General features: G+C 72.7%; 97 protein-coding genes and 2 pseudogenes (1 of these 99 only partly in view). 43 read left to right on the top strand and 56 right to left on the bottom strand.

Features of this window, described 5'->3' with window-relative positions; genetic code table 11:
- The 5 genes from IO36_RS08155 to IO36_RS08135 all read right to left on the bottom strand — a co-directional run.
- A protein-coding gene (locus IO36_RS08155; RefSeq protein ID WP_037617670.1) for an NHLP bacteriocin export ABC transporter permease/ATPase subunit crosses the window boundary here: on the bottom strand, window positions 1–1,693 show its 5' portion. The gene continues 1,136 nt to the left of window position 1, outside the view; only the first 1,693 of its 2,829 coding nucleotides appear in the window; the start codon lies at window positions 1,691–1,693; the stop codon falls past the left edge of the window.
- A 1-nt stretch (window position 1,694) separates the two neighbouring features.
- A complete protein-coding gene (locus IO36_RS08150; RefSeq protein WP_037617668.1) occupies window positions 1,695–3,920 on the bottom strand; it encodes an NHLP family bacteriocin export ABC transporter peptidase/permease/ATPase subunit in 2,226 nt (741 codons plus the stop codon).
- Complete coding sequence (locus IO36_RS08145) at window positions 3,917–4,726, bottom strand: HlyD family efflux transporter periplasmic adaptor subunit (RefSeq protein ID WP_037617666.1); 810 nt, start codon at window positions 4,724–4,726, stop codon at window positions 3,917–3,919. The genes IO36_RS08150 and IO36_RS08145 overlap by 4 nt, the downstream gene beginning before the upstream one ends.
- Before the next feature lie 93 nt (window positions 4,727–4,819).
- Window positions 4,820–5,035, bottom strand: coding sequence for a hypothetical protein (locus IO36_RS08140; RefSeq protein ID WP_037617663.1), 216 nt, complete (start codon window positions 5,033–5,035; stop codon window positions 4,820–4,822).
- A 584-nt stretch (window positions 5,036–5,619) separates the two neighbouring features.
- Window positions 5,620–6,033: a PaaI family thioesterase gene (locus tag IO36_RS08135; RefSeq protein ID WP_037617661.1), complete on the bottom strand. Its 414-nt coding sequence runs from the start codon at window positions 6,031–6,033 to the stop codon at window positions 5,620–5,622.
- A 233-nt stretch (window positions 6,034–6,266) separates the two neighbouring features.
- Between IO36_RS08135 and IO36_RS08130 the strand changes: the two genes are divergently transcribed.
- The gene (locus IO36_RS08130) at window positions 6,267–7,649 is read left to right on the top strand and encodes a S1 family peptidase (RefSeq protein WP_037617659.1); all 1,383 of its coding nucleotides are present in this window, start codon (window positions 6,267–6,269) and stop codon (window positions 7,647–7,649) included.
- Between the two features lie 106 nt (window positions 7,650–7,755).
- Here the strand turns inward: IO36_RS08130 and IO36_RS08125 are convergent, their stop codons facing one another.
- Window positions 7,756–9,879, bottom strand: a complete 2,124-nt coding sequence (locus IO36_RS08125; RefSeq protein ID WP_051900252.1) for a SpoIIE family protein phosphatase — start codon at window positions 9,877–9,879, stop codon at window positions 7,756–7,758.
- A 335-nt stretch (window positions 9,880–10,214) separates the two neighbouring features.
- On the opposite strand from IO36_RS08125, the gene IO36_RS08120 reads away from it, so the two are divergent.
- Both IO36_RS08120 and IO36_RS08115 read left to right on the top strand, forming a co-directional pair.
- A complete protein-coding gene (locus IO36_RS08120; protein WP_037617655.1) occupies window positions 10,215–12,647 on the top strand; it encodes a SpoIIE family protein phosphatase in 2,433 nt (810 codons plus the stop codon).
- A gap of 89 nt (window positions 12,648–12,736) precedes the next feature.
- Entirely contained in the window at window positions 12,737–13,261 is a 525-nt protein-coding gene (locus IO36_RS08115; RefSeq protein WP_037617654.1) for a metallophosphoesterase family protein, read from the top strand.
- Window positions 13,262–13,622: 361 nt separating this feature from the next.
- On the opposite strand, the gene IO36_RS44265 is transcribed toward IO36_RS08115, so the two are convergent.
- The 3 genes from IO36_RS44265 to IO36_RS08100 form a co-directional block, all read right to left on the bottom strand.
- Window positions 13,623–15,044, bottom strand: coding sequence for an XdhC family protein (locus IO36_RS44265; RefSeq protein ID WP_078943065.1), 1,422 nt, complete (start codon window positions 15,042–15,044; stop codon window positions 13,623–13,625).
- Between the two features lie 225 nt (window positions 15,045–15,269).
- Window positions 15,270–16,694 (bottom strand): MFS transporter, encoded by a 1,425-nt coding sequence (locus IO36_RS08105; RefSeq protein WP_037617652.1) that lies wholly within the window; start codon window positions 16,692–16,694, stop codon window positions 15,270–15,272.
- Window positions 16,691–17,905: a M20 metallopeptidase family protein gene (locus tag IO36_RS08100; protein WP_037618469.1), complete on the bottom strand. Its 1,215-nt coding sequence runs from the start codon at window positions 17,903–17,905 to the stop codon at window positions 16,691–16,693. Before IO36_RS08100 ends, IO36_RS08105 begins: the two co-directional genes overlap by 4 nt.
- Window positions 17,906–18,113: 208 nt before the next feature.
- On the opposite strand from IO36_RS08100, the gene IO36_RS08095 reads away from it, so the two are divergent.
- The 3 genes from IO36_RS08095 (at window position 18,114) to IO36_RS08085 (ending at window position 23,385) form a co-directional block, all read left to right on the top strand.
- The gene (locus IO36_RS08095; RefSeq protein ID WP_051900158.1) at window positions 18,114–19,199 is read left to right on the top strand and encodes an Lrp/AsnC family transcriptional regulator; all 1,086 of its coding nucleotides are present in this window, start codon (window positions 18,114–18,116) and stop codon (window positions 19,197–19,199) included.
- Window positions 19,200–19,422: 223 nt separating this feature from the next.
- The gene (locus IO36_RS08090; protein ID WP_209441161.1) at window positions 19,423–21,408 is read left to right on the top strand and encodes an elongation factor G; all 1,986 of its coding nucleotides are present in this window, start codon (window positions 19,423–19,425) and stop codon (window positions 21,406–21,408) included.
- Window positions 21,409–21,516: 108 nt separating this feature from the next.
- Window positions 21,517–23,385, top strand: coding sequence for a glycoside hydrolase family 5 protein (locus tag IO36_RS08085; protein ID WP_037617650.1), 1,869 nt, complete (start codon window positions 21,517–21,519; stop codon window positions 23,383–23,385).
- Between the two features lie 11 nt (window positions 23,386–23,396).
- Here IO36_RS08085 and IO36_RS08080 read toward each other — a convergent pair whose 3' ends face one another.
- On the bottom strand, window positions 23,397–24,656 hold the full coding sequence (locus IO36_RS08080; RefSeq protein WP_037617648.1) for a YncE family protein: 1,260 nt from the start codon (window positions 24,654–24,656) through the stop codon (window positions 23,397–23,399).
- Between the two features lie 238 nt (window positions 24,657–24,894).
- On the opposite strand from IO36_RS08080, the gene IO36_RS08075 reads away from it, so the two are divergent.
- Both IO36_RS08075 and IO36_RS08070 read left to right on the top strand, forming a co-directional pair.
- The gene (locus IO36_RS08075; RefSeq protein ID WP_037617647.1) at window positions 24,895–25,566 is read left to right on the top strand and encodes a TetR/AcrR family transcriptional regulator; all 672 of its coding nucleotides are present in this window, start codon (window positions 24,895–24,897) and stop codon (window positions 25,564–25,566) included.
- A gap of 738 nt (window positions 25,567–26,304) precedes the next feature.
- Window positions 26,305–27,297, top strand: coding sequence for a polyprenyl synthetase family protein (locus tag IO36_RS08070; protein ID WP_051900157.1), 993 nt, complete (start codon window positions 26,305–26,307; stop codon window positions 27,295–27,297).
- A 327-nt stretch (window positions 27,298–27,624) separates the two neighbouring features.
- Here IO36_RS08070 and IO36_RS08065 read toward each other — a convergent pair whose 3' ends face one another.
- The gene (locus IO36_RS08065; protein WP_037617644.1) at window positions 27,625–27,990 is read right to left on the bottom strand and encodes a nuclear transport factor 2 family protein; all 366 of its coding nucleotides are present in this window, start codon (window positions 27,988–27,990) and stop codon (window positions 27,625–27,627) included.
- A 172-nt stretch (window positions 27,991–28,162) separates the two neighbouring features.
- On the opposite strand from IO36_RS08065, the gene IO36_RS08060 reads away from it, so the two are divergent.
- A complete protein-coding gene (locus tag IO36_RS08060) occupies window positions 28,163–28,459 on the top strand; it encodes a hypothetical protein (protein WP_037617643.1) in 297 nt (98 codons plus the stop codon).
- 137 nt (window positions 28,460–28,596) lie between these two features.
- On the opposite strand, the gene IO36_RS08055 is transcribed toward IO36_RS08060, so the two are convergent.
- The 3 genes from IO36_RS08055 to IO36_RS08040 all read right to left on the bottom strand — a co-directional run bounded on the left by IO36_RS08055 (window position 28,597) and on the right by IO36_RS08040 (window position 32,540).
- Window positions 28,597–29,493 (bottom strand): helix-turn-helix transcriptional regulator, encoded by an 897-nt coding sequence (locus IO36_RS08055; RefSeq protein ID WP_037617641.1) that lies wholly within the window; start codon window positions 29,491–29,493, stop codon window positions 28,597–28,599.
- Window positions 29,494–30,124: 631 nt separating this feature from the next.
- Window positions 30,125–31,852: an ABC transporter ATP-binding protein gene (locus IO36_RS08045; RefSeq protein WP_037618464.1), complete on the bottom strand. Its 1,728-nt coding sequence runs from the start codon at window positions 31,850–31,852 to the stop codon at window positions 30,125–30,127.
- A 115-nt stretch (window positions 31,853–31,967) separates the two neighbouring features.
- Window positions 31,968–32,540 (bottom strand): rhodanese-like domain-containing protein, encoded by a 573-nt coding sequence (locus IO36_RS08040; RefSeq protein WP_037617638.1) that lies wholly within the window; start codon window positions 32,538–32,540, stop codon window positions 31,968–31,970.
- Window positions 32,541–32,621: 81 nt separating this feature from the next.
- On the opposite strand from IO36_RS08040, the gene IO36_RS08035 reads away from it, so the two are divergent.
- A complete protein-coding gene (locus IO36_RS08035) occupies window positions 32,622–32,909 on the top strand; it encodes a metal-sensitive transcriptional regulator (RefSeq protein WP_037618462.1) in 288 nt (95 codons plus the stop codon).
- Between the two features lie 3 nt (window positions 32,910–32,912).
- Here the strand turns inward: IO36_RS08035 and IO36_RS08030 are convergent, their stop codons facing one another.
- Window positions 32,913–33,659 carry a sulfite exporter TauE/SafE family protein gene (locus IO36_RS08030; RefSeq protein WP_037617636.1) on the bottom strand — a complete coding sequence of 249 codons (747 nt, stop codon included), beginning with the start codon at window positions 33,657–33,659 and terminating at the stop codon, window positions 32,913–32,915.
- A gap of 230 nt (window positions 33,660–33,889) precedes the next feature.
- Window positions 33,890–35,242, bottom strand: a pseudogene (locus IO36_RS08025) (rhodanese-like domain-containing protein); the annotation flags it as partial.
- Between the two features lie 261 nt (window positions 35,243–35,503).
- Here IO36_RS08025 and IO36_RS08020 point away from each other — a divergent pair.
- The 5 genes from IO36_RS08020 (at window position 35,504) to IO36_RS08000 (ending at window position 39,672) form a co-directional block, all read left to right on the top strand.
- A complete protein-coding gene (locus IO36_RS08020; RefSeq protein WP_037617634.1) occupies window positions 35,504–36,589 on the top strand; it encodes an S-(hydroxymethyl)mycothiol dehydrogenase in 1,086 nt (361 codons plus the stop codon).
- Window positions 36,589–37,218 (top strand): MBL fold metallo-hydrolase, encoded by a 630-nt coding sequence (locus tag IO36_RS08015; protein ID WP_037617632.1) that lies wholly within the window; start codon window positions 36,589–36,591, stop codon window positions 37,216–37,218. The genes IO36_RS08020 and IO36_RS08015 overlap by 1 nt, the downstream gene beginning before the upstream one ends.
- A 174-nt stretch (window positions 37,219–37,392) precedes the next feature.
- The gene (locus IO36_RS08010; protein ID WP_037617630.1) at window positions 37,393–38,319 is read left to right on the top strand and encodes an SDR family oxidoreductase; all 927 of its coding nucleotides are present in this window, start codon (window positions 37,393–37,395) and stop codon (window positions 38,317–38,319) included.
- Between the two features lie 135 nt (window positions 38,320–38,454).
- Complete coding sequence (locus IO36_RS08005) at window positions 38,455–39,258, top strand: SDR family NAD(P)-dependent oxidoreductase (RefSeq protein ID WP_037617628.1); 804 nt, start codon at window positions 38,455–38,457, stop codon at window positions 39,256–39,258.
- 60 nt (window positions 39,259–39,318) lie between these two features.
- Window positions 39,319–39,672 (top strand): VOC family protein, encoded by a 354-nt coding sequence (locus IO36_RS08000; protein WP_037617626.1) that lies wholly within the window; start codon window positions 39,319–39,321, stop codon window positions 39,670–39,672.
- Window positions 39,673–39,810: 138 nt separating this feature from the next.
- Here IO36_RS08000 and IO36_RS07995 read toward each other — a convergent pair whose 3' ends face one another.
- Window positions 39,811–41,211, bottom strand: coding sequence for a pyridoxal phosphate-dependent decarboxylase family protein (locus IO36_RS07995; RefSeq protein ID WP_037617624.1), 1,401 nt, complete (start codon window positions 41,209–41,211; stop codon window positions 39,811–39,813).
- Between the two features lie 179 nt (window positions 41,212–41,390).
- Here IO36_RS07995 and IO36_RS07990 point away from each other — a divergent pair, with 179 nt between their 5' ends.
- Both IO36_RS07990 and IO36_RS07985 read left to right on the top strand, forming a co-directional pair.
- Window positions 41,391–42,086 carry a L,D-transpeptidase family protein gene (locus IO36_RS07990; protein WP_037617622.1) on the top strand — a complete coding sequence of 232 codons (696 nt, stop codon included), beginning with the start codon at window positions 41,391–41,393 and terminating at the stop codon, window positions 42,084–42,086.
- Between the two features lie 75 nt (window positions 42,087–42,161).
- Complete coding sequence (locus IO36_RS07985; protein ID WP_037618458.1) at window positions 42,162–42,353, top strand: hypothetical protein; 192 nt, start codon at window positions 42,162–42,164, stop codon at window positions 42,351–42,353.
- A gap of 157 nt (window positions 42,354–42,510) precedes the next feature.
- Here the strand turns inward: IO36_RS07985 and IO36_RS07980 are convergent, their stop codons facing one another.
- Complete coding sequence (locus IO36_RS07980) at window positions 42,511–43,896, bottom strand: S1 family peptidase (RefSeq protein WP_037617620.1); 1,386 nt, start codon at window positions 43,894–43,896, stop codon at window positions 42,511–42,513.
- A 205-nt stretch (window positions 43,897–44,101) separates the two neighbouring features.
- Window positions 44,102–45,454, bottom strand: a complete 1,353-nt coding sequence (locus IO36_RS07975; RefSeq protein WP_037617618.1) for an NAD(P)/FAD-dependent oxidoreductase — start codon at window positions 45,452–45,454, stop codon at window positions 44,102–44,104.
- Between the two features lie 296 nt (window positions 45,455–45,750).
- Here IO36_RS07975 and IO36_RS07970 point away from each other — a divergent pair, with 296 nt between their 5' ends.
- The 4 genes from IO36_RS07970 to IO36_RS07955 all read left to right on the top strand — a co-directional run bounded on the left by IO36_RS07970 (window position 45,751) and on the right by IO36_RS07955 (window position 49,024).
- Complete coding sequence (locus IO36_RS07970) at window positions 45,751–46,386, top strand: HAD family acid phosphatase (RefSeq protein ID WP_037617616.1); 636 nt, start codon at window positions 45,751–45,753, stop codon at window positions 46,384–46,386.
- Window positions 46,387–46,441: 55 nt separating this feature from the next.
- Window positions 46,442–46,828 (top strand): PPOX class F420-dependent oxidoreductase, encoded by a 387-nt coding sequence (locus IO36_RS07965; protein WP_037617615.1) that lies wholly within the window; start codon window positions 46,442–46,444, stop codon window positions 46,826–46,828.
- 371 nt (window positions 46,829–47,199) lie between these two features.
- Complete coding sequence (locus tag IO36_RS07960) at window positions 47,200–48,177, top strand: pectate lyase family protein (protein ID WP_037617613.1); 978 nt, start codon at window positions 47,200–47,202, stop codon at window positions 48,175–48,177.
- A 40-nt stretch (window positions 48,178–48,217) separates the two neighbouring features.
- Window positions 48,218–49,024 (top strand): pectate lyase, encoded by an 807-nt coding sequence (locus IO36_RS07955; RefSeq protein WP_037617611.1) that lies wholly within the window; start codon window positions 48,218–48,220, stop codon window positions 49,022–49,024.
- Window positions 49,025–49,152: 128 nt separating this feature from the next.
- Here the strand turns inward: IO36_RS07955 and IO36_RS07950 are convergent, their stop codons facing one another.
- From IO36_RS07950 to IO36_RS07935, 4 genes are all read right to left on the bottom strand, one after another.
- Window positions 49,153–49,527, bottom strand: coding sequence for a Zn-ribbon domain-containing OB-fold protein (locus IO36_RS07950; protein ID WP_245173189.1), 375 nt, complete (start codon window positions 49,525–49,527; stop codon window positions 49,153–49,155).
- A 207-nt stretch (window positions 49,528–49,734) separates the two neighbouring features.
- A complete protein-coding gene (locus IO36_RS07945; protein ID WP_037618454.1) occupies window positions 49,735–50,403 on the bottom strand; it encodes a TetR family transcriptional regulator in 669 nt (222 codons plus the stop codon).
- A 589-nt stretch (window positions 50,404–50,992) separates the two neighbouring features.
- The gene (locus IO36_RS07940) at window positions 50,993–51,352 is read right to left on the bottom strand and encodes a luciferase domain-containing protein (RefSeq protein ID WP_037617608.1); all 360 of its coding nucleotides are present in this window, start codon (window positions 51,350–51,352) and stop codon (window positions 50,993–50,995) included.
- Between the two features lie 206 nt (window positions 51,353–51,558).
- Window positions 51,559–52,239: a DUF6445 family protein gene (locus tag IO36_RS07935; RefSeq protein ID WP_037617606.1), complete on the bottom strand. Its 681-nt coding sequence runs from the start codon at window positions 52,237–52,239 to the stop codon at window positions 51,559–51,561.
- Between the two features lie 302 nt (window positions 52,240–52,541).
- Here IO36_RS07935 and IO36_RS07930 point away from each other — a divergent pair, with 302 nt between their 5' ends.
- Entirely contained in the window at window positions 52,542–53,300 is a 759-nt protein-coding gene (locus tag IO36_RS07930) for a peptidoglycan-binding domain-containing protein (RefSeq protein ID WP_037617604.1), read from the top strand.
- Window positions 53,301–53,436: 136 nt separating this feature from the next.
- On the opposite strand, the gene IO36_RS07925 is transcribed toward IO36_RS07930, so the two are convergent.
- A complete protein-coding gene (locus IO36_RS07925) occupies window positions 53,437–54,117 on the bottom strand; it encodes a nucleoside/nucleotide kinase family protein (protein WP_037617603.1) in 681 nt (226 codons plus the stop codon).
- Window positions 54,118–54,316: 199 nt separating this feature from the next.
- On the opposite strand from IO36_RS07925, the gene IO36_RS07920 reads away from it, so the two are divergent.
- The gene (locus tag IO36_RS07920) at window positions 54,317–55,054 is read left to right on the top strand and encodes a beta-phosphoglucomutase family hydrolase (protein WP_037617600.1); all 738 of its coding nucleotides are present in this window, start codon (window positions 54,317–54,319) and stop codon (window positions 55,052–55,054) included.
- Entirely contained in the window at window positions 55,051–57,396 is a 2,346-nt protein-coding gene (locus IO36_RS07915) for a glycoside hydrolase family 65 protein (RefSeq protein ID WP_037617598.1), read from the top strand. Before IO36_RS07920 ends, IO36_RS07915 begins: the two co-directional genes overlap by 4 nt.
- Before the next feature lie 25 nt (window positions 57,397–57,421).
- Here the strand turns inward: IO36_RS07915 and IO36_RS07910 are convergent, their stop codons facing one another.
- From IO36_RS07910 to IO36_RS07885, 6 genes are all read right to left on the bottom strand, one after another.
- Window positions 57,422–58,678 (bottom strand): serine hydrolase domain-containing protein, encoded by a 1,257-nt coding sequence (locus IO36_RS07910; protein ID WP_037617596.1) that lies wholly within the window; start codon window positions 58,676–58,678, stop codon window positions 57,422–57,424.
- A 392-nt stretch (window positions 58,679–59,070) separates the two neighbouring features.
- Window positions 59,071–60,477: a CAP domain-containing protein gene (locus IO36_RS07905; RefSeq protein ID WP_037617595.1), complete on the bottom strand. Its 1,407-nt coding sequence runs from the start codon at window positions 60,475–60,477 to the stop codon at window positions 59,071–59,073.
- A gap of 100 nt (window positions 60,478–60,577) precedes the next feature.
- Window positions 60,578–60,922, bottom strand: coding sequence for a DUF1232 domain-containing protein (locus IO36_RS07900; protein ID WP_037617594.1), 345 nt, complete (start codon window positions 60,920–60,922; stop codon window positions 60,578–60,580).
- Between the two features lie 99 nt (window positions 60,923–61,021).
- Window positions 61,022–61,918 carry an MBL fold metallo-hydrolase gene (locus tag IO36_RS07895; protein ID WP_078943063.1) on the bottom strand — a complete coding sequence of 299 codons (897 nt, stop codon included), beginning with the start codon at window positions 61,916–61,918 and terminating at the stop codon, window positions 61,022–61,024.
- A gap of 50 nt (window positions 61,919–61,968) precedes the next feature.
- Window positions 61,969–62,352: a hypothetical protein gene (locus tag IO36_RS07890; protein ID WP_037617592.1), complete on the bottom strand. Its 384-nt coding sequence runs from the start codon at window positions 62,350–62,352 to the stop codon at window positions 61,969–61,971.
- A gap of 371 nt (window positions 62,353–62,723) precedes the next feature.
- A complete protein-coding gene (locus IO36_RS07885; protein WP_037617591.1) occupies window positions 62,724–63,647 on the bottom strand; it encodes a MurR/RpiR family transcriptional regulator in 924 nt (307 codons plus the stop codon).
- 191 nt (window positions 63,648–63,838) lie between these two features.
- On the opposite strand from IO36_RS07885, the gene IO36_RS07880 reads away from it, so the two are divergent.
- Together IO36_RS07880 and IO36_RS07875 are read left to right on the top strand one after the other, a co-directional pair.
- Window positions 63,839–64,237: a hypothetical protein gene (locus IO36_RS07880; RefSeq protein WP_037618450.1), complete on the top strand. Its 399-nt coding sequence runs from the start codon at window positions 63,839–63,841 to the stop codon at window positions 64,235–64,237.
- A complete protein-coding gene (locus IO36_RS07875; protein WP_051900155.1) occupies window positions 64,234–65,070 on the top strand; it encodes a DUF1206 domain-containing protein in 837 nt (278 codons plus the stop codon). Before IO36_RS07880 ends, IO36_RS07875 begins: the two co-directional genes overlap by 4 nt.
- Before the next feature lie 106 nt (window positions 65,071–65,176).
- Here IO36_RS07875 and IO36_RS07870 read toward each other — a convergent pair whose 3' ends face one another.
- Window positions 65,177–66,469 carry an RICIN domain-containing protein gene (locus IO36_RS07870; protein WP_037617589.1) on the bottom strand — a complete coding sequence of 431 codons (1,293 nt, stop codon included), beginning with the start codon at window positions 66,467–66,469 and terminating at the stop codon, window positions 65,177–65,179.
- A 32-nt stretch (window positions 66,470–66,501) separates the two neighbouring features.
- A complete protein-coding gene (locus IO36_RS07865) occupies window positions 66,502–68,784 on the bottom strand; it encodes an RICIN domain-containing protein (protein ID WP_078943062.1) in 2,283 nt (760 codons plus the stop codon).
- A gap of 871 nt (window positions 68,785–69,655) precedes the next feature.
- Here IO36_RS07865 and IO36_RS07860 point away from each other — a divergent pair.
- The 3 genes from IO36_RS07860 to IO36_RS07850 all read left to right on the top strand — a co-directional run bounded on the left by IO36_RS07860 (window position 69,656) and on the right by IO36_RS07850 (window position 72,985).
- Window positions 69,656–70,483, top strand: coding sequence for an SDR family oxidoreductase (locus IO36_RS07860; RefSeq protein ID WP_107065656.1), 828 nt, complete (start codon window positions 69,656–69,658; stop codon window positions 70,481–70,483).
- Between the two features lie 117 nt (window positions 70,484–70,600).
- On the top strand, window positions 70,601–72,379 hold the full coding sequence (locus IO36_RS07855) for a cation:proton antiporter (protein WP_037617587.1): 1,779 nt from the start codon (window positions 70,601–70,603) through the stop codon (window positions 72,377–72,379).
- Window positions 72,380–72,550: 171 nt separating this feature from the next.
- Window positions 72,551–72,985 (top strand): DUF7144 family membrane protein, encoded by a 435-nt coding sequence (locus IO36_RS07850; protein WP_158997270.1) that lies wholly within the window; start codon window positions 72,551–72,553, stop codon window positions 72,983–72,985.
- Window positions 72,986–73,068: 83 nt separating this feature from the next.
- Here the strand turns inward: IO36_RS07850 and IO36_RS07845 are convergent, their stop codons facing one another.
- Entirely contained in the window at window positions 73,069–74,892 is a 1,824-nt protein-coding gene (locus IO36_RS07845) for a glycoside hydrolase family 15 protein (RefSeq protein WP_037617585.1), read from the bottom strand.
- 229 nt (window positions 74,893–75,121) lie between these two features.
- On the opposite strand from IO36_RS07845, the gene IO36_RS07840 reads away from it, so the two are divergent.
- The gene (locus IO36_RS07840; protein WP_037617583.1) at window positions 75,122–76,105 is read left to right on the top strand and encodes an aldo/keto reductase; all 984 of its coding nucleotides are present in this window, start codon (window positions 75,122–75,124) and stop codon (window positions 76,103–76,105) included.
- Window positions 76,106–76,182: 77 nt separating this feature from the next.
- Here IO36_RS07840 and IO36_RS07835 read toward each other — a convergent pair whose 3' ends face one another.
- Together IO36_RS07835 and IO36_RS07830 are read right to left on the bottom strand one after the other, a co-directional pair.
- Complete coding sequence (locus tag IO36_RS07835; RefSeq protein WP_051900248.1) at window positions 76,183–76,758, bottom strand: DUF2238 domain-containing protein; 576 nt, start codon at window positions 76,756–76,758, stop codon at window positions 76,183–76,185.
- A 287-nt stretch (window positions 76,759–77,045) separates the two neighbouring features.
- Window positions 77,046–78,074 (bottom strand): hypothetical protein, encoded by a 1,029-nt coding sequence (locus tag IO36_RS07830; protein WP_037617581.1) that lies wholly within the window; start codon window positions 78,072–78,074, stop codon window positions 77,046–77,048.
- Window positions 78,075–78,326: 252 nt separating this feature from the next.
- Between IO36_RS07830 and tgmA the strand changes: the two genes are divergently transcribed.
- Window positions 78,327–78,518, top strand: a complete 192-nt coding sequence (gene tgmA / locus IO36_RS07825) for a putative ATP-grasp-modified RiPP (RefSeq protein ID WP_037617579.1) — start codon at window positions 78,327–78,329, stop codon at window positions 78,516–78,518.
- 14 nt (window positions 78,519–78,532) lie between these two features.
- Complete coding sequence (gene tgmB / locus IO36_RS07820; protein ID WP_037617577.1) at window positions 78,533–79,486, top strand: ATP-grasp ribosomal peptide maturase; 954 nt, start codon at window positions 78,533–78,535, stop codon at window positions 79,484–79,486.
- Between the two features lie 23 nt (window positions 79,487–79,509).
- On the opposite strand, the gene IO36_RS07815 is transcribed toward tgmB, so the two are convergent.
- Window positions 79,510–81,159: a protein kinase domain-containing protein gene (locus tag IO36_RS07815; RefSeq protein WP_051900246.1), complete on the bottom strand. Its 1,650-nt coding sequence runs from the start codon at window positions 81,157–81,159 to the stop codon at window positions 79,510–79,512.
- Between the two features lie 533 nt (window positions 81,160–81,692).
- On the opposite strand from IO36_RS07815, the gene IO36_RS07810 reads away from it, so the two are divergent.
- Both IO36_RS07810 and IO36_RS07805 read left to right on the top strand, forming a co-directional pair.
- On the top strand, window positions 81,693–83,186 hold the full coding sequence (locus IO36_RS07810; RefSeq protein ID WP_051900153.1) for a serine hydrolase domain-containing protein: 1,494 nt from the start codon (window positions 81,693–81,695) through the stop codon (window positions 83,184–83,186).
- A 112-nt stretch (window positions 83,187–83,298) separates the two neighbouring features.
- Window positions 83,299–83,766 carry a hypothetical protein gene (locus tag IO36_RS07805; protein WP_037617574.1) on the top strand — a complete coding sequence of 156 codons (468 nt, stop codon included), beginning with the start codon at window positions 83,299–83,301 and terminating at the stop codon, window positions 83,764–83,766.
- A gap of 122 nt (window positions 83,767–83,888) precedes the next feature.
- Here the strand turns inward: IO36_RS07805 and IO36_RS07800 are convergent, their stop codons facing one another.
- Window positions 83,889–84,104: a hypothetical protein gene (locus IO36_RS07800; RefSeq protein ID WP_037617573.1), complete on the bottom strand. Its 216-nt coding sequence runs from the start codon at window positions 84,102–84,104 to the stop codon at window positions 83,889–83,891.
- A gap of 125 nt (window positions 84,105–84,229) precedes the next feature.
- Between IO36_RS07800 and IO36_RS07795 the strand changes: the two genes are divergently transcribed.
- Window positions 84,230–84,721 (top strand): VOC family protein, encoded by a 492-nt coding sequence (locus IO36_RS07795; RefSeq protein WP_037617568.1) that lies wholly within the window; start codon window positions 84,230–84,232, stop codon window positions 84,719–84,721.
- Window positions 84,722–84,746: 25 nt separating this feature from the next.
- Here IO36_RS07795 and IO36_RS07790 read toward each other — a convergent pair whose 3' ends face one another.
- The 9 genes from IO36_RS07790 to IO36_RS07750 form a co-directional block, all read right to left on the bottom strand.
- Window positions 84,747–85,097, bottom strand: coding sequence for a UBP-type zinc finger domain-containing protein (locus tag IO36_RS07790; protein WP_037617565.1), 351 nt, complete (start codon window positions 85,095–85,097; stop codon window positions 84,747–84,749).
- Entirely contained in the window at window positions 85,094–86,536 is a 1,443-nt protein-coding gene (locus IO36_RS07785) for an ATP-binding protein (RefSeq protein WP_037617563.1), read from the bottom strand. Before IO36_RS07785 ends, IO36_RS07790 begins: the two co-directional genes overlap by 4 nt.
- On the bottom strand, window positions 86,533–88,209 hold the full coding sequence (locus tag IO36_RS07780) for an NAD(P)/FAD-dependent oxidoreductase (protein ID WP_037617560.1): 1,677 nt from the start codon (window positions 88,207–88,209) through the stop codon (window positions 86,533–86,535). Before IO36_RS07780 ends, IO36_RS07785 begins: the two co-directional genes overlap by 4 nt.
- A gap of 95 nt (window positions 88,210–88,304) precedes the next feature.
- A complete protein-coding gene (locus IO36_RS07775; protein ID WP_051900152.1) occupies window positions 88,305–89,606 on the bottom strand; it encodes a DUF4032 domain-containing protein in 1,302 nt (433 codons plus the stop codon).
- Window positions 89,607–89,640: 34 nt separating this feature from the next.
- Complete coding sequence (locus tag IO36_RS07770; RefSeq protein ID WP_037617557.1) at window positions 89,641–90,480, bottom strand: amidohydrolase family protein; 840 nt, start codon at window positions 90,478–90,480, stop codon at window positions 89,641–89,643.
- Between the two features lie 139 nt (window positions 90,481–90,619).
- Window positions 90,620–91,465 carry an N-formylglutamate amidohydrolase gene (locus IO36_RS07765; RefSeq protein WP_051900151.1) on the bottom strand — a complete coding sequence of 282 codons (846 nt, stop codon included), beginning with the start codon at window positions 91,463–91,465 and terminating at the stop codon, window positions 90,620–90,622.
- Between the two features lie 116 nt (window positions 91,466–91,581).
- Window positions 91,582–92,034 carry a cyclic nucleotide-binding domain-containing protein gene (locus IO36_RS07760; protein WP_037617554.1) on the bottom strand — a complete coding sequence of 151 codons (453 nt, stop codon included), beginning with the start codon at window positions 92,032–92,034 and terminating at the stop codon, window positions 91,582–91,584.
- Window positions 92,035–92,195: 161 nt separating this feature from the next.
- Window positions 92,196–92,999, bottom strand: a complete 804-nt coding sequence (locus IO36_RS07755) for a VOC family protein (protein ID WP_037617552.1) — start codon at window positions 92,997–92,999, stop codon at window positions 92,196–92,198.
- A gap of 199 nt (window positions 93,000–93,198) precedes the next feature.
- Window positions 93,199–93,417 (bottom strand): DUF4177 domain-containing protein, encoded by a 219-nt coding sequence (locus tag IO36_RS07750; RefSeq protein WP_037617551.1) that lies wholly within the window; start codon window positions 93,415–93,417, stop codon window positions 93,199–93,201.
- A gap of 280 nt (window positions 93,418–93,697) precedes the next feature.
- Here IO36_RS07750 and IO36_RS07745 point away from each other — a divergent pair, with 280 nt between their 5' ends.
- From IO36_RS07745 to IO36_RS07730, 4 genes are all read left to right on the top strand, one after another.
- A complete protein-coding gene (locus IO36_RS07745) occupies window positions 93,698–94,339 on the top strand; it encodes a DUF6629 family protein (protein ID WP_037617550.1) in 642 nt (213 codons plus the stop codon).
- A 134-nt stretch (window positions 94,340–94,473) separates the two neighbouring features.
- Window positions 94,474–95,229 carry a L,D-transpeptidase family protein gene (locus IO36_RS07740; RefSeq protein WP_037617549.1) on the top strand — a complete coding sequence of 252 codons (756 nt, stop codon included), beginning with the start codon at window positions 94,474–94,476 and terminating at the stop codon, window positions 95,227–95,229.
- Between the two features lie 235 nt (window positions 95,230–95,464).
- A complete protein-coding gene (locus tag IO36_RS07735; protein WP_037617546.1) occupies window positions 95,465–96,163 on the top strand; it encodes a response regulator transcription factor in 699 nt (232 codons plus the stop codon).
- Window positions 96,160–98,010: a sensor histidine kinase gene (locus IO36_RS07730; RefSeq protein ID WP_037617544.1), complete on the top strand. Its 1,851-nt coding sequence runs from the start codon at window positions 96,160–96,162 to the stop codon at window positions 98,008–98,010. Before IO36_RS07735 ends, IO36_RS07730 begins: the two co-directional genes overlap by 4 nt.
- 117 nt (window positions 98,011–98,127) lie before the next feature.
- Here the strand turns inward: IO36_RS07730 and IO36_RS07725 are convergent, their stop codons facing one another.
- The gene (locus IO36_RS07725) at window positions 98,128–100,029 is read right to left on the bottom strand and encodes an AMP-dependent synthetase/ligase (RefSeq protein ID WP_037617542.1); all 1,902 of its coding nucleotides are present in this window, start codon (window positions 100,027–100,029) and stop codon (window positions 98,128–98,130) included.
- A 329-nt stretch (window positions 100,030–100,358) separates the two neighbouring features.
- Between IO36_RS07725 and sthA the strand changes: the two genes are divergently transcribed.
- From sthA to IO36_RS07705, 4 genes are all read left to right on the top strand, one after another.
- Window positions 100,359–101,762 carry a Si-specific NAD(P)(+) transhydrogenase gene (gene sthA, locus IO36_RS07720; RefSeq protein WP_037617540.1) on the top strand — a complete coding sequence of 468 codons (1,404 nt, stop codon included), beginning with the start codon at window positions 100,359–100,361 and terminating at the stop codon, window positions 101,760–101,762.
- Window positions 101,763–102,078: 316 nt separating this feature from the next.
- Window positions 102,079–103,020 carry an NADP-dependent oxidoreductase gene (locus IO36_RS07715; protein ID WP_245173167.1) on the top strand — a complete coding sequence of 314 codons (942 nt, stop codon included), beginning with the start codon at window positions 102,079–102,081 and terminating at the stop codon, window positions 103,018–103,020.
- Between the two features lie 173 nt (window positions 103,021–103,193).
- Entirely contained in the window at window positions 103,194–104,051 is an 858-nt protein-coding gene (locus IO36_RS07710) for an AAA family ATPase (protein ID WP_037618430.1), read from the top strand.
- A gap of 98 nt (window positions 104,052–104,149) precedes the next feature.
- Window positions 104,150–105,445 (top strand): VWA domain-containing protein, encoded by a 1,296-nt coding sequence (locus tag IO36_RS07705; protein ID WP_078943098.1) that lies wholly within the window; start codon window positions 104,150–104,152, stop codon window positions 105,443–105,445.
- 30 nt (window positions 105,446–105,475) lie between these two features.
- On the opposite strand, the gene IO36_RS07700 is transcribed toward IO36_RS07705, so the two are convergent.
- From IO36_RS07700 to IO36_RS48885, 9 genes and pseudogenes are all read right to left on the bottom strand, one after another.
- Entirely contained in the window at window positions 105,476–106,447 is a 972-nt protein-coding gene (locus IO36_RS07700) for an alpha/beta hydrolase (protein ID WP_037617538.1), read from the bottom strand.
- Window positions 106,448–106,623: 176 nt separating this feature from the next.
- Window positions 106,624–108,486 (bottom strand): M1 family aminopeptidase, encoded by a 1,863-nt coding sequence (locus IO36_RS07695; RefSeq protein WP_037617535.1) that lies wholly within the window; start codon window positions 108,484–108,486, stop codon window positions 106,624–106,626.
- Between the two features lie 241 nt (window positions 108,487–108,727).
- Window positions 108,728–109,390 (bottom strand): spherulation-specific family 4 protein, encoded by a 663-nt coding sequence (locus tag IO36_RS07690; protein ID WP_037617532.1) that lies wholly within the window; start codon window positions 109,388–109,390, stop codon window positions 108,728–108,730.
- Window positions 109,387–110,310 (bottom strand): NAD-dependent epimerase/dehydratase family protein, encoded by a 924-nt coding sequence (locus tag IO36_RS07685; RefSeq protein WP_037617529.1) that lies wholly within the window; start codon window positions 110,308–110,310, stop codon window positions 109,387–109,389. The genes IO36_RS07690 and IO36_RS07685 overlap by 4 nt, the downstream gene beginning before the upstream one ends.
- Window positions 110,311–110,317: 7 nt before the next feature.
- The gene (locus IO36_RS07680) at window positions 110,318–111,031 is read right to left on the bottom strand and encodes a sugar phosphate nucleotidyltransferase (RefSeq protein WP_037617528.1); all 714 of its coding nucleotides are present in this window, start codon (window positions 111,029–111,031) and stop codon (window positions 110,318–110,320) included.
- 33 nt (window positions 111,032–111,064) lie between these two features.
- The gene (locus IO36_RS07675; protein ID WP_037617526.1) at window positions 111,065–112,066 is read right to left on the bottom strand and encodes an SDR family NAD(P)-dependent oxidoreductase; all 1,002 of its coding nucleotides are present in this window, start codon (window positions 112,064–112,066) and stop codon (window positions 111,065–111,067) included.
- Window positions 112,067–112,180: 114 nt separating this feature from the next.
- Window positions 112,181–113,447: pseudogene (locus IO36_RS07670) on the bottom strand (hypothetical protein).
- Window positions 113,444–114,973 carry a GT4 family glycosyltransferase PelF gene (gene pelF / locus IO36_RS07665; protein ID WP_037617524.1) on the bottom strand — a complete coding sequence of 510 codons (1,530 nt, stop codon included), beginning with the start codon at window positions 114,971–114,973 and terminating at the stop codon, window positions 113,444–113,446. Before pelF ends, IO36_RS07670 begins: the two are co-directional and overlap by 4 nt.
- Before the next feature lie 85 nt (window positions 114,974–115,058).
- Complete coding sequence (locus IO36_RS48885; RefSeq protein WP_280923716.1) at window positions 115,059–115,181, bottom strand: hypothetical protein; 123 nt, start codon at window positions 115,179–115,181, stop codon at window positions 115,059–115,061.
- Between the last annotated feature and the right edge of the window lie 162 nt (window positions 115,182–115,343).

The raw sequence follows: 115,343 nt of genomic DNA, 5'->3' as shown, positions 1-115,343 counted from the left end.
GCACCACCAGACGGCGCTGCCCGCGCACCTGCCACAGGCCGAGCCCCAGGAACAGGGCGGCCACGACCACGAGCATGCCGATCGCGGCCAGCGCCATCGGCACGCTGTACCAGAGCAGCAGACCCAGGTTCATCGCGCCGACCGTGCCCGCCTGCGCGAGCGTGGGGCCGATCCCCGCCAGCAGCCGGCGGATCGCGCTCACCCCCATCGCCGCGCTCGCGAGCTCACCGGTCGAGCGGGTGGTGAAGAACGCGGTGGGCAGCCTCAGCAGCCGGTCCCACACCGCCGGCTGGAGCGTGGCCTCGATCCGGCCCTCCAGTCGCAGCAGGGTGAGGTTCTGCAGCAGCATGAACGCCGCCGACACCACGCTCGTGACCATCAGCGCGAGACAGACCTGCGCGATCGGCCCGTGCTCGGCCCGCGGCACGTAGTCGCCGAGCACCCGGCCGGTCGCGACGGGCACCAGCGCCCCGATCGCCACCGTCACCAGCGAGGCGACCGCGAGGTTCCGCAGATCCCCGCCCGTGCCGGTGAGGCAGAACCGCAGCAGCCCCAGCGGTCCGAGCCGGCGCTCGGGCAGCGGCCGGTAGAGCATCACGCCCCGCGGCTCGAACTCCGTCGCGTTGGCCTTCTCGACCGGTGTCTCCCGTCCGGACGACGGGGCCACGGCCACATAGCCGCCGCGCCGCCACAGCAGGGCGACCGGCGCCCCGGACACCGCGCGGGTGCCGACCAGCGGGCCGATGTCGTCACGCCACCAGCGCCCGTCGAGACGGACGGCGCGGGTGCGCAGCCGGGCGGCGAGCGCGATCCGCTCGACCGGGTCGATCCGTTCGCTCTCCGTGCCGGCGGCCGGCCGTTCGGCCAGGGTGATCCCGGCCGCCCGGGCGACCAGCTCGCAGGCCGCGTACGTGGCGTCGGTCTCGGCCGCGGTCGGGCGCTTCGCCGGCTTCCTGCCGATCGAGGCGATCAGGGTGCGGTCGGCCTGGTCGCGGACGGCCTCGCCGGCTCTGATGCCCGCCGCCGCGCGGTCCTCGTGACCGGCCTCCAGCTCCTCGATCCAGCGGTCCAGCGTGGACAGCAGCCGGTACTGCCGGTCGACCATGCCCTGCCAGACACCGGAGTCCATCAGCAGATCGGCCGCGGCCTCGGCCCCGTAGAGCCCGCCGTACTGCACGCTCCCCGGCGGGACGCTCATCCAGAACACGTCGTCGTCGGTGAGCGCCGCGGAGTACTCGCCGGCCGTCGGCGCCTGGAGGAGAACGGAGAGACCGCGCCCGACGCCGAGCGCGAGCGCGTGCTCCAGCGGGCTCGAGGCCGGCGGCACCAACTGCGGGTTGCCGTAGGCGTCGTACGACCAGGTCGGGGCCTCGGGCGGCCGGTGCAGCTCGCGCAGGGCGATCCGGCGCAGCTCGCAGCCGCGCAACGGCCGCCCCACCAGCGTGTGCTGAGGCCCCGTCACCGGACCGAGCAGCAGGGAACCCGGCTCCAGCCGGCCCAGGTGGTGCCAGTGACCCCGCTGGGCGGCGTCGACCGCGAACAGGTCCATGGCACCCGCCACCACCAGCCACAGGACCTGCGGGCCCTCCAGATCGAGACGGCTCAGACCCTCCAGCCCGACCGGCGTTCCCATGCCGCCCAGCGCGCCGAGCACCACGTCCTGCCCGTGGACGCCTTCGTCGACCGTGGTCATCTCAACGCTCCCTGACCAGACCGGCGTACGGGCCGCCGGCCGCCACCAGTGCCTCGTGCCGCCCGCGTTCCACGACCGAGCCGTGTTCGAGCACGACGATCTCGTCGCTGTCCCGTACGGTGCTGAGCCGGTGGGCGATCACCACGCAGGCGCAGCCGCGCCGGCGCAGGTTGTCCATGACGGTCTGCTCCGTCTCCGCGTCCAGGGCGCTGGTCACCTCGTCGAGCACCAGCACGCTGGGCCTGCGCACCAACGCCCGCGCGATCTCCAGGCGTTGTCGCTGGCCTCCGGAGAAGTTCCGGCCGTCCTGCTCGACCCGGCTGTGGATCCCGCCGGGGCGGCGCGCGACGACGTCGTACAGCGCCGCGTCCCGCAGGGCGGCGGTCACCGCGTCGTCGGGGATCGAGGGATCCCACAGGGCCACGTTGTCGCGGACCGTGCCCTCGAAGAGGAACACATCCTGGTCCACGAACGACACGGACGCGGCCAGCGCCCCGCGCGGGATGTCCTCCAGCCGCCGGCCGTCGATGCGGATCGTGCCCTCCCAGGGTGTGTACAGGCCCGAGACCAGCCGGGACACCGTCGACTTGCCGCTGCCCGAGCCCCCGACCAGGGCGACCTGGCGGCCCGGGCCGACCGTCAGCGAGAACCCCTTGAGGAGCGGTTCGTCCAGCGGGCTGTAGCCGAAGGTGATGTTCTCCAGCTCCACCTCGCCGCGCAGCCGCCGGGTGGAGCCGTCGGCGCCCGGACGGGCGTAGAGCGGGTCGGCCCGGAAGTTCTCCACGTCCTTGAGCCGGGCCACGTCGGCCGCGAAGTCCTGGACCCGGCCGGCCACGCCGTTGAGCCGCGTGACCGGCGCCGTGAACCGCGTGACCAGGGCCTGGAAGGCGACCAGCAGTCCCACCGAGACCTGTCCCTCGACCGCCCGCAGGCCGCCGATCCACAGGATCAGCGCGCTGTTGAGCATGGCGAGCGTCGGCGCGACGATCCCGAGCCAGGCGCTCGGCACCCCGAGGCGCTGCTGCTCGTCCAGCGTGGTCGCGTGCTGACCCGCCCACTTGCGGAAGTAGCCGTCCTCCCCGCCGGTGGCCTTCATCGTCTCGATCAACTGCAGCCCGGTGTATGCGGTGTTGGTGAGCCGGGCGGTGTCGGCGCGCAGCTTGGCGGTGCGGGTCGCGCGTAGCCGGACCACCACCCGCATGGCCACCACGTTCAGCAGCGCGACCCCGACGCCGACGGCGGTGAGCTGGGGGTCGTAGGTGTAGAGCAGCACGGCGTAGAGGACGACGACGACCGCGTCCACCCCCGCGGCGGCCAGGTCGCGCGCCAGCGTCTCGGCCACCGCGTCGTTCGACTGGAGCCGCTGCACCAGGTCGGCCGGGCTGCGCTGGGAGAAGAAGGTGACCGGCAGCCGCAGCAGATGGCGCAGGAAGCGGGCGCTGGAGAGCGTCGAGGAGATGATCCGGCCGCGCAGCAGGTTCGCCTGCTGCAGCCAGGTCAGCACCACCGTCAGCAGGACGGCGGCGCCCATCGAGGCGAACAGCACGCCGAGCAGCGAGCTCTGACCGCCGATCAGATACTGGTCGATGAACGTCCGGCTCAGCGCGGGCACCGCCGCGCCGACCGCCACCAGCAGCAGACTCGCCAGCACGGCGGCGGGCATCGTGCCCGAAGTGCCGCGCAGCCGGGCCGGCATGGCGCCCAGCACTCCGGGCCTGCGGCCTCCCTTGCGGAATGCGGGACCCGGCTCCATGACCAGGACGACCCCGGTGAAACTGGAGTCGAAGTCGTCCATGGGCACGAAACGACGGCCCTTGCCCGGGTCGTTGACGTACACGCCCCGGCGTCCGAAGCGGCGCCCCGTCCCGTCGTACACGACGTAGTGGTTGAACTCCCAGAACAGGATCGCGGGACCCCGCACCTCGGCGAGCGCGGCCGTGTCCATCTGCATGCCCTTGGCCGTCAGACCGTAACCACGCGCCGCCTTCAGCAGGTTGCTCGCCCGCGAACCGTCGCGGGAGACCCCGCAGGCGATGCGCAGTTCCTCGAGCGGGACGTGCCGGCCGTGGTGTGCGAGCACCATGGCGAGGGACGCGGCACCGCACTCCACGGCCTCCATCTGGAGCACTGTGGGCGTGCGGACGCGCCTGGGTCCGCTGCGGGGCACGGTGCGCCGGGCCGGCTCGGCGGCGCGGCGCCGGCCGCGGCTCTCCCGCGCGGGGCTCACGGCAGGAGCCAGTCGACGGGGCGCTGGCCGGCGAGGCGGATCGAGGCCGTGGCCGGCGTCATGGAGGCCGGCGCGTGCGGCGGCCCGTCCGCGGAGGACCACGTCAGACCGCTGGGGGTGGTGGGGGACCGGTCGAGCCGGACCAGTACGGCCACCGGCCTGCCCTTCTCGCTGAACTGCTCGCCCAGTTGGGCGTCGCCGAGATAGGCGCTGATCTGCTGCCGGGTCTGGGCGGCGGCGCCCACCGCCTTCACATGGCCGCGCAGCACTCCGTACCGCTGGGAGGGCACCGACTGGACGGTGAGGTCGACGGCGGCGTCGGCGGGAATGGAAGGGGCGCTCGCGGCGGACACGTACACCGTCGCGTACAGGGGGTCGCCGGCGTGCGCGACCTTCTCCACGGCGGCCACGTCCGCTCCGGTCGGGATGATGGCGCCGATGGCGGCGGCCAGGGCGGTGACGCGGCCCGCGGCGACCGAGCGCACGACGGCCGTCTCTCCCTGCCGGGTACGCACCTTCAGCACGGGGGCGTTCGCGGGGAGGAGTTCGCCCTCCTTCACGAGGACCGCTGTGACCTGCCCGGCGACCGGGCTCTGCAGGATGTAACTGCCCTGCGCGTGGGTGAGGACGGCGGGTGCGCCGACGGTGGAGGCGACCGTGCCGGTCACGGCCCACACCGAGGCGGCGGCCATGGCGAGAACGGTCACGGCGAGGACGAGCCGGCCCTGCGGGCGGGCGAAGCGCACCGGAAGGTCGAGTTCTTCGGGCGACCGCAGCTTGGCGAGGGCCTGTTGGCGGAACTGCACGGGATGCTTCTCACCTGTTCGAGGGGCGTACGGCACCCGGAAGTCCCGGAACCTGTGGGGCGGTTCCGGGACTCCAGGCGGCGTGAAACGCGATCAGAGACCGGCGACCAGGCCGGTGACCGGGGCGGTGTTCAGGCCGGTCACACCCTCGACGGTGCCGACGGCCGTGCCGACGATGCCGGAGACCGGGGCAACGCCGTCCACCAGACCGGTGACGGTGCCGACGGCGTTCAGCGAGAGGCCACCGGACACGTTGTCGAGGTCGGCGTCGGAGATCTCGGCGGTCTCGACACGGGGGGTGGAGTTCATGACGGAACTTCCCTTCATATGGGTCTTCACAAGGGGGGAGAGCGGCCCCCTCTGGGGGACAGACGACGGCCGCCACCGTGGGTCGCGGTGCGGCTCCCGGGAGCCGCACCGCGACCTCCGCGGTGCCACGGATCAAAGCACGGCCGCTCGCCGGGCTTCCACTCAACCAGGGCTCTCACCTGGGAATTTGTGCTCCAAGAGCGGGGAAGCGTGCAGGGCCGCACACGCGGCTCGGGCCACTTCTTCACATGCTGCGCGGCATCGGTTCATCCGTTCCCTTGCCCCCGCCACGCCGAATCGGACAGTCCCGGCCCATCGGTACACAGGGGGGCGTGCGCGTGTGCAGATCCCCGGACCGGGGTGACCCCGCTGGGCACGGGCTGTGCAGATTCCCTGAATCCGGGATTCCGCCGCGCTTCGTCGGCGGAGCGTCGCCGTTCGGTCGCGCTCCGTACTCGCCGACGGCGTGGCGCGTTCCCTACCCATCGGCGGTGTGCCGGGTCCCGTATCCATCGGAGGCGCGTCGCGTCCCGTACCCGCCGGCCAAGGGGTGCGGCGGGTACGGCGGCGGCCGCCGGGGCCGTTCAGCCGAGGATCGCGTACACCGTGCTCGCCCGGGCGGCGATCTCCGCCGACCCCTCGGCCGTCATGGTGATGTCGGCGAAGGCCATGCGGCGGCCCAGTTTGGTCAGGACCACCTCGATCAGCACGTCCGCGTCCGTCACCGCCCGCTGGAAGCTCGTGGACTGCTGAACGGTCGTCATGGGGACGAAGCCGCCGCGGGCCGCGGAGACCGCGACGACCGTCGCCGTGTCCGCGGCGGCCATCAGGGCCTGGCCCGACAGGGAGCCGCCCTCCCGGGCGAGCCGCGCGGACCACGGCAGCCGCAGCACCGCGCGGCGCTCGTCCAGCTCCACGACGGACAGACCGAGATCGAGCACCCAGGGGGCGAAGTTGTCGGCGAGGATCTTGTCGGCTTCGACGGGGGTCAGTGTCATACGGCGCATTGTTCCCCCTGCCCGCTCCGGGAGCCCGCCCCCGCTCCGGGGATCTTCCGGCGGAGGAAATGGACCGGTTGACTCCGCAATCGGCGGCTTTGGTGAAACCAACTCCCGCGATTTGCAAGCGCAGTTGAACACCCCGTGCGGAACGCGCGTATCAACAGGCAACCAGGCGCCCCCCTAGTCAGCTGCCGGACGCGGCATCGACCCCGTCCCCAGGAGGTCAAGAGTTGAGTCACAAACGGATACCCAAGCGCAAGGCCGCCATCGCGGTGGGAGGCGTCGCGGCGCTCGGAGCGGCCGCTCTGCTGCTGCCCAACGCCAACGCCTCGCAGTCGAACGGGGACGCCGCCACTCCCAGAACGTTCAAGACGAACGACATCTCGAACGTCGCCTCCATGCTGGCCACCCAACTGGGTGACGCCTACGCCGGCTCGTACTACGACGCGCAGCAGAAGCAGCTCGTCGTGAACGTCGTCGGTAACAACAGCAACGCCGTCGACCAGGTCGAGAAGGCCGGAGCGGTCGCCCACCAGGTGCAGAACAGCACCGCGGCGCTGCAGACCGCCGCCAAGACGCTCAAGACCGACGCGTCGATCCCGGGCACCGCGTGGTCCGTCGACCCGAAGACCAACGAGATCCGCGTGACCGCGGACTCCACCGTCACGGGCGACAAGTGGAACACGGTGGAGTCCACCGTCAAGGGCCTCGGTTCCGGCGTCGCGACGCTCTCCAAGTCCGCGGGAACCCTCAAGACCTTCGTCGACGGCGGTGACGCCATCTTCGGCGGCAACGCGCGCTGCTCGCTGGGCTTCAACGTCACCGCGGGCGACGGCACCCCCGCCTTCCTCACCGCGGGCCACTGCGGTGTCGCCGCCGCCAACTGGTCGGACTCGCAGAACGGCGCGCCGATCGCCACCGTCGACCAGGCGACCTTCCCCGGCAACGGCGACTTCTCCCTCGTCAAGTACGACGACCCGGCGACCCAGACGAACAGCGCCGTCAACGTCGGCAACGGGCAGAGCGTCCAGATCAACGCGGCCGTGGACGCGGCCGTGGGCCAGCAGGTCTTCCGGATGGGCAGCACCACGGGTCTGCACGACGGCAACGTGACCGGTCTCAACGCCACCGTGAACTACCCGGAGGGCACCGTCACGGGCCTCATCCAGACCGACGTGTGCGCCGAGCCCGGCGACAGCGGCGGCTCCCTGTTCACCCAGGACGGCGGCGCGGTCGGTCTGACCTCCGGCGGCAGCGGTGACTGCACGGCCGGCGGCGAGACCTTCTTCCAGCCCGTCACCACCGCCCTGGCGGCGGTCGGCGCGACGCTGGGCGCCGGAGACGCGGGCGCGGGCGCCGGCGGCGCGGCGGACCCGAGCGCGAGCGCGGCCGACCCGAGTGCGGCCGACCCGGGCACCGGCGAGACGGCCGACCCGAGCGCGGGCGCCACCGGCGCGGCGGACCCGAGCGCGGCCGCCAGCGACGCGGCGGGTGCGGGTGCCGGCCAGAACGGCACGCACCACCGCCACCGCAAGCACCACAACTCCGGTGCGGCGGCCCAGCAATCGGCCGCGGCCTCGGGTGACGGTTCGGGCCTCGTGTCCACGCCGTGATGCCGGTGACCCCGGCGGCCAAGAACCACTGAACGGCCAACGGAACAGGGAATTCCGGTCGACAGTGGACAGGTCCGGCCCTCCGGCGGGAGGGCCGGACCGCTCCTCATCCGGCGCCGGTCCCGTCGTGCGTCCGTACCCGCAACAGCAGCAGCGCCACGTCGTCCGGCCGTTCCTGCGCGGCCCCCTCGCCCCGCTGGAGCAGCGTGTCGGCCAGCTCGTCCAGCGGCCGGTGCCCGTTCGCCCCGAGCCGTCGCGCGAGGTCGGCGAGCGCGTCCTCGATGTCCACCCCGGGCGTCTCGATCAGACCGTCGGTGTAGAGGGCGAGCACGGACCCGGGGACCAGCGGCACCTCCGTCGTCGGATAGACGGCGTGCGCGTCGATCCCCAGCAGCGGACCGCCGGCCAGGTCGAGCGCCTTCACCTTGCCGTCCGGGCGCAGCAGCAGCGGCGGCGGATGCCCCGCCCGGGACATCACGGCGACCCCGCGCGCCGGGTCCAGACGCAGATACAGACAGCTGGCGAAGAGCTCCGCGCCCAGGTCGATGAGCAGCCGGTTGGTGCTCCCCATCACCTCCTCCGGAGCCTGGCCCACCGCCGTGTACGCGCGGACCGCGGTGCGGATCTGCCCCATCAGCCCCGCCGCGGTCACGTTGTGCCCCTGCACGTCCCCGATCACCGCGGCCGCCCGCCCGTCGAAGGACACCAGGTCGTAGAAGTCCCCGCCGATCTCCATGCCCTGGGTCGCGGGCAGATAGCGCGCCGCCGCCTCGACCGAGGCCAGCGGCGGCAGCGAGGCCGGCAGCAGCGCCGCCTGAAGGCCCGTGGCCAGCTGGAGCTTGGCGTCGTACAGCAGGGCCCGCTCCAGCGCCTGCGCGATCAGCCCGCTCAGGCTGGTCAGCACCGCCCGCTCGTCGGCCGCGAAGTGGTGGGACTGTGCGTACCCGAGGACACAGGTGCCCACCGGCCGCCCGGAGGCGACCAGCGGCAGGTACGCCCACGCGCCCATGCCGTCCGGGGTCGCGTTCGGCGACGGATACAGCCGCTCCAGCTGCTCGCGCGAGTCGAAGAACGCGGGCACACCGGTGTTCAGCGCCTGGGTGCCCGGGGTCGGCTCGCTCAGCGGCAGCCCGTTGAACCGCTCCACGACCCGCGCGTCCGGATAGCCGCGGTGCCCGAGCACGTGCATGCGACCGGCCCGGCTGGCGAGGACCACCAGCGACTGGCTGCCGACGGCGGGCGAGATCTCGTCCGCCACCAGCTGCACCACGTCCTGCACGCCCGCCGCCTCCGTCAGCGCGCTCGCCAGGCTCAGCACGTGGGAGATCGTCACCAGCCGCGGGCTGCCGTCGCGCCGCTGCGGTCCCGCCCGCGTCATCTCGGACACCGGCCTGGCCCGCGAGATCCGCACGCTCAGCCCGTTCGTACTCGGATACATACGAAAGGAGAGCCACTCGCCCGGCGGGCGCAGCGCCACGAACGAGGTCACGTGCTGGCTGATCAGCGCCGCCCGGTAACGGTCCTCGTAGACCGGGTCGTTCAGCCACGGCACCGCCGCCCACAGCTGGGTGCCCAGCAGGGCGCTGACGGGCACGCCGAGCAGCTCGGCCGTCGCCGCGTTGGCGAAGCCGACCCGCCCGTGCAGATCCAGCGAGCACAGCCCGTACGGCAGCCGCCCCACCATCCGTGTGGCCTCCACCGAGCCGAGCGTGCCGCCCGGCGCCGTGGCCGACGCCGTCAGGAGGTCGGGCTCGGGGTGCAGCGGGCGTTTCTCCGCGGCCGCCCGCTCCAGGCGCAGCGCGAGCCGGTCGCAGGCCGCGGTCAGACGTTCGCGCTCCCGGTCGGACAGCTCCGGGGGATGGGAGCCGGGCCAGGTCACGTAGACGGCGCCGTACACGGTGCCCGCCGTCGCAACCGGCAGCGCGGCGAGCGCGAAGGGGTACGGGAGCACCACCGCGATCCGGGGGAACCTGCGGGCCATCTCGTGCTCGCCCCCCACCCAGACCAGCCGCCGCTTGCGCACCGCCTCGGCGACCGGGATCGGCGCGCTGAGCCCCACGCGCTCCCAGGGTGCGGCGAAGGCCCGGGGCAGCCCGGCCGAGACCGTCATCTCCAGCACCGGCTCCTGGGAGGCGAGCAGATAGACGGCTCCCGAGTGCGCGTGCACGTCGTCCAGCATCGCGGCCAGGGCCAGCGACAGCAGCGGACGTCCCACCGGGGCCGGGGTCATCGCCGGCGCCTGCGCGGTCTCCTGCCCCTCGGACACGGCGACCACCTCCTCGCGGAGCCGTCCACGGCCTCCGCACCTCCAGAGATCAAGGCTCCTCCCTGGAGGCCCATCGCGCACGGCGAGCCGACCCGCACCGCGACCCGGCGGCGCCCTGTCCCGCCCGAGCGGAACACGAACGGTCACCCCGGCCGGGAGAGCACGGTGGGAAACGCATGAATCACGACGGATTCGATTTCGTTCGATCGGCCGTGCCGCACGGGCTCCACCCCAGGCCCGACGCGTCCGGAACGGTCACAGGGGCTGCGCCCGAGCCCGGGAAGCGCTGTAATGACGGCGTGGTCAGTGAGGGTGCTGCGGAACGCGGAACGAGAACGTCGCGTGCCGAACTTGCCCTGAAGACGCTCACCGCGGATCTCGACCCGCGCGAACGGCTGCACCGCCTGCTCGAGCAGGCACTCGTCTTCACCGGTGCGACCGTCGCCGCCGTGTACTCACCGAGTGTGAGCGGCGGTGAACTGCATCTGGCCGAGTCCGCGGGGGTGCCCAGGACGCTGTACGGGCTCCGCGACAGCTACCCCCTGTCCGGGGCCTCCCCGGCGGCCGAGGCCCTGCGCTCGGGACGGCCCTGCTGGCTCGGCCCGGACGAACTCGCCCACTGCGCCGACGCCCGGCGGCTGGCGTCCCGGGACTTCTCCCTGGCCGTGCTGCCCCTGCCCGACAACGGCTGTCTCGTCGCGGTGAGCGAGGCCGCCGGGGGCTTCGGCCCCGAGGACCGGGCCTGCCTCGGCATGCTCGCCGAGGCCGTCGTCTGCCCGCCGGCACCGCCGCCCGACGACACGTCGGGGCTGCCCGCCAACTCCTTCAGCCTCGCCATGGACACCGGGCACGTCGAGGTCGACCGTGAGGTGCTCGACCTGTTCGGGCTCTCGACCACCGCCTTCGACGGCAAGGTCGAGACCCTGCTGTCGATGGCCGTGCCCGAGGACCTCCCGGCCCTGATGTCCGCCGTCGAACCCGACCACACCTCCGTCGGCGACCGCGAGCTGGAGTTCCGTATCCTCCAGCCGTCCGGCGGTCACAAGTGGCTCCGACTGCGCGCCCGGCTGCTGCCCTCGGCCGAGGGCCGGCCCGCCCGGCTCGTGGGCACCGTCTCCGACGCCTCCAAACTGCGCTCCGGCCTGAACGACGTGGGCCGCGTCCAGCGGCTCGCCGCCTCCCTCGCCACCGCCGGCACCGTCCGCGACGTCGGCCAGGCCGTCGTCGCCGCCCTGCGCAAACCCCTCCAGGCCGACCGGATCGCCGTCGCCGAGCTGGAGGGCGACCGGCTCGTCGTCACGCTCCTGGACCCACCGCAGCCCGAATACTGGCCGGAGCTGTGGCGCAGCGAATGGCGCTCGGAATGGCCCGACGCACCCGTGCGGGCCATGCCCACGCTCGCGGCGGCCCTCAACGAGGGACGGCCCGCGATCTGGCCCGCCGGAGCCGACCTGGAACCCGCCCTGTCCGAGGTCGGCCCCGGCGGCCTCGCCGTCCTCCCGCTGCCTGCGGGCGGCCGCATGGCGGGCGCCTGCCTCATCGGCTGGGACACCCCGCACGAGTTCGGCCCCGAGGAGCGGGCCCTGCTCACCGCCTCCGCCGGCCTCGCCGGACAGGCCCTGGTGCGCGCCCACGCCTTCGACGCCGAGCACGAGCTGATCGGCATGCTCCAGCGCACCCTGCTCCCGCGCCGGCTGCCCCGGCTGCCCGGCGCGGTCGCCGTCGCCCGCTACCTCCCCACCACCTCCGGCCTGGACGTCGGCGGCGACTGGTACGACGTCATCCCGCTGCCCGACAACCATGTCGCCCTCGTCATCGGCGACGTCCAGGGACACAACGCCTCCGCCGCGACCGTCATGGGCCAGATGCGCACCGCCCTGCGCGCCTACGCCGTCGAGGGCCACCCGCCCGACGTGGTGGTCTCGCACGCCAACCGGCTCCTGCTCGACCTCGAGACCGACCTGTTCGCCACCTGCTGCTACGTCGACATCGACATGGAGGAGGGGTCCGCCTGGTACGTGCGCGCCGGACACATCCCGCCCGTGCTGCGTCACCCGAACGGCCGTACCGAGGTCCCCGAGTCGGAGACCGGCCCCCCGCTCGGCGTCATCCGGCAGACCGACTTCCCGATGAGTCCGATGCGGCTCCAGCCGGGCACCATCGTCGCGCTGACCACCGACGGCCTGGTCGAGTCCGTCGAGGTCGACGTCGAGGACGGCCTGAAGCGGCTCGCCGAGGGGCTGGCCGGATCCGACCCCGCCCACCTCGGGCTCGTCGCCGACGAACTGCTGACCGGCGCCAACCGCAGCGACGACGTGGCCCTGCTGCTCATGCGCTACGACGGCATGGAGGTATTGCCGCTGCGCGAGAGCTGGACCGTGTGGCGCGTCCCCGAGGCGGTCCGTCACGCCCGCCGCTACACCCGCCGCGCGCTGCGCAGCTGGGGCGTCGGCGCGTACACGGACGCCGCCCTGCTGATCGTCTCCGAGCTCGTCACCAACGCCCTGGTGCACACCGACGGCCAGGTCAGGCTCGACCTCACCCTCGTCAACCACCGTCTGCGCATCGCGGTCGCCGACAACTCGCCCCGCACGCCGATCAAGCCCACCAGCATCGGCTGGGAGGCCACCGGGGGCCGTGGCATCCTGCTCGTCGAGGCGATGTCGGCGACCTGGGGCACGGTGCCGGTGAGCGGCGGCAAACAGGTGTGGAGCGAGATCGCGCTCGACTGACGGGGCGGACGCCGGACCACGACGTGACCGGCGGACCAGGAGGCCGACGCCGGCCCGCCAGGTGACGGCCCCGGCGACGAGGTGAGACCGTGCGACTCCTGCTCATGTCCGACACCCATCTGCCCAAGCGGGCCCGGGAGCTGCCCTCCGCCCTGCTCGACGAACTCCCCTCCGCCGATGTCGTCGTCCACGCGGGGGACTGGGTGGACACCGCGACCCTCGATCTGCTGGAGGCCCGTTCGCGCCGGCTCGTCGGGGTCCACGGCAACAACGACGGCCCCGCCCTGCGGGCCCGCCTCCCCGAGACCGCCCGCGCCGACCTGGGCGGCCTGCGCCTCGGCGTCGTCCACGAGACCGGCGCCGCCCGGGGCCGCGAGGAGCGCTGCGCGCTGCGTTTCCCCGACCTCGACGTCCTGGTCTTCGGCCACAGCCACATCCCGTGGGACAGCACCGCGCCCTCCGGCCTGCGCCTGCTCAACCCCGGCTCCCCGACCGACCGCCGCCGGGAGCCGTTCTGCACGTACATGACCGCGACGGTGACCGACGACGGCCGACTGGCCGAGGTGACTCTGCACCGGTTGCCGCCGCGAGGCGCCCGACACGGCGGCGGGTGACCCCCGCGGCCGCCGGCCGCCGGCCGTCGGGTGCCGGCCGTCGGGTGCCGGCCGTCGGGTGCCGGCCGTCGGGTGCCGGCCATCGGACACCGGCCGCCGGGCGCCGGGCGCCGGACACCGGACACCGTCCGCCGGGCGCCGGCCATCGGACACCGTCCGCCGGGCACCGGCCGCCGGGCGCCCGCCGTCGGGCCGTCGGGTGCCGGCCAGCGGGGCCGGTTCGCCGCTGCACCGCGTGCCGCCGCACCGCCTGCCGTCGCGGCGACTGACCTTGTGTCGGCAGGGCGCCGGACACCAGTCTGCGGTACGCATCGCCGCTCGACCGCCTGCCGCCGCGCGGCGTCCGACCCCCGTACCCCGGTCAACGGGGATGGATCGCCCCGGTCCGAGCCGTGAGCGGCACCCCGCTGCCACCCCGGCGCAGGGCGACGATCTCCGCGGCGACGGACACGGCCACCTCTTCGGGCGTACGGGCTCCGAGGTCGAGGCCGACGGGGGAGCGCAGCCGGGCCAGCGCGGGCTCCGGGACCCCGGCCGCGCGCAGCCTTTCCAGACGGTCGTCGTGGGTGCGGCGGCTGCCCATCGCCCCCACGTACGCGGCCGGGCGGCGCAGTGCCTCCTCCAGCACGGGCACGTCGAACTTGGGGTCGTGGGTCAGGACGCAGATCACCGTGCGCTCGTCGGTCGCCTGGCCGCTCAGATAGCGGTGCGGCCAGTCCACGACGACCTCGACCCCGGAGGGGAACCGCCGGGGGGTCGCGAAGGCCGGGCGGGCGTCGCACACCGTGACCCGGTAGCCGAGGAAGCCGCCGACGCGGGCCACGGCGGCCGCGTAGTCGACGGCGCCGAAGACGAGCATGCGCGGCGGGGGAGCGAAGGACCGCACGAAGACGGTGACGGCGTTCCCGCACCGCTCACCGTCCGGTCCGTAGTGGCGCAGTCCCGTGCCCCCCGGCACCGCACCGGCCCGCACGTCGGCGGCCACGACCCGATCCAGTCCGGCACGCCCGAGCGAACCGGCAATGCCGTGGTCGGGGTCGGCGCCCCCGGGTGGTCCGGTACGGCGGTCCGAAGCGGGGGCGACCGGGCCAGGAGCCCCCAGGTCCTGGGCCCCTTGGCCCGGGTCCGCCGGGTCCGGGGCGGCCGAGTCCGGAGTCCTCGGCTCCTGGGCGTCCAAGTCTCGGGCCCCCAGGCCCTGGTCCGCCCGGTCCGGGTCTGCCCGGTCCGGGTCTGCCGGGTCCGGCCCCTGACTGTCCGGCCCCTGTGCACCCGGCCCCTCAGCCCCCGGCTCCTGAATCCCCGCCTCCTGAACCCCCGGGCCCGGGGTCGCCGGCCCGGGGTCCGGTCCAGGCAGGGGCCACACGGCCAGCGTGGCTCCGCGAGGGGCGGCCCCGTCGACCAGTGTCGCCGTCGTGACCGGGCGGCCCGCCGTCACCGAGTCGGCCACCGCGCCGAAGGTCGGATCGTCGGCGGGCGAGACCCGGCGGACCAGGACCGTGATCTCTCCGCCGCAGGTCAGCCCCACGGCGAAGGCGTCCTCGTCGCTGTAGCCGAACGTCTCCAGACGGGCCTCGCCGGAGGCGATCACCTCCTTGGCCACCTCGAAGACCGCCCCCTCGACACAACCGCCGGACACACTGCCGACGACCTCGTCACCGGGGCCGACCGCCATGGCGGCGCCCGGGTCGCGGGGCGCGCTGCGGCTGACCGCCACCACCGTGGCCAGCCCGAAGGGCGAACCGGCCGCGTACCAGGCGCGCAGCGCGGGGAGGATGTCACGCACCGTCCGCTCCTCTCGCCATGTGTCCGGGCCCCACGAGCACCCGGCCACGTCGAGAACCAGGATCCGGCCATCTTCAAGGATCCGCCCTGGAACACGACCCGGGCGAGCCGGCCGCGTTCGGCGGCCCGGGCGCCGCCGGCGCGGGTCGACGACGGCGCTCAGTGCACCGACTCCGCACCACCCCTGCCCCGGTCGCGGCGGCCGCCGCTCGCGGGCCGGGGTCGGTCAGCGCGCCCTGGCCCCCGCCACCGCAGCGATCGCGCAGAGGCCGCATGTGGCGCACAGGAGCCAGACCGCGGTGTAGCCGCCCTCGTACGGTGTGGTTCCGTGGGGCCCCGTGTGGGAGGCCAGGAGTGAGGCCACGGCGCCGCCCGCGATCGCTCCTCCGACCGTTTTCACGTTGTTGTAGAGCGCCGAGGCGACGCCGGTGTGCTGCGGTTCCGTGGCCTCGACGACGACGGTGGGCATGGCACCCAGCGCCGCGCCGATGCCGGCGCCGCAGATCGAGACGGCGACCACCATGTCCGTGACGGTGTCGTGCAGACGGGCGAGGGCGAGGAAACCGGCCGCCATGAGGCCGAATGCGGTCACGAGAGTGCGCCGGTAGCCCAGGTGCCGGGCGATCAGGGCGGTGCAGCCCGAGGTGACCAGGGCCGCGAGGGTCCCGGGCAGGCTGACGAGCGAGATGCCCAGCGGGGTGAGCCCGAACCCGTAGCCGTCCGTCGTGGGATCGGCGGCCAGGAACGTCGCGTTGGGCGACTGGCTGCCGAAGTACATGACGCCGAAGAAGAACGAGACCAGATAGAGCCGGGCCACACCGCGGCCCCTCATGGCCCTGAGGTCCACCAGCGGTGCCGCGCCCCGCAGTTGCGTGCGGACCCATACGGCGATCAGGGCGCCGAAGAGGGCGAGCGGAAGCAGGACGCCCGCCGACATCCAGCCGTCCTGGTCGACGCGGGAGACACCCCCGAGCAGACAGACCAGCGAGAGGCCGAGCAGAACGGCACCCGGCCAGTCGGGCCGGCCGACTGCCCTCTCGACGCTCTCCGGTATCGCGAGGAAGCTCACCGGCACGCACAGCAGCGCGAGGAACGCCGGTACGAGCAGGACGAGTTGGACGCTGTGCACGGCCTTCGCCGCCGCGCCCATGACCACGGCGCCCAGCACGCCTCCCAGGGTCAGCGCGCCCACCAGGCGGGCGATGGCCCGGCGGGCCTGCTCGACCGGGAGCCGGTCGCGGACCAGGGCGATCTCCAGCGGGAGGAGCGCCACGAGCGCGCCTTGCAGAACCCGTCCGGTCAGGAGGACCCAGAACACGGGGGCCAGCGCGACCAGGAAGGTCCCGGCGGCGACCGCGGCGAGGGCGGCACGCAGCATCCGGCGGTGCCCGTACAGGTCGCCGAGCCGCCCGAAGACCGGCACCATCACCGCTCCGGCCAGCAACTGCACCGACACGATCCAGTTCAGCGCGGAGTCGTCGATCCCGTGGCGATCGCCCAGCTCGGGCAGGAGCGGGGTGATCCCGGTCTGGAGGAAGCCGCTCATCAGCTCGAACAGGACCAGCAGTCCCACGGCCGCGGTGACGGAGGCGGGCGCGGATGTGTCCTGGGCCGGGCGGGCCTCGCCGGGCGAGAAGAGAGGGCGGCTCACGCGGACCGGCCCGCTGCCGCGTGACGGTCGAGGGAGCGCACGGCGAGTGTGGCGAGGAGCAGTGCCTGGTCGGGCAGCACCCGGTCGTCGTACACCGCCTGCGCGGAGTGGTTCACGGGGGCCGTGGCGGGGTCGCGGTCGGGCGGGCACGCGCCCACGGCGAGGAAGGCGCCGGGCACCGCGTCGAGCACGAACGAGAAGTCCTCGGAACCGGAGACGGGCCGGGGCGTCTCGAACGCCCGGTGCGGGCCGAAGAGGTCGAGCGCCGTCTCCAGCGCGAAGGCCGCGTGCCCGGCGTCGTTGACGGTGGCCGGGTACTGGCGGGTGTAGTCGAGCCGTACGTCCACGTCGTGGGCCCGCGCTATGCCCCGGAGGGTGCGTTCGACCATGCCCTGGACCTGGTCGCGGGTCTTCTCGGAGTAGGTGCGCACGGTCGCCGCGAGCTCGGCGGTGTCCGGGATCACGTTGCGGGCGGTACCCGCGTGGAACGACCCCACGGTGATCACCGCCGGGTCCTGGACGTCGATCTCGCGGGCGACCCGGGACTGCAGGGCGGTCACCATCTCGGCGGCGGCGGCCACGGGATCCCGGGTCAGGTGCGGCATCGAAGCGTGCCCGCCGCGGCCGGTCACGGTGACGTCGAACGCGTCCGCGGCGGCCAGCATGGTGCCGGGGCGGGTGGCGACGATGCCCATGGGGACCTGGGTGGAGAAGACGTGCAGACCGTACGCGGCCACGACCCGCTCGCCGGCCGCGTCCAGCACCCCTTCCTCGACCATGATGCGGGCGCCGCCGTCGCCCTCCTCGCCGGGCTGGAACATGAACACGACGTCCCCGGCGAGCTCCTCGCGGTGCGCGGCGAGGAGCCTCGCGGCGCCCACCAGGCCCGCGGTGTGCAGATCGTGGCCACAGGCGTGCATGAGGCCGGGGCGCTCGGAGGCGTACGACAGCCCGGTGTCCTCGTGGACGGGCAGGGCGTCCATGTCGCCGCGCAGCAGGACGGCGGGACCCGGCCGCCCTCCCCGCAGGACGGCCGTGACCGAGGACAGGCCCTTGCCCAGGGAGATCTCCAGAGGGAGCCCGTCCAGGGCGGCGAGGACCTTCTCCTGGGTGCGGGGCAGGTGCAGCCCGATCTCGGGTTCACGGTGGAGCCGGCGGCGCAGGTCGGTGAGGTCGTCGAGGAGCGCGGCGGCGTCTGAGTGCTGGAACATGGCCGGTATCGTGCGCGTGCGGACACCCGGCAGCCCGGGAACGAGCGCATCGGGCACTCGGGCATGATCATTTGCAGGTATCCGCCATAGCGCGGGAGCAGGTGTCCGCGATCGCGTGGGAGCGGTTGTCCGCCGTCGCACGGGAAGCAGGCATCCGCCGTCGTACGGGAAGCAGGCATCCGCCGTCGTACGGGAGAGGAGCGCTGACGTGCCGGACGAGTTGGACGAGCTGGACTATCTCCTGATCACGGCCCTCCAGCACGCGCCCCGTGCCGACTGGCGGCGGATCGGCGCGGCGCTGGACGTGGACGCGACCACCGCTGCCCGGCGCTGGGCCCGGCTGACCGAGTCCGGTCTCGCCTGGCTCGGCTGCCATCCCAATCCCGCGCTCATCGGCGAACTGATCGTGGCGTTCATCGAGGTCGACTGCGCGTCGGGAAAACTGCACCAGGTGTGCGAGCGGATCCTGGACGACCCTCCGCTGTTCAACATCGAGCACACGACCGGGGCGCGGGACCTGCTGCTCACCGGTGTCTTCCGCTCACAGGCCCAGCTGGCCCGCTATGTGGGCTTCCGGCTGGGCGGGCTCGACGGGATCGCCGCGACCCGCACCCAGCTGGCCACCGCGCTCCACACGGAGGGCAGCCGCTGGCGCCTCGACCGGCTGGCCGAGGAGAGCAGGGGCGTCCTGCGCGCCGACCGCGACCGGCCGGCCGAGGGTGCGGTGCTCGGCCGGACCGACCTGGACCTGATCCTGCTGCTCTCGCAGGACTGCCGGCAGAGCGTCGCCCGGCTGGCCGAGCGCAGCGGACTGAGCCCGACCACGGTCCGGCGCAGGCTCGACCGGCTCGACGCGGCACGGGCGATCTCCTACCGCTGCGAGGCCGCCCGGTCCGTCTCCGGCTGGCCGGTGAGCGCCACGCTGTGGGGGACCGCGCCGGCCGCCGACACCGCCAGGATCACGGCCCAGCTCTCGGGCATGCGGGAGACCCGCCTGTGCGCGACGCTGTCGGGTCCCTACAACCTCATGGTCACGGTGTGGCTGCGCTCCCTGGGGGACGTCCAGTCGTTCGAGGCGGCGCTGGCGCAGCGGTTCCCCGAACTCGCCGTCGCGGACCGGGCCATGACGCTGTGGCAGCTCAAGCACGCCGGTGAGGTGCTGGATCCGGAGGGGCGCCATCTGCGCCGGGTGCCGTTCACGGACCGGTGGGACGACCAGGAGGCGGGCGCGGCGGAGAGGGAACTGCTCGGCCGGCTGCGCGGCCCGGCTCCCGCCTCGAGTCCTCCGGCCTGAGGCGCCCGCACCGCCCCGGCCGCTCGCCGCCCCGAACCGGATCTCCCTGCTTCGCGCCCCGGCTGCCGGCCGGTTCGTCGGGCGTTAATGCGTTGCCGTCCGGGGAGCCCGCCTGTTGCACTGGCGGGGACGTGTCCACCGGAACCGAGGAGCAGCACGATGCGCGCACCGTTCATGTCCACCCAGGAAGGAACCATCCACATCTTTAAGGACATGACACCCGGTGCATATGCTCAACCTGGGAATCCTGGCGCACGTAGACGCCGGTAAGACGAGTCTGACCGAGCGGCTGCTGCACACGGTCGGGGTCATCGACGAGATCGGCAGCGTCGACGACGGGAACACCCGGACCGACTTCCTCGCGCTGGAGCGGCAGCGCGGCATCACCATCAAATCCGCCGTCGTCTCCTTCGCGGTCGGCGACCTCACCGTCAATCTCATCGACACCCCCGGCCACCCCGACTTCATCGCCGAGGTGGAACGGGTCCTCGGCGTGCTCGACGGAGTCGTTCTCGTCGTCTCGGCCGTGGAGGGCGTGCAGGCGCAGACCCGCGTGCTGATGCGGACGCTCCAGCGGCTGCGCATCCCCACGCTGATCTTCGTGAACAAGATCGACCGCCGTGGAGCCCGGTACGAGGAGATCCTGGAGAAGATCTCCGAACGCCTCACCCCGGCGATCGTCCCGATGGGGGAGCCCGGCGAACTGGGCACGCGCGCCGCGCACTTCACCCCCTACCCCGCCGACCGGCTGCGCCCGCACCTGCTGGACCCGCTCGCCGGGCACGACGACGACCTGCTCGCCGCGTACGTCGAGACAGGGGTGTCGTACGCCTGTCTGCGCGCCGCCCTCGTACGGCAGACCGGGCAGGCCCTGGTGCACCCCGTGTACTTCGGCTCGGCCATGACAGGCGCCGGCGTGCCCGAACTGATCGCCGGGATCGAGGAGTTGCTTCCCCCGGCGACGGCGGACGACGAGGGGCCGCTCTCGGGCACCGTGTTCAAGGTCGAACGGGGACCGGCCGGGGAGAAGATCGCGTACGCGCGGATGTTCTCCGGCACCCTGCGGACCCGGGACCGGCTCGTCCTGCGCGACGGGCAGGAGGGGAAGGTCACCGCGATCAGCGTCTTCGACCGGGGCGAGGCGGTCCGTGAGGGGTCCGTGACCGCGGGGCGCATCGGCAAACTGTGGGGGCTCGGCGCGATCCGGATCGGCGACACCATCGGCGAGCCGCGGTCCGCGGCGGAGGGCGGACACCACTTCGCCCCGCCGACCCTGGAGACCGTCGTCTCGCCCGTCCGTCCCGCCGACAGGGGCGCGCTGCACACGGCGCTCACCCAACTCGCCGAACAGGACCCGCTGATCGGCCTCAGGCACGACGAACTGCGCGGCGAGATCTCCGTGTCGCTCTACGGCGAGGTGCAGAAGGAGGTGCTCCAGGCGACCCTGGCCGACGAGTACGGCGTCGACGTGCTCTTCCGTGAGACCACCCCGCTCTGTGTCGAACGGCCCCTGGGTACCGGCTCTTCGGTCGAGTTCAACAAGAAGGACCCGAACCCCTTCCTCGCGACCGTCGGGCTGCGCGTGGACCCGGCACCGGTCGGCTCGGGTGTGGGGTTCCGGCTCGAGGTCGAGCTCGGGTCGATGCCGTACGCGTTCTTCAAGGCGGTCGAGGACACCGTCCTGGACACGCTGGGGCAGGGGCTGCACGGCTGGCGGGTCACCGACTGCGTCGTCACGATGACGCATTCGGGCTACTCGCCGCGCCAGAGCCACGCCCACCAGGGATTCGACAAGAGCATGTCCAGCACGGGCGCCGACTTCAGGGGCCTGACCCCGCTGGTGCTGACGGCGGCACTGCGCGCGGCGGGCAGCCGGGTGTACGAGCCGATGCACCGCTTCCGGCTGGAGGTGCCCGCGGACACGCTCGGCGCCGTACTTCCGGTGCTGGCCCGGTACCGGGCCGTTCCGGGAACCACCCGGATCGACGGGGCCGCGTGCGTCCTGGAGGGCGTCCTCCCGGTGGTGAGGGCGCACGAACTGGAGCAGCAGCTGCCCGGGTTGACGCGGGGAGAGGGCGAGCTGGAATGCGCCTTCGACCACTACGCCCCGGTGGCGCACGGCGCGGTCCCGGACCGCCCCAGGACCGATCTGAACCCGTTGGACCGCAAGGAGTACCTGCTCAACCTCACCCGACGGGTCGGCGGGTGAGCCGGCGACCGCGCCCCGGGCGCCGCGCGCGAGGGCGGGTGAAACGAGAAACTTACTCATGAGTCAGAGGTGTTGACGCCTTTCGGCGGCCGCAGGACTGTTGTGTACATGACGAAGTTACGTGCGCGTCTGCTCGGCGTCCTCGTACTCCTCACCGGTCTCCTCACGGCGGCGGGCACCCGGCCCGCCGCCGCGGACGGACTCCCCGACTCCCTCTGGTTCGACCAGCCGGCAGCCGCCGCGCTCACGGTCGTGAACGGCCGCTTCACCGACGGCCTCGGCCGTGAGGTCGTCCTGCGCGGCTACAACGTCTCCGGCGAGACCAAGCTGGAGGAGAAGAGCGGACTGCCCTTCGCCTCGATCGCCGACGCCGCGAAGTCCGCGACCGCCCTGCGGGCCCTCGGTGGCGGCAACTCCGTGCGCTTCCTGCTCTCCTGGGCGCACGCCGAACCGGTCCGCGGCCAGGTCGACAGCGCCTATCTGACCGCGGCCACCGACCAGATGAGAGTCTTCCTCGACGCGGGAATCCGTGTCTTCCCCGACTTCCACCAGGACCTCTACTCCCGCCACCTGTTCAACACGGGCAGCTGGTACTCCGGCGACGGCGCCCCCAAGTGGGCCGTGACCGCCGGTGGTTACCCTCAGGAGTCCTGCGGCATCTGCCTCTTCTGGGGTCAGAACATCACCCAGAACAACGCCGTCAAGGCGGCGCAGTACGACTTCTGGCACAACGCCTACGGGCTCCAGGACGCCTTCCTCACCACGGCCCAGACCGTCATGACGTACGTCCGCCGGCAGCTCACCGCCGCCGAGTTCGCGGGCGTCGCCGGCTTCGACCCGTACAACGAGCCCTACGCGGGCAGTTACGAGTCGGGCCAGACCAGCCGCACCTGGGAACGTGACCTGCTCTGGCCGTTCTACGGTCGGTTCCGCGCCCGTATGGACGCGGCCGGCTGGCAGGACAAGCCCGCCCTCGTGGAACCGAACCTCTTCTGGAACGCCAACATCAGCTCCCAGAAACAGGAGGGCGGACTGCTCGACGCGGGCACCCTCGGCCCGCGCTACGTCCTCAACACCCACTTCTACGACCAGAAGGCCATCTCGGGCATCCTCATGTGGGGCAAGGCGGGGGACGGCCAGTACGCGTCCGACTTCGCCACGGTACGGGACCGGGCCGCAGCGGCCGGGACGGCGGCCGTCGTCTCCGAGTTCGGCCACCCGCTCTCCGGAACGGTCGCGGACAAGGCCCCCACCGTCGACAAGGCGATGTACCAGGCCCTGGACTCCCGGCTCTCCGGGGCCACCTGGTGGTCGGGGGCGGCCTCGTCCGGACCGGTCCTGTCGGGGACCCAGTGGCAGTGGGACATCTACAGCGGCCGCCACCACGAGCTCATGAACGACAACCCCGACAAGATCCTGACCTCGGGCGACGCCTGGAACGACGAGGACATGTCCGCCGTGCGCCTCGACGACTCGGGCACGGCCGTGCTCCGCCAGGACGCCCGGCTGCTCGACCGTCTCTACCCGGCCGCCACCGCGGGTTCCGCCCTCGCCTTCACCTACGAGGACCGCTCCCGCGACGGCTCCACCACCCTGACCTGGAACGCGGTCCCGGCGAGTCTGCCGCAGGTCTCCCGGCTGGTGGGAACGGGCCAGTACGGCCTGCTCGTCTGGCGCTCCGACGGCGGCACGGCACCGACCGAACTCCATCTGCCGGCCTCGTTCCCCGTCGCGGCCACGACGGTCGTGTCCGACCTCGGCGCGGTCCTCTCGCCGCCCGCCTACTCCTCGGCCACGCCCGTCGCCGTGGCTCCCGAACCGGGCGGCACCGGAAGCCGCCGCCTCCTGCTCACCGCCTCCGGCCCGGGAGCCGTGCACTACGCGCTCGTGACGAACGGCGCGAGCGCCCCGTCCGCCGCCCTGCTGGAGGGGGCCCGGACCGAACTCGCCGCCTGGGCCGCCGCCCGGTTCGGCTGAGCGCGGGCCGGTCAACTGCCCGACGGACCGGTCCAGTTCGCTGCCACATGGCCGAGCCGGACCCGCTGGGGGTGGTCGCCTACCGGCACCGACACCGTCTTCAGTCCGGTCTCGAAGTCGATGGCGGTGATCTGGTCGGCACCGCTCTCGGAGACGACGCAGTCCTTGCCGTCCCCGCTCACGGTCGCCCAGTAGGGCTTGGACGCGGGGACCAGCGGGCCCTCCTGGAGGGTCGCGCGGTCGACGACCGTCGCGTAGTCGTCCATCGTCCCGGCGACGCACAGCTTGGTGCCCGAGGGGTTCATCGAAATGCCGTGGTGGCGCGAGTCGTTGACCCAGGTCGTGCGGTCACTGCTGGTGGCGGGGTTCTTCGGGAGGGTCTTCACCCGGGTGATCTTGTCGGTGGCCACGTCGTACTCCAGGAAGCCGTTGAAGAACGACACCTGGAAGTACAGCTTGGACTCGTCCGGTGAGAACACGGCCGGGCGGACGGCGTCGGAGAAGTCCCTGAGGCCGATGGCGTCGAGGCGCTGGCGCATGTCGATCACCTTGACCTGCTTGAACGTGGCCGCGTCGACCACGGTGATCTTCCGGTCGCCCTTCGTCCAGTCCAGCCAGGGATCGTCGAGGGCGGTGGTGACGTCACCGATGGCCATGTTCCAGATGTACTTGCCGTCGTGGGTGAAGATGTTCTCGTGCGGCTTGTCGCCGGTGGCGAACGAGCCGAGCTGGACACCGGTGGCGATGTCGAGCACATGGACGGTGTTGGCGGTGGAGGCCGAGACCGCGACCCGGGTGCCGTCGGGCGACACGGCCATGTGGTCCGAGCGGTAACCCGCCACGGGGAAACGCCAGTTGATCCGCCCGGTGGAGAGGTCGATCGAGACGACGTCGGCGAAGCTCGGACGCGAGACCACCACCGACCTGCCGTCCGGCGTGGAGTACATGTCGTCGACGAACTGGTCGTGCCCCTCGCCCACCCCGTTGCGGATCCCCATGAAGTAGGCCCACTTGATCGGATCGGCGTTGATCGCCGCCATCCGCTCGGCCTTGTCCGGGATGACGTTGATCCGGCCGACCTTCGCGAAGTCGCCGGTGGACCGGACGACGTCCGCGGTGCCTTCCCAGTTGTTGCCGACGAACATCACCTCGCGCAGATCGGTGGCGGAGGCCGTGGCTCCCGCGGCGGAGGCGGCGGTCGCCGTTCCGCCGACGGTGAGCGTGAGCGCGGCGGCGAGCGTGCAGAGGTGTCTCGTTCCGAGGACGGCCATGGAGGGTCCCTGTCGTAGTGGGGGAGTGCGGGTGAGGGCACCGTGAAACCGGGCGCGTGCCGGGCGTGGGCGGAGCTTGCCTGTCGCGATCATGACAAGCGAGAATCTGAACACGCGCGCTTTCAAAGTGCACTTACTGGAAAGTAAGGAGTGGGGGAGCCTCTTCACAAGGGGTGGTACGCGAGAAAATCGTGGCAGGGGCGGACGTCGTTCCACATCGGGTCCCGGGGAGGAACGCGTGGCGGGCAGGCTCAGACAGCCCACCGGCCGCTACGGTGGCAGGACGGCGGAGGAACGGCAGGCGGAGCGCCGCCGCCGCTTCCTCGACGCCGGGCTCCGGCTGTTCGGCGCCGGTCCCGGCTACCGCGCCACCACCGTGGCGGCCCTCAGCGAGGCGGCGGGACTGTCCACACGCCAGTTCTACGAGGAGTTCCGCGGCCTCGAGGACGTACTGGCGGCCCTCCATCTGCAGGTCAACGACTGGGCCGAGGAGGCCGCCCTGGCCGCCCTCGCCGAGGCCCGGGACCTGCCGCTCGCCGAGCGTGCCACCGCCCTCTTCCGCGCCTACGCGGCGAACGTGACCGGCGATCCGCGCCGCATCCGCATCACCTTCGTGGAGATCATCGGCGTGAGCGCGCGGCTGGAGGAGCAGCGGCTGGCCCGCCGGGCCCGCTGGGTGGACTTCATCTGCGGAGAGGCCGCCGCGGCCGTGGCCCGGGGAGAGGCGGAGCCGCGCGACCACCGGCTGGCCGCCACCGCCTTCATCGGCAGCGTCAACGGCCTGCTGCACGACTGGAACGCCGGCTGGGTGGACGCGACCCTGGACGAGGTGGTCGAGGAACTGGTCCGCCAACTGCTGTCCATCCTGCGCCCGGCCGACGGGGGCACGGTTGGGCCGGCCGCCCCGTAGCGAGCTGCGGGCCCCACGCCCGCGCGCTTCCCGGCCTCGGGCTCCGCGTCCGGGCTCCGGGCCCGGGCTTGGGGCTCCGGGCTCGCGACCCCGGCTCCGGGCTCCGGCCTCGCACGCCGGGCCCGGGCCGGGGCCCCGGTCCCAGGCTCCGCGTCCCCGAGCCGCGCTCTCGGCCCCGGAGCTCTGCAACCCGGCCCCGGGCTCCGTAACACGGCTCCGGGCTCCGGGCCCCGTGTTCCGGGGGCCGCGCTCCCGGCCCCCGGGTTCGGGCTCTGCGACCCGGCCCCGAGGACATGCAACCCGGTTCCGGGCTCCGTTCCCGAGGCTCCGTGTTCCCTGGGGGCCGTGCTCCCGGCCCCGGGCTCCGCAACCCGGGCCCGTGCCCTGGCCCCGGGTTGCATGTCCTCGGGGCCGCGCTCCCGGCCCGCACCTCGCGCTCCCGGGGTCGCGAGGCGTCCGCGTGTCACCGCGTTCGTCGCGTGCCCGGCCCGTGCCGGTCGTGCCCGAGGCCGGTGGGCCCAGCCGCGCCACCCCGTGGACCCGGGGGCACGTTCACCGCTCGTACATGGGGGAGTTTGGCGCGTTCACGCCCCTTTCGGACGCCTCACCGGCGGTGCAGGGCTCCCCAAGGACGCGTTCGTGGCGCAAAGTTGCTCTGGCTCGTCATCATGACGAATGATCGAATCGATGCTCGGACAAGGGGTGGTGGGGGTGGACTGCGTGCGAGCGAAGTCGTACATGGATCTGCATCGTGAGATGGCCGCGGACATCGCGGCGGAGCGGGAGTCCGCCCTCGGCATGCTGGGCCCGGGGGCCCCGTCCGTCCGGGCGGCGGTCGCCGAACTCCTGGCGCACCGGACCTTCGTCTACCCCCACTCCGTGCTGCCGATGATCGTCCACGCCGTGGAGACGGGGTCGCCCGGCCCGGCGGTCCCCCTGGCCGTCGTCCACGAACTGTGGTGGACCTCCGCGTGCTACCTCGACGACCTGGCCGACGGCCAGGCCGTCCTCGCCGCCGGGCGACTCAGCGAGAGCGAGGCACTGCTCGCCACGGTCGTCGGCGGGATCCCCCTGCCCCTGCTCGTGGTCCAGTCGCCGCGCATACCCGAGCGGGCCCGCGGCCCGCTGTCGGCCGAGGTCGTGCGGTGCTGGATCAGCGGGACCGAGGGGCAGTTGAGGGATCTGCGCGCGGACGCGGGCGCGGCCACGCGCGACGCCGTCGTCACGGCGTACCTCGGAAAATCGGGCGCGCCGTACAGCATGGTCACCGCCATGGCCGCGCGCCTGGCCGGCTGTTCGGACGAACGGGTCGAACGCTGGCGGGAGTTCGGCAACGTCTTCGGCATCCTGTGGCAGCTGTTCAACGACCAGCAGGACATCCTGACCGGCCGCGACGAGGACCTAGCCAACGGCACGGTCACCTATCTGCTGGCCTGCGCGCTGGAGGACGCCGAGGGGGTGTCCGCGGCCCATGTCCTGGACCTGCACGCCGCCGCCCGGCACTCGCCCGACGCCCGGGAGGCCCTCACCGCCATCCTCCTCGCACCGGAGGTGCTGCGCCGGTACGAGGACGACATCAACGCGTTCCGCGACCGGGCGCACCGGCTGCTGGACGAACTCGGGGGCGAGGCCGCCCACTCGGCGGTGCTGCACGACTTCGTGGACCGGGCCTCCCCGATGCTCCTGCGCGCGGTGGAGCCCCTCGCCCGGACGGTCCCGACCCAGCTCTGACGACGGCCCGGCCGTCCTCGCGGCCGGGCAGGCCTCACATGGGGCTGTCCCCGCCTGAGGCCGTCCTCACCTGCGGCGCGCGCCGGGCGGGCGACACTCAGCGGTGCCGGATGTGCGGCCTTCGGGGTGTGGCAGGGGCCGCGGGGTGCGGACGCGATCGCGCGGTCCGCAGGATCGACTCCAGCAGGGAGGCGGACGCGCGCAGCCCCGCGGTGGAGAGCGGGCGCCGCCGCCGGTACCGGTCGGGACGGGACCTCCCCATGGCCGCGCCCGCCGAGAAGGTCCAGGTCAGACGTGATGTGACCTGGACCTTCGGCCAGTACCTCCCTACTCGTCCCATGCCTGGACCAGTGTCTGCTCGACGATCTTGCCGTCGCGCAACGACATCATCGACGTACTCAGCACCCGTACCCCGTCCCCGTACACGCAGGTCTCGGAGTAGGCGACGTGGTCGCCCTGGACGACGCACTGGTCCATCTTGTGCGTCATGTCCCGGCTGTAGACGTCCTCGAGCATCTCGCCGATCTCGGCGCGCCCGTGTTTGACCATCGGGTGACTGGGCTGGGTGTTCCGGTCGACGATGCGCAGTTCCGCGTCGTCCGCGTAGAGCGACAGCAGATCTGCCGCACTGTGTCCTTCAATGCCCCGGCGCAGCGCCTCGGTGTCGAAGGCGGGGGCTGTCGCTGTGCCCATGGGTGACCTCCTCAGGAAGGCGTGGACCGGCGGCGAGCCGGCCGCCGAGCGCCTCAGTATCGAGCGTCCTCCGCCTCGGGGCCCACGGCAAACGCAGACGCCGGATCCGCCTCTCGGGTGAGCGAGGGCGGGGGACCGTGTCCGCCCCGGGGGCCGGGCCGTTGCTGATTGCATGATCTCAACACGACGTATCGTCGCCGCCGTTGGTCTCGCCGTCGGCGTCACGGGGCTCGCCGCGCCGATGGCGACGGCCGCGGACGCCGGGGCCCACGGCGCCGGCCAGCTGAACCCCATCACCACGCTCGACTCGATCGCGACGAGCGACATCCCCGCCGCGCAGCAGGCGCAGCTCCCGCGGCCGTCCGGCCAGCTCGCGGGTCTGAACCGGCTGTACGAACTGAACCAACTGCACCAGGTGACCGACCTCGCCGCACCGGTGACCGGCCTGCTCCCCGGCATCGAGGCCTAGGGCCTGTCCGACAATTCCCGTCTGCCCGGCGGCGCCATGCGTGATGGCGGGCTCCGGCGGAACCGTGGTGTTCCGGTGGAGCCCGCCGAGTGGGGCGACGGGCTCGGGGCGGCGTTCGGGGGCGGTGCCCGGGGTGATCACCCGGCCCGGTCGCGTACCGTCGTGCGGAACGCGATCGGTGCCTGTCCGGCCCGCTGGTGGAAGTACTTGGCGAAGTTCGTGGCACTGGAGAAGCCCAGCCGGTCGGCGATGCGGGCGGCGGCCAGATCGGTGTGGGCGAGCAGCCGCTTGGCCTCCAGGACGACCCGGCGGTCGATGAACTCCTTCGCCCCGACGCCCGCCGATTCCAGGGCGGCCCGGGACAGCGTGCGGGCCGAGTAGCCGAGGGCGAGGGCGTAGTCGTCCACCCGGCGGGTGCGCGCGAAATCCCGTTCGACGCTCGCACGGAACCGCAGAAAGGTTTCACTGGCTCCGCCGCCCGGACTTCCGGCCCCCTCCAGATGGGTCAGCCGCAGGATCAGGACGTCCAGCAGATGACGTAGGACGACACCGTGCGCGTCGCGCGGCAGCGGGCCCCGGGCCCGGAACTCGTGCGCCAGATGCGCGCCGGCCACCCGCAACGAGGTGAGGGCCTCGCCGTCCGGTGTGCGCAGCACATGGGCGTGCGGGTCGTCGAGCCGGGCCGCCCGGACGGTGGCCGGGCCCGGGAAGTCCCGGTCGAAGGTGATCAGTGTGCCCTCGGCCCGCGCGAGGTCGCCCCACTGCACGACCTGCCCGGGACGCGTCCACAGCCAGCCGTCGGGCCCGATGTCGTGGGGCGTGAAGTCCACGGTCTGGCGCAGGGTGCCCGAGGTGAGCGTGAGCACCTGGTGGACAGCGGGCCGCTGCGGCGCGCCGAGACCCGTGCCCCGGACGCGGGGCCGGGCGCGCAGCGCGGCGAGCGAGATCACTTCCAGGCCGGCGGGGGCGCCGAACGGGGGCGCGAAGACGTTCCCGGGGACGGCCTGCCCGGCCGGGGGGCGGTGTTTGACCATGATCAGTCGCCTGGGTATCCGGTGGGACGTGCCTTGCCGCCCGGTCGGGGCCGGCCGCGCGGGGCCGGCCGCCGTCGTGGCGGGAAGGAGGCATCACGATAGAGGAGAGCCGGGCCGTCGCCAAGGAACCGTCACGGGCTTCTTCGCCGGGGTGCGGGTGCGGGCACGGCCCCGGACCGGGTGCCGAGACCCGGGACCGGGACTCGGCACCGGGACCGGGACCGGAGACCCGGCACCGGGACCCGCGACCCTGCACGCGGACCGAGACCCGTGTCCCCGGGCCGAGAACCGTGGCTGCGACCTGCGACCTGCGACCTGCGACCTGCGACCTGCGACCTGCGACCTGCGACCTGCGACCTGCGGCCCGGCACGCGGACCGAGACCCGTGACTGCGACCTGCGGCCCGCGAACCGCGAACCGGCACCCGGGACCGCGAACCGGCACCCGGGACCGCGAACCGACATCCGGGACCGCGACCCGGCACCCGCGGCCCGCGAACCGCGACCCGGCACCCGGGACCGCGACCCGGCATCCGGGACCGCGACCCGCGGCCCCGGCACCGCGGCCCGGAACTGCGACCAGTGACCCGGTACCGCGGGCCCGGTTCCGGGGTGCGGTCCGGGTGCCGGGGTCATCCAGCGGCCGCGAGGAACTGGGTGGCGGCCAGTTCGGCGTAGAGCGGGTCCGCCTCGACGAGCTCGCGGTGGGTGCCCACCGCCCGGACGCGGCCCGCGTCCATCACCACGATCCGGTCGGCCGACGTCACGGTGGACAGCCGGTGCGCCACCACCAGCACCGTCGTCGTACGGGCCACGTCCGCGACCGTGTCGCGCAGCGCCGCCTCGTTGACGGCGTCGAGCTGCGAGGTGGCTTCGTCCAGGAGCAGCAGCCGGGGGCGGCGCAGCAGGGCCCGGGCGATGGCCACGCGCTGGCGCTCACCGCCGGACAGCTTGGTGCCGCGATGGCCGACCAGCGTGTCCAGACCGTTCGGCAGCCGGCCCACGAGGCCGTCCAGACGGGTCGTCCTCAGCACCCGGGCCAGCTCGCCCTCGTCGGCCTCCGGATTGCCGAGCAGGAGGTTGTCGCGCAGGGAGCCCGACAGCACGGGCGCGTCCTGCTCCACGTAGCCGATGGCGGACCGGAGCCGGGGCAGCTCCCAGGCGTCCAGCGCGAGGCCGTCCACGCTGATGACCCCCGCCTCCGGCTCGTAGAAGCGCTCGATGAGCGAGAACACGGTGGTCTTGCCCGCGCCGGACGGGCCGACGAACGCGGTCAGGCCCCGGGCGGGCACGGCGAACGTCACACCCTGGTGGACGTACGGCAGATCGTCGGCGTACCGGAAGCGGACGTCCTCGAAGGCGAGGGCCGCCGGCGGCGCGCCCGGTGCCGGCAGCGGCGCGGGCGGGGCGGCGGGCTCGGCCGGCAGCCGCAGCGCCTCCTGGATACGGGCGAGCGCGGCGGTGCCGCTCTGGTACTGGGTGACCGCGCCGACCACCTGCTGGATCGGCGACATCAGATAGAACACGTACAGCAGGAAGGCGACCAGCGTGCCGACGGGGATGGCGCCGGTGGCGACCCGCGCACCGCCCACCGCGAGGACGGTGATGAAGGCGATCTGCATCGCCAGACCGGCCGTGTTGCCCGCGGCCGCCGACCACCTGGCCGCCCGCACGCTCTGCCGCCAGGACTCCTCGGCGGCCGCGTGGACGGTTCGCTCCTCACGGTCCTCGGCGCCCGACGCCTTGACCGTCCGCAGCGCGCCGAGGGTCCGCTCCAGCGAGGCCCCCATCGCCCCGACGGCGTCCTGGGCCCGCCTGCTCGCCCGGTTGATGCGCGGCACGATCAGGGCGAGCACCGTGCCCGCGCACAGCACGACGCCCAGCGTGACGCCGAGCAGCACCGGGTCGACCAGGCCCATCAGCGCCACCGTCGCGACGAGGGTCAGGCCGCCGGTGCCGAGGCCGACCAGGGAATCGGTGGTGACCTCGCGCAGCAGGGTCGTGTCGGAGGTGATGCGTGCCATCAGGTCACCGGGCTCGCTGCGGTCCACGGCGGGGATGCGCAGCCGCAGCAGGTACGACGACAGCGTGCGCCGCGCGCCCAGCACCACCGACTCCGCGGTGCGCCGCAGCACGTACGAACCGAGCGCCCCCACCGCCGCGTTGGTCACGACCAGGGCCGCCATGCCGAGCAGGGCCCGTCCGATCGGCCGGTCCTGCGACAGGTCGTCGATGAGCCCGCGCGCCACCAGCGGCAGCAGCAGACCGGTGGCCCCGGTCGCCAGCGCCAGCAGAGCGCCCCCGAACAGCGCCCGGCGGTGCGGTCGTACGTAGCCGAGCAGCAGGCGCCACGGGGGCATCTCGGGCGCGGTCTCGGTCAGGGTCACGGCGCTCCTCACGGGAGTTGGGACGGGCGTTCAGGCTACGTCGGCGACGCGCCCGCACCGGCCCCGGCCGCCGTGACGGCGCGCGGACTCAGCGCAGCCGTCGCGCGAGGGCCGCGAGTGTGGCGTCCAGGTCCGCTGGGCGGGGCCGGTTGTGCGGGAGCTTCGAGAGCAGCGCGGCCATGCCGCAGGTGTCGGTGAGGGCGGAGAAGACCAGGCCGCCCGCGACGCCGGCGGAGAGCAACTGCCAGGCGGGGTGCAGGAGTCCGAGACCGAGGCCGGCGAGGACGACCGCCCCGGCGGTCAGCCGGACCTGGCGTTCCATGGACATGCCGGTCCGGGCGGCGCCGGCCGGGCGGTGCAGTTCGTGGCCGCGCTCCGCCCAGGCGCCGGTGCCGCCGGTGAGGGTGGCCGCCGGTACCCCGTGCTCGGCCAGCCGGGCGCAGGCGTTCGCCGAGCGGGCGCCGGAGCGGCAGACCACGAGGAGTTCGGCGCCGGCGCCGGTGAGCACGGGCAGCGCGCGGTCGAGCCGGTCCATCGGGATGTTCAGGGCGCCCGGCAGGTGTCCTGAGGCGTATTCGCCGGGGGTGCGGACGTCGATCACGGTCAGCTCGCCGAGGCGGCTGTGGGCCTGGTCGGCGTCGAGGGCGACGGGGCTGTTCATGGGGAGTGTCATCCTTGCTCTTCGGGGGTGCCCCACAGGGCGGAGTACGATACCCCTAGGGGTATGGACGGAGGAGTGTTCGTGGAACTGGAACTCGCGGGTGACGAGCTGAAGTCGGTGCTGAACCGGCTGCGCCGGGCGCAGGGACAGATCTCCGGGGTGATCCGGATGATCGAGGAGGGGCGCGACTGCGAGGAGGTCGTGACCCAGCTCGCCGCCGCCTCGCGCGCCCTGGACCGGGCCGGGTTCGCGATCATCGCGACCGGGCTCCAGCAGTGTCTGACCGACGTCGGGAACGGCGCGAAGAACGGTGAGACCAGTGAGCAGATGCGGGCCCGGCTGGAGAAGCTCTTCCTGTCGCTGGCCTGAGCCTCACAGCACGACGTCCAGCAGCATCAGCCCCGCCACGGCCAGCAGCGCCCAGGCGAAGATCCGCTGCAGCGTGCCGCCCGAGACCCGGGCGGCCAGCCGCTTGCCGTCCCAGGCGCCGAGGACGGCCGCCCCGGCGAACGGCGCGACGACCGCCCAGTCCAGGTTCTGCGCCGTTCCCGCGCGGGCCAGCAGCGCGGCGAGCGAGTTCGCGGTGATCACCAGCAGGCTGGTGCCGACGGCCGCCCGCATCCGCAGTCCCACGACGTTCACCAGGGCCGGTACGGCGAGGAAGCCGCCGCCGACACCGAGGACGCCGGTCACCGCGCCGAGGCCGGCGCCCGTTCCGGTGATGCGGCCCGCTCCCGCGGGCGACGTTCCCGGCCCTGCGGTGGCGGGCCGCAGCATCCGGACCGCCGCCAGGCCCGCGATCAGCGAGAAGGCGCCGGTCAGCAGGGCGGGAGGCAGCTGTCCCGAGACCGCCCCGCCGAGCGCCGCCGGGATCAGCCCGGCCGCCGCGAACAGGGCTCCGGCCCGCCAGCGGACGGTGCCCTGCCGGGCGTGCCCCGAGAGCGCGGTGGCAGAGGTGACGGTGACGATGACCAGGCTCGCGGTGGTGGCCGCGGAGGGGGTGAACCCCAGCAGATAGATCAGGGCGGGCACGGTCAGCACGCTCCCACCGCCCCCCAGCGCCCCGAGCGCCAGCCCGGTCACGGCCCCGGCGACGAGCGCGAGGATCAGGACGCTCACGCGGCGGGGTCCTCGAACGCGCTGCCGCTCCCGGAGGCGGAGGGGCCGGCGGGGTCGGTCGTACCGGCGACGGTGTCCGTGGACGTCCGGCCGCTGTCGGGGGCGGCGGCGGGCGTCGCAGCTGCGGCCGGGCTCGTGGGAGTTCCACTGCCACCGGGGGCGGCCGGGGCGACGGGAGTCGCGGGATGCGCGGAGTGGCCGGGAGCGGGGGCGGGCGAGGGGGCCTGGGCCATCGGCAGGCCTGATGCGAGCGCCGAGGCGAACGAGTCGTCGACGGCCACGACCTCCCGGCCCGCCGCGTCCAGCAGCGAGGCGGCGATCGCGGCCCGCATGCCCCCGGCGCAGTGCACCCAGACGGTGCCGGCGGGTATCTCCCCGAGCCGGTCCCGCACCTGGTGGACGGGGATGTGCACCGACCCCGCGACATGGCCCCCGGCCCGCTCGGCGTCGCGCCGGACGTCCAGGACCACGGGCCGCGCGGGGGAGGCGTAGGCCTCGGCCAGCGCGGCGAAGGAGGCGCGGCGGAAGGAGCGCGGCCGGGCGTCCTCGCCCACCCAGTCGGCCGGCGAGCCGACCGCGGCGGCGGCCGGCCGGTCGATCCCGACCCGCGCCAGTTCCCGCTGCGCGCGGGCGAGTTGTTCCGGCGACTCGGCGAGCAGGGTGACCGGCCTGCCCCAGGGCAGCAGCCAGGCCAGGTACACGGCGAGCTGCCCGTCCGCCTCGAAGTTGAAGGCTCCGGCCACGTGTCCCGCGGCGAACGCCAGCCGGCTGCGCAGGTCGACGACCCATTCGCCGGCCGCGAGCCGCGCGGCGATCTCCGCCGCGTCGGCGAGCGCGGGCGGTGTCAGGTCGACCGGGGCCGGGCCCTGCGCGTTGGCGGGGCCCATGTGGGCGTAGTACGCGGGCACGTCGTCGAGGCCGGCGAGCAGGTCCGCGACGAACGCGTCGACGTCCTTGACCAGGGCCTCGTTCCCGGCGCGCTCACGTCCGATCGTCGTCGCGTCACCGTCGGCGGACCCGGCGGAGCAGAAGCTGCCGAAGCCGTGGGTGGGCAGGACGGCCGTGTCGTCGGGCAGCTCGGCGGCGAGCCGGTGCGCCGACGCGTGCTGGGCGCGGGCCAGTTCACGGGTCAGCCGCGGTTCGACCAGATCGGGCCGGCCGACCGTGCCGATGAGCAGCGAGCCGCCGGTGAAGGCCGCCACGTCCCGGCCGTCGTCCTGGAGGACGTACGCGGTGTGGTGCGGGGTGTGGCCGGGGGTGGCCAGCGCCCGCAGGGTCAGCCCGGCGTCGATCTCCACCGTGTCCCCGTCGGACACGGGGACACGGTCGAAGGCGACCCGGGCTCCGGCCGGGACCAGGTAGGCGGCCCCGGTGAGCCGGGCCAGCTCCAGTCCGCCGCTCACGTAGTCGTTGTGCAGGTGCGTCTCGACGACGTGCGTGATCCGGGCGCCCCGACGGGCGGCGGCTGTGATCACCTGCTCGACGTCCCTGGGCGGGTCGACGGCGACGGCGGCACGCGGGCCGCCCGCCAGATAGCTCCGGTTGCCCAGGCCCGCCACCTCGATGGTGTCGACGAAGAACACGGTCGCACTCCTCTCCCGCGGGAAGCCCGAGGGCTTCCCGGCTCGGTGAAAATTACCCCCGGGGGTATATCCACCGTAGCAGAGGTACCCCCGGGGGTATCCGAGAGATCGTGGCGAGGCCCCCTCGGGCCGGTGGGCCCGGCGCGGGAGCCCGCCCGGGGACCCGCGCCCGGGGCCGCCGCGCCCTACCTGGCCTTCTACCGGCGGGTCACCCCGTAGGGTCGGTCGGTGGAAGGTCCATCTAGGGAAGGGCTCATTCACATGGCGCAGGAAGTACGGGGCGTGATCGCACCGGGCAAGAACGAGCCGGTGCGCGTCGAGACGATCGTCGTGCCCGATCCGGGGCCCGGCGAGGCCGTGGTGAAGATCCAGGCCTGCGGCGTCTGCCACACGGACCTGCACTACAAGCAGGGCGGCATCAACGACGACTTCCCGTTCCTGCTCGGCCACGAGGCGGCCGGGGTCGTGGAGTCGGTCGGCGCCGGAGTCACGGACGTGGCCCCCGGCGACTTCGTGATCCTCAACTGGCGTGCGGTGTGCGGACAGTGCCGTGCCTGTCTGCGCGGACGCCCCTGGTACTGCTTCGACACCCACAACGCGAAGCAGAAGATGACCCTGAAGGACGGCACCGAACTGTCCCCGGCCCTCGGCATCGGAGCCTTCGCCGAGAAGACGCTGGTCGCGGCCGGACAGTGCACCAAGGTCGACCCGTCGGTCTCCCCGGCCGTGGCCGGACTCCTCGGCTGCGGAGTGATGGCCGGGATCGGTGCCGCCATCAACACGGGCAACGTCGGACGCGGTGACACCGTGGCCGTGATCGGCTGCGGCGGCGTCGGGGACGCGGCGATCGCGGGCTCCCGGCTCGCGGGCGCGGCGAAGATCATCGCCGTGGACATCGACGACCGCAAGCTCGCGACCGCCGAGAAGCTCGGGGCCACGCACACGGTCAACTCCCGGAACACGGACGCCGTCGAGGCGATCCGCGAGCTCACCGGCGGCTTCGGCGCCGACGTCGTCATCGAGGCCGTCGGCCGCCCCGAGACCTACCAGCAGGCCTTCTACGCCCGCGACCTCGCCGGAACCGTCGTCCTCGTCGGGGTGCCCACCCCCGACATGAAGCTCGAACTCCCGCTGATCGACGTCTTCGGCCGCGGCGGCTCCCTCAAGTCGTCCTGGTACGGCGACTGTCTGCCCTCCCGCGACTTCCCGATGCTGATCGACCTGCACCTCCAAGGACGCCTGGACCTGGGCGCGTTCGTGAGCGAGACGATCGCCCTGGACGACATCGAGGCGGCCTTCGAGCGGATGCACCACGGCGACGTGCTGCGGTCGGTGGTGGAGTTCTGATGGTCGCGCGCATCGAACACCTCGTCACCTCGGGCACGTTCGAGCTCGACGGCGGCACCTGGGAGGTCGACAACAACGTGTGGATCGTCGGCGACGACCACGAGGCCGTCGTGATCGACGCCGCACACGACGCCGACGCGATCGCCGAGGCGCTGGGCGACCGCCGGCTGCGCGGGATCGTCTGCACCCACGCCCACAACGACCACATCGACGCCGCCCCGGCCCTGGCGGACCGCACCGGGGCCACCATCTGGCTCCACCCCGACGACCTGCCGCTGTGGAAGCTCACCCACCCCGACCGCATGCCCGACGCCTGGCTCCAGGACGGCCAGGTGATCGAGGCGGCGGGCACCGACCTGACCGTGCTGCACACCCCGGGCCACGCCCCCGGCGCGGTCTGCCTCTATGACCCGGGCCTGGGCACCCTCTTCTCCGGCGACACCCTCTTCCAGGGCGGCCCCGGAGCCACCGGCCGGTCCTACTCCCACTTCCCGACGATCATCGAGTCGATCCGCGACCGGCTGCTCACCCTGCCGGCCGACACCGTCGTACGGACCGGACACGGCGAGACGACCACCATCGGGGCGGAGGCTCCCCACCTGGAGGCGTGGGTCGCCCGCGGCCACTGACCCGGCACCCCGTGCCGCCGGCGCGGCGACACGGGGAGAACGCCGGACGGATACCTGACAGAAGATGTCCGGCTTCTAGGAGAGGCTCGGAGCGAGAGACGGGCTCGGGCCTGTCCGGCGATTCCCGTCGGACGGGCCCGGGACCCGACGACGCTACGCGCACGGAGGTCGGACATGTCAGGGCCGTCGCAGGAAACACTGCGGGACAAGGTCGCGCTGGTGGCGGGCGCGACCCGCGGCGCGGGCCGCGGAATCGCCGTGGAACTGGGCGCGGCCGGCGCCACCGTCTACGTGACCGGCCGCAGCACCCGGGAGCGGCGCTCGGAGTACGACCGCCCCGAGACCATCGAGGACACGGCCGACCTCGTCACCGCGGCGGGCGGACGCGGGATCGCGGTCCCGACCGACCATCTCGTCCCGGCCGAGGTGGAGACCCTCGTCGCCCGGATCGCCGACGAGCAGGGCCGCCTCGACGTCCTGGTCAACGACATCTGGGGCGCCGAGAAACTCTTCGAGTGGGACACCCCCCTGTGGGAGCACGACCTCGACAACGGCCGCAGGATGCTCCGGCTCGCCGTCGAGACCCACGCGATCACCAGCCATCACGCGCTGCCCCTGCTGCTGCGCACGCCCGGCGGCCTCGTCGTCGAGATGACCGACGGCACCGCCGAGTACAACCGGGACACCTACCGGGTCTCCTTCTTCTACGACATCGCCAAGGCCTCCGTGCTGCGCATGGCGTTCGCCCTCGGACACGAACTGGGCCCGCGCGGTGCCACCGCCGTGGCGCTCACCCCGGGCTGGATGCGCTCGGAGATCATGCTGGAGGCCTTCGGCGTGACCGAGGAGAACTGGCACGACGCCGAGGAGCGCGAGCCGCACTTCGCCATCTCCGAGACGCCGTACTACGTGGGGCGCGCGGTCGCCGCGCTCGCCGCGGACCCCGGACGCGCGCGCTGGAACGGGCAGTCCCTCTCCAGCGGGCAGCTCGCCCAGGTGTACGGCTTCACCGACCGGGACGGCAGTCGCCCGGACGCCTGGCGCTACATGGTCGAGGTGCAGGACAAGGGGGGACCGGCGGACGTCACGGGGTACCGCTGACCCCAGGCCCTTCGGGAGCAGGGGTGGCGCTGATCGCGGGCCGTCCAGGGAGCAGGGCACCGGGACCTGGAGCCGGGACCTGGAGTCCGGACGGACGTCTGTCGCTGCGGCGATCATGGAGGTAGCTTCCCTGCCATGACTGCGATGAGGCGCTTCGAGGGACACGGTGTTCTGATCACGGGCGCGGCCCGCGGCATCGGGGCGGCGACCGCCCGCCGCCTGGCCGCGGAGGGCGCGCACGTCCTGATCACCGACGTGGACGTGGCCGCGGCCGAGAAGACCGCCGCCGCGCTGCGCGAACTCGGCTCGCGCGCCGAGGCGTTCGGCTGCGACGTGGGCCGGCGGGCCGAGGTCGAGGCCGCGGTGGCGTACGCCGTCGACACCTTCGGCTCGCTCGACGTCCTGGTCAACAATGCCTACCGGTGCAGCCCCGACGCCCCGCTCTTCGAGGACGAGAGCGACGAGGACTGGGCCGCCGACCTCGACATCACCCTGACCGGCGCCTACCGCTGCGCCCGCGCCGCCCTGCCGCACCTGGTCGCCTCCGGCCGCGGGGCCATCGTCACGATCGGCTCGGTCAACGGGATCCAGGACTTCGGCAACCATGCCTACAGCGCGGCCAAGGCGGGGCTGATGTCGCTCACCCGCACCCTGGCCGGCCACGCGGCGGCCCGGGGTGTGCGCGTCAACCTCGTGGCGCCCGGGACGGTCCGCACCACGGCGTGGGAGGGCCACGAGGACGATCTCGCCGCCGCGTCCCGGCTCTATCCGCTCGGGCGGGTCGGCGAACCGGAGGACATCGCCGCCGCCGTCGCCTTCCTCGCCTCGCGGGACGCGGCCTGGATCACCGGCACGACCCTGTGCGTCGACGGCGGTCTGCTGGGCGTCAACAAGGGGTTCAGGGAGGCGGTCGGCGGCGAGCGCGAGGACGGGAGCTGAGTCGCGCGAAAAGGGGTGTGGTGCCGGGCCCGACGGCACCCTTCCTGACAGGATGGCCGCATGGAACGCGTACTTGGCATCGGCGGTTACTTCCTGCGGGCGGCCGACCCGGCGGCCCTCGGCGCCTGGTACCGGGAGTGCCTGGGCCTGGACGCCGACGAGAACGGCCTGTGGCGGCCGGACGCCGGGCCCACGGTGTTCGCGGCCTTCGAGTCCGGGACCGACTACTTCGGGTCCCCCGCCCAGCAGACCATGCTCAACTTCCGGGTCCGCGACCTGGACGCCATGCTCGCGCAACTGCGCGCCCGGGGAGCGGACGTGGCGCAGGAGACCCAGGACATGGACGGCGTCGGCCGGTTCGGCTGGGTCACCGACCCGGAGGGCAACCGGATCGAACTCTGGCAGCCCGCCTGACCCGGTACCAGGGAATCCCCCTGACCCGCCCGCCTGACCCGGGACCCGGCAGTCAGCTCCTGACCTGGGCCGCGGGACCCAGGCATCACCCCCTGACGCGGGCGGAGCCCCCGGTGCGGCCCCCGCCGCCCCGGCTCGTCACAGGCGCGGCCCCGCGCAGTGCCGCTCCACCGCCGCGAAGACCCGGTCCGTGTCGGCCTCGGACGTACGCCAGTTGCTGAACGCGGCCCGCAGCCCGTGGGTGCCGTCGTAGCAGGTCGGTGTCAGGAACGCCTCTCCCGAGGCGGCGACGGCGTCGGCCAGCGCCTGCACCCGCCGCTCGGTCGGGTCGTCGGCCAGCGTGAAGCACACGACGTTCAGCCGCACCGGCGCGAGCAGCCGCAGCCCGGGGGCTCGGGAGATCCGTTCGCCCAGACGCCGGGCGAGCGCGACGTTCCGTTCGACGATCTCGCGGTGCCCCGCGCGCCCGTAGGCGGCCAGCGAGAACCAGGCCGGGAGCGCCCGCAGCCGCCGGGAGTTCTCCGGCGTCAGATGCAGGAAGTCGGGATCGGCGCCGGGAAGTCCGAGATAGGGCGAGGCGTTGTGGAAGACCCGGACCTGGAGGTCCTGCCGGCGCGTGAACTGGACGGCCGCGTCGTAGGGGACGTTGAGCCACTTGTGCAGGTCGACACAGACGGAGTCGGCCTCGTCCAGGCCCGCCACCAGCGAGGAGAACGCGGGGGAGAGCGCGGCGAATCCGCCGAACGCGGCGTCGACGTGGAGCCAGAAGTCATGGCGCTCCCGGAGCGCGGCGACGGCCCGCAGATCGTCGAAGTCGACGGTGTTCACGGTGCCCGCGTTCGCCACGACGACGGCCGGACGCCCGCCCAGCGCGCCGAGCGCCGCGTCGAGGCGCTCGACGTCGACGGCCTCGCGGTTGCCGGGCAGCACCGGCACCCGGCGCAGACTGCCCCGGCCGAGGCCGAGCACGGACAGCGCCTTGGCGACGCTCGAGTGGGGACTGCCGGAGAGCACGTCCACCGGACCGAGCGCCCCGACCCCGTCGTCCGACACCGAGACACCGAGGCGCTCGCCGAGCCACTCGCGCGCGATGGCGAGCCCGACCGTGTTCGAGGCCGTCGCGCCGCTCACGAACGCCCCGTGGTGCTCCGCGCCGAGTCCGAACAGTTCGCGCAGCCAGCCCAGCGTCTCGTGCTCCAGCGCACTCGCGGACGAACCGGCGGCGCCGGACACGTTCTGGTCGTAGGCGCCCGTCAGCCAGTCCCCGGTGAGCGCGGCGGGTGTCGCTCCGCCGGTGACGAACCCGAGGTAGCGCGGCCCCGCGGAGCCGGAGAACCCCGGTGCCCAGCGCCCGGCGAACCGGGCCAGGGCGTCCTCGGCGCCGGCGCCCTCCTCCGGGAGCGGGTCGGGGGCGGGCGCCTTGGCAAGCCCGGCGACGGGACGCCGGTCGAGGCCGCCCGTCTCCTGGACGGCGAAGTCCCGGGCAGCTTGCAGGAGTTCGGGGAGACGGGCGAGGTCGTCGGAGAGCGCGGGGTCCATGACAGCAGCCTAGAAGCAACATCCGCCCGGCGAGCGGTCCACTTCGGGGACGGTGGACCCGAGTCGTAGCGGCGAGGAATGTCACTGTTTCGTCCCTGTCTGAGCGGCCGTACAACGCAATACCCTCGAGCGCGGTCTAGTAGACGTCGAAGCGATGGACACGAACAGGAAGGTCCGCCATGGGGGACACAAGGAGAAGAGGAGCCGTCGCGCTCGGACTCACCGGGCTGGTGGCACCGCTCACCCTGGCGCTGGGGGCGGCGCCCGCGCAGGCGGCGAGCTGTACGACGGCCGCGGGCCCGTACCAGAAGCAGGTGGAGAAGTTCCTCGGGCGACCCGTCGACGGCCGGCAGTCCACCGCCGACTGCAAGGCGATCCAGGCCTTCCAGAACAAGCACGGCATAACCCCGAACATCGGGTACGCGGGTCCCGTCACCTGGGGCGTGATGGACCTCATGAACAAGCAGAAGGCCGTGGGGAGCACCCCCAACCGGAGCGGCGCCTGCCCCGTGAACAAGGGCCGGATCGCCTGCGTCAACCTCACGCTCCAGCTCAGCTGGATCCAGGACGGCAGCCGCCTCGTCTACGGTCCGGTCCCGGTCCGCACGGGCCGGGACGGCTACGAGACCCGCACCGGTCTGAAGAAGATCTACTGGCGCGACATCGACCACGTCTCGAGCATCTACAACGTGTCCATGCCGTACAGCCAGTTCTTCGACGGCGGTCAGGCCTTCCACTCGGTGGGTCTGAGCATGTGGAACCCGCCCGGTTCGCACGGCTGCGTCAACATGACCCCGACCACGGCCAAGAAGTACTGGTCGCTGCTCAGGAACGGTGACGACGTGTTCGTCTACGGGCGCAAGCCCGGCACGTGAGCGAGTGACGAGCTTCACGGTCCGTTATGTCGTGCGATGGGTCTTTACTCACATCATCTTCACGTCCAGGGCCGTATGCTTCACGCCATGTGCACCACTCTTGACAACGACACTCAGCGATCCGCTGCCGAAGTCAACGAGGAGATCCGGGCTCTCTGGTTCCGGGCAGGTGGGTCGCTGAACATGGACGAGCGGCGTGAGTACCAGCGCCTCGTCCTGGAGTGGGCGAAGGCCACCCCGTCGTCCTCCGCGACCCGGGCCGCCTGACCCTCCGCGTCCGGCAGGGCTCCCCGTCCCGGGGAGCCGTCGCCTCGGACCTTCGGCACCGCGAAGCGGCGCCCCGGAGCCGGCTCCGGTCCTCGGGACCGGCTCCCCACCCAACTCTCTTCGCCCCGGCCCCGCGCAGCGCGGCCGGGGCGCTTTTTCAGCCCCAGCTCTGCGAGTACTGCCGCCGGTAGGCGTTGCGGTCCTGCTCGGTCCGGATGAACCGGGTCGCCACCAGCGCGATGACGCTTCCCCCGATGACCAGCAGACCGGGGCCGATGTTCTGCGGGTCGGTGAGCTCGGACACGAACGTCTGGGCCGCCCCTTCCCCGCCCACCGACTCCACCGCGCCGGGAGCCGCCGAACCCGGCGCGCCTCCCTGCGAGGCCATGGCCGTCGCCGAGGGGGCGGGAGCCTGCTGGGCGCCGCCGGCCGAGCCCTGCGCCGGCTGACCCGCGAGCGTCACGCCCAGCGCGGTGAGCGCCTTGGTGACCGGCTGGAAGAACGTCGTACCGCCGCTCTTGCAGTCCCCGTTGCCGCCCGAGGTGACGCCCAGCGCGATGCCCTCCGAGAACAACGGGCCGCCGCTGTCGCCGGGTTCGGCGCACACCGTGGTCTCGACGAGCCCGGTGACCGTCCCCTCCGGGTAGTTGACCGTCGCGTTGAGCGCGGTCACCTGGCCGTCGTGCAGTCCGCTGGTGCTGCCGCTCCGGAACACCCGCTGCCCCACGGTCGGATCGGCGGCGCCGGTGATGCGCACGCCGTTGCCGCCGCCGATCGCGACGACGTTCGTCCCGGCCCCGGTCTGCTGCGCGCTGTCGTACTGGATCAGTGAGAAGTCGCTGCCGGGGAAGGCCGTGGTGACCGTGCGGCCCACCTGCTGCTTGCCGGTGTTGTCGGAGAACCACACCGACCCGGCGGGGCCGCAGTGTCCGGCCGTGAGGATGAACTCACCCTGCGCGTTGCTCACGTTGAACCCGGCCGAGCAGCGCCCGCCGGTCGAGAAGATGGCCTGCGCGCCGTTCACCCGTGTGGTGAAGGTGCCCTGGGTCCGCTGCATCCGCACCGAGTCGCCGATGCCGTCGGCCAGCTTGGTCATGCGCTTCCAGTCGGTGGCGGAGACCGTGCTGTCGGCCTGCACCACCACCTCGTTCTTCGTGTAGTCCACCGCCCACGCCGTGCCCGGCACGCGGGGGGCCGAACTCAGGTCCTGGGTCGCGGACTTGAGGTCCTGCATGCTGTGCGAAACGACCTTGGGACGAGCACCCGCCCGGCGCACCGCGTCCGCCGCGTCCGCGTCGGTGACCGCGACGACGGGGCGGCCGTCGGCCGCTATCCAGTTGCCGGCCGTGCGCGCGGTACCCAGCCGGGACACCAGACCGGCGCCCGTGTCCGCCGCGGCCTGCGCCGAACTCGCCGTCGTGCGCGACGCGTCGGACGGTTCGGCGGCCATGGCGCGCGTCACCATGAACCCTCCGCAGAGCAGCCCGCCGACGGCCGCGAGGCGCGCCCCCCGTCGGACGATCCGTCGTCGTGCGTGCCTCATTGCATGGGCTCCCGAAGCCGTACGGAGCGGCGTCCCCGACGCCGGAGGCCCCGGTCGAGGGCCCTCCCCTCATACGTGCGTCCACGCCCGCGCGTTCAGCGCGTCCCGGAGCTCGCGCGAGGTGGCCGGTTCACGTCGGGAGCCCGGACACCCGGACGGCCCCCGGAGGCGGTCGGGCTGCCTCCGGGGGCCGTCGGACACTGTCTCAGGCCATCGCCCGCGTCCTGGCGGTCACCTCGTCCCGCGTCAGATACACGTCCGTGCGCTCGAAGTCCCGCAGGGTTCCCTTGCGGTCCGCGAGGAAGCCGGTGCGGACGAAGTCGTCGCCCGCGACGGCGTTGAGCAGCCAGTTGGCACCCGTACGGAACCGGGCGGCACCCGTGCGCAGGGCGTACAGGTGGTATCCACGGGCCACGAGCTGGGCGGGCGCGCCCTTGAGGTCGATGCCGAGCGGCTTGGAGACGGCGTCGTGGCCGCCGAGGTCGACGACCAGACCGAGGTCCTTGTGCCGGTAGGGCAGGGTCGGCTGTCCGCGCAGCTTCGCCGTCAGGACCTTGGCCGCGTGCCGGCCCTGCCGGGCCGCGTGCTGGGCGGTCGGCGGACAAGGGGAGCCGTCGCCCTTGGCCAGATCGGGAACCGCCGCCGCGTCCCCCAGCGCGAACACCCCGTCGAGTCCCGGCACCCTGAAGTCCGGCTCGGCGACGAGCCGTCCGCGCACGGTCTCCGCGCCGAGGGAGTCGACCAGCGGACTCGCCGCGACACCCGCGGTCCACACCAGCGTCCGCGACGGCAGCACCCGCCCGTCGGTGAGGGTGACCTCGTCCTTGGTGACGGAGGCGACGGACGTGCCCAGCGAGATCCGTACACCGCGTTCGCCGAGCATCTTCAGCGCGCTCGTGCCCAGCTTGTCCCCGAGCTCGGGCAGCAGCTTGGGCGCGACGTCGACCAGATGCCACTTGATCAGGGCGGGGTCGATCCGGGGGTGGTAGCGCTGTGCCGCCGCGGTCGTCAGCCGCTGCAGACAGGCCGCCGTCTCGGTGCCCGCGTAGCCGCCGCCGACCACCACGAACTGGAGCCGCGCGGCCTGCTCGTCGTGGTCCTGCGTGGCCGCCGCCAGGTCGAGCTGGGCGATCACGTGGTCGCGCAGATAGGCGGCCTGGGCGAGCGTCTTCATACCGCGCGCCTCCTCCGCCAGACCGGGGATGTCGAAGGTGCGGGTCACGCTGCCCGGAGTCAGGACCAGGTAGTCGTAGCGCAGGTCGACGAGGTCTCCGGTGATCTTCCGGACGACGCAGACCTTGGCCTGCGGGTCGACTCCGATCACCCCGCCCGGCACCAGCGCGGTGCGGCGCAGGATCCGGCGCAACGAGGGTGCCACCGACTGGGGTGTGACGACGCCGGCGGCGACATGGGGCAGCAGCGGCAGATAGAGCTGGTAGTCGGTGGGACTGATCAGGGTGACCCTGGCCTCGCCGGGGGTGAGCGTCCGTTCCAGGCTTCTGGCGGCCTCGACCCCGGCGAATCCCGCACCGACGATGACGATGTTCGGTCCTTGCATCAGAGCAGCCTCTCTCCACTGGTGCCAGCCGCGAGCCCAGGCTCACACGGGTCGCGGACGCGTGCCACTGCACCGCGCGTACCCCGATGCGGCCGGAACACGTACACCGCGCGCATCCCGGTGCACGGCGGACACGATCTCTACCGATCGGTAACTGCCTCTTCCCCCGGCGTACACGCGCTGCCAGGATCATCTCCGCCGTGGCGACGGGCCCCGGGCACCGTCGCCGTCGTGATGTGTGGGCTCGACCAACTCATGCGATTCGACCGACAGATGTGACAAGAAAAGGGGACAAGATGACGAGACACGGTGTGGCGCGGCGGCTGGGCGTGGTGTCGGCTGTGGTGGCACTCGGGATCGGGGGGTCCGTCACCGCGGCGGGGTCCGCCGCCGCGGCCCCGGCCCAGCAGGTCGCGACCGCCTCCGCGGCGGCCGGGGTCGACTACGCCACCTGGCAGAGCGACGTGCAGGCCGTCATCGACCAGGCGGTGCCGTACGTCGGGCAGCGCACCGCCGACGCCGGCGGCCAGAAGCTCGCGGTCGTCTTCGACATCGACAACACCACGCTGGAGACCGACTTCCACCCCTGGTACGCGCTGCCCACCCCGGCGGTCAAGGCCTCGCTCGCGCTCGCCCGCTACGCGCACTCCCGGGGCGTCGCCGTCTTCTTCGTGACCGCCCGTCCGGGCATCATCGCGAGCGAGACCAAGTGGAACCTGAAGACGGTCGGCTACCCGGTCGACGGGCTCTACGTCCGGGACCTGCCGGACCTCTTCGACGAGGTCAGCGCCTACAAGACCGGCAAGCGCGCGGAGATCGAGTCCCTCGGCTACACGATCATCGCGAACGTCGGCAACAACACCACCGACCTGGTCGGCGGTCACGCCGAGCGCACCTTCAAGCTGCCGGACTACGACGGTCAGCTGTCCTGACCCGGACGGCTCGCCCGGCGGCTGCGCCGGACCCCGGCGCGCCTACACTTCGGCCATGGACGAGGCCAGGCTGGACGCGCTGGGATCCGGCAAGTACCTGCTGATCACCAGCTATCGCAAGAACGGTACGGGCGTCCCCACGCCCGTGTGGGTGGTGCGGGACGGGGCGGCGCTGGGCGCCTGGACCGTCGCGGACAGCTGGAAGGTGAAGCGCATCCGCAACCGGGCCGACGTGCTCGTCGGTCCCTGCGACGTGCGTGGCAGGCCGACGGGCGAGCCCGTCCCCGCCACCGCCGAGATCCTCGACGCGGCGGGCACCGCCCGGTACCGCAAGCTCATCGCCCGCAAGTACGGGGTGGTGGGCCGGCTCACCCTGCTGGGCAGCCGTCTGCGCCGCGGTGAGACCGGCACGGTCGGCCTGCGCATCACCTTGTCGTCATGACGTAGTCCGCCGCATCCCCACCAAGTCCCGGGAGGGCGCCCTAGGCGCCCTCCCGTTCGCTTGTGTGCCGCACCGCCGGGTGTCCGCCGGGGTCCACGAGGGCGTGCCCGGGCCGGAGTTGGCCGGATGTGCGCTGCCGGAGGCGTTGACTAGAAAGCGCTTACCGCTTACGTTCCGGTTCAGCAGCGTGACCCGCGTGTGAGATCTCGTGTACGAGGCATCGGCGCACTGAGCCGCCCCACCAGGGAAAGTCGCCGTGGTCCAGCTCGCGTTCAGTTCCGTGAGTCGCTTTTCCCCTGCCCCGTGCGTTCACATACAGGGTCATTGTCTGTGTACATGTCCATCGTCAAGGACTCCGAAGGGACACCCGCATGCGCATTCGCCCCCCACGCAAACGCGCCCGCCTCGCCCTGCTCGCGGCCGGGGCCGCCACGCTGGCGGCCACCACGGCGCTCGTCGTGCCGCAGACGGCCGGAGCCGCCGAGACCGCGCCGGTCGGCTACGGCGCCGGGACCACCGGCGGCGGCGCCGCGAGCGCCGTCACCGTCACCACGCTCGCGGCCTTCAAGACCGCCGTCACCGGTGACACGGCCAAGGTCGTGAAGGTCAGCGGTCTCATCTCGCTCAGCGGCCAGGTCGACATCGGATCCAACACCACGGTCCTGGGCGTCGGTTCGGCGTCCGGGTTCACCGGCGGCGGACTGCGGCTGAAGAAGGTCACCAACGTCGTCGTCCGCAACCTGAACATCAGCAAGCCGGTCGCGCCCGCCGACGGGATCACCGTGCAGGCGTCGACGAAGGTGTGGATCGACCACAACTCCTTCTCGTCCGACCGCGACCACGGCAAGGACTACTACGACGGTCTGGTCGACATCACCCACGCGTCCGACTACGTGACCGTCTCCTGGAACACCTTCAAGAACCACTACAAGGGCTCGCTCGTCGGCCACAGCGACAACAACGCGAGCGAGGACACCGGGCACCTGCGGGTGACGTACCACCACAACTGGTTCGACAACGTCAACTCGCGCATCCCCAGCCTGCGTTTCGGCACCGGACACTTCTACGACAACTACGTCGTCGGCGCCGACACCGCGGTGCACTCGCGCATGGGCGCCCAGATGCTCGTCGAGAACAACGTCTTCCGGAGCACGGCGGTCGCCGTCACGACGAACCGCGACAGCGACGTGGACGGTTACGCCAACCTCACCGGCAACGACCTCGGCGGGGCCACGACCGAGATCTCCCAGGTCGGCACGTTCACGAAGCCGCCGTACAGCTACACCGCCGAGCCTGCCTCGACCGTCGTCGCCTCGGTGACGTCGGGCGCGGGCACCGGAAAGCTCTGACAGCCCCTTCACCACCCCCACGACACGAAGGCATCGCGACATGACCTCAACAGCACGCCCGCGCGCCGGGCGGCGCGAACTCACCGGCGCTCTCGCCGCATTCGGCCTCGCGGCCGCCATGGTCCTGGCCGACGGGGCGGCGACCCCGGCGAGCGCCGCCACCTGGCCGACCGCGACCGGCAGCCAGGCCGTCACCTCCACCATCTCGGTGTCCGGCACCGAGGACTACGGGATGAAGCGTCTCTACGGCTCGGGCGACCTGGGCACCGGCAGCCAGGACGAGGACCAGGGGCCGATCCTGGAACTGGCCGCGGGAGCGGTCCTCAAGAACGTCATCATCGGCTCGCCGGCCGCCGACGGCATCCACTGCCTGGGCAGCTGCACCCTGCAGAACGTCTGGTGGGAGGACGTCGGCGAGGACGCGGCGACGTTCCTCGGCTCCTCGTCCTCGAACGTCTACACCGTCAGCGGCGGGGGCGCCAAGGAGGCGAGCGACAAGGTGTTCCAGTTCAACGGCGCCGGAACGCTGAACGTGTCCAACTTCGCGGTGCAGACGTTCGGCACGTTCGTCCGGTCCTGTGGCAACTGCAAGACCCAGTACAAGAGGACGATCAACCTCAGCACCATCGAGGCGACCTACAAGGGCAGCAGGCTCGTCGGCATCAACACCAACTACGGCGACAGCGCGACGCTCAAGTCCATCAGGATCGTCGGGGACAGCAGCAAGAAGATCGTCCCCTGCCAGAAGTACACCGGCAACAACACCGGTGCCGAGCCGACCAAGAACGGCACCGGCCCGGACGGCACCTACTGCAAGTACGCGACGTCCGACATCACCTACGGCTGACGGCCGACGCCGTCGCCCGCGGCCGAAGGGCCCGGTCCGCACGCCGGTCCGTTCGGCCGCGCTCGGCCGTCGGTTCCCGCTCCGCCGTGCGCGGGTGCGCGGACGGGGGCCCCGGCACTCGCCGGTCCTCAGCCCCAGCCGCCGCCGTACGGGCCGTCGATCAGCTGGAACACCGGCTGCCGGCGCACCGGGTCCTGGGCGGTGGAGAGCTGGACGCGGTCGCCGCTGTGGATCGTGGCGGGCGCGCCCATGACCCGGCCGCGGACCGTGAACCCCTCCGCCATCTCGATGAGGGAGACGTTGCGGGCCGCCGGGGTGTTGCGGTGGATCACGGTGGAGTGGCGCACGACGCCGGTGCCCGCGCTCGCCTCGGTGCGTAGGTCGCTGCCCCCGCACACATGACACAGCAGGCGGTTGTACATGGCGGTGGCACACCAGTTGCACCGCTGGAACAGCAGCACGTCCCCGGCGCGTTCCGCCGCGGCGGCGTCGAGACGGTCCACGGATCCCGCGTCGAGCACGTCCGTCGAGGCGTCGAGGCCCGGGTGTAGGGCGATTCCTGGGTGGTACACGATGTCATCTCCCTGCGCTCGGCCGGAATCTGATGTGCGCGGAACGCCGTGCACGACCACAGGCTATGGCACTGAGTGTCACCCGTAAAGGCACTCCGTACCCTCAAAATGAAGAGGGCGTCGGCGGACGGCCGGTGTTCAGCCCCGCGCGAAGGCCGACTCGATCTCCTGGACCACGCGCCACATCGGCGCACCGCGCCGCGACACGACGACCACCACGTCCTCCGGTTCGGTGGGCACCGGCGCGGCGGGCAGGGGGCCGAAGGTGTTCTGTACGTATCCGAGGGCCCGGTCGACGGCCGCCTCCGCGTCCCCCGTGCCGTCCGAACGCAGCCAGGAGCGCAGGGCGTTGTTGTGCGCGGCGACCACGGCCGCGGCGACGACGTCGGCGCTCAGGGTGTCCGCCCGGGCCCCGGCGGAGCGGCCGCGCAGATACTCCGCGAGGGCGCGCTCGTAACGCCAGACGACCGACAGCTCGTAGGCGCGCAGGCCCGGGACCTTCTTGGTCAGTCGGTAGCGCTGGACGGAGAACGTCGGGTTCTCGGCGTACATGCGCAGAACGAGCCGGGCGGCGTCGCAGACGCGCCGCACCGGGTCCTCGGCGCCGGCCTCCTCGGCCAGGAACGCCGTCATGTCGGCCAGGCAGCGCTCGTGGTCGGGGAAGACCACGTCCTCCTTGGACGGGAAGTAGCGGAAGAAGGAGCGGCGGCCGACGCTGGCGAGCGCCACGATGTCGTCGACGGTGGTCTCCTCGTAGCCGCGCTCCAGGAACAGCTGGAAAGCGGCTCCCACCAGGGCATCCCGCATCGATGGTTTGACGGTGGTCGCGTCGGCGGGTTCGTGGCGGCCCGGTGCCTCGTTCATGGTCGGAAACTAGCATCGAAGCCGAGGTGGTGGCACTCGGTGCGCTCCTGGGAGGGAACTGAGTTCCCTGGTCGGTTTTGCCCGGTATCCTCTCCTCGAGGAGCGCGGCCCACACTTCGGAGCACCGAGTTCCTCATGTGGCCGAATCGTGTATGCCCGGGAACGGGCCTGGCCAGAGGTGAAGTTGACAGCCCGTCAAGGGTGATCGACGATGAGGTCGAGCCGTGGTCCGGGCCGGGCCCGCTGTCCGCCTCCTCAGCGGATGCGAGCGGGCCGGCCCCGTCCGGGCGGTCTCGCCGGGACCGCCGGACGTGCGACCCGGCCGATCGTGGGCGCGGCCGTGCCCCGTCCCTCGCCGACGGCGCAGACGGTGTCGCCGTCACCGTCACCACCCGCCGTCGGCGCACGACGGGCGCCCGCGCCCGGCGCACCGCGTCATCACCCCCCGGATGACACGGTGAGAAGGGCCCCGGTACTCGTTCCCGCACGAGTGCCGGGGCCCGACGGCTTTCCGCCCGTGCTCCCCGGCCGGTCAGCGGTCGTTGCAGGTGGCCGAGAAGATGTCGTCGCCCGCCATGTGCCCGTTGCGGTGGGCCTGCAGGGCGGCACTCACCAGGGTCAGCAGCAGGTCGATGTCGGAGTCGACCTCGAGATGGATGGTCACCCAGCGGGAGCCGGGCACCACACGGACGGCCGTCGATGTCCTGAGCTGGTCCTCGAAGCGCCGGATGGCCCGGCCGGTGAGGTGCAGGTCGACATCGTGATCGGAGTGGAAGTGGACGATCTCGCACTGCGCCGAGCACAGTGCGCGCCCCGTGCCGCAACTCGGCAGGGATTCCGCGAGGTCCGGCCAGCTGGCCAGTCGTGTCATGGCTCTGGAGGCCAAGGTCATGCGCCCATCATGACGAGCACATCCGGTGTCCACCAGAACTTGGCGCGGATGTCATCCCCGAACCACCGTGGAATGTCCGGTTTTCGCCTGGTAATCGAGGACGCTTCAACCTTTTCCACCGGACCCGGGCACACGAGTGCGGCCCCGGACTCGACGGTCCGGGGCCGCACTCGACGGTCCGAGGTGCCCGGCGGGGGCACGGACGCTCAGGCCATCCAGAAGAAGACGGCGGTCATCCGCTTGTCCTCCATGGTGGTCCCGCAGTAGCCCGTGGCGCTGTGCATCAGGTTGGCGTTGTACAGGAGCAGCCGGTTGTAGCGGTGCGGGACGCTGATGTCCTCGACGAAGGAGTCCGGCGGGACGAAGCGCGTGCCGAGGGCCTCGACCAGGTTGTTGTGCGGCGCCACGACGACGTTGCCGCCCAGCCGGCCCCCGGGCAGGGCCTGCCGGAAGAAGGCCGTTCCGCAGTCCTTGGGGACGTTCGGGTTCAGATACAGCACCGCGGCGTAGCGGCACAGGGCGCGGGAGTCCGTGTGCGGGCGGGGCTCGCCCTCGTCCTTGCCGACGACCTGGACGCAGTTGTGATTGAGCGTGGCGCCCGACGGGGTCGACTGCTGCCACAGCTCCCGGGCGCCGGTCGCCTTCTTCACCAGCCGCTCCACGCGGGCCAGTTCATCCGGTTCGAGTCCCGGCATCGTCCGCAGGCCCGGCCAGCTCTCCGAGGTGTACGGGTACCCCTTGGCCCAGTCGTCCCGGTCGACGCAACGGGCCCGTACGGCATCCGGATCGGGCAGGACGTCGTCGAAGACCCAGTAGTCCCGATCACGGGTGGGCTTGCGGTAGGGGAGCACCGGCAACGCCGGTGACCTGGGGGGTTGTGGGGGCATGCGGCCGACCCTATAGACGCGTCGACCAGCGATCTCCAGGGAATTGGTCAACCTTCCGCCAACTCGGTTCATGGAACACCCAAGAGCGGCGCACCCCGCGCTTCGCGAGGAACGGGTGCGCTCACATCGGCCGTCAACGAGCCTCCGGAGCAGTCGAGTTCACCGGAACGTGAGGGAGACGGGCCGGCCCCGGGGACCGCCGGCGATCACCCGGATGCGGAGGTGCGGTGAACGTCCCGGCCCGGTCGCGCGTATCACTGCACAGGGACGGCGGGAGACCGCGCGGACGGAAGGAGAGCAGTGTGCCGACACGGCCCGAACGCGGGAGGTCCACCGGGCGTTCCGTGATCGAACCCACGCACATCGAGCGCCGCCGTCGCTCCGAGTCCCTGGCGGAGCTGCTCCGGCAGGTGCGCGAGAAGGAGGGGATGACCGACGCGGACGACGTCTTCGCGCCGGCCCCCGAGCCGCTGCCGCCCGTGCGCCTCCTGCCCGTCATGGAGGTGGAGGACGAGACCGAGGAACTGCCCCCGGTCTTCGAGGGGGAGGACTACACCGCCGACACCCCGCCGCCCTTCACCGCCGAGCCGCTCCGCGCGGCGCTTGCCCCGGACGGACGCCCGTCCGGGAAGAAGACCGGTGGCGCCCACGGCGGCCCCGAGCGCGGCGCCGGGCTGCGCCGCGCCGCGATCACCCTCGCCATCGCGGCGGCCGGACTGACCGGCTTCGCCGTCGCCCTTCTGGTGCCGGGCGCGCGGACCGAACCGTCCGCGGGGACCGGAGGACACTCCCCGACGGCACCGGCCGCCGGAGCGTCCGATCCGGACGGCACCGGCACCCTCCGGGAGGGTGACAGCGGACCCGAGGTGACGGATCTTCAGCGACGGCTGCTCAGCATCCCGGACGTGTACCGGAACGGGAGCACCAGCGGCACCTACGACGCCACGCTCACCGCCGCGGTCGCCCGCTTCCAGCTCTGGTACGGCATCCGGGGCGACGAGTCGGGCGTCTACGGCGACGACACCCGGGCCGACCTGGAATCCAGGACGGCGGCCCCCTGAGACGGCCGGGGCGGTGGCGCGGTGACGGTCGCTCCCTCCGCCCCGGCCCCCCTGTCCCGAGCCCCGGCACGGGGCTCGGGACCACCGACCCGCCGCCGTGACCTCCTCCTCCGGCCGCTCACCCACCGAGAGCGACTCACCCGCCGAGGGGCGACTCACCGACCGGAGTCCCGACGACCTCCGGTCCGACGACGAGGTCGGCGCGGTCCCGGGTGGCGACGACCAGATCGGCGTTGCGCTGATCGGTGCCCAGCACCCACGCCACCGCCCGCTCGTGGTCCTTCCCGAACTCCTCGTGACGCGCGACCAGCCGCCGCACGCGCTCCGCCTCGTCGAGTTCGCAGAACCACACCTCGTCCAGCTGCGCCCGGGCCCGCGCCCACGCGTCCTCGGGCAGCAGCAGATAGTTCCCCTCGGTGACGACCAGCCGGGCCGCCCGGGGAACCGGGACGGCTCCCGCCAGCGGCTGTTCGAGGACCCGCTCGAAGCCCGGCGCGTAGACGAGCTCCTCCTCGTCCTCGCGCAGTCTGCGCAGCAGCGCCGCGTACCCCGCAGGGTCGAACGTGTCCGGCGCGCCCTTGCGGTCCCGGCGCCCCAGGCGGTCCAGTTCGGCGTCCGCGAGGTGGAAGCCGTCCATTGGCACATGCGCGACCCCGAAGGCCCCGTCCGCGCCGAGCCGTTCGACCAGCCGCTCCGCGAGCGTCGTCTTGCCGGCCCCGGGACAGCCGGCGATTCCGAGAAGGGCGCGGCGGCCCGGCCGTACGAGCGCCGCGGCCCGCTCCACCAGGTCCTCGAACGACGGACCGGCCCCGGTCATACGAGCCCGGACCCGGGCGCGGCGATCTCCATGCCCCCAGTATCGACGACCCGGGGCGCGGCGGAAGCCCCCCGCCCGACCGGGCCATGCGTTCCGGGGACGGCCGAGGACGGAGGACGGACAAGGCGGCGCTGCGCCACGGCGGTGATGTGGCGCTCGCCACCCGCTGGAGGAGGCCGACGGGGGCACACTTCCCCGTATGAGCGATCTCGGCCTGCCGCAGCAGATCCTGGCCTGCCTCTTCGACCTCGACGGGGTCATCACCAAGACCGCCGTCGTCCACGCGGCCGCCTGGAAAAGAACGTTCGACGACTTCCTGCGGGAACGCGACGGCGACGGATTCCGCCCCTTCGACGACGAGGACTACTCCGCGTACGTCGACGGCATGCCCCGCGCCGACGGCGTACGGTCCTTCCTCGCCTCGCGGGGCATCGACCTCCCCGAGGGAACCCCCGACGACCCGCCGGAGCGGGGCACCGTCCACGGCCTGGGCAACCGCAAGAACCAGCTGCTCCTCGACATGATCCGCACCGACGGCGTCGAGGCCTACGACGGCACCCTGCGCTACCTGGAGGCGGTCCGGGCCAAGGGCCTGCGCACCGCGGTGGTCTCCTCCAGCGCCAACTGCCGTGACGTGCTGCGCTCGGTGAGGGCCGAGGACCTCTTCGACGTCCGCGTCGACGGGGTCGTCGCCGCCGAACGGCGTCTGCCGGGCAAGCCGCGCCCCGACACCTTCCTGGCCGCGGCGAAGGACCTCGGGGTCCAACCCTCCCAGGCGGCCGTCTTCGAGGACGCGCTCGCCGGCATGGACGCGGGCCGCTCGGGCCACTTCGGATACGTCGTCGGCGTGGACCGCGTGGGCCAGAGTGCCGCCCTGCGCGCCCACGGCGCCGACATCGTCGTACGGGACCTGGACGAACTGGGGGAGCGCGCGTGATCACGCACACGTCGTACGGGGTCGAGCCCTGGACCCTGCGCGAGAGCGAACTGCACCTCGGACTGCTGCCGCAGAGCGAGTCCGTGTTCGCCCTCGCCAACGGCCACATCGGCTGGCGCGGCAACCTCGACGAGGGCGAGCCCCACGGACTGCCCGGCTCCTACCTCGGGGGCGTGTACGAGACCCATCCACTGCCCTACGCGGAGGCGGGCTACGGCTATCCGGAGTCCGGGCAGACCGTCATCAACGTCACCAACGGCAAGATCGTCCGACTGCTGGTCGACGACGAGCCCTTCGACCTGCGCTACGGACGGCTGCGCTCCCACGAGCGCGTGCTCGACCTGCGCACCGGACTGCTCACCCGCACCTGCGAGTGGACCTCGCCGGCCGGCTCCACGGTCCGGGTCCGCTCCACCCGGCTCGTCTCCTTCACCCAGCGGGCGATTGCCGCCGTCGCCTACGAGGTCGAACCCGTCGACCAACGGACCCGGGTGGTCGTCCAGTCGGAACTGGTCGCCAACGAGGAACTGCCCGGCCGTGACGGCGATCCGCGGGCGGCGATCGCGCTGGAGTCGCCGCTCGAGCCCGAGGAGCACTTCGCGGCCGGAGGGCGGCTGCGGCTCGTGCACCGCACCCGGAACAGCGGCCTGCGGGTCGCGGCGGCCGCGGACCACCTGGTCGAGGGACCCGAGCGGACCACCCTGAGCAGCGAGAGCGGGGACGACGTCGCCCGCCTCACCGTCACCTCCGTGTTGGAGCCGGGCCAGACCCTGCGCCTGGAGAAACTCGTCTCCTACGGCTGGTCGGGCAACCGCTCGCTGCCCGCCCTGCGCGACCAGGCCGACGCCGCCCTCGCCGCCGCCCGGCACAGCGGCTGGCGCGAACTCGTCGACGAACAGCGCGCCTACCTCGACGACTTCTGGGACCGCGCCGACGTCGAGGTGGACGGCGACGAGGAGATCCAGCAGGCCGTCCGCTTCGCCCTCTTCCACGTCCTCCAGGCCGGCGCCCGCGCCGAACAGCGCGCCATCCCCGCCAAGGGGCTGACCGGCTCCGGCTACGACGGGCACGCCTTCTGGGACACCGAGACCTTCGTCCTGCCGCTGCTCACCTACACCTCGCCCGGAGCCGTCGCGGAGGCGCTGCGCTGGCGCCAGAACACCCTCCCGGCCGCCCGCGAACGAGCCGTCCAGCTCGGCCTGCGCGGAGCAGCGTTCCCGTGGCGGACCATAGCCGGATCGGAGGGCTCGGCCTACTGGCCGGCCGGCACCGCCGCGTTCCACGTCAACGCCGACATCGCCGACGCCGTCGTCCGCTACACCGCCGCCACCGGCGACACCCGCTTCGAACGCGACACCGGCGTCGAGCTGCTGGTCGAGACCGCCCGGCTGTGGCGCTCCCTGGGACACCACGACCATCAGGGCGGATTCCACATCGACGGGGTGACCGGGCCCGACGAGTACAGCGCCGTCGCCGACGACAACACGTACACCAACCTCATGGCCCGGGCGAACCTGCTGGCCGCCGCCGACGCCGTCGAGCGGCACCCCCGGCGGGCTGCGGACCTCGGCGTCGACGAGGAGGAGAGCGCGGCCTGGCGCGACGCCGCCGACGCCATGCACATCCCCTACAACGACGACCTGGGCGTCCACGAGCAGCACGCCGGGTTCACCCGCTACCAGCGCTGGGACTTCACCTCCACCCGCCCCGACCAGTACCCGCTGATGCTGCACTTCCCGTACTTCGACATCTACCGCAAGCAGGTCGTCAAACAGGCCGACCTGGTGCTCGCCCTCTACAAGTGCAGCCCGTTCTTCGACGAGGAGCACAAGGCCCGCAACTTCGCCTACTACGAGCCCCTGACCGTGCGGGACTCCTCCCTGTCGGCCTGCTGCCAGGCCGTCATCGCCGCCGAGACCGGCCATCCGGGACTCGCCTACGACTATCTGGTCGAGGCGGCCCTGATGGATCTGGAGGACCTGGAGCACAACACCCGCGACGGGCTGCACATCGCCTCGCTCGCCGGCACCTGGACCGCCCTGGTCGCCGGGTTCGGCGGGCTGCGCCACCACGGCGACACGCTGGACTTCGCGCCCCGGCTGCCGGAACGCCTCAGCCGGCTCGCCTTCTCCCTGGAGGTCCTCGGCCGCCGGCTCCGGGTCGAGATCGGGCAGGACGCGGCCACCTACACGCTCACCTCCGGCGGACCGCTGGAGATCCGCCACCACCGCGAACTCCTCACCGTCGACGCCGACAAGCCGCAGAGCCTGCCCATCCCGGCCCCCCGGCTGCGTCCCGCCCCCGAGCAGCCGCCGCACCGGCGGCCGAACTCCCGGGGGTGAGACGTGAGGCCCGGCCCCCGGTGGGTCAGTCGCGGCCGACCGAGGGCGCGATGTCCTCGGACTCCTCCCGGGGTGCCGCGCCCGGCGAGAGGGCACGGGTAGCCGCCCGCGCGGCGGACGTACCGCAGAACGCGGGCTCCAGGGCGCGGTACATGGTGTTGAGCACGGTGGTGTTGTTGGAGGTGTTGGCCAGGGCGGTGAGGCTGCGCTTGCCGTCCTTCGTGGTGAACGCGTACGTGTAGTACCCCTGCACGGTGCCGGTGTGTCCGTACACGGAGATCCCGCACGACAGGTCCCGGCGGCGCAGCCCGAGGCCGTAGGACGTGGTGCTGTTGACCCGGGTCCACTTCGTCATCTGGGTGAGCTGGGCGGCGGACATGAGCTTGCCCCGCAGCAGCGCCGAGAAGAAGACGTCCAGGTCGTGCGGTGTGGAGATGATGGCACCCGCGCTCTGCGCCCAGGAGACCGTCTGCCGGGTGGAGTCCACCGGGGCCCCGCCCGCCGTGTCGGACGTGAGGTAGCCCTTGGCGTAGCGGCCCGGGATCGCGGTGTCGGGATGCACGTAGAAGGTGCCGGTCAGGTTCAGCGGGGTGAAGATGCGCTGCTGGTACTCGGTGGCGACCTTGTGACCGGTCAGCTTCTCGATCAGCATGCCGGCGACCACGAAGTTGGTGTTCGAGTACGAGTACGCGGCCCCCGGGGCGTTGGTGCGGGGCTTCGCCAGCGACAGCCGTACCAGATCGCGGTAGGTGTACACCTTGTTGCGCACGGCCTCGAAGCCGGAGACGGACCGGGCGAACATGTCGTTGGTGTAGTCGTACAGCCCGCTGCGGTGGCTCAGGATGTGCCGCACGGTGATCCGGTCGTCGGGCAGCAGGCCCGGCAGATAGGTGTTGACCGACTTGTCGAGCTTCAGTCTCCCCTCGTCGACGAGCTGAAGCAGCACCACGGTGGAGAAGGTCTTCGTGACGCTGCCGACGCGGAACCGGTCGTTCGTGCTGATGGTCCGTCCGGTGGCCCGGTCGTCGACGCCCTCGACCAGCCGGTGCACGGTGCCGTTGTCGTCGATCCGCGCCATCGCGCCGGGCGCACCCTGGGAGCGTGCCGTCCGCAGGATCGCCCGCAGGCCCGCGTCGTCGGGCGCGGCGGCGGCCGAGGCGACCCGTGCGGCGCCGGGGGGCTGGGGCGCGCCCGCCGGGGCCACGGCCTGGGCCGGGGCCGCCAGCAGGGACACCACGACCGCGCCCAAGGCCGTGCCCGTAACCGCCGTTGCTGAGACCATCTGCTTCTCCCGAGTGCCATCTGCCGGTTCGACGCGCCGGCCCGGACCGCGCCGCGGACGCGGGCGACGGCACCATCTGTACGCGCTGAAGCGGCGCGTGGGTTGCAGGGCACGGGGATGGAGCGGAAACGGCGGGCCGGAATCGGCGAATTGGCGGAAAGCAGCGCACGACGTCCCTCGCACCGGCCTCCGAGTACCGCCCCCGCGCACCGACCCTCCGGATTCCGGGCCCCGACCACAGGCCCTCCGGATTCCGGGCTCCGACCACCGACCGTCCGCACTCCGGGCCCCGACCACCGCCCCTCCTCGCACCGGCGCCCTGCGCCGGGCCTCAAGCACCGGCCCCGTACGCCGCGCAGCCCGGCGGGTCTGCGGCGAGGGCCGGTGTCGGTTCAGCCGCCGAAGAGCTGGGTCCAGTACATGCCCGCGCTGCTGCCGCCGGCCAGGCCGATGCCGATGTGGGTGAAGTCGCGTTTGAGGATGTTGGCGCGATGGCCGGGGCTGTCCATCCAGCCCTGGACCACCTCGGCGGGGGAGCGCTGCCCGCAGGCGATGTTCTCGCCGATGGCGCCCAGGGTGCAGCCCGCGGCGGCGGCCCGGTCCCACGGTTGACCGCCCTCGGGGGAGGTGTGGGCGTAGAAGTCGCGGGCCACCATGTCGGCGCTGTGGGCCTGGGCGGCGGTGGTGAGCGTCGCCCAGGCGGTGAGGGGCGCCAGACCGGCCCGGGCCCGCTCGGTGTTGGTGAGCGCGACGACCTCGCGTCTCCAGCCGTCCAGGCCCGTAGGGCTGAACGGCGTCGCCCACAGCGCGGTCCAGTACAGGTCGCCGGTGCGGGGGTCGGCGACACAGGCCAGACCGGCGTGTTCGTGGACCGGGTCGCACAGGGTGCGCCGCGACCCGTCCGCGGAGAGGCAGTACTCGACGAACTCGTGCGGGGTGCGCGGCCCGGAGACCAGGTGCTCGCCGACGGTCAGGTACGCGTAACCGGCCGCGAGGACGCGCTGGTGGACGGAGACGCCGTCAGGGCTTCGCGCGGCGAGCAGGCCCTGGGCCGCCATGGCACCGGCGTGTGTCCGGGCCGCGGAGGTCAGCCGGGCGTCGAGCCGGACGGGCGGTGAACCGGCGGCGGCGCGTGCGGCGTTCACGGGCCCCAGGAATCCCTCCGGGTCGGGGCCGCCTCCCGGTGTCCCCGGCGATCCGCCCCGGGGACCCGAGGCCGGTCCGCCACCGGGCCGGCCGGCCGGGGCGGAGACCCGTGCGGGGGCCCCGCCGGGGCCGTGTGTCCCGGACGCGCCCGGGACTCCGGCCGGTGGCGCGGTGTCCTCGGTGACGTCGACCCCGAAGTCCCGGGCGATCCCCGCGAGTCCGTCCGCGTACCCCTGCCCGAGGGCCCGGAGCTTCCACGCGGCACCGCGGCGGTACAGCTCGGCCAGGAGCAGTACGGTCTCCCGCTCCGTCCGGGGCGGGGTGAACCGGGCGAGGGCGCGGCCGTCGGACGCGGTGACCCGGACGGTCGGGGAGGGCAGGCGTCCGAGGGGAGTGGCGGGATCGGCGGGGCTGACGACGAGGGTGACGCGGGACGCTCCGGGCCGCAGGCGCCGCGGATCGACGGTGAGACGCTCCCCGGCCAGCCGGACGCCGGGCGCCGCCGGCTGGTTGTAGAACACGAAGTCGCCGTCGCCGCGCACCTTGCCGGTGTCGTCGGTGACGAGCGCGGACACGTCGAAGGGGCCCGGGACCCGGAAGGTCAGGACTCCCTCCGGCAGGGGCGTGTTGCCCCCGGGAACCAGTTCGCTCATGCCGCCGCCCGTCGCTGTCGTGGTCCGTGGCCCCCGCGCGGGGCGGGGCACGGGCCGTCGACCGCTCAACGGACCGGTGGCCGCCCGCGGTTCCCGGGACCTACCGCTTGCGCGTCCCGTCCGTGACGGCACGGGTGCCGCGCGGGGCGGGGGCGGCGCCCGGCCGCAGCGGTACGGCGGGGGCGGCCGCGCGCAGCGAGCGCAGGGCGAGCAGCAGGACGCCGATGTCGTCCAGGTAGACGGGGTCGGGCAGCAGGTCGGTCGGCAGCAGGAGATAGGCGACGGCGCCCCAGAACACCCAGCGGGGTCCGGTCGGCAGTCCGGCCCGCCGCAGGTCGCGGCGGGTGCGCACGAGCCGGCGCAGCAGCACCACCGCCACCGCGAGCGCGGCGGCCGCGAGGACCGCGCCGATGACGAGGACCAGGGTCCACGAGGTCGAGTCCATGCGTCCGCCTAAGGGAGGTCGTCGGGTGCGCTTTCCTCCCGTGTGCCCGCTCGCGGCCCGGCTATCGCCCGGGGCGGGGCCGTCCGGGTGTTCGCCGGCTCAGTGGCCGGGGTCGCGGAGGCAGATGACGAAGTCGTCGAAGACGTGCCGGCCGGGCCGGCCGGCGACGGACCCGACGGCCCGGCGGATGTTCAGGAGCTGATCCGTGGTCATCTCCAGCGGCGGCTCGTCGGGCTGATAGGTGGTGCGCACGGGGTAGTCGCGCCCCGGCTCCCGGCTCATCTCGATGTGGCAGCCGAGGACGTGGGTGACCGGGCGGCGCGCGCAGAAGTCGATCAGCCGGTCGACGGTACGGGTGAAGGCGGGCCAGTCCTCCACGTACAGGCGTCCGGGGTAGACGGTGTCGCCGGTCAGCAGGATTCCGGTCCAGGGGTCGTAGAAGGTCACCGCGGCCCGGTGGTGGCCCGGTGTGGCCAGGCATTCCAGCACCCGGCCGCCGAGGTCGATCCGGGCGACCGCGTCGGGGTCGTCGTGGAACCCGAAGTAGTCCCAGGCGCCGTCGAGGGCCGCGTCCACGACCTCGGTGCCGGGACGGCCGGTGAACTGGCCGTCGCCGGCGACGTGGTCGCCGTGCGGATGGGTGTGCAGCACCAGCAGCCCGTAGTCGTCACGGGGGTGTTCGGCCAGCCAGGACCCGACGACCTCGTCGACGACCCGGCGCAGCGGGAAGTACTCGGCCGAGGCCGTGGCGCCCGTGTCGATCAGGACCGCACGCTCGGTCCCGAACAGCAGGAACATGAAGGGCGCTTCGTAGTCGATCGCCTTGTTCTGGCGAAGGATCACCGTGTTCTCGTCGTAGGCGTGGACCTGGATGTCGGGGTCCGTGTTGTGCTTGGCGGAGGGTGAGCCGTGGATCCACCGCACGTCGAGCGGTGCGGCCGTCGCGCGGTCCTCGTCCGCACCGGCGCCGGTTGTCTGCTGCCCGGCACTGTCCACGCCGTCTCCCTCGTCTCGGTCCCGTCGGGCCGGTGACGGGGCCCGTGACCTCAGTGTCGCGTGTGCGCGTGGTCCACGAGCGCCTGGGACACCGTACGGATGCTCCGGGCTATGTGCTGGAGCTGCATCACCTCGGCGGCGTACATCTTGATCGAGTGCTCGATGACGCCCTCCTGCAGCCCGAGGCCGGGCAGCTCGCAACGGGCGGTCTGCAGCGCCGTGCGCGCGACCCGGATCTCCTGCTGCACCTGGAGGTGCGCGTGGCGGGCGAGCAGGACGGGGTGCTTGTGCAGCACGGGGTAGCTGGCGTAGCGGCTCGGGACCAGCTCGCGCAGCCATTTCACCGCCGATCGCTCCCAGTCGAAACTGCCGGGGGTCTTCACCTGGCACGGCCAGTCCGAGGTGATCGGTGAGTACGTCAGGGCCATGTTCATCGCTTCCGGGGTACGTCGGCGGGGACTCTGGGGGCGGCCCCGGCATAGGGGTACCGGGACCGCCACCACGGGTCTCGCCGGGCGAGACCCGCTCGAACACCAGGGACCCGATGCGGGTAGGAGCGGACGGCCCCCGGTGCTCATGGGTCGTGACCTGGAAGCCTCCGGGGCACGATCCGAAAGAAGTATTTATATATGCCGCCGGAAGCGCAAGGACATGAAAACATTCATGCGTGCTTTGATGTGAATGATCCCTTGATGCCGTGGTGGGAGCGGGTACGGGAGAAAGGCCCCTGCAAGACGCGGGGCGCCGACCGGGCCGGGGGCCGGCCGATCCGGGCCGCTGCCGGGCCCGGGATGCCGGAGCGGGGTCAGTCCCTCAGGAAGAACTGGTGCTGCTCGGCGACGTGCTCGTACTCCTCCAGGCGCGCCTGGGTGCGCTCCGGGTCGGCGTCCGTCATCGCCTGCAGCAGCGCCGCGGACAGCACCACGGGGGCCGCGTAGGAGTCGAAGACGAGCCGGGAGCCGGTGCCGGTGGCGAAGGTCACGTCGGCCTCGTCGGCCAGCGGGCCGAGCCCGAGGTCGGTGATCAGGGCCACCTGGAGACCGGCGCTGCGGGCCACCCGCATGGCGGTGAGCGTCTCCTGGGCGTGCCGGGGCATTCCGAAGGCCAGGACCCAGCTGCCGCCCGCCTCCCGCGACTGGAGCAGCGCGTCGTAGGCGACGGAGCCGCCGCGGGTCACCACCCGGACGTCCGGGTGGATGCGACGGGCGGCGTACGCGAAGTACTCGGCCAGCGAGACGGAGATCCGCAGCCCGAGGACGGTGAGCGGCGCCGACTGCGACAGGGCCCGGCCGACCCGGATGATCTGGTCGGGGTCGGTGAAGTCCCGGCGCAGGTTCTCCAGGTTCTCGATCTCGGCGTCGACGGCGGCCTGGAGCTCGTTGCTGGTGACCTCGGCCGGGGTCCCGGGCGCGCTGCCCAGGGTGCTGAGCGCGATGGCCTGGAGGCTCTCGCGCAGCGCGGGGTAGCCGCTGAAGCCCACCGCCGCCGCGAAACGGGTCACGGAGGGCTGGCTCACGCCCACCCGCTCGGCCAGATCGGTGATCGACAGGAAAGCGGCTTCGGTGATGTGTTCGATCAGGTACTGGGCGATGCGCCGCTGGCCGGGCGAGAGCCGGGGGCCGTCGAACAGCTCCCTGAGCTGGGACGTGGGCGCGACGCCCGCCTCGGGCGCCGTCTTTCCCGAGGTGATCGCGGATGCCTGGGCGCGTGCCTGCTGCGGCGATGGCACCGGTGCGCCTCCTTCATGTCCCACGAGAACTCAACATAGCTCACGGACCTTTCTGACCTGGGCCGGTCACGGCGCAAGCAAGGTGTGCGTTCCTCGTTTCGTACGTGATCGGGGGGTACTCGGGGCACTGTCGCGGCGTGCTCGTCCGCGGGCGCGTCCGCCTGTTCGCCGACGCGAGGGAGAGGGTTTTCATGAGCGTGCAACAACTGCCCGCGTCCACGGTCCACGTGATGCTCGGGGACTGTTCCGCGGCCGACGCCAAGACGGTGCTCGGTGTCCTGTGCGGCCGCTTCACCGCGGACCGCGAGGGCGCCGACGAGCCCCACGAGTCGGGCAGCGGGCGGCCCACGGTGTGGACCGTGCTCTTCGACACCGCCGCCGAACCCGGCAGTGGTGCCGGGTCTGTCCCGGAACTTTCGGGGCAGCCGACCGTGGAGGCACAGGGTGGCCCCCGGGCGACACAGCGTCTGCGGGAGGCCCTCGATGCCGCCTTCACCGTGCACGAGCTGGGCACGGAGGCCGGTGACCAGGAGGTACAGATGAAACTGAGGCTGGATGCGAAGACCGCGCACGAGACGCGGTCCGTGTGAACGCCGGGGCGGTGGCCCGCGGCCAGGAGATCGACGCCCGTCGTGCGGCGACCGGTTCGGCGCGTGAGGGAGCGGCCCGGGCCGGGCTCGCCGCCCGGGGGGTGATCTACGTCCTGGTCGGCCTGCTGGCCCTGCGCATCGCCTTCGGCGACAGCGGCGGACGGCAGGCGGACCGGGGCGGCGCTCTTCAGGAGATCGCCACGAAGCCGTTCGGGGCGGTCCTGCTGTGGGCGCTCGGTGCCGGGCTCGTCGGCATGGCGCTGTGGCGGCTCTCCGAGGCGCTGTTCGGTGCCGCGGGGGCGGACGGCGGCAAGGCCGGCAAGCGTCTGGCGTCGGCCGGGCGCTGTGTGTTCTACGGGTTCGTCGCCTACTCCGTGCTGGCCTTCGCGGCCGGCGCGCGCGGCAGCGGCTCGGGCGACCGGCAGTCCCGGGACGTGACGGCCAAGGCCCTGGGCATGCCCGGCGGCCAGTGGATCGTCGGCGTCGCCGGGGCGGGCCTGGTCGTCGCGGGCGGCTGGATCGCCGTACGGGTCGTGATGCGCAAGTACCACAAGCACCTCAAGCTCGCCGAGATGTCGCGTCGGGTCCGCCGTGCGGTCGACACGACGGGTGTGGGCGGCGGGGCCGCCCGGGGTGTGGTCTTCGCGGCGGCCGGGGTCTTCGCGATCCGTGCCGCAGTGAAGTACCAGCCCGACCAGGCGAAGGGCATGGACGGCACGCTGCGGTCCTTCGCCTCCGCGCCGATGGGGCCGTGGCTGCTGGCCTGCGTCGCCGCGGGGCTCGTCCTGTTCGGGCTGTTCTCGTTCGCGATGGCCCGGTGGCGGAAGGTGTGAGCCGCGCCCCGGCCGTGACACGGGGGGTGTCCGCGCCGTGGCCGGCGCGGACACCCCCCGTTCCGGTGGGACCGGCCGGGGCCGCACCCCGTGCCGATGGGAACCGTCAGGGCTGCGCGGCGAGCGCGAAGCTCTGGGCGGCCGAAGCGTCGCAGCCGCGCTGGGTGAGCTGGACGCCGTTCGTGGCGGAGCCCGCCGCGCTCAGGCACTTGCCGCTGTGGCGGGCGACGAAGTGATAGCGCCCGGTGCCCTCCCGCACCGGCAGCCACTGCTGGTTCGTGCCGTTCGACCAACTCCACAGCTGGAGCGGGGCGTTGTCGGCGGCCGAGCGGTCGGTGACGTCGACGACCTGCTGGGGGTTCAGCCGCAGGGCGATCCGTGTGTAGCCGCCGTCCGTCGGACGGAACTGGAACTGCTGGGCCCCAGTGCCGTTGCAGGCGTACTGCTGGACGGCGGTCCCGTTCGCCGTTCCGGCCGAACGGGCGTCCACACAGGTTCCGTTGCCCGATCCGGCCAGGGTGTACCAGGCGGTGTCGGGGATCGGGTCCGCCGGTGGCACCGTTGTGCCGGCCCCGCCCAGCCACTTGATCCCGTCCAGCAGGAAGCGGTTCTGGTTCGCGCCGGCGAACGTCGACGACAGGGCGGTGTTCGTCGCGTAGTCCATCGCGTTGTGCCCGAAGTTGGCGTACAGCATGCGGTACTTCGTGTTGGTCCACAGGATCGGGTAGTAGCCGCTGTTCCAGGTCTGGGCGGGGTCCGTGCCCAGCGGGAAGCTGCTCGGGTCGACCGACGCGAGGATCCTGATGTCCGGGTTCTGCCGCAGGTCGTTGGACCAGCTGTACCACTCGCTGACCGACGAGGTGAAGGTGGCGGGCAGGTTCGCGGTGGCGGGGTGGGTGCGGTCCTCCACCTTCAGGACGGCGGTGGTCGGCCCCCAGGTGTTGGACTTGAAGTTCCCGCTGCCCAGGAACTGGTCGTGGTACCAGGACCAGCTCTGCGCGTCGGTGGTGAAGGCCGAGACGTGGAAGCCCATCCACCCTCCGCCCCCGCGCATGTACTGCTCGAAACCGGCGCGCTGGGCCGCCGTCTGCGGCAGGTCGTCGAGGAACAGGACGACCTGGTACGCCTTCACTCCTCCGTCGGCCAGCAGGTCCCAGTCGTTGCTCGCGGTGTAGGTGAAGCCGTTCGCCGCGGCTTGGCGCGGGAACCAGTCGTTGGCCTCGTGGACGAAGCTGATGTGCGCGGCGTCCCAGGTGCCGTTGTAGAGGGCGAGCACCTTGAACGGGGCCGCCGCCGTGCCCGCGTGCGCGGCGGGCGGCGCCGTGAGGCCGAGCAGGGCGGCCAGCAGGACGAGGAGCCGCAGGACCCCGCGTGCCGGTACGGACGGGCCGATGCGCATCCGGGTCTCCTTCCCGTACGAGTCATGGGTGGTCACGGGTAGCTGACGAGGTCGGCGACGTTGGTGGACGAGTTCGACGGACCGCCCCGGTCGTTGATCACGTGCCGGATGGTCCCGGTGCCGCCGAGGGACACGGTCACCATGTCCTTGAAGCGCACGTTCGCGTTGTCCGGCGCCTCGATGGCGTGCTCCGCCGCGACGGAGGGGTTCACGTTGAAGTAGCAGTAGCTGCCGAAGCCGTACACCTGATGGCTCGTCACGGACGGCGCGACCTTGTAGGCGGCGTAGCCCTGGGTCGAACCGCTCATCCAGGCCGCCTGGTTGGGCGGGTCGTAGGGCATCTCGTTCTGGTAGAAGTACGTGCGGCCGCCGTTGCCGTTCCAGACGGTCTGGTACTTCTGGTAGTGCTCGACGAACAGCCCGTACATGGTCACGTCGTCACCGTTCACCACGAGACCGGTGTCGGCGGTGTTGCTGGTCCAGCCGACCCCGCTGCCGTGGTCCGCGCGCCACAGCCACAGATGGTCGCCGATCACGTCGTCGCTGTTGACGGTCAGGCTCGTGGTCGCCCTGCCGACGCCCGCGCCGCCGACGCGGAAGAACACGTCGTGCAGGGAGCTCGGGTCGGCGCTGTGGTCCGCGGAGGAGCCGCCCGGTCCCATCTCCAGCAGCTGCGCGGAGTTGGTGGTGCCCGCGTCGATCAGCAGCCCGGCGAGCTGGACGCCGTTCACGTCGGCCACCGTCATCGCGGTCACGCCGTTGTCGGGGACGAGGGTGGCGAGACCGAGACCGAGGACCACGGTGTCGGCCCGGGTGACCCTGAGCGTCTGGTCCAGGTGGTAGACACCCGGCGTCACCAGCAGGTTCTTGCCCTGGGCCAGCGCGTCGTTCATCTGCGCCGCCGTCGCGCCCGGCTTGACGACGAAGAAGTCGGAGAGCGGCAGGGACGTGCCCGCCGGGGTCCCCGACCCCCAGCTCGTGCCGCTGGAGTCGGTGCGTACCGCCGGCACGAACACCTTCCAGGCGCCCGCCGTGTCGACGTACAGGAAGGGCTTCTCACGGGAGACCGGTGTCCGGTCCACCGTCGTGTAGGGAGGGTTCGGGAAGCTGTTCGCGGGGGCGTTCCTCGCGCCGACGAACACCATGTTCCAGTTGGACCCGGTCCAGTTCGACCACTCGGTGTTCCGGGACAGCCACTGCTGCTGCGAACCGGAGTTCACCTGGCCGTCGACCTTCGTGTCGGCCATGTAGCCGCCGCTGGACCAGCCGCCGTCGTCCAGAGCCAGGTTGCCCCGCAGGTGCATACGGCGGTAGGGCGCCGCCTGCGACACCGCCCAGCGGTCGGATCCGGACGGGGGAGTGACCGACAGGTTCTCCGCCGAACGCCAGAAGTTCTGGGTCGCGTTGCCCTGGAACCAGTCCGCCTCGGCGTGCACGGTGCCCCGGATGGTGACGTCGTCGGGGGACAGGCCGAGTCCCGCGACCTGGGTGTAGAAGCCGACGTTCGCGTTGGCGGCGTAGCTGCCCGGCTTGAAGAGGAAGGCCTTGCGGGCCGTGCCGAACTGGTTGGTCTCCTGCTGGGCGAAAGCCGCGTCGAGGCTGCTCTGGACGGTCGCCGCCGGTGTCGACGGGTCGAAGACGGTGACGTTCGGGCCGAGGTCCGGTGTCCCGGGCGGCTGCTGGGTGTCCGCCGCGTCGACGCGGAAGGACTGGGCCGCCGTGCCGTTGCAGGTGTACTGCTGGAGCTGGGCGCTGTCGGCGGTGGAGGCGCTCGGCACGTCGAGACACTTGCCGCTGTTCCGGTTCACGAAGTGGTAGGTGCCGCCGGCCTCCGCCACGGCCTGCCACTGCTGGTTGGCGCCGCCGCCGTACGTCCACAGCTGCACCGGCGCGCCGTCGGCGGCCGAGACGCCGGTGACGTCCCAGGCCTTGGTGGTGTCGGCCCGGTTGCCGACCTGGGAGTATCCGCCCGACGTGGCGGCGAACCGCCACTGCTGGGCCTGGCTGCCGTTGCAGGCGTACTGCTGGACCACCGTGCCGTCGGCCGTTCCGGCGGCGCGGGCGTCGACGCACTTGCCGCTGCCGGCGTTGACGACGGTGGCCCAGCCGGCCGGTATCGCCGCGGTCCCCGTCGCGGCTTCGTTCGATGCGGTGGCTCTGTTCGGTGCGGTGGCCGTGTTCTGCGCGATGGCGTTCCCCGAGGCGGCCGTCAGGCCGGACACCGTCGTCGCCACGAGCGCGGTCACCGTCAGCAGCCGGACCGTTCGCCGGCGGCCGGTCCCTCTCCGGGATCCGGGCAGGGGAAATCTGGACATGCGGGACACTCCTGAACTGGTGGGGGGTTCATGTCCGTGAACATGGAATGCATTCATGGAGTCGTGGTTGACCGGTGAACCTAAAGGTCTGCACCAGAGACGTCAAGACATGAAGCAGGGAACCCTTTCAAGTCGCCTGTGGATGGGAGAAGTTGAAAGATTCTGAGGAGTAGGACCGTTGAACTCGGATCGCTTTCACCGGTGTTCACGCACCTGAAGGGATGGAGTGCCGGAGTGAACCGGCCTTTCACTTCTTGAAGAGACGTCAGGCACTGTTCTGCGAAAGGAGAATGGAGAGGATCACCGGGCTGTGCGCAGGGATGGACCGTGAGGTGGGCCGGGTCCGATCCGGCCTCCGGCGCCGGGTCCCGACGGCCTTCGGGGTGTGCTGTTCCTTACAAGGTGATGACATGGGGGCGAACCACACCCGCCCCACCCGCATCTCAGGGCACTCTGGTTCCGGGTCGGCGACTCCTGTCCCGGAGAGACATGGAGACCCGCCGGCCACCGCGCCGACCGGCACCGCCGGTTCGTGTCCCGCGGCAAAGGAAGCGGCAGCCGTGGAACAGCGCCCCGGAACACCCCCGGGGCGCCGTGCGTGCCGGGCGCGGACACCGGGCCGTTGCTCCGCCGGAGGGACCCGGCTACTTCCAACGGCCGAGCGAGGCGGGTCCGCCGTCGCCGACCTCCGGCGGGAGTGATTGCCTCGGTGCGGGGCCGCCGGACCCGAAGCCGCCCCGGCCGCGGCGGACGGAACCCGCCGACGGCCCGGGAACCGGCGCCGTGCCGAGCGGGCACGCCGGTCGCGGGACGAGCTCCCGGTTCCCGCACACGGCGCACCGACGAACGGGAGACGGCAGTGACCTCAAGCATGGACACCGGTGCGCAGCTGGCGACGCTGCCGCTGCTGCGGGGCCAGAAGGCGCTGGTGACCGGGGCGAACTCCGGCATCGGACTGGCGACCGCGATCGCGCTGGGCCGGGCGGGCGCCGACGTGGTCGTCAACTACGTCTACGGGCAGGAGGCCGCCGAGGACGTGGTCCGCCAGATCCAGGGCTTCGGCGTGCGGGCCTTCGCCTGCGAGGCGGACGTGTCCGACGAACGCCAGGTCGTCGGGATGTACGCGCGCATGCTGGAGGAGTTCGGCACGATCGACATCCTGGTGGCCAACGCCGGCCTGCAACGGGACGCGCCGGTGACCGAGATGACCGTCGAGCAGTGGCACAAGGTCATCGACGTGAACCTCACCGGCCAGTTCCTGTGCGCCCGGGAGGCCAGCAAGGAGTTCCTGCGGCGCGGCGTCGTGCCGGAGGTCTCCCGTTCCGCCGGGAAGATCATCTGTATGAGTTCCGTGCACCAGATCATCCCCTGGTCCGGGCACCTGAACTACGCCGCGTCCAAGGGCGGTGTCCTGATGCTGATGCAGACGCTGGCGCAGGAGCTCGGTCCGCACGGGATCCGGGTCAACGCGGTCGCTCCCGGAGCCATCCGCACCCCGATCAACCGCAGCGCCTGGGACACCCCCGAGGCGGAGGCCGACCTGCTCCGGCTGATCCCGTACCGCAGGGTCGGCGACCCCGACGACATCGCCGCCGCGGTGACGGTGCTCGCCTCCGACCTCATGGACTACGTCGTGGGCACGACCCTGTTCGTCGACGGCGGTATGACCCTCTTCCCCGGCTTCGCCACCGGCGGCTGAGACGCCCGCGACCTCCCCCCGGCCGGCCCCCGGCGCGGCCCGGACCTTTGGCCCGCCGCACCGCCGCGGGCCGCTGAACGGGTGCGTTCGGCCGAAACGACGGGCAGGGAGACAACCGTGACGGACAATCAGATCCTGCAGGGCCTCGGACTGATCGTCGTCCTCGCCGTCGGTTCCCAGATCCTGGCGAGCCGGCTGCGCATCCCCGCCCTGATCATCCTGCTGCCGGCCGGCTTCACCGCGGGCGCGCTGACCGACATCGTCGACCCCGACAGACTCCTCGGCGACGCCTTCTCCCCGATGGTCTCGCTCGCCGTCGCGGTCATCCTCTACGAAGCCGGGCTCGGCCTGGACATCAGCCGGCTGCACGGACACATGCACCGGGTCGTGGTGCGGCTGATCTGGATCGGCGTCCTGCTCACCTGGGCCGCCACCGCCGCTCTCGCGGTGCCCCTGCTCGGCATGTCCAAGAGCTCGGCGGTGATGCTCGGCGTGATCCTCGTCGTCTCGGGGCCCACCGTCGTCGGACCGCTGCTCCACTTCGTGCGCCCGACCGAACGCCTCCAGCGCATCCTGATCTGGGAGGGGTCGCTGATCGACCCGGTCGGCGGCATCCTCGGCGCGCTGGTGTTCCACGCCGTCGTGGCGAGCGGCAGCAGCGGTCTGGGGGGCAAGATCGGCCAGTTCGCGGCGAGTTCGGCGGTCGGGCTGATCGGGGGCGCGGTCGGCGCCGCCGTCCTGTGGCTCCTGCTCAGCCGGCTGCACCTGGGCGAGGTGCTGGGCACGACCGCGCAGCTCGCCGCCGCGGTCGGCGTGGCGGCCCTGTGCGACGCGATCCGGGACGACACCGGGCTCATCGCCGCGGTCGTGATGGGCATGGCCCTCGCCAATCTGCCGGGCGTCTCCCTCCCGGCCCGCCGCCCGTTCCTGGAGACCCTGGTCTCGCTGATCATCGGGCTGCTGTTCATCTCGATCTCCGCCACGGTCACCCCCGCCTCCCTGCGGCACGTCGTCCTGCCCACGCTCGCGCTCGTCGCCGCCCTGGTCCTGGTCGTCAGACCCGTGGTCGCGCTGCTGTCCACCGTGCGGACGGACCTGCACCGCGGCGAGCGGGCGTTCATCGGCTGGATGGCGCCCCGCGGGATCGTCGCCGCGTCCACCGCCTCGACCTTCTCCGCCACCCTCGTGGCCGACCACGTCGGGGGCGCCCAGAAGATCCTGCCCGCCACCTTCCTGGTGATCGTCACCACGGTGACGCTCTACGGACTGAGCGCGCATCCTGTGGCCCGGCGCCTCGGCGCGCTGCGCCCCGCCCGGGCCCGCCCCCTCCTCGTCGGCGGCGACCCCTGGGCGATCGACCTGGGCCGGGCCCTGAGCTCCGCCGGCCTCGACGTGCTGATGTGGGCCGGACGGGAGGACCAGCGCGACCTGATCCGGGCCGCCGGACTGTCCCTCGCACCGGGTGAGCTGCTCGCCGCGGCCACCGGCGAGGGGGCGGAGCTCGAAGGGATCACCGGGGTCCTGCTGCTCACCGAGGAGGACGACTTCAACGCGCTGGCCTCGGAGACGCTGCGCGGCACGGTCGACGGGTTCGTCCACCGGCTCGGTCCGCCCGGACGGAGCCACGGCGTGGTCGCCCCCTACGCGCGGGGAGACACCCTGTTCGGGCCCGGGCTGACCAGGCCGGAGCTGGCCCGCCGCTACGAGGCCGGCGCCCGGATCGTCTTCCGCCCCGTCGAGGACGGCGTCCCCGGGGGGCACGCGCTGCTGTTCCTCGTACGCCCCGACGGGCGCCTGGACCCGGTCACCGAAACCCACACCCCGAGCCCGGGGGGCCGGGACACAGCCATCCTGCTCGGTCCGGTGAGGACCGCGGGTCCGGTGCCTGCGGGCTGACGGCGACGGCCTGGTCGGGGGCCCGACGGCCTGGCCGGGGTTCGGCGGGCTGACGGCGACGGCCGCGGCAAGGGCCCGGCCCTCCTCCCGGCGGGCCCGTCCGGCCCCTGTCCGACCCCAACGGGCCAGTGCGGATTGCGGTCCGCCCTCCGGCTGGATCTCATGGTTGTCATGCAGCCACAAGCTTCCGAGCCAGACGACCTCGTACCGCCGATGGAGCGCTCGCACTGGGTGGCCTTCGCCGGAATCCTGCTGATGGTCAGCGCCCTGTTCAACCTCCTCACCGGCTTCGTGGCGGTCTTCAACCACGGCTACTACTCGAAGGTGTACTCGGGCGGCAACCGTCTGCTGATCCTCAACTACACCGCCTGGGGCTGGATCTTCGTCGCCGTCGGCATCGTCATGGCCCTGCTGAGCCTCGGCGTGCTGGTGGGCTCCCGGGGGGCGCGGCTGGCGGGCATCTGCCTGGCCGTGTTCGCCCTGGTCGCGCAGATGATCTTCCTGCCGGTCTACCCGTTCTGGTCGCTGTTCACGATGCTCGTGTCCCTGCTGGTCATCTACGGACTGCTGGCGGAGCCGAAGCACGTGCACGGGGCACGGGTGTAGCGGCGGCACCGGTCGGTCCGGCTCCCGGGAGCGGTTCAGTCGCCGAGCGCGGTCCGGTCGGATCACCTGCCGGGCGCGCCCGGTCAGTTCAGCTCCCGGTAGCGGTCGAGCGCCTCGTCCAGCGTGTGGGCGGCCATGATCAGCGACAGATGGGTGAACGCCTGCGGGAAGTTGCCCAGCTGCTCCCCGCTGGGGCCGACCTCCTCCGCGAACAGACCGACGTGGTTCGCGTACGTGTGCATCTTCTCGAACGTGTAGCGCGCCTCGGCCAGCCTGCCCGAGCGTGCCAGCGCGTCCACGTACAGGAACGTGCACAGGCTGAACGTGCCCTCCGAACCGCGCAGGCCGTCGGGGGAGGCGGCGGGGTCGTAGCGGTAGACGAGGCTGTCGGAGACCAGGGTCCGGCCCATCGCGTCGAGGGTCGACAGCCAGGTCGGGTCCTTCGCACCCAGGAAGCCGACCCGGGGGATGAGCAGGAGCGAGGCGTCCAGGACATCCCCTCCGTAGTACTGGACGAACGCCTTCTCCTGGTCGTTCCAGCCGCGCTCCATCACCTGTTCCAGGATGGCGTCCCGCGCCTTCGTCCACAGGGCGGTGTCCGCCGGCCGGCTCCAGTCGCGGGCCAGCCGCAGACCGCGGTTGAAGGCGGACCAGCACATCACCCGGCTGTACGTGAAGTCCTTGCGTCCGCCCCGGGTCTCCCAGATGCCCTCGTCCGGGCGGTCCCACTGGGCGGCGAGCCAGTCCAGGGCGCGGGAGACCGCCTTCCAGCCCGCGTAGTCGGCCTGAATGCCGATCTCGCGGCTCTCCGAGAGGCCGTAGAGGGCCTCGCCGTAGATGTCGAGCTGCAGCTGGTCGGCGGCGGCGTTGCCGACGCGAACGGGGAAGGAGCCGCGGTAGCCCTCGAAGTGCTCCAGGATCTCCTCGCCGTCCAGCGGGGTGCCGTCCACCCGGTACATGATCTGGAGCCGCTCGCCCTCCTGGTCCAGGCGTTCCATCAGCCGTTCGCGCAGCCAGTGGGTGAACGCCGTCGCCTCCTCGGTGAACCCGAGGTCCAGCAGGGCGCGCAGCGACAGGGCCCCGTCCCGGACCCAGGTGTAGCGGTAGTCCCAGTTGCGTTCGCCGCCGACCTGTTCCGGCAGCCCCATGGTGGCCGCGGCGACCGGGGCCCCGGTGGGGGCGTACGTCAGGAGCTTGAGGGTGATGGCGGAGCGGTGCACCATGTCGGGCCAGCGGCCCCGGTAGCGGGAGTTGCGCACCCAGTTCTGCCAGAACTCGACGGTCGCCGCCAGGTCCTCCTCGATCCCGGGCACGCCGAGGGGCGGCGGGGGCGTGGCGTCCGGACCGTCCACGGTGAACACGGCCGCCGCGGTCTCGCCGGCCTTCAGGGTGACCGTGCTGCGGACGTCCTGGCCGTCCCGCTCCAACGGGAAGCTGCTCTGCAGGAAGGCGGTCGTCCCCGGGGCGCGGAACACGGCGCCCTCGGCGCCGAGGGCGAGTTCGTGGGCGGCCCGTCCGTAGTCGAAACGGGGGCGGCACTCCAGGGCGAAGTCCACCGTCCCGCGCACCGTGCGCACGGTGCGGACGAGGCGGTGACGGGCGGAGGGGGTCCCGGAGAGGTCGGGTTCCATCCAGTCCAGGACCTCGCCCACCCCGTCGGGCGACATGAACCGGGTGACCAGGACGGCCGTGTCCGGGTAGTAGAGCTGCTTCCAGGTGCCTTCCGGGTGGGAGGGCGCGAGCCGGAACCAGCCGCCGCGGTCGTGGTCGAGCAGCGCGGCGAAGATGCTGGGGGAGTCGAAGCGCGGGGCGGCGAACCAGTCCACGACGCCCTTGGCCGAGACCAGGGCGGCGCACTGGAGATCCCCCACCAGGCCGTGATCGGCTATGGGCGGATAGCGGTCCATGCTGATCCAATCTCGAGGATCCAGGCCTTTTCACTATCCGGCATGCCGGGCCGGGGCGCTTCTTCTCCCGGGGCTGCGGCCGGACCGAGGGGCTGCGGGCTGGGAGGCGGCCGTCCGGAGAACCGTCCGAGGGCCGCCCCGCCACCCAGGGCGGAGGCCGCGCGGCCTCCGAGGGCGCGCGGAGCCGGGACGTCCGGTTCGGCCTGCGGGAAGTGGCAGACTGGCGGGCATGGACGAGCGCGCATTCGACAGGTCGGGCCAGCATGCTTCCGTCATCGGTCTCGGCACCTGGCAACTGGGGGCGGACTGGGGCGAGGTGAGTGACAAGGACGCGCTGGCCGTGCTGGAGACGGCGGCCGAGTCGGGAGTGACCTTCTTCGACACCGCCGACGTGTACGGCGACGGGCGGAGCGAGGAGACCATCGCGACGTTCCTGCGCGGCCGTCCGGACCTGCACGTCATGGTCGCCACCAAGATGGGCCGCCGTGTCGACCAGCTCCCGGAGAACTACGTCCTCGACAACTTCCGCGCCTGGAACGACCGTTCGCGGCGCAACCTGGGCGTCGACCGTCTCGACCTGGTCCAGCTGCACTGCCCGCCGACGCCCGTGTACTCCACGGACGCGGTCTACGACGCCCTGGACACGATGGTCGAGGAGGAGCGGATCGCGGCGTACGGCGTGAGCGTCGAGACCTGTGACGAGGCCCTGGCCGCCATCGCCCGCCCGAACGTGGCCGGCGTCCAGATCATCCTCAACGCGTTCCGGATGAAGCCCCTGCGCCAGGTCCTGCCGGCGGCCCGGGAGGCGGGCGTCGGCATCATCGCCCGCGTCCCGCTGGCCTCGGGGCTGCTCTCGGGCAAGTACACGAAGGACACCGTCTTCGACGCGGACGACCACCGGACGTACAACCGCCACGGCGAGGCCTTCGACCAGGGCGAGACCTTCTCCGGAGTCGACTTCGCGACGGGGGTGGAGGCGGCGGCCGAGTTCTCCGCCCTCGCCCCCGAGGGGTACACGCCGGCGCAGCTCGCGCTGCGGTGGATCGTCGCGCAGCCCGGCGTGACCACGGTCATCCCCGGCGCCCGGTCGCCCGAGCAGGCCCGCGCCAACGCGGAGGCCGCGAAGCTGCCCCCGCTGTCGCGCGCGACCCTGGACGCCATCGACGACCTCTACGAGCGCCGGATCAAGGAGCAGGTCGAGAGCCGCTGGTGACCCCGCGCGGGGACCCGGAGGCGTATCGCGTCCTCGGGTCCCCGCGCCACCGGCCGCCGGGTCTCAGGCCCCGCGCCTCAGGCCTTGGGAGCGCGGGCCGCCAGCGCGTCGAGCCCGCGGTCGTGCACGCGACCGAGCACCAGCACCGAGACGGTCGCGCCGATCAGGGCGCAGAACATGTCCCACTGGGTGTCCCACACATCGCCCTGGGTCGCCAGGAAGGCGTCCGCGCCATGGCCGCCGATCACCGCGGCCGCCCACTCGAACATCTCGAAGAGGGCGCTGAAGGCGAGGCACGCGCACACCGTCAGCGGCGCCAGCCACCTGCTGCCGCGCAGCGGGGACGTCCGGCTGAGCACCTCCCGCACCAGGACCGCCGGCACGAAGCCCTGCATGAGGTGCCCGAACCGGTCGTACGGGTTGCGGTCGAGCCCGAACGTGTCCCGCACCCAGTCGCCCAGCGGCACCCGGGCGTAGGTGTAGTGGCCGCCCGCAGCGAGCACCAGGGCATGCGCGGCGAGGAGGCAGTACAGCAGGCTCGTCATCGGGAACCGCCGCCGCAGGAGGACCACCAGCGGCAGTCCGAGAAGCACCCACACGGTCTCCAGCAGCCAGGTCGTGCCGTCGTACGCGTGCCAGGCCGAGACGGCCATGCCGAGGATCACGACGGCCAGGAGCACGCCCGGCAGGACCCTGCGCGCGGCGCGCCCGGAGGCGCCGTCGTGCGGACGGGGCGATGCGAGGGCTGATCCGAGCATGACAGGCTCTCCTTCTTCGAGGTGACCCCATCGTGGTGGAGCACCTAGGGCACCGGCATGAGTACCCGTACTCACCCGGGCCGCCGCACCGGAGCCCGCGAACCCGTATCGGGCGCACGGGCGCACGGGCGCCGGACTTCGGGCCGGCCGGCGGTTGGCCGGCCAGCCGCCGGCGTGGGTGCTCAGTCCCGGTCGGCCGCCCCGCGCAGGGCCGCGATGGCCGTGCCGATGGCCTGCTGGAGCTCCTCCAGGCGCTGCACCATGTCGTCCTCGTAGATGTCGTCGGCGTCGTCGAAGGTCAGCTCCTCGAACACCTTCGTCGCCTTCTGCAGACTGCTGTAGAACTTCGTCCGGCGTTCCTGGACGCGCAGTTCGGGGTCGGCCTCCACCGTCTCGACGACGAGGTTCTTCATCGTGTCGTAGGCCTCGGTGGCCCACTCGCCCGCGTCCTCGTGCTCGTCGAGCTCGTCGAGCAGGGACAGGTGCCGCTCGGCCTCGGAGCGCAGCTCCGCGGGAGCGTCCAGCGTCTGTCCCGCGGGTGTCCTGATCTGGCCCTTCTCCGCGATCTGACGGACGTAACCGATACGGTCGGCCGCCCTGTTCTCGGTCGCGACGGCCTTCTTCAGCTCGTCCGTGCGGGCGATGTCCCGGGCCAACTCGGTCTGGAGCTCCGGGTCTTCCTTCACGCGGTCCAGCAGGGCGGCGCGGGCGGCCTTCGCGGTGGAGGGGTCGGCGAGGATCGCGGCCCGCAGCGCGGTCGGGTTCTCGGCCACCTCCAGGGCCTTGGTGGGGCGGATGCCCTCGGCCTCGGCGGCCTCCGTGATGGCGGCGCCGCGCTCGGAGGCGGCGCTGGAGCGGGAGGCGTAGTAGGCCGACCAGGCGTCGGAGTCCGGGAGTTCGACGTCCGCTCCGGGCTCCAGGACCTCGAAATGGGGGACCAGTCCGTCGTCGGCGGCCCTGTCCCAGGCCTTGTAGTAGCGCATGACGCGCTCGGGGGAGCATCCGGCCAGCTCGGCGAACTCCTTCGCGGACACCTTCCGCGTGTCCTCGGCGGACTGGCCGCCGGGACGGACACTGCGCGCCACCTTCAGCGCGAAGGCCCAGCCACCGTTGCGCGCGTAGGCGCCGAAGTCGCGCGCATCGCGCTCGATGAGGTCCGGAACGCCGGTGTGCTGGACGGCGTCTTCGGACGAGGTGATGGCTGCAGTCACCGGGAACTCTCCTGGGGTGGTGGGGCGTTGATGTCACGGAGGATGAAGCTATGGCCTAAGGTCTGCGTGGAATCAAGGAAACACGCGTAGACCGCGACCGGCGCGGTCACCCCAGTAAATCCGAAATGTGCAAGCCAGAAACGACGCGATGTGATGACCTTCACCCCGATGTGGCAGAAAGTGATGAATTCCTTACGGCCATGTCACGTACGGGTGTGTATTGGCCATCGCGCGACCGCGGGAGGATCTTTCGTGCGACCGTTCACTCTCAACTACGCCCGGCCCTCAGGGCAGTCGGCCGCAATACCCCCGTACCACTTCGACGTGTCCCTTCAACTGAACGTGCTGCCCGACGGCAGACCGGCCGTCAGCGACCGCGCGCTGCTGATGGCGACCGGCACCACGACCTCGACGGCCGGGTCCCAGACGCACTTCGACGACTGACGGATGCCGCGCGCATGACGGTTCTCATACTCACGGCCGAACAGGACGTCACCGCCGACATGGTGGTGGCCCGACTGCACGAGCGGGGCGTGCCCATGGTCCGCCTCGACCCCGCCGACGTGCCGGGCAAGGCGGTGCTCTCGGCCGACTACGCCCACGGTGACTTCGACGGCTATCTGTCGGTCAACGGCCATGTGCTCAGCATGGGAGGCCTGCGTTCCGTGTGGGTGCGCAGGCCCGGTGAGCCGGCCGCCCATGCCGCGGAACCCTCCGCGTGGCTCACCGCCGAGACCAGGCAGGCCCTGTTCGGCATGCTCTACTCCGCCTCGACCCGCTGGATGAACCACCCGCGCCGGGCCGAACAGGCCCGGCACAAGCCCTGGCAGCTACGGGTGGCCCACAGCAGCGGATTCGCCGTGCCGCCCACCGTCATCACGACGGCTCCCCGGGTGGCCGAGCAGTTCGTCCAGGAGCACGGGGACGTGGTCGTGAAATCGGCCTCGGGGCCACCGCCGGGCCAGCCCCCGGCGGCCCTTCCCACCACTCTGGTCGGACCGGGCACGGACTTCTCCGGTGTGGCGGCCGGACCCGCCCTCCTCCAGCGCTACATCCCCCGGCGCGCCGACATCCGGCTCACCGGGATCGGCACCCGGCTCTTCGCCGCCCGCAAGGCGGCCGAACCCGGTCAGGTCGACGGCCGGTTCGGCGAGACGGAGAACGGCTGGGAGCCCACACCGGTGCCCCACCGCATCGCCCGCTCGGTCCACGACTACCTCGCCTTCACCGGACTCGCCTACGCGGCCTTCGACTTCGCCGAGGACGCGGACGGCATCTGGTGGTTCCTGGAGTGCAACCAGGGCGGCCAGTTCGGCTTCATCGAGCTGGAGACCGGACAGCCCATCGCCGACGAGGTCGCGGTGTGGCTGGCGCAGCGGCGGGCGGGACTGCGTATCCCGGAAGGACACTGACATGACCACCTGGTGACGAACGGTCACTGCACGCCCGTCCGGAAGGAGTCGAAGACCACCTTCAGCGCCTGCCGGTCGGCGGCGCTGTCCCAGTCGTCCGCCGGAGTCGTCCAGCGCAGCGAGAAGCCCCGGTGGCCGCCGATGAGGAACCCACGGCCCAGGGTGCGCACCCGTACGCCCTGGGACACGGAGTACCACTCCATGTCGGCGCCCTTCATGCCGTGATAGGTGACGGGCCGGATGGCGCCCACGCGTTCGTAGCCGGTGGACGAGGCGCTCAGGGACGGCTCCAGGGCGCTCCAGACCGCGACCGGGTCCGGTCCCAGCTGGGTGCTGTAGGTGACGGCCAGGGTGCGCGGATCGCCGCTCGCCCCGAAGGTCACCCGGTAGGCGAGGTCGTCGGAGGACTGGGTCTCCACCGGCTTCCAGCCCACGGGCAGGGCGACGGCGAAGCCCTGCGGCGCCCGGTACAGGGAGAAGCCGGACGGCAGCGCGGAGGAGGCGGTCGGGGAGGGCGAGGGGGACGGCTTCGCGGACGCCGTGGGCGCCCGGCCCGAGGGCGTGCCGGCCGGGGCGGGGGCCGCGGACGGCACCCGGCTGGCGGACGGCGACGGCGCCCGGCCGGACGCGGAGGCGTCCGACCCGCCCGGCAGTCCGCCCATCGCGGCGAAGACGCCGACGGCGGCGACCGTCACGGCGAGGGCCGAACCCAGCAGCACCGGCCGGCCGGAGGCCAGGCCTTTCCCGGTGCGGCGCCCGGGGTGTCCGGGGCCCTCGCCCTCCGGGCCGGGATCGCGCCGGTCCCCGGCGGGATCGAGGAGATCGGGCAGCGGTTCCGGCGGTGTGACCTCCTCGAAGTTCTGCCGGAGGATGCGCGTCAGCGATTCGCGGACGACGGCCTCGGGCACCCGCTCCACCGGGTCCCAGCGCAGCAGGCCCGTGATGGCGGGCGCGAGCGGCCCCGCCTTCCGCGGCTCCCTGACCGGCAGCCGGTCCACGGCCCGGAACGTGGCCTCGGCGCCGCCCCGGTCCTGGACGAGCGGCCGCCCCTCGACCAGCGCGTAGATCAGCGCACCCAGCGACCAGAGGTCCGCCGCGGGGGTGGTGACCTCGCCCCGCGCCTGCTCGGGGGAGGCGTACGAGGGTGCGGTGACGCGGGGCGCGGCGGCGGAGGCCCGCAGACCGAACCCGGTCACGGTGACCGTGCCCTGCTCGTCCGTCCACACCTGGCTCGGGCCGAGTTCGCCGTGGACGACACCCTCGCCGTGCGCCGCGGTGAGGACGTCGAGGACGTGGAGCCCGACGGCGGCCGCCCACACGTGATCGCCGGGAACGGGACGGCTCCGCAGGAGGTCGGCGAGCGGGGCGCCCGGGGGGCGCTCGGTGACCGTCCAGAGGAACCCGGGCCCCTCGACCACGTCGAGGACCGCGGCCACCCCTCCGTGGCAGGCCGGGCCGAGCAGTCCGGCGACGCGCAGGATCCGGTCGGCGGCGGGCTCCGGCGCCTCCTCGCCCGGCTGCCCGGCGGCGGTCGACCGGGTCAGGACGACGGGCCGTCCGAAGGCGGTGTCCTCGCCGTTCCACAGGACCCGGCCCTCCTCGCTCAGAAGGACGTCGAGCAGCCGGTATCTCCCGGCGATCAACTCGCCCGCGGAGTCTTGCGCCTTGGCCATCGTCATCCCTCGTCGTGTACCGGACACTCGCCTTTCCCAGAAGTACGCGGGAGGTGACGAAGAGTGTTCAACGGGAGAGGGCTGGAGATGAGTGTTTTTACCCGGCCACGTCGAGGTCGCGCGCCCGTACGAACAGTTCAGGACGGTGTTCCCCGGCGGTTCACCGTGTCGACGGGCGGCCGGGGTAATGGCCCGGGACCGGTCACGGTCTTCAACTCCCCATTCAGTAAAGGGAGTTGAGGCAGGAAGGAAAGCTTGGGGCGTCGCGGCCGGGAATCGTGGGTCCCGGTGCCGACGGGACGTGGACACCGGCGGGCCGCCCGGGAAAGATGCCAGATGCACACAATGTCCGACGCTCGCTGCCCCTCTGCCCGCTGCCCCTCCGAGCCCGGCCGGCCGCCCCCGGCCGCCGAGTTCAGCCGCCCACCCCGCACCGCCGACCGCTCACGGCCCAACCTGAACCGCCGACCGCTCACCGTCCACTGCTCACCACCCCACCCACAGCCCGCCCGAGCCACCCGGAGGCCGTCCGTATGAGTGCCCGACCGCTGCCCCAGAGCCCGCCCTCCCGACAGGGCGTCGACGCCTCGGGCGTCAGCGCGTTCCTCGACGCCGTCGAGGCCGACCCGGACATCGAACCCCACAGCCTGATGATCCTGCGCCACGGGCACCTCGTCGCCTCCGGCTGGTGGGCGCCGTACACCCCCGACCGCAGGCAACTGCTCTACTCGCTCAGCAAGAGCTTCACCTCCACCGCCGCCGGATTCGCCGTGGCCGAGGGCCTGCTGGACCTCGACCGCCCGGTGATCTCGTACTTCCCCGAGTTCGAGGCCGACATCACCGATCCCCGCAGCCGCGCGATGCTCGTCCGGCACGTCGCGGCCATGGCGAGCGGCCATCTGGCGGAGACGTGGGGCGACGCCGTAGGGCTCGACCGGGCGGAGCCGGTACGCGGCTTCCTGCTGATCCCGCCGGACCGCGACCCGGGCACCGTCTTCGCCTACAACCAGTCCGCCACGTTCACGCTCGCCGCGATCCTCCAGCGCGTGACCGGGCTGTCGCTCACCGACTACCTGCGGCCGCGCCTGTTCGACCCGCTGGGCATCGGCGAGACCGCCTGGACCCGCAACCGGGCCGGGCGGGAGATCGGTTTCAGCGGCCTGCACGCGACGACCGACGCGATCGCCCGGCTCGGCCAGTTGTATCTGGACGAGGGCGTCCTGGAGGGGCGGCGCCTGCTGCCCGCCTCCTGGATCGCGGAGGCGACCCGCGTCCACGTCGCGAACGCGGACGGCACCCCCGAGGGCGCCCGCTCGGACTGGCAGCAGGGCTATGCACTGCAGTTCTGGCGCGGACGGCACGGATACCGCGGCGACGGGGCGTTCGGACAGTTCTGCGTCGTGCTGCCCGAGCACGACGCCGTGATCGCGACGACCGCGGCCACCGACCGGATGCAGGAACTGCTGGACCTGATGTGGCGGCATCTGCTGCCCGCCTTCGGGACGGCACCGCTCGCGGCGGCGGACGAACGGGACGAGGAGCTGCGCCGACGGCTCGAGGCGCTCGCGCTGCCGCCGGTCGAGGCCGCACCCGAGCCACCGGAACCCCAGGACGCCTGGTCACAAGCGGAGTTCGCGCCCGCCGGCGGGCGCTGTGCGGTCCAGCCGAGCCTGACGGGCGTGCTCGTCGCCGGGAGCGGCAAGGACACCCGCGTCACCCTGGTCGAGGGCGAACGACGGCTGGAGGCGCGGCTCGACGGCACCGGCTGGAGCGTCGACTCCGGGCCGACACCCAGGGCGGTGAGCGGCGGTTGGACCGCGGCGGGCACCCTGCGCATCGACCTGATCTTCCTGGAGACCCCGCACCGGCTCACCGTGGAGTGCGAGCTTCCGGGCCGGACCTTCAGCGCCCGGTGGCACACGACCCCGCTCCACGCCCGCTCCCTGGAGTCCCTCCGGGCCCCGTCGTCACCGCCGTCAACCGGTCATCGGAAAACGCCATACCTCGCCACCCCTTCCGCCACGTAGAGATATCCACCACCATGCATATGCCGAGGCTCCGACGGGCGGCTGCGGGCTTTGCCGCCCGCGCCCGTCGCGTGCCTGCGAAGCGGAGGGAAAACCGACTCCGGGGTGATGCATGACGAACCTGATGTGGACGCGCAGCGTGGAATGGCTGGCGGCCGCCGCCACCAATCCCAGAGCCTGCAAACGCCAGTGGGACCAGGGGAGCGGAAGCGTTCTGCTGGAAGCGGGGCGTTACTGGGACGTGCTGAGCGTGCCCGAGCAACTCGGGCTGCTCGCCCTCGACATCCTGTGGTCCGACCCGCTCCAGGTGCCGGGGCCCACGCTCGTCGACTGCGCGGCCCAGCGGGTGGGCTTCTTCCTTCCGCCGGACCCCACGAGCCGGTGGGAGGGGTCGGGGCTCCGCCACCTCGGCCGGGGGTCCTGGATCGCCGTACCGCCGCCGTACCGTTCGGCGGGGCCGCTGGAGTGGATCGTGCCCCCGGACGGGACCGGCGCGCTGCACCCCGCACTGCCTCTGGAGCTGGCGCTGCGTCAGGCCAACGGCACACTCGCCGTCCTGGCCCCGCCGGCCGGGGAGTAGGCGGCCGCCGCCTCCGTCACCCGGGCATGAGAAAGGCCCCCGTCACCCGGGAGCTGTACGAGGCCGCCGTCGGACGCTGCCGTACGAGGGGCCCGCAACCCGGTGCCGTGGAAAGGCGCTGGTCACCCGGTGCCGTAGAAGTGTGCCTGGCCCCCGCGCCACTTCACCCAGGCGGGATCGTCCAGCAGATCCTCCGCGTCGGGCAGTCCCGCCCGGCCGAGGAACTCCAGGAGGTCCTCGTCCGAGAACGCCACGCCGAGGTTCTCACCCCGCGCGGTCACCTCGCGGCCGCTGGTATCCAGGGCCGGATGCACAACCAGAGGAGCCCGTCCGGACATGTATCCAGCATCGTCCCTCGCGCCGCGCCGCGCATCCCGACGGACGGACGGGGCCGCCGGACGGTGTGAGAGTGGTGGTACGCGGTATTGGCCACGTGGCCGGATCCCTGGACGAGGAGCGATCGATGAGTGCACTGGACCTGCCGGCGATCGAAGCGGAGCGCCGGCGCATCAGGGAGGCCCACCTGAAGCCGGAGAAGCCGGAGAGCACGGCCCGCGGCGTCCACCACGTCGCCCTGCTCTCCGCCGACGTGGAGCGGACCGTACGGTTCTACCAGGGCGTCCTGGGCTTCCCCCTGACCGAGATGATCGAGAACCGGGACTACCAGGGCTCGACCCACTTCTTCTTCGACCTCGGCAACGGGAACCTGCTCGCCTTCTTCGACTTCCCCGGCCTCGACCTCGGCCCCTACGCGGAGGTCCTCGGGGGACTGCACCACCTCGCCATCTCGGTCGACCCCGCCACCTGGCGCCAGTTGCGCGAGCGGCTCGACGCCGCCGGGATCGAGTACATGGAGGAGAGCGGCACCTCGATCTACCTCCGCGACCCCGACGGCGCCCGGATCGAACTGCTCGCCGATCCGCTCGGCGAGATGTACGGCAACAAGGTGCTCTGAGTCCCGCGGCCGGGCCGCGGCGGCGTCAGCGCAGCTTCTCGGCCCAGTTCGCCGGAACACGCCCGGCCGGCCCGGGCACGGGCTGGTCGGCCGGACGGCTCACCGGGGGAGCGAGGGCAGGACCGGACTCGTAGAGTTCCGAGGTGTCGTAGTCCCAGAACCAGTCCTCGCCCGGTTCGAAGCTCTGGATGACCGGATGCCCCGTGCCCCGCGCGTGCGCCGTGGCGTGCTTGGCGGGGGAGTCGTCGCAGCAGCCGACGTGCCCGCACTGCGCGCAGCGACGCAGATGGATCCACCACCCGCCGGCCGCGTCGCACTCGGTGCAGCCGGTGCCGCTCGGCGGCACGGACGGGTCGATTCCGTTCGCTGTGGTCATGACGGCTCCTCGGAGGATTCCGCGACGGTCAGGGGCAGACGCACCTGGAAGCGGGTGTCGCCGGGCTCGGAGTGCACCAGCAGGCTGCCGTGATGCTTGTTGACGACGATCCGCCAGGAGATGTCCAGGCCCAGACCGGTGCCCTCGCCCACCGGCTTGGTGGTGAAGAACGGGTCGAAGATCCGGTCGCGGATCTCCTCGGGCACCCCGGGACCCGTGTCGCGGAACTCGACGAGCAGATGGTCGCCGTCGGGCGCGGTGCGGACCGTCAGCGTCCCCTCGCCGCCCATCGCCGAGACGGCGTTGTCGATGAGGTTCGTCCACACCTGGTTCAGCTCACCCGGATACGCGGGGATCCGCGGCAGCGTCCGGTCGTACTCCTTGACGACCTCGATGCCCGAGCCCATCTTGCCGGCCAGCATCATCAGGGTGCTGTCGAGCAGGTCGTGCACGTCGGAGACCTGGTAGGGCGCGCGGTCCATCTGCGAGTACTGCTTGGCCGCGTCCACCAGGTGCGAGATACGGGTGGTCGAGTCCTCGATCTCGTTCATCAGCAGCTCGGTCTCGACCGTGTAGTTCAGCCAGCGGACCGCGCCTTCGAGGGTCGGACCGTCCACGGCCGCCGCGACCTGGTCCAGCCAGTCGGTGTCGAGCCCCGCCTGCACGAACGTCGGGGCCAGCTGCCAGCCGCCCGCGATGTCGTGGTCGTCGAGCCAGTCGGCGAGCGCGTCCTCCCGGTCGGAGGCCTCCAGCGGGCTCAGCGGCGTGGCCTTGGCGACCTGCTCCGCCGTCCGCTCCTGGATCTCGACCAGCGTCTCCAGGGCGTCGCGCGCGTAGGGTCCCGCCGCGATCATCCCCAGCTTCTGCCGCATGTGGGCCACCCGGTCGCGCAGCGCGGAGGTGGCCCGCACGGCCGCCGCGGCCGGGTTGTTGAGCTCGTGCGTGAGCCCGGCGGACAGCGAGCCGAGGGCCAGCAGCCGTTCGCGCTGCCCGACGGTGCGCTGGGCGTTCTGGCTGCCGAAGAACATGCCCTCCAGCAGATGGACGGCCATCGGGAACCAGTCCCGCAGGATCGCGGCGAACGTCGCCGCGGGCAGGACGAAGAACCGGGACGGCACGGTGACCCGCATGGAGCCCTTGTACTGGGCGTCGCCCGGATCGCTGAGATAGGCCTGCATCGCGCCCGCGTACACCCCGCGCTTGGAGGTGCGGCTGATCTCCACGTCGTCCGCGCCGACCCGGCGCGACATCACGACCGTGCCCTCCAGGAGCACGTAGAAGCAGGTGGCCGGATCACCCTCGGTGTACACCGGCCCCGGTTCGAACTGCTCCGTCCGGCCCTCGCGGCACAGCCGTTCCAGCTGGTCGCCGTCCAGCTTCTCGAACAGGAACAGCGTGCCCAGTTCCGCCGCGTCGCACGGCACCGGCCGCCCGCTCACGACTGCTCCAGATAACGGTGGACGAGCATGACGGCCATGGCTCCCTCTCCGACCGCGGACGCGACCCGCTTCGCCGACTCGGCGCGCGCGTCCCCGGCCACGAACACGCCGGGCACATTGGTTTCCAGGTGGTACGGAGGCCGGTCCAGCTCCCAGCCGTGGGGAGGCTGACCGTCGGGTGTCATGTCCGGGCCCGCCAGAATGAAGCCGCGGTCGTCCCGCAGGACGGTGCCGTCCAGCCAGTCGGTGAGCGGGGCCGCGCCGATGAACACGAACATCCACTGCGCGTCGACGAGTTCGGTGTGGCCGCTCTCCACGTCCCGTAGCGTCAACTGTTCCAGATGGCCGTCGCCGTGCGCGGACTCCACGACCGTGCCGGTGCGCACCGAGATGTTCGGCGCCTCGGAGATCTGCTCGATCAGATAGTGCGACATCGAGGCCGACAGCGAGGAGCCGCGCACCAGGATGGTGACCGACTTGGCGCCCCGGGCCAGATACATCGCCGCCTGGCCGGCCGAGTTCGCGCCGCCCACGATGTACACGTCGTGGCCCTGGCAGGCGGCCGCCTCGGTCAGCGCCGAGCCGTAGAAGACGCCACAGCCGGTGAGTTCGGCCAGGCCCGGCGCCTGGAGCTGGCGGTACGACACCCCGGTCGCGAGGATCACCGCGTGCGCCGAGATCGCGGAGCCGTCCGAGAAGCGGATGGTGCGCGAGGCCCCGGTGACCTCGAGTCCCGTCACCTCGCGCGCGGTGAGGATCTCGGCGCCGAACTTGGCCGCCTGCCGTCGCGCCCGGTCGGTGAGCTGGCCGCCGGAGACACCGTCGGGGAAGCCCAGGTAGTTCTCGATCCGGGAGCTCTGGCCCGCCTGCCCGCCGGTCGCGGACCGCTCCACCAGGACGGTGCGCAGCCCCTCCGAGGCGCCGTACACGGCCGACCCGAGCCCGGCCGGACCGCCGCCGATGACGACGAGGTCGTAGAACTCCGAGGTGGGGGTCGTCGCGAGCCCGACGTGCGCCGCGATCTCCGGGTCCTGGGGCTCGACGAGGGGTGTGCCGTCCGGGGTGACCACCAGCGGCAGCCGTTCACCGTCCTGCCCGGCGGCGCTCAGCAGGCGCTGTCCCTCGGGGGTGTCGGACGAGTACCACCGGTAGGGCACCTGGTTGCGGGCCAGGAACTCGCGGACGCCGGACGACCGTGCCGACCACCGGTGCCCGACCACCTTGCAGGCGCCCACGGGCCGGTAGTCGCTGACCCGCCAGGCGTCCAGGAGGTCGTCGACGACCGGATAGAGCTTCTCCTCCGGTGGATCCCACGGCTTGAGCAGGTAGTGGTCGAGATCGATCACGTTGATCGCGTCGATGGCCGCGTTGGTGTCGGCGTACGCGGTCAGCAGCACACGGCGCGCGCCCGGGTACACGTCGAGGGCCTGTTCCAGGAACTCGATGCCGTTCATCTGCGGCATGCGGTAGTCGGCGAGGATCACCGCCACCTGGTCGCCGCGCAGCTTCAGCTCGCGCAGCGCCTCCAGGGCGGCCTCGCCGGACTCCGCGCGCACGATCCGGTGACCCTCGCCGTAGCGGCGCCGGAGGTCCCGGGCGACGGCCCGTGAGACCCCCGGGTCGTCGTCGACGGTCAGAATGACGGTCCGCGCCGGACTGGCGGCCTGGGTCATACCTCTCCCACCCCGAGCAGGTCAGTTGCGTATCCGGACGGGCGGACACCGGGGCGCCGCCGGGCGGATACAGAGCCAATCGTATGTACGATCGGTCACCTTTGCTCGGGAACCGGATACCGGTCGGTAGCTTCCGGTGCCTCCCCGGGGGCCGGGATCGGGGCGCGCGCCCGGGGCAGGATGTTCGTGACGTAGTCCTTCACGGCCGCGTCAAGACCGATGTCGTGCTGGGCGCGCTCGGACAGGAACCAGCGGTGTTCGAGGAGCTCGTGGTACAGCTCGGCCGGTTCCATGGAGCCGCGCAGATCCTGGGGAACGGCCCGGACCGCGGGCCGGAACACGTCCCGCACCCAGCGGTGGGCGAGCACCTCGGGCCGGGCGGTGTGCGGGCGTCCCGCGTCCCGGCCGGGCGCCGCGGAGCCCGCCGCGTAGTCGTCCTGGGTGGCCATCCAGCTCTCCAGGTCGTTCAGCAGCCGGCGGGCCTGGTTCTCCTCGGTGTCGAGCCCGGTCAGCCGCAGCAGCTGGCGCTGGTGGTGGCCCGCGTCGACGACCTTGGGCACGAAGGTGACGGTGTCGCCGTTCGAGGAGCTCGCGATCTGCATCTCGGCGACGTCGAAGCCCAGGTCGTTGAGCCGGCGGATGCGGCGGTCGATGTAGTGGTACTTGCCCGCCGGGTAGACGGACGTGCGGGTCAGCTCCTCCCACAGGCCCCGGTAGCGCGCGCAGATCTCCTGGCCGAACTCGATGGGATCCACCGAGGGGTGCAGGGCGCCGGCCGCCTCCAGGTCGAGCAGTTCGCCGCTGATGTTCACCCGGGCCAGATCGAGGTCGTACTCCCGCTGGCCGGTGCTCAGCCGCGGGTGCAGCTCACCGGTCTCGGCGTCGACCAGATAGGCGGCGTACGCGCCCGCGTCGCGCCGGAACAGGGTGTTGGACAGCGAGCAGTCGCCCCAGGCGAACCCGGCCAGGTGCAGCCGCACCAGCAGCACGGCGAGCGCGTCCATCAGCCGGTGCATGGTCGCCGGACGCATCGTGGTCTCGAACATCGACCGGTACGGCAGCGAGCCGCCCAGGTGCCGGGTGATCAGCACCGACTCCAGGGGCTCACCGGCCGCGTCGGTGCGGCCGGTGACCACGGCGAGCGGGTCGACCGCGGGTATCCCGAGCCGGTCCAGTCCGAGCAGCAGTCCGTACTCGCGCACCGCGGGCCGTTCGGCGAGTTCCTTGACGGCCACCACCTCGTCCCCGGCGCGCGCGTACCGCACGACGTGCCGGGAGATGCCGCGCGGCAGCGGCACCAGATGGTGCTCGGGCCACTCCGCCAGAGGCAGGTTCCACGGCAGTTCGAGCAGGAGCGCGGGATGCTCCGGGTTGGTCGCGCTGATCTGCAGAGCCATGGCCGGACTGCCCTCACCTCACGGTCGACGCTGGTCAGGGCTCCAGCATCCCCGAATGATCGCCGAGGCGGAAGACGCGCCGGGCGTTGCCCGACAGGAACAGTTCGGTGGTCTCGTCGTCCAGTCCGAGCTCGCCGAGGTGCTCCAGGGCCCGACTCGGCTCGATCATGGGGTAGTTGGAGCCGAACAGGACCTTCCGGCGTCCCCGGCCGCGCAGATACGCGACCAGCTCCGGGGGATAGCGGCGGGCGGTGTAGGCGCTGGTGTCGATGTACACGTTCTCGTGCTTGTCGGCGACCGCGATCATCTCCGTGGTCCAGGGGTAGCCGATGTGTCCGCAGACGATGGTCAGTTCGGGGAAGTCGAGCGCGACCTGGTCGATGTACGGGATCGGCCGGCCGGTCTCGGAGGGGCGCAGCGGACCGGTGTGCCCGACCTGGGTGCAGAAGGGGACGCCGAGTTCGGCGCAGGCGGTGTACAGCGGGTAGTAGAGCCTGTCGGTGGGCGGCAGTTGCCACAGCCAGGGAATGATCCGCAGCGCCACGAAGTCCAACTCCTGGACGGCCCGCCGCAGTTCGCGCACCGCGGCCACCGGGCGGGTGAGATCGGCGCCCGCGACCCCGCGCAGCCGGCCGTCCGACCGGGCCACGAAGGCGGCGACCTCGTCGTTGGTGATCAGGGCGCCCTCGGGGCCGTACCAGGCCGAGGCCAGGGCGGTGTCCACCCCGGCCGCCGCGAGCGCGGCCAGGGTGACATCGAGCGGCAGTTCCTCCTCCAGCGTCCTCAGGCCGGTCCAGCGGCGCAGGGACGCGAACATCTCGTGGTTGGAGTGGCGGAGTGTGGGGTGCTGCATCCACGCGTCGACGACCGGCACGGTCCCCTGCCTTCCCTGGATCGATGGCTGAGCGCTTGCTTACCCTCGACCCTAGGGTGTCGGGCGCTCCCTGGCCAGCGTTGGGCTGTGCACGCGCTCCTGACCGGGTACCCGTGGCCGGTGTTCACGCTCAGGGCCCTCACCCGTGGGCCGTGTACACGCTCCGGGTCCACTCGTCCACCGCGTCCACGAGGGTCGTCAGGGCGGCGACGAGACGCGGGAATCCGGCGCCCACCGCGCCGCCGGGCTCCCGCATGTACGTGTCCCGCCGGATCTCCACCATCAGCGCGATGACCTGCGGCTCGCGCTCGTAGTAGCGCAAGGGGACGTACGCGCCCGAGAACGGGCTGTCGATCCCCACACCGCCGAGCCCGGCGAACGCCTTCTCCGCGATGGCGACCAGTTCCGGCGGGGTGTGGAACTCGTCGGTCCCCAGGCACACCGGCGGCCGGGGTCCGTCGCCGTGCAGTTCGTAGGGCAGCCGGGCCGTCGGATACGAGTGCACGTCGATGATGACGGCCCGTCCGGTGGCGGCCAGCCGGTCGGTCACCGCCTCCGTCATCGCCCGCGCGTAGGGGTGGAAATAGCGGTCGATCAGGGGCCGCGGGTCCATGTCCGCGGGCCGCAGCGGGGCCCGGTGGGTCGTGCGCGTGTAGACGGCGCCCATCCCGACCGCGAGCATCTCCTCGCGCTCGTCCGGGAAACGCTCGGGATCGACGACCAGCCGCGACAGCCGGTTGACGAACCGCCACGGTCTCAGCCCGGCCGCCTCGCCCGCGGCCGCCGCCAGTTCGGCGGTGTGCGCGTCGGTGATGTGGTCCAACTCCTCCTCCAGTTCCGCGTCGCCGAGGAGGATGCCGTCGCGGACCGGCGCCGGGATCTGTCGCGAGGAGTGCGGCACGTGCAGGATCACGGGCGAGTGGACCGCTCCGGGCAGCAGCGCGAAGGAGTCGGGGGCGTCCGGGGAGCCGAGGTTGTCGTTCATAAGAGATCACTGTCGCAGCCGGGTCCGACAACGGGCGGGACCGGCGGTGGGGGCGAGCGGCGGCGGCCGCGGGCCGAGGCGGTCCGGACCGGGCGCGGGGGCCCTGCCGAGCGCCGTCAGCGGCCGCCGCCATGGCGTGCGTAGTGCTCGATGAGCGCCGCCCGGGTCGTCTCGAGACGGTGGGCCAGGATGGCGCCGATCGTCCGGGTCAGGGACAGCTCGAGGGCCGGGTCCCGGTCGCACAGGATCCGTACCTCGCCGGCGTCGAACTCGTAGGCGCGCACCGGGCTGAACGCCTCCGCCCCGAAGTCCCAGGTGTGCGGGGCGAACAGCCACGACCAGCCGAGCAGGTCGCCCGGTCCGAGCTGGGCGACGGTGATCCGCCGGTCGGCCAGCACCTGCTGGTACAGCGAGACCGTTCCGGAGCGGATCACCCAGAAGCGGTCGGCGGTGCCGCCCGCCTCGAAGACCGTCCCGTCCGCGGGGAAGGAGACCTCGCGGGCCACGCCCATCAGCCGGTCGCGGTGTTCGGGGGAGAGCGCGTGCAGGAGCCGGAGAGGAGTGGGCATCGCGGACCTCCATCGGGTCGCCGCGCGGCCACGGAGGTCGCGGCGCCTGTCGTACCGGTGGTATCCCGTCATCCTCCATTGGAGCCCGGACGGAGTAATCCGTCGCGTCGTGGGCGGGAGGAGTTCGCCGCAGGACGCTCGCGGGACGCGGCTGTACCGGGTCATTCCGCGGTCCGGGACGTCACCGAGAAGCGCGCCCCGTCGGGGTCGATGATCAGGGCCTCCACCGAGCCGATGCCCTGCTGGTGTGCGGCCCCGCCGTTGGCGCGTGCCGCACGGACGCAGGCCTCGACGTCGTCGACCGCGAAGTGGATCTGCCAGTGCGGCCGCAGGGCGGGGTCGGGCGCCGCCCCGAGCGCGCCGGAGTGGATCCGGGCGACGACGTCGCCGAAGCTGCGCAGGACGACCTCGTTCTCCTCGTAGTCGACCTCGCAGCAGCCCGGGACGGAGGAGGCCCAGCCCAGTACCTCGCCGTAGAAGATGGCGGCGTCGAAGGCGTCGCGGGTGTGCAGACGGATGAAGGAGGGGGCCGCGTTGCGCCAGCGTTCCCAGCCGGCCACGAGCTCGCCCTCCCAGATCCCGAAGACCGCGCCGTCACGGTCGGCCAGCAGCGCCGCACGGCCCGGCGGCAGCGAGATCGGGCCCACCGCGGTCGTACCGCCCCGCTCCTGGCTGCGGGCGACGGTCTCGTCGGCGGAGGCCACGGCGAAGAACGCGGTCCAGGCGACCGCCGCCTTGGCCACGAAGTCGACCTCGGCGATCCCGGCGACCGGGATCCCGGAGACGCTCGCGACGCGGTAGTTCTCGCCCATCCTGCTGCCCGGTGTCCACCGCCAGCCCAGCACCGCGGTGTAGAAGTTCTGCGCGGCCTTCAGGTCGCGGGTGGTGAGGCTGACCCAGCAGGGCGCGCCGAACACCGACTTGCTGGTGACGACATCGGTGTGGAGTGTTCCGTCGCTCTTCATCGCCGCCCGTCCTCACCCGAGAGTTGGTCGGCAGCGGTCGCGCGGGGTGCCGCCGGGCCCTCGTCGGGCTTCCCGGACGTGCGGTCAGCCGTGAGAGGCCCTCCGTACCGGAAGGCCTCCGACGGCGTCATAGCACCTGCGGATCCGCTGTCCCATCTCCAACAGCATCTCCCGCTTCGGCTCCCCGCGCACGACGCGGCTACTGGCCGCGCGGCCGCTCCAGCGTGAGCAGCAGGCCCTCCACGGCGCCGGGGCCTATGCGGCCCTTGACGTCCGCGGCCGTGATCGCCTTGAGCGCCCACCCGTCCTCGGCGTGCTTGTTCAGGACCTTTTCCAGCTTGTCGCTGTCCAGCGCGTCGCCGATCAGCGATTCGCGGAACGTGACGACCTTGTATTCGAAGGCGTACGGGGTGCTCATGGTTGAGAAGCTCTCCTGCGTGTCGGTAGGCATGGCCGCGCCCACCCAATCACCCTTCGCGGCTGCGGCACAGGGACGAACCGGACGCTAGGGATAGCTTTGTTGAAACTTCATGAAGCGCCTGGCCGGACTCCGCTTCCGGACGTTCTCCATTCCGGACGTTCCTGTCCGGACCCCCTTTCCGGACGTCCCGCGCGCGGCCGGACACGGCGCCCCCGCCGTGGAGCCGTAGCGTGGGACGCGAGCGACGAGAAGCGTACGGGCGGAATCAGGGGGCGCGATGTGCTGGAGCGCGACGGCCGATCTGGTGGCCGGTGCCGGGATCGCCGCGATCGGCGCGGCCTGCGTCGTCCGGGCCCGGCGCGCGGCCGATCTCCCGCTGGCCGCGCTGCCGTTGCTGCTCGGCGCCCATCAGATCGTCGAGGCCCAGGTCTGGGACACCGGGGGCGGTACGGGGCCCGCGACCGTGGCCTGGGCGGTGATGGCCCTTCCGCTGCTGGCCGTGTGGGTGCCCGCGGGTGTGCTCTGCGCGGCACCCGCCCATGCCCGGCGACGGCTGCTGCTCCCGCTCGCGGCCGGGGTCGTGACCGCGGCCGTGCTCGCGCACGCCCTGGCCGCGCACCCCGCACGGGCCGAGATCCGCGGCCACACCATGGGCTACGTCGTCGACCTGCCCAGGGCCGAACTGGTCGTCGCGGGCTATCTGTTCGCCACCGTCGGCGCGCTGCTGCTCTCCGGGGAACGCGGTCTGGTGCTCCTCGGCGTCCTGACCGGCGCGGGCGCGGCGGTGTCCTGGGCGCTGTGGGAGACGGAGTTCGTCTCGACCTGGTGCGCGTGCGCGGCGGTCGTCTCGGTGACCCTGCTGGGATGGGTCGGCTCGCGGGAGGGCGTGTCCCCAGCGGAACGGGTTGACCACGCCTGACGGTTCGCAAGGCGTCCCGGCGGCCGCCGGGCGGGCCGATCGCAGGTCGCACCGGTGATCCGCCGGATCCCGGGTACGCGGCGAACCGTGAACGACCTGACGAGTTCCTCAAATGTGTCGGCGAGGGTCGACGCATGATCAACCGTGTACACCGTGCCCGGGCGGCGATCGTCGCCTCCTCCGTCCTCCTGCTCGCCGGCTGCGGCGGCGGCGCTGCCGAGCGGCTCGGCACCGGCGGCTCGCCCTCGCGTCACGGCGAGGCGACAGCGGCGCCCGCGCCGACCGCCTCGCGCGCGGCGGCGACGGGGCGGCTGCCCGGTCTCGGCCCCCGGACCCTCGCCGCGATCCCCGCACGGACCCGTCAGGCCGTCGTGGTGACCGGCAGGGACCGGGACTCCTCGCTGTCCGGCGTGGTGCTGTACGAGCGTACGGAGGCGGGCTGGCGGGCCGGTCCGCGGCGCCCCGCGCGCAACGCCCTCAAGGGCTGGACCGACCACCATCGCTCCGGTGACCTGAGGTCCCCCATAGGTGTCTTCACCCTCACGGACGCCGGCGGGCTGCGCCCCGACCCCGGCACCCGGCTGCCGTACGACCGCTCGGGCGCCTTCACCTCACCGGGCACGGGCTTCGAGGGCGAATCGCTGGACGGGTCCTTCGACTACGTGGTGGCCGTCAACTACAACCGCAGGCCCGGGACCACACCCCTGGACTGGACCCGGCCGATGGGCGCCTCCCGCGGCGGGGGCATATGGCTGCACGTGGACCACGGCGGCCCCACCCACGGCTGCGTCGGTCTGCGCGAGGGCGATCTGGTGACGCTGATGCGTGCTCTGGACCCCGCGCTCCACCCCGTGGTGGTCATGGGGGACGCGGCCTCGCTGGCACGCTGACATCCACGCGGACCTGCGGCGACGGTCCGCCGGGTCCCGCGAACCGGTCCGCCGGGATCCGTGAACGGGTCCGCCGGAACCTGTGCGCCGGTCGGGCCGGACTCGCCCACCGGACCGCCGCATCACGTGCCGGACTCCGCCCCCAGTGTCCCCGGAGGATGTCAGGAAGGTGTCAGGGTGTGGGAAGCCCCTCTCCCCGGCCGGTGAGAGGGCCCGAGCACCTACCATCGGCCGCGTGTGCGCATATGTGCTGGTCGCGGAGGACGACGAGAAGCAGGCCGAGCTGATACGCCGTTCGCTGCTGGGCGAGGGGCATACGGCGGCCGTGGTCCACGACGGCGCGGCCGCGCTCGACGAGGCCCGCCGGCGCCGGCCCGACCTCGTCGTCCTGGACCTGATGCTCCCCGTGCTCGACGGTTTCGGCGTCTGCCGGGCCCTGCGGGAGAACGACGACATCCCCGTCCTCATGCTCACCGCCCGCTCCACCGAGGACGACGTCCTGCTCGGCCTGGAACTCGGCGCCGACGACTACATGACCAAGCCGTACAGCCCGCGCGAACTCATGGCCCGCGTCCGTACGGTGCTCCGGCGCGGCGGAAGGGCGGCGGGGGCCGCGGGGAGCGACCCGGTCGTCAGGGCGGCGGGGATCGCCGTGGACCCGCTGCGGCACACGGTCCTGTGCGACGGCGCCCCCGTGGAGTGCACACCGGGCGAGTACGAGATCCTCCTCGCGATGGCCGCCGAGCCCGAACGGGTTTTCTCCCGGCGGCAGTTGCTGCACCACACCCGGGGCATCGACCGGGCCTCGACCGAGCGGGCCATCGACGTGCACATCATGAACCTGCGCAGGAAGATCGAGGCGGACCCGCGCCGGCCGACGCGTCTGGTGACCGTGTTCGGCGTCGGGTACAAGCTCAGGGGCGACCGGGCGTGAGCCGCGCCCTGCCGCTGCGCAAGAGCCTGCTGGTACGGCTGCTGATCACCTCCGTGCTCATCGCCCTGTGCTCCGTCGCCGCGACCGCCTGGCTCGCGGTGCAGACCACCACCCGGGCCATCCAGGAGGAGCAGGGCCAGGTGCTCGCCGAGGACATGGACATCCTCCGGCAGCTCAGCGGCTACGCGGCCACCCATGCCGACTGGGCCGGTGTCGGCGGGACACTGCGCGCGCTCTCGCACCGCACCGGACGGCGCATCGCCCTGACCGCGGGGGACCGCACCCCGTTCGCGGACTCCGCCGTCCGCGGCACCTCGCTGCCGCCCCGGGCCGCCGCCACCGTCGACCCGCTGCGGACCGACACCTCCACGGAACCCGGCGCCCAGCTGGCCGGGGTCGACCCGCGTGCCGTGGGCCCGTACCGGCTGACCTCGAACGAGCGCCGGAAGGTGGCCAAGCTGGCCTACGTACGGCAACTCTGCTTCGCCCGCAACGGAGTTCGGACCCGTACGGAGCTGATGCCCAGCGGCCGGACCGCGTTGACGGGCGTCGACGGGACGCTCGACCCCGGCTATGTGCCGACCGAGTGCGCCGACGGGCTGCTCAACACCCCCACCCCGACCGAGCGGAAGGCCCTGGACGGTCTGTCGGCCCTCGCCCGGACCTGCCTCGACGGGCGCGGGGTCCACCTCGGCCATTCCCTGCCGCTGCCGCTGGAGGCCGCGAGCGGGGCCACCGCCGTCCCTTATCTGACGGGCAAGCGGCCGGTCGGCCGGGACGCGTCGCTGACCCGGACGGTGGAGTCCTGTCTCGCCGAGGCCCGGCGCCGTCAGCTCGACCCCTACGTCGCCCCGGCCGCCGAGCTCTTCCTCGGCACGGGCGACCGGCCCGTCCCCCGCTTCGACATGTCGGCCGCCAACAAGGCCAAGGTGTTCGGTGTCACCGGGCTCGTCCTCGCCCTCACGGTGGCCGTCACCGCGCTGGTCGCCACCCGGCTCGTACGCCCCCTGCGGGCCCTGACCCTCGCGGCGCAGCAGCCGCCGGAACGGCACGTGCGCGTGCCCGTCACCACTCAGGACGAGACCGGCATCCTGGCCCGCGCCTTCAACGAACTCACCGAGCGCCGCGAGCGGCTGGAGTCCCAGCGCAAGGCGATGGTCAGCGACATCGCGCACGAACTGCGCACGCCGCTCACCAATATCCGCGGCTGGCTGGAGGTGGCCCGGGACGGCCTCGTGGACCCCGATCCGGAGCTGCTCTCCTCCCTGCACGAGGAGGCCGTGGTCCTCCAGCGCGTCATCGACGACCTCCAGGACCTCGCCGCCGCCGACGCGGGCACCCTGCGCCTGCACCGCGAGGAGGTGCGCGCCGACGAACTGCTCGAACAGGTCGCCGCGGCCCACCGGGTCGGCGCCGGGGCCGCCGGCGTCCGGCTGATCACCGAGCACGAGGGCACGCCCTGGCTGGACGCGGACCCGGTACGGATGCGGCAGGCGCTCGGCAACCTGGTGTCCAACGCGGTGCGCCACACACCGGCCGGCGGCACGGTCACGCTCTCCGCCCACCGCGAAGGTGGGGAGGTCGTGTTCACCGTGGCGGACACCGGCACCGGCATCGCTCCCGGGGATCTGGACAGCGTCTTCGACCGGTTCTGGCGGGCGGAGAAGTCCCGCAGCCGGCGCACCGGCGGCAGCGGACTGGGCCTCGCCATCGTCCGCCAGCTGACCACCGCCCACGGCGGAACCGCCTCCGTCACCAGCGAACCCGGCACCGGCTCGGCCTTCACGCTGCGCCTGCCCGGCGAGCGGCAGCCCGCCGGACCCCTTCCGGACGTCGCGGACGAGTGAGCCGCGGACGAGTGAGCCGCGGACGAGTGAGCCGCGGACGAGTGAGCCGCGGGCGAGCGAGATGCGGACGACCGGGCCGCGGACGGCCGGGCCGGTGACGGCAGGGCGCCCCCGACGTCACCGGAACACGTTGTCGGAGTCGTCCAGGATCGAGGGGTCGCCGATCGCCGCCTCGCGGGGGAGGCGGGACGAGGTCTGGTACATCGCCTCGATCTCGGACGCGTAGCGCTGGGCGATCGCGTCGCGGCGCAGTTTCAGCGACGGCGTCAGCAGACCGTTGGACATGTCGAAGGGTTCCGGCAGGACCCGGAAGACGCGGATGGACTCGGAGCGGGACACGGTGCTGTTGGCCGCCGCGACCGCGCGCCTGACCTCCTCGCGCAGCTCGTTCTCCTCGCGCGCGTCCCGGGCGGGCGTCTCGCCCTTGGCGCGTGCGGCGCGCCAGTGCGTCACGAACTCCGGGTCCAGCGTGATCAGGGCGCCCACGCAGGGCCTGTTGTCGCCCACCACGGCGGCCTGATGGATGAGCGGATGGACGCGCAGCCGCTCCTCCAGGGCGGCGGGGGCCACGCTCTTGCCGCCGCTCGTGATGATGATGTCCTTCTTGCGCCCGGTGATGGTCAGATAGCCGTCGGAGTCGATCCGGCCGATGTCCCCGGTCGCCAGCCACCCGTTGCGGAACGAGGCCTCGGTCGCCGCGGCGTCGTTGATGTAGCCCTGGAACACGGAGGGCCCCCACACGAGGATCTCCCCGTCGTCGGAGACCTGGATCTCGGTGCCCGGCAGCGGCTGTCCGACGGTGCCGAACTTCTCCCGGCCGACCGGCTGGGCGGTGATGCCCCCGCTGGTCTCGGTGAGCCCGTACCCGTCGTGGATGAAGATGCCGATCCCCGCGAAGAACAGCGCGATTTCACGGTTCAGCGGGGAGCCGCCCGAGACGGCGCCGCAGACCCGGCCGCCCAGCGCCGCGCGCAGCCGCTTGTACACCGTCTTCTCGTACAGGGAGTGCTGGAGCCGCAGGTCGAAGCCCGGCCCCGATCCCGTGCCCAGCCGCTGCTTCTCCTCGGCCAGGGCGAAGTCCTGGGCGGTGCGCACGGCACGCTCGAACAGCACCCCGCGGCCCGCGCGCTGGGACGCGCGCACGAAGTTCTTGTAGATCCTCTCGAACACCGACGGGACGGCGTACAGATAGGTCGGCCGGAACGAGAGCATGGCCTCGGAGAGGGTCTCCTCGCGCAGGTCCGGCTCGTGGCCCATCAGGATGCCGCCGCGCAGACAGATGCCCTGGATCATCAGCCCGTAGGCGTGGGAGAAGGGCAGGAACGCGAGCACGGCAGGCTGGGTGTCCGGCGGGGCCGCCGTCTGCCGCCAGCCTTCGAGCAGGGTGTCGCAGGGGCTCGCCAGGCTGCGGTGGGTCAGGGCGCAGCCCTTGGGGTGACCCGACGTCCCGGAGGTGTACGCGACGACGGCGGTGGAGTCCGCGAGCACGATCCGGCGCAGCGAGTCGACGGCGGTCGCGGGGATCGTCCGGCCGCGCTGCACCAGCTGCGCCATCGCCCCGGTGTCCAGCTGCCAGACGTGGCGCAGGTGAGGGAGCGTGGCGCAGGCCGAGCCGACCGTCATGATGCCCTGCTCGTCCTCGACGATCACGCCCACGCAGTGCGCGTCCTGGAGGATCCACGCGACCTGTTCGTGCGACGAGGTCGGGTAGACCGGCACGATCTCGGCGCCGACCGACCAGAGGGCGTAGCTGAGCACCGTCCACTCGTAGCGGGTGCGGGCCATGATGGCCACGCGGTCGCCCGGCCGGATGCCGGAGCGGACGAACCCCCGTGCCACGTCGACCACTTCGTCCCACAGCTCGGCCGCGGTCACCTGCACCCAGTCACCGGAACGGCCCTCGGCACGACGCGCGAGCTGCGGCAGATCAGGGGTGTTGAGGGCGGCGTCGCGGAGGCTGTCGGCGAGTCCCCCCTCGGTGGGCGCGGTTGGCGGTGCAGGAAGGTGGGACTGATGCATGCGCCACTCCGGAATTCTCCTCGACGTGACCTCACCCCCGGAGGCGCCGATGCCAAGGATTCCCGAATGTAGCCCACAGCGGGCGCGGCCCGCGCCCGATTCCGCCATGCGTGCGCCCACCGCCGGGACTTGGCCGCCAGGCCGTCCCTCCGGTGGGCCGGAACACCGCCGGCCGGCCGCCTCTTCGCCCACCGCGCGGCCCCCCCCACGCCCCCACGTTCCCGCGTCGGTGGTGCCGGTGCCGTGCTCCGGTGCTTCATCCGTCACTCGGGCGACTGATCACTCGTTCACCCTTCCGGGAAGCGGTCCCCGGCTGACAGACTCCGCTGGTGCGCGACTTCGACATGATTGTCATCGGATCCGGCCCGGGCGGACAGAAGGCCGCCATCGCCGCGGCGAAGCTCGGCCGCCGGGTCGCCGTCATCGACCGCCCCGACATGGTCGGCGGGGTCTCCATCCACACCGGGACCATCCCGTCCAAGACCCTGCGTGAGGCGGTGCTCTATCTCAGCGGCATCGGCCAGCGGGATCTTTACGGCCAGAGCTACCGTCTGAAGGAGGACATCACCGTCGCCGATCTGACCGCTCGCACCGAGCATGTGGTCAGCCGCGAGGTGGACGTCATCCGCAGTCAGCTCTCCCGCAACCACATCTCCCTGTTCGCCGGCATCGGCCGCTTCGTGGACGACCACACGGTCGCCCTGGTCGAGGCGAACGGCAACGAGAAGCGGCTGAGCGCCGACCACATCGTCATCGCCACGGGCACGCGCCCGGCACGGCCCGAGTCCGTCGCCTTCGACGGGCGGACGATCATGGACTCGGACAACGTCCTGAACCTGGAGCAGGTGCCGCGCTCCATGGTCATCGTCGGCGCCGGTGTGATCGGCATGGAGTACGCCTCCATGTTCGCCGCGCTCGGCTCGAAGATCACGGTCGTCGAGAAGCGGGCCGGGATGCTCGACTTCTGTGACGTCGAGGTGATCGAGTCGCTGAAGTACCACCTGCGGGACCTGGCCGTCACCTTCCGGTTCGGCGAGACCGTCGCCGCCGTGGAGAGCCATGCCCGGGGGACGCTCACCGTCCTGGAGAGCGGCAAGAAGATACCCGCCGACGCGGTCATGTACTCGGCCGGGCGGCAGGGCCTGACGGACGAACTCGACCTGGGCAAGGCGGGGTTGTCCGCCGACCCGCGCGGCCGGATCACCGTCGACGAGCACTACCGCACCGAGGTGCCGCACATCTACGCCGTCGGTGACGTCATCGGCTTCCCGGCGCTCGCGGCCACCTCGATGGAACAGGGCCGTACGGCGGCGTACCACGCCTGTGGAGAGCCGGTGAACCGGATGCACGACCAGCAGCCGATCGGCATCTACACCATCCCGGAGATCAGCTTCATCGGCCGGACCGAGGACCAGCTGACCGAGGACTGCGTGCCGTTCGAGGTGGGCATCTCCCGCTACCGGGAACTGGCCCGCGGGCAGATCATCGGCGACTCGCACGGCATGCTGAAACTGCTGGTCTCGCCCGAGGACCGCAAGCTCCTCGGCGTCCACTGCTTCGGCACCGGCGCGACCGAGCTCATCCACATCGGCCAGTCCGTCATGGGCTGCGGAGGCACCGTCGACTATCTGGTCGACGCCGTCTTCAACTATCCGACGCTGGCGGAGTCCTACAAGGTCGCGGCCCTGGACGCGACCAACAAGATCCGGCAGATCGACCGCCTCAAGGACTGAGCGCCGCGCGGGACTTCGCGAAGGTACTGCGCGACACGGTCCCGGCATGGCACCGTGGACACACGGTCTGGCCCGTCGCTCCCCCCGTGGTGACGGGTCAGACCTCTGTGCCGTCCGGGGTCCCGCCGTGCCGGCCTTCCGGCCCGGTCCCGCCGTCCGCCGGGGCCCGCCCGCGGCGGCGCCCGGCGCGATCCCGGCAGGAAAGCCGCCGGTCCCGGAACTATCGTGAGGAACGGCCGGTCCGTGCCGGAGCCGGGGGACCCGATGGGGACCGACTCGACGGCGGCCCCGCGCCGTCCCGACGAGGAGGAACCGGATGAACGGCACGATGCGTGCGGTGCGCGGTCATCGCAGGGGCGGGCCCGAGGAACTGGTCTACGAGGTCGCGCCGAAGCCGGTCCCCGGCCACGGCGACGTGCTGGTCGAGGTGCGGGCGGCGTCGGTCACCCCGGGGGAGCTCGACTGGGACGCGACCTGGACCGACGCCTTCGACGGCGGTATGCCGCGGCTGCCGGTCGTGCCGTCCAAGGAGGTATCCGGGGTGGTGGCCGAGCTCGGCCACGGCGTCACGGAGTTCAGGCCCGGCGAGGCGGTCTACGGACTGATCCCCTTCACCCGGGACGGGGCCGCCGCCGAGTACGTGACCGTTCCCGCGGCGGCACTCGCCCCGAAGCCGGGGTCCATCGACCACGAACGGGCGGCGGCGCTGCCGCTCGCGGGCCTGACGGCCTGGCAGGGTCTGGTCCTCCACGCCGGACTCACGGCCGGGCAGCGGGTGCTGGTGCACGGCGGCGCGGGCGGCGTGGGCTCGTTCGCCGTCCAGATCGCGGCGGCGCTCGGGGCGGAGGTGACGGCCACGGCGTCGGCCGCGGACGTGGACTTCGTACGGGGCCTGGGCGCGGAGACCGTGATCGACTACGCCGGGCAGCGGTTCGAGGACGAGGTGAAGGACGCCGACGTCGTCCTCGACACGGTCGGAGGGGACACCCGGGACCGTTCCTGGCGGGTGCTGCGTCCGGGCGGGGTCCTGGTCACCGTGGTCGAGCCCGTGACGCCGCCCGAGGGCGTGGACGCCCGCGCGGTGTTCTTCGTGGTCGAGCCGGACCGTGCCGGGCTCGAGGAGCTGACGGGCCTCGTCGACGACGGCGGCCTGATTCCGCAGGTCGACCGGATCCTGCCGCTGGAGAGCGCCCCCGGGGCCTACGCGGCACTGGCACGCGAGCACCGCCGAGGCAAGATCGTCCTGCGGGTGTCCTAGCCGGGCCTGGGACGGCGGAGCCGGACCGGGAGCCGGACCCGGAGCCGGAGCCGGACCGGGATCGGGACCGGGACTGGACCGGAGCCGTGGGGGCCGTCACACGTGACAGCGAGGGTGAACAAGCGCTTAGATAGTGACTCCGCCCTCGTCCGCGCGTGCTGGAGGCCCCGTTGCTGTTCACATCCGTCGACGACGTCTCCGGGCGCCTCGCCGATGCCGGCTATCTGGCCTCGCCCGCCGTCGCCACCACCGTGTTCCTGGCCGACCGGCTCGGCAAGCCGCTCCTGGTGGAGGGTCCGGCCGGGGTGGGCAAGACCGAACTCGCCAAGGCCGTCGCCCAGGTCGCCGAAGCCCGCCTCATCCGCCTCCAGTGCTACGAAGGCGTCGACGAGGCAAGAGCGTTGTACGAGTGGAACCACGCCAAGCAGCTCCTGCGCATCACCGCCGGCCGGGACGAGACGTGGGACGAGACGCGCACGGACATCTTCTCCGAGGAGTTCCTGCTGCCGCGCCCGCTGCTGACCGCCATCCGCGGCGACGACCCCAAGGTCCTGCTGATCGACGAGACCGACAAGGCCGACATCGAGATCGAGGGCCTGCTCCTCGAGGTGCTCAGCGACTTCCAGGTCACCGTCCCCGAGCTGGGCACGATCACCGCGACCAGCCGCCCGTTCGTGGTGCTCACCTCCAACGCGAGCCGCGAGCTGTCCGAGGCCCTGCGCCGACGCTGTCTGTTCCTCCACATCGGCTTCCCCGAGGAGGAGTTGGAGCGCCGGATCGTCCGATTGAAGGTGCCCGGACTCGACGACGCGCTGACCGAGTCCGTGGTGCGGGTCGTCGGGGCGCTGCGGGAGATGGACCTGCGCAAGGTCCCCTCCGTCGCCGAGACGATCGACTGGGCCCGCACCCTGCTCGCGCTGGGCGCCTCCACCCTCGACGAGGACGTCGTACGGGACAGCCTCGGCGTGATCCTCAAGCACCAGGACGACGTACAGAAGGCGGCGGCCAAGCTCGACCTGGGCGCCGTGTGAACGCCGCCGCACCGGCGGAGCCCACCGGGCCCGGCGGGCCGGCGGACGGGGTCGCGGACCGGCTGACCGCCCTCGTAGGCGCCCTGCGCTCGCACGGCATGCGCATCGGCACCGGCGAGAGCGTGGACGCCGCGCACGCGGTGGCCGCGCTGGGCTTCGCCGACCGCGACCGGCTGCGCGAGGGGCTGGCCGCGACGCTGCTGCACAACCCCGGACAGCGGGGGGTGTTCGACCCCGTCTTCGATGTGTACTTCCCGCGCCGCGTGGGCGGGCCGGACACCTCGGCGCCCGCGGACCGGGAGGACCTGCGGGACCGGCTCACGGCCGCCCTCGCCGCGAACGACCGAGCGCTGCTGGGGCAGTTGGCCATCGAGGCCGTCGACGGTTTCGGCGGCTACGGAGGCACCACGGCGACGGACGGCTGGTCCTCGTACCAGACGCTCGACCGGCTGCGGCCGCAGACGCTGATGGCCCGGGTCCGGGACGGCGTCCGGGCGGGGGGCGGCGCCACGGGGTTCACCGACCGGCTGCTGGAGGACGAGATCCGCCGGCGCATCGAGGTGTTCCGGGGCCAGGTCGCGACGGAGGCGCGGCGCCGGGTCGCCGAGCGCCGCGACCGGGACGAGATCGCCCGGCGGGCGGTGGCCCCGACCGCCGACCGCGTCGACTTCCTCTTCGCCGGCCGCGGCCGGCTCGCCGAACTGCGCAAGGCCGTCCAGCCGCTCGCGCGCAAACTGGCCACCCGGCTCGCCGCGCGCCGCCGCCGGGCCCGGCGCGGCACGGTCGACCTGCGGCGCACCCTGCGCGGATCGTTGTCCACCGGCGGGGTGCCGATGCGGCCGGTGCTCCGCAGACGCCGTCCGGTGCGCCCCGAACTGGTGCTGCTGTGCGACGTGTCGGGATCGGTGTCGGGATTCTCGGACTTCACCATGCTGCTGGTGCAGGCGCTCCACGACCAGTTCAGCAAGGTGCGGGTGTTCGCCTTCGTCAACCGGGTCGACGAGGTGACCGGGCTGATCGGGCCCGGCGCCGCCGACCCCGAGGGGCTGAGCGCCCGGATCCGCGCCGAGGCGGCGATCACCGGCTGGCACGGCAGCAGCGACTACGGGGTGGCGTTCGGCGAGTTCGCCGAGCGCTACTGCGGCGCGGTCGGCTCCCGGACGACCGTCTTCGTGCTCGGCGACGCCCGGACGAACATGAGCGACCCCAACCTGCCCGCCGTCCGGCAGCTCGCCCGGCAGGCGCGCCGCCTGTACTGGCTGAACCCCGAGGGGCGCTCGCAGTGGGGCACGGGCGACTCGGCCGCCCTGGCCTACGCCGAGGTCGTGGACATGCACGAGTGCCGCAACGCCCAGCAGCTCAGCGCGCTCGTCGGCCGCCTCCTGCCCGTCTGAACGGCCCTCGGCACGAAGGAAGTTGCCGGGTCAGCGGGCCAGGATCCGGCGCAGCCAGGCGAGCCGGGCGGCACGGGCGGTCCGGGAGAGCGTGGTGTGCGGGGCGAAGGCGTCGAAACCGTGGAACCCGCCGGGCCACACGTGGAGTTCGGCGATCCCGCCCGCCTGCCAGATCCGCGACGCGTAGTCGACGACCTCGTCGCGGAAGGTCTCCGCGGAGCCGACGTCGAGGAAGGCCGGGGGCAGGCCCGAGAGGTCCGTGGCCCGTGCCGGAGCCGCGTAGGCGGGGACGTCCGGGCCGCCGCGGGCCTCGCCCAGCACGGCGGTCCAGGCGGTCTCGTTGGCCGTGCGGTCCCAGGCGCCGACGCCCGCCATCTGGTGCGCGGACGGGCTGTCGTTGCGGTCGTCGAGCATCGGATACATCAGGACCTGTCCGAGTGCCCGGGGCCCCTGACGGTCCCGGGCGAGCAGGGCGAGCGCGGCGGTGAGTCCGCCGCCCGCGCTGGCGCCCGCGATCACGATCCGCTCCGGATCGCCGCCCAGCTCCCCGGCGTGCCCGGCGGTCCACAGCAGCCCGGCGTAGACGTCCTCCACCCCGGCCGGGTAGGGGTGTTCGGGGGCGAGCCGGTATTCCACCGACACCACGACCGCGTCGAGCTCCCTCGCCCACTCCAGGACGACCTCCAGACCGGCCCGGTTGGTGCCCAGGACCATGCCGCCGCCGTGCGCGTGGTAGATCACCGGACGCGGGCCGTTCCGGGAGGGCGCCGTGGGCCGCACGACCAGCAGCGGGACGCCGGGAGCACCCTCCGGTCCCGGCACCGTGAGGTCCGTGGCCGTGAAGGCCCCGCCGTCCGTCGGGTCGCAGCCGACCGCGGCGGATTCCTGGAGCGCGCGCAGCGCGGCGATGTCCGCGAGCGTCGGTCCGGACGGCACGGTGGGCCCGGCCGCCGCGAGGGCGACGTCCAGCTCGGGGTCGAACGGGGGCGGTACCAACAGCATGACGTCTCCTCGCACCGAGCCCGGCGGCTCCCTGATCCCATGATCGGGCGCCGTGCTCCCGGACCGGGAGCCGCCGTACGGCGGAACCTGCCCGCGACCCGGCCGGCCATGCCCGCCGCGGTGACTCCCGGAGGTGTCACCGCGGCGGACCCGGGAACGGGCCCCGGGCGGAGGGGTCAGCCCTCGATGCGGTGCGTCGTCCAGAACGACGTCAGGTCCGTGGTCGTGGCGGCCTGCGCGGCCGCCTTGAACTCGGCCGTGGTCGAGACGCCGTACCAGTGCGAAGTGGCGTAGCTCTTGAGCAGGTTGGCCATCACCGTGTCGCCGAGCACGCGCCGCAGGTCGTGCAGGGCGCACTTGCCGTAGCCGTAGACGACGGTGGAGTAGCGGGACGAGTGCGCGTCCCAGTACGCCATCGAGTTGGTGATCTTCTCCGCGGACGAGGCCCAGGAGACGCTGCTCCAGCAGCTGGTGCCGGTCTTGCCCTGCGCCAGGTCGGTGGCGTAGTCCGTGAACGCCTCGTCCAGCCACGGGCTGTTGTACTCGTCGTCACCGACGATCCCGTAGAACCACTGGTGACCGATCTCGTGGGTCAGCGCCGTGGTGCTGACCAGGTCGAGGACGAATCCGGGGTACTCCATGCCGCCGAACCAGTAGTTGTTGTCGATCACCGCGTCCAGCTCGCCGTACGGGTACGCGCCGAAGCGCGCAGCGTGGGCGTCCACCGCGGACTTGGCGGTGGCCAGCATCGACTGGGAGTCGGAGGAGCTGATGCCCGTCACGGAGTAGATGTTGATCGCGGTGCCGGCGGTGGAGGTGCCGGAGATCTTGCTGAACGGCCCCGCGGCCCAGGCGAAGTCGCGGACCTTGGACGCCGTGGCGGTGGTGACCGTACGGCCGCTCGATCCGGCGGTGTCGACCGAGGTGCCGGTGGCCGGGACGAGCAGGCTCGTCGGGTGGTCCAGGGTCACCTTGAAGTCGGCGGCCAGGGAGTAGAAGGACTCGCCGTTGTTGGTGTAGGGGTCCAGGTGCCAGCCGGATCCGTCCTTGACCGCGAGGACGGGCAGGGCGTTGCCGATGTTGACGAAGGCGCCGTCGTAGCCGAACCGGTCGGCGCCGCTGGGCACGGTGATGGCCAGGTCGAAGCCGATCGTGGCGCTCTGGCCCTGGGCCAGCGGCGAGGACAGGCTGATCTGGAGGGCCGTGCAGCTCACCGAGAGCGAACCGGCGGTGCCGCCGCTGACGTTGCTCACGACGATGGGCATCGCGGAGCAGGTGCCGTGGTAGTTGTCCCACAGCCTCAGGTACACCTCGCTGAGCGAGGTGGAGGAGGCGTTGGTGAAGGTCACGCTCTCGTGCCCGCTCCAGCTGGTCCCGCTCGTGTTGCTGGTCAGGTTGACCGTGTAGCCGGGGGCGGCGGGGGTGCGGGTCGAGTCGGCCGGCGGCGTCGTGCCACCGGAGGTGTTCAGGGCGATGTCGTCGAGGACGAAGCTCGTCTGGAGACTGGAGTCCTCGGTGCCGGTGAAGGCGAGGGTGACGGTCTGGCCGGCGAACGCTGAGACGTCGAACGTCTTCTGGGCGTACCCGGACGCCTTGTTGAGGTTCGAGTACGTCGCGAGGGTGGTGCTGCCGATCTTCGCCGTCAGCTTGTCGTAGGCCGTCGACGAGGTCGTCTCCGTCGTGTCGATGTGCAGCCAGAACGTCAGGCTGGCGCTGCTGCACCCGGACGGAATGGTGACGCTCTGCGAGAGCGTGTCGGTGTGGGTGCCGCCGGTGCCGTCCAGCCAGGCGAAGCTGGTGCCGCCGTGGGCGCTCTGGCCGCTGCGGCTGGTGATCACACTGGTCGAGGACTGGGTCCAGGGGGACGTACCGCTCTCGAAGCCGCCGTTGGTCACCACCTGGGAGGGGGTGCAGGCGGCCGCGGCGGCCGGGGCCGTGCCCGGCGAGGCTGCCGCGGGGGTGCCGGGAAGCGAGACTGCGGCCAGGGCGACGACGGTGAGGACGCGTGCCGCCAGGGCCTTGAGGGGGGTCGGTCTCACACGAAACTCCTTTGAGGCGGCCGGGATTCCGGCCTGCTCGGTGGCCGGCCGGGACGACTGGGGTGCGCCGCTGGCCGGCCGCGGCCGCGTGCGGGTGCGCGCGGTCGCCTGGTGAGATTTCCGTGCCGTCACCCTGGGGTCAGGGCGACGGCATCGGAAAGCCTCGCAGATTTGACCTAGACATGCCATGGGGTCGGAAGAAGTGGAACGGCACTGCCCGACCGGCCGCCAAAAGCCGCGCTCAGCACTCCCGTTCGCTCAGCGCCGGCGTCAACCGAGCCCAGGGATTGGGCAGTTCGCCGGTCACCGGACCGGCCACCGCCGCACCGCGGTCCCGCGCGGTGCGGACGGCCAGCGGGACGAGTGCCTCGGGGACGCCGTAGACCAGATGACAGAACAACTCGGGCGGGTGGCGCGCGGTCCACGGCGGCCTGCTGAACGCCGACACGTACGTGGACCAGTGACCCTCGAACGTGACGATCAGATCGGCGAAGCGGGTGTAACCGGGCGCCGGGTGGACGCCCATGTTCAGCACGACCGGAGCCGCCCCGAGCCGGCGCAGGCTCTGCACCAGCCGTCTGCAGCCCGGCAGTTCCGCCGCGGTCGGCGCCACCCGGTCCAGGAAGCACCCCTGCGTCCCGTACCAGTCCCGGTGCCGCGCGGCCTCCTCGGCGACCAGAGCGGGATCGCGCGCGCCGTAGTCGGTGTCCACATAGCCCAGCAGCCGGGCACCCGCCGAGCGCAGCGCGTGCGCCGCCGCCGTGAACGCGGGATCGGGACCCGCGCCCGGCCCGTCGGCCGGGTTGATGACGACGCCGTACGTCCGGTCGGCCGCGCCGATCAGCCGGTGCCAGGCGCCGGGGTCCTCGGCCGGGTGGACGTAGAGCGGAATCAGCAGGCTCATGCGGGGAAGCCGCCTCCGGCCCCGGGGGCGGCACCGGCTCCCACGGCCCAGAGCGCGGCCAGCGAGTCGTCGAGGGTCAGCGCCGGCCGCCAGCCGAGAGCCTCCTCGGCCGCGGAGATGTCGGAGCACTGCCAGGACACCCCGCCCGAGCGGGCTGAACCGCCGCCGTTCTCCTCGATGCGCCCCCGGAACCCGGCGACCCGCGCGAGCCCGGTCACCAGGTCGCGCACCGGGACGGCCTTGCCGCCCCCGATGTTCAGGACCCGCGGCAGCTGCCCGGGGACCGTCGCCGCGGCGACCGCCGCCCGGGCCACGTCACGCGCGTCGACGAAGTCGCGGTACGCCGAGAGATCGCCGAGCCGGACGACCGCGTCCGGGTCCGGACCCGCCCCGCGGAGCAGTCCCGCGATCCGGCCCGGCAGCCCCGAGGCCGGTGCTCCCGGGCCCACGGGATTGCCCACGCGCAGAACCACCGCGTCCAGACCGGAGGTGGTGACGGTGACCGTGCCCGCGAGCTTGGTGGCCCCGTACGGGTTCAGCGGCCGGGTGGCCGCGGACTCGGCCGTGGCGGTGTCCGGGACACCGGGCCCGTATTCGGCGGCCGAGCCCAGATGGATCAGCCGGGCGGCCGGCGCCGCCTCCCGCAGCGCCGCGCAGAGGACCGCGGGACCACGGGAGTTGACCTCCGCGAGGGTCACCGCGTCGCCGCCGGTCGCACCGGCGCAGTTGATGACGGCGTCGGGCGCGGCCGCCGCCAGCGTCGCGGCCAGCCGCTCCCGGGGAGCGGTGGCCAGGTCGATGGCGAACTCCGCGGCCGGCGAGCGCCCGCCGTGGAGCACCCGCACGCCCGCGAGGGCGCGCAGGTGCTCCACGACATGGCCGCCCAGATAGCCGGTGGAGCCCAGGACGAGAATGCGCATGCGGTGGTCAGGCTCCCTTGAGCAGCAGCGACTTGCGGGTGGTGAACTCGGCGTTGGCCCGGTCGTAGTCGTCCGGGCGGCCGATGTCGAGCCAGTACCCGTCGAACGCGTAGGCGTGCGGCTCGTCGCCGCCGCTCAGCAGGTCGAGGACCAGCTCGTCGAAGCCCAGCGGCAGCCCCGGCGTGTAGTTCTCCAGCGTCGAGCGCGACAGGCCGTAGACGCCCATCGAGACGCGGTAGTCCATGCTCGGCTTCTCGGTGAACGCGACCACCTTGCGCTCGTCGGTGGTCAGCACCCCGAAGTCGATCCGCACCTTGCGGGCGTACGTCGCGATGGTGAGCGGGGCCCCCGAGATCCGGTGCTGCGCGAGGACGTCGCCGAAGTCGAGGTCGGTGAGCACGTCGCCGTTCATCACCAGGAACGACTCGGGCAGCCGGTCCCGCATGGTCAGCAGCGGGCCCATGGTGCCCAGCGGGCTCTCCTCGGTGGAGTAGTCGATGGCCATGCCCCACTTGGCCCCGTCGCCGACGTAGGCGCGGATGATCCCGCCCAGGTGGCCCACGGCGATGGTGCAGCTGGTGAAGCCGCAGGAGGCGAGCTGGCGGAGCACGATCTCCAGGATCGCGTGCTGGTCGCCGATGGGAACGAGCGGTTTGGGCAGCGCGGTGGTGTAGGGCCGCAGGCGGACGCCCTTGCCTCCCGCGAGAATCACTGCGTGCATGAGGTTCTTCCTTCGTGAGTCGTGCGGGACGGATCAGATGTTGTAGATGCCGGTCTTGTAGCGGGCCAGGTTCGCCGGCTCGCGGAAGAACTCGACGGTCCGCGCGAGCCCTCGCTCCAGGTCGTGCGCCGGGCTCCAGCCGGTCGCCGCGGCCAGCCGGGTCGCGTCGGCGACCAGCCGCATCACCTCGGAGTTGGCGGGCCGGATGCGGTCCGTGTCCTCGCGGACGTCGAGGGCGGTGTCCATCACCTTGCCGATCAGCGCCACCAGGTCGCCGACGGAGATCTCGCCGCCCGTACCGGCGTTGAAGGTGCGGCCCACGACCCCGTCCGCGGGCGCCGTACCCACGGCCAGGAACGCCTGCGCGGTGTCCTCGACGAAGGTGAAGTCGCGGGTGGGGCGCAGATCCCCGAGGGTGATGGTGCGCTCGCCCGCGGCCACCTGGCCGATGACCGTGGGGATGACCGCGCGCATCGACTGGCGCGGGCCGTACGTGTTGAACGGCCGCAGGGTCACCACCGGTGTGCCGAAGCTCGCGTGGTAGCTGTCGGCCAGCCGGTCCGCGCCCGCCTTCGAAGCCGCGTACGGGGACTGGGTGTTGATCGGGTGGTCCTCGGTGATCGGCACGGTCCGCGCGGTGCCGTAGGTCTCGCTGGTGGAGGTGTGCACGAGCCTCGGGGTGCCGAGCGCCCGCACCGCCTCCAGCACGTTGAGGGTGCCGGTGACGTTGGTGTCCACATAGCTGTGCGGGGCCTGGTAGGAGTACGGGATCGCGATGAGCGCGGCCAAGTGGTAGACGCAGTCGGCGCCTTCGGCCAGCCCCCGGACCGAGCCCGGGTCCCGGACGTCGCCCAGGACGATCTCCACCTGGTCCAGGACCTCGGGGCGCAGGGTCTCCAGCCAGCCGTAGGAGGAGAAGGAGTTGTACTGTGCCATCGCCCTCACCCGGTGTCCGGAGGCGACCAGCGCCTCGGTGAGGTGGGAACCGATGAAACCCTCGGCTCCGGTGACGGCGGCGAGCGGTTGGGTGGTCAACTCGTTGGTCCTTCCGGTTGGTTGCTCAGGTGACAGGTGATGCGGACGAGGGCACGGCGACCCTCCGGACATGTCCGGACGGGCCGTGCGGGGACGAGAAGGTGAGAGGGCGGCTCAGGCGTGCGACGCGGGCCGGCCCAGCAGCCGTACGGCACGGAGCAGCAGCCAGGCGCAGGCCGGGCCGCAGGCCAGGGTCAGCGCGACGGCGCCCGGCAGGAGGCCGAGGGCTATGGCCGCGGCGGCACCGCAGGCCGCCGTCAGACAGACGAGGGCCGGCTGCCAGGCGGCCCCGAAGGCCTGGAGCAGCAACGCGGTCCACAGGGTGGCGGCGAGCAGCAGCAGCGGCACCGGCTCCGCGCCGGTGAGCAGCGCCGCGGGCAGCAGCGGGAGCACGTACAGGAGCAGGCAGAGACAGAGGACACCGGTCGAACGCAGCAGGAAGGCGGCCGGGGTCGCGGTCGCGCGCAGCGCCCCCACCGACATCCCGCGATACCGGTACAGGAGCCATTCCGCCGGCCCCATGCTCACCGTCAGCGCGATCACGGCGTACGGGTGCTGCCGCCCCTCCAGCAGCACCAGCACACCGGCCGACAGCCCGAACAGGCCGTACGGCAGCGACCGCAGCGGCGAGGGACGGGCTCCGCCCGGGGCCGGGGAGGCGGTACGCGTGGACCGCAGCGCCAGGCCGGCCACGACGGCCGCGCCGAGCACGGACAGCAGCGGCAGGGCGACGCGCGGCACGGTCCCGGGGTCCCACCAGGGCAGCGCGGCCGCCCCGGCGGTCAGCGGGGCGAGCGCGGCCAGCAGCAGCCGCTCCCCGCCCAGCACGAGCAGCACACCGGCCGCCGCGAGGTACACCGACTGGGCGGCGGCGGCCCCGACCGCGGTGACGGAGCCGCCCAGCGGCGCCCCCGCCGCCGTCGCGGCGAGCGCGCCGAGCGGTGCCCCCTTCAGCAGGGTCCGGCCCGCCTCGCGCCGGCCCGCGGCCATCCGCAGATGGGCCCGGTGGCCGAGCGCCTGGCCCCAGGCCCAGGAGACGAGACCGGCCGCCACCAGGGCGTCGAGGTCCTCCGGGTGCCAGAGCCGCCCGGTCAGCAGATAGGCGAGGCCGGGCAGCGCGAACAAGGCGCCGCGCAGGCCGCAGCGCACCGGGTCCGGACGCCACGGGTCGGCCGGCTCCGGCGGCTCCGGAAAGGTGCGCGGCACCCGCTCGTAGAGGGCGGAGGCGAGCGAGAACAGGTTCGGGTGTCCGTACCGCTCCTGGATGATCTCGGCGGTCAGCCCCTCCGACTCCAGGGGCGGGCGGACGGTCGTCGGCGAGCCGCAGCGACAGGGTGTCGCCCCCGGTGCCCCCGGGTTCCAGCGCCATGGGCCCGCTCATCCGGCCAGGCTCCTCGCCGTGGACGCGCCCGCGGGCGCGGCGAGCGGGGTCCTCACCGGCGCGGGTACGCCCGCGACGATCCGGCCGAGCGCCGACAGCTCCAGATAGATGGTCCGGAAGGTGTCCACGGTCTGCCGCAGCGTGAACTGCTCGATGACCCGCAGCCGGGCGGCCTCGCCCATCGCGGCCCGCCGCCGGGTGTCGGCGAGCAGGTCGAGGGCCGCGGCGGCCATGGCGCCCGGATCACGGGGCGGCACGACGAGTCCGCTGTCGCCGACGGCCTCGCGCACCCCGCCCACGTCCGTGGAGACGGTCGCCCGCCCGCACGACATGGCCTCGATCAGTGTGAACGGGAAGCCCTCGCTGATGCTGGAGAGCATCACGACGTTGCCCGCCGCGTAGGCGTCCTTGATGTCGTCGACCCGGCCTTCGAAGGTGACCGCGTCCGCCTGTCCCAGCTCGGCGGCCAGCGCCTCGCAGCGCTCGCGGTAGGCCTCTCCGCCGCGCGGTGTGCCGCCGAACAACCTCAGGCGCGCGTCCGGGAGTTGGGACCGTACGAGTGCGAACGCCCGGATCAGGGTCTCCAGGTCCTTGATCGGATCGACGCGGCCGGCCCAGCTCAGCGTCGGCCGCTCCGGCTCCGGGCCGGCCGGCGGGAACATGGCCGGGTCCACGCCGTTGTAGACGGTGCGGATCGACTCGGGCGCGGCACCGCCCTGTTCCTCCCACAGCCGGTTGTAGCGGTTGCCCGGAGTGACGAGGGCCGCGCGCCGGTACGTCTCCTCGGCGAGCAGCCGGAAGAAGCCCAGCACGAGCGCCTTGACGGGCCAGCGGTACGGGGCCGTGCGGTAGCCGAGATAGCGCTCGCGCAGATAGACGCCGTGCTCGGTCAACAGCAGCGGTACACCGTGGCGTTCGAGGGCGGCGAGCCCCGGCAGCACCGCGACGCCGCCGCTGACCGCGTGCGCCACGCCGTACTCGGGCAGCGGCGCCGCCAGCGGGCGCAGCGCGTGCTCCAGCAGGGCGGTCGCGGTGACGGCGTCGTGCAGGGTCGGTCCGGCCTCGCGGACGGCCAGCCCCGGGCGGTTCCACACCCCGGCCAGGACGCCGATCGCCCGGTCGCCGCGCAGGAAGGGACTCAGCGTCCCCTCCGCCGCGGCTCCCGCCATCGTGTACAGGGCGGAGGGGAACAGGTCCTCCGCGCACGGGTCGAGCAGGGCGGTCAGGAACTGTTCGTAGGCGGAGACGAGTTGCCTGCGGCGCCGCCCGAGCGGCGGGCGGCCTCCGGGCGCGGGCCCCCACATGGGGACCGCGACGACGTCCACGACCTGTGCGGGGATGTCCCACACGACCGGTTCACTTCCGGTGCCGGTCACGGCGATGACGCCGAAGTCGACGTCGGGCATGCCGTCGACGAGTTGGTCGCACCAGACGCTGACGCCGCCGTGACTGTGCGGGTAGGTGCCTTCGGTGAGCAGGGTGACGCGCGTCGAGGTCAGAGCGCGCGCGTCGCGGGGAACGTGCATGGATGTGCTCCACGGCCGAGGTCGGGGTGGTCGGGCCCGTCCCGGCCGCGCGGGGCGCGGCCGGGACCTTCGGTCGGTGCCCGGCTCAGCGGTCCGGGCTGTGGAGGACCCGCTCGGGCACGTCCGCCGGCAGCCGCGCCGGGTCCGGTCCGAACGGGTCGATGAGCGCGCCGTGTTCGGGCGCGGCCGTGTGCGTGGTCCGCTTCATGCGGTGAAGTCCCCTCCCCGGGCAGGGGTGAGCACCGCTCCCGTGAGCGTCCACCCCCTGACGCGACGCCACACCCCCCTCAGACGTGGTCGTCACGTATTCGTCGTGTCACATAGTGGTGTCTCTGTGGAGCTTTCGTGCGCCTCCCGCGCAACGTGACGA

The sequence above is a fragment of the Streptomyces aureus genome (assembly GCF_000725495.1).
In the GTDB taxonomy this organism is placed as follows: domain Bacteria; phylum Actinomycetota; class Actinomycetes; order Streptomycetales; family Streptomycetaceae; genus Streptomyces; species Streptomyces aureus_B.
Note: the sequence above shows the minus strand (reverse complement) of the source record. Positions and strands in the feature narration are given on the sequence as shown.

Bases quoted from the DNA above. Each gene is read 5' to 3' on its own strand.
- IO36_RS08140 (WP_037617663.1), bottom strand. From the start codon at position 5,035: ATGAACTCCACCCCCCGTGTCGAGACCGCCGAGATCTCCGACGCCGAC.
- IO36_RS08135 (WP_037617661.1), bottom strand. From the start codon at position 6,033: ATGACACTGACCCCCGTCGAAGCCGACAAGATCCTCGCCGACAACTTC.
- IO36_RS08125 (WP_051900252.1), bottom strand. From the start codon at position 9,879: ATGACCCCGGCCCCGGTGGGACGTCCGCTGCTGTCGCTGGCCCTGGCC.
- IO36_RS08100 (WP_037618469.1), bottom strand. From the start codon at position 17,905: ATGTTCCAGCACTCAGACGCCGCCGCGCTCCTCGACGACCTCACCGAC.
- IO36_RS08085 (WP_037617650.1), top strand. From the start codon at position 21,517: ATGACGAAGTTACGTGCGCGTCTGCTCGGCGTCCTCGTACTCCTCACC.
- IO36_RS08080 (WP_037617648.1), bottom strand. From the start codon at position 24,656: ATGGCCGTCCTCGGAACGAGACACCTCTGCACGCTCGCCGCCGCGCTC.
- IO36_RS08070 (WP_051900157.1), top strand. From the start codon at position 26,305: ATGGATCTGCATCGTGAGATGGCCGCGGACATCGCGGCGGAGCGGGAG.
- IO36_RS08065 (WP_037617644.1), bottom strand. From the start codon at position 27,990: ATGGGCACAGCGACAGCCCCCGCCTTCGACACCGAGGCGCTGCGCCGG.
- IO36_RS08060 (WP_037617643.1), top strand. From the start codon at position 28,163: ATGATCTCAACACGACGTATCGTCGCCGCCGTTGGTCTCGCCGTCGGC.
- IO36_RS08055 (WP_037617641.1), bottom strand. From the start codon at position 29,493: ATGGTCAAACACCGCCCCCCGGCCGGGCAGGCCGTCCCCGGGAACGTC.
- IO36_RS08045 (WP_037618464.1), bottom strand. From the start codon at position 31,852: ATGCCCCCGTGGCGCCTGCTGCTCGGCTACGTACGACCGCACCGCCGG.
- IO36_RS08040 (WP_037617638.1), bottom strand. From the start codon at position 32,540: ATGAACAGCCCCGTCGCCCTCGACGCCGACCAGGCCCACAGCCGCCTC.
- IO36_RS08020 (WP_037617634.1), top strand. From the start codon at position 35,504: ATGGCGCAGGAAGTACGGGGCGTGATCGCACCGGGCAAGAACGAGCCG.
- IO36_RS08015 (WP_037617632.1), top strand. From the start codon at position 36,589: ATGGTCGCGCGCATCGAACACCTCGTCACCTCGGGCACGTTCGAGCTC.
- IO36_RS08010 (WP_037617630.1), top strand. From the start codon at position 37,393: ATGTCAGGGCCGTCGCAGGAAACACTGCGGGACAAGGTCGCGCTGGTG.
- IO36_RS08005 (WP_037617628.1), top strand. From the start codon at position 38,455: ATGACTGCGATGAGGCGCTTCGAGGGACACGGTGTTCTGATCACGGGC.
- IO36_RS08000 (WP_037617626.1), top strand. From the start codon at position 39,319: ATGGAACGCGTACTTGGCATCGGCGGTTACTTCCTGCGGGCGGCCGAC.
- IO36_RS07995 (WP_037617624.1), bottom strand. From the start codon at position 41,211: ATGGACCCCGCGCTCTCCGACGACCTCGCCCGTCTCCCCGAACTCCTG.
- IO36_RS07990 (WP_037617622.1), top strand. From the start codon at position 41,391: ATGGGGGACACAAGGAGAAGAGGAGCCGTCGCGCTCGGACTCACCGGG.
- IO36_RS07985 (WP_037618458.1), top strand. From the start codon at position 42,162: ATGCTTCACGCCATGTGCACCACTCTTGACAACGACACTCAGCGATCC.
- IO36_RS07980 (WP_037617620.1), bottom strand. From the start codon at position 43,896: ATGAGGCACGCACGACGACGGATCGTCCGACGGGGGGCGCGCCTCGCG.
- IO36_RS07975 (WP_037617618.1), bottom strand. From the start codon at position 45,454: ATGCAAGGACCGAACATCGTCATCGTCGGTGCGGGATTCGCCGGGGTC.
- IO36_RS07970 (WP_037617616.1), top strand. From the start codon at position 45,751: ATGACGAGACACGGTGTGGCGCGGCGGCTGGGCGTGGTGTCGGCTGTG.
- IO36_RS07965 (WP_037617615.1), top strand. From the start codon at position 46,442: ATGGACGAGGCCAGGCTGGACGCGCTGGGATCCGGCAAGTACCTGCTG.
- IO36_RS07960 (WP_037617613.1), top strand. From the start codon at position 47,200: ATGCGCATTCGCCCCCCACGCAAACGCGCCCGCCTCGCCCTGCTCGCG.
- IO36_RS07955 (WP_037617611.1), top strand. From the start codon at position 48,218: ATGACCTCAACAGCACGCCCGCGCGCCGGGCGGCGCGAACTCACCGGC.
- IO36_RS07945 (WP_037618454.1), bottom strand. From the start codon at position 50,403: ATGCGGGATGCCCTGGTGGGAGCCGCTTTCCAGCTGTTCCTGGAGCGC.
- IO36_RS07940 (WP_037617608.1), bottom strand. From the start codon at position 51,352: ATGACCTTGGCCTCCAGAGCCATGACACGACTGGCCAGCTGGCCGGAC.
- IO36_RS07935 (WP_037617606.1), bottom strand. From the start codon at position 52,239: ATGCCCCCACAACCCCCCAGGTCACCGGCGTTGCCGGTGCTCCCCTAC.
- IO36_RS07925 (WP_037617603.1), bottom strand. From the start codon at position 54,117: ATGACCGGGGCCGGTCCGTCGTTCGAGGACCTGGTGGAGCGGGCCGCG.
- IO36_RS07920 (WP_037617600.1), top strand. From the start codon at position 54,317: ATGAGCGATCTCGGCCTGCCGCAGCAGATCCTGGCCTGCCTCTTCGAC.
- IO36_RS07910 (WP_037617596.1), bottom strand. From the start codon at position 58,678: ATGGTCTCAGCAACGGCGGTTACGGGCACGGCCTTGGGCGCGGTCGTG.
- IO36_RS07905 (WP_037617595.1), bottom strand. From the start codon at position 60,477: ATGAGCGAACTGGTTCCCGGGGGCAACACGCCCCTGCCGGAGGGAGTC.
- IO36_RS07900 (WP_037617594.1), bottom strand. From the start codon at position 60,922: ATGGACTCGACCTCGTGGACCCTGGTCCTCGTCATCGGCGCGGTCCTC.
- IO36_RS07890 (WP_037617592.1), bottom strand. From the start codon at position 62,352: ATGAACATGGCCCTGACGTACTCACCGATCACCTCGGACTGGCCGTGC.
- IO36_RS07880 (WP_037618450.1), top strand. From the start codon at position 63,839: ATGAGCGTGCAACAACTGCCCGCGTCCACGGTCCACGTGATGCTCGGG.
- IO36_RS07870 (WP_037617589.1), bottom strand. From the start codon at position 66,469: ATGCGCATCGGCCCGTCCGTACCGGCACGCGGGGTCCTGCGGCTCCTC.
- IO36_RS07865 (WP_078943062.1), bottom strand. From the start codon at position 68,784: ATGTCCAGATTTCCCCTGCCCGGATCCCGGAGAGGGACCGGCCGCCGG.
- IO36_RS07860 (WP_107065656.1), top strand. From the start codon at position 69,656: ATGGACACCGGTGCGCAGCTGGCGACGCTGCCGCTGCTGCGGGGCCAG.
- IO36_RS07850 (WP_158997270.1), top strand. From the start codon at position 72,551: ATGCAGCCACAAGCTTCCGAGCCAGACGACCTCGTACCGCCGATGGAG.
- IO36_RS07845 (WP_037617585.1), bottom strand. From the start codon at position 74,892: ATGGACCGCTATCCGCCCATAGCCGATCACGGCCTGGTGGGGGATCTC.
- IO36_RS07840 (WP_037617583.1), top strand. From the start codon at position 75,122: ATGGACGAGCGCGCATTCGACAGGTCGGGCCAGCATGCTTCCGTCATC.
- IO36_RS07835 (WP_051900248.1), bottom strand. From the start codon at position 76,758: ATGGCCGTCTCGGCCTGGCACGCGTACGACGGCACGACCTGGCTGCTG.
- tgmB (WP_037617577.1), top strand. From the start codon at position 78,533: ATGACGGTTCTCATACTCACGGCCGAACAGGACGTCACCGCCGACATG.
- IO36_RS07815 (WP_051900246.1), bottom strand. From the start codon at position 81,159: ATGGCCAAGGCGCAAGACTCCGCGGGCGAGTTGATCGCCGGGAGATAC.
- IO36_RS07810 (WP_051900153.1), top strand. From the start codon at position 81,693: ATGAGTGCCCGACCGCTGCCCCAGAGCCCGCCCTCCCGACAGGGCGTC.
- IO36_RS07805 (WP_037617574.1), top strand. From the start codon at position 83,299: ATGACGAACCTGATGTGGACGCGCAGCGTGGAATGGCTGGCGGCCGCC.
- IO36_RS07800 (WP_037617573.1), bottom strand. From the start codon at position 84,104: ATGTCCGGACGGGCTCCTCTGGTTGTGCATCCGGCCCTGGATACCAGC.
- IO36_RS07795 (WP_037617568.1), top strand. From the start codon at position 84,230: ATGAGTGCACTGGACCTGCCGGCGATCGAAGCGGAGCGCCGGCGCATC.
- IO36_RS07790 (WP_037617565.1), bottom strand. From the start codon at position 85,097: ATGACCACAGCGAACGGAATCGACCCGTCCGTGCCGCCGAGCGGCACC.
- IO36_RS07780 (WP_037617560.1), bottom strand. From the start codon at position 88,209: ATGACCCAGGCCGCCAGTCCGGCGCGGACCGTCATTCTGACCGTCGAC.
- IO36_RS07775 (WP_051900152.1), bottom strand. From the start codon at position 89,606: ATGGCTCTGCAGATCAGCGCGACCAACCCGGAGCATCCCGCGCTCCTG.
- IO36_RS07765 (WP_051900151.1), bottom strand. From the start codon at position 91,465: ATGAACGACAACCTCGGCTCCCCGGACGCCCCCGACTCCTTCGCGCTG.
- IO36_RS07760 (WP_037617554.1), bottom strand. From the start codon at position 92,034: ATGCCCACTCCTCTCCGGCTCCTGCACGCGCTCTCCCCCGAACACCGC.
- IO36_RS07755 (WP_037617552.1), bottom strand. From the start codon at position 92,999: ATGAAGAGCGACGGAACACTCCACACCGATGTCGTCACCAGCAAGTCG.
- IO36_RS07750 (WP_037617551.1), bottom strand. From the start codon at position 93,417: ATGAGCACCCCGTACGCCTTCGAATACAAGGTCGTCACGTTCCGCGAA.
- IO36_RS07745 (WP_037617550.1), top strand. From the start codon at position 93,698: ATGTGCTGGAGCGCGACGGCCGATCTGGTGGCCGGTGCCGGGATCGCC.
- IO36_RS07740 (WP_037617549.1), top strand. From the start codon at position 94,474: ATGATCAACCGTGTACACCGTGCCCGGGCGGCGATCGTCGCCTCCTCC.
- IO36_RS07725 (WP_037617542.1), bottom strand. From the start codon at position 100,029: ATGCATCAGTCCCACCTTCCTGCACCGCCAACCGCGCCCACCGAGGGG.
- IO36_RS07715 (WP_245173167.1), top strand. From the start codon at position 102,079: ATGAACGGCACGATGCGTGCGGTGCGCGGTCATCGCAGGGGCGGGCCC.
- IO36_RS07705 (WP_078943098.1), top strand. From the start codon at position 104,150: ATGCGCATCGGCACCGGCGAGAGCGTGGACGCCGCGCACGCGGTGGCC.
- IO36_RS07700 (WP_037617538.1), bottom strand. From the start codon at position 106,447: ATGCTGTTGGTACCGCCCCCGTTCGACCCCGAGCTGGACGTCGCCCTC.
- IO36_RS07690 (WP_037617532.1), bottom strand. From the start codon at position 109,390: ATGAGCCTGCTGATTCCGCTCTACGTCCACCCGGCCGAGGACCCCGGC.
- IO36_RS07685 (WP_037617529.1), bottom strand. From the start codon at position 110,310: ATGCGCATTCTCGTCCTGGGCTCCACCGGCTATCTGGGCGGCCATGTC.
- IO36_RS07680 (WP_037617528.1), bottom strand. From the start codon at position 111,031: ATGCACGCAGTGATTCTCGCGGGAGGCAAGGGCGTCCGCCTGCGGCCC.
- pelF (WP_037617524.1), bottom strand. From the start codon at position 114,973: ATGCACGTTCCCCGCGACGCGCGCGCTCTGACCTCGACGCGCGTCACC.
- IO36_RS48885 (WP_280923716.1), bottom strand. From the start codon at position 115,181: ATGAAGCGGACCACGCACACGGCCGCGCCCGAACACGGCGCGCTCATC.